The organism is Klebsiella sp. JB_Kp031 (genome assembly GCF_040064295.1).
Lineage (GTDB): Bacteria > Pseudomonadota > Gammaproteobacteria > Enterobacterales > Enterobacteriaceae > Klebsiella > Klebsiella quasipneumoniae.
In genome coordinates this window covers 168,674-282,985 of sequence record NZ_JBEAJW010000043.1, presented here as the reverse complement: position 1 = coordinate 282,985, position 114,312 = coordinate 168,674, and the positions used below count along the sequence as shown (strand labels likewise).

Genomic DNA, 114,312 nt, shown 5'->3' with positions numbered 1-114,312 from the left:
AGCCGGCGGAAGGCTATAATGTGCAGCAGATGCTGGAGATCCTCACCGCCCAGCAGGTTCCCGTGAAGCTGTGCAAAACCTGCGCGGACGGCCGCGGGGTCAGCGCACTGCCGTTGATTGACGGGGTGGAGGTTGGCACTCTCGTTGAGCTGGCCCAGTGGACCCTGGCGGCAGATAAAGTGCTGACCTTCTGAATTTGGGGTGCCGAACGGCAGGAAATATCAGGTTTCGCCACCTGAAGAGGCGAAAAAAACGTTAGCTGAATGCTTTCAGGAACAACGTCATTTTTGTTTAATCTTTATCCCTTTTTTTGATCAAAATCAGCATCCCGACCCGCGCCGTTTGGTGTGATGCACAGAGCAAAGTGTGAACAATATCACGCGAGGACTGGGTGGGCAGGATGCTGTAGCAGGACAGAAACGGGGTACAAAAATGGCGATGGTAAAAGCAAGTTTGACGTTGTTTGGCGGTGACACGCTGGTGGTGCGGTGCTCAGAGCGCTGCCATATTCATCTGATGAGCGCGAAGGTCCCTGGCGACAGCCATGCGGATATCCTGAGCGTGCAGGATCGGGACAGCGCCTATCTGACGGTGCCCTACAGCGGCACCTGGAACGTGCTTATCGACAGTCACAGCCAGTCACTGGAGCACTCCATCAGCTACGTGCCAGCCTGACCGTCACTGACAGAACACCCGCCCGGCCATGCCGGGCGTTTTTCTTTTCCGCGCGCTCAGGCCAGGCCTGGCGTCGGGCTCTCGCCCAACAGCGCGCGGACGCTGGCCACCAGATCATCAAGACTGGCGTCGTGCATCCCGAGCTTACTTAACGCCTGTTCCAGCGAAAACAGGTACTGGGCGTTGGTCCCGAGCGGCCCGCTGGCCCGGGCGATCAGCGGAGCGATGACCTGGGCGCTGGTATCCGGCTCAAACAGCGGATGACGCGGATCCATAATAAACACCAAAGCATTTACCGTTCGCCTGTCGTCCAGCTCCAGCTTGCACCAGGTGGGCAGATAGCAGCCGGTGATCATCTCTCGTTTCCACAGCAGAGTCAGCTCTTCTTCCAGCGTGTCGTCCGGCAGACGATAAGCGACGCCGGTAGTCCGGCCGCCCTCTTTCAGAGCCAGCATGCGTCCCGGCTGGCAGGCGCTTCCGCGCCCGGCGGTCAACCGCAGGCAAAACGCGCGGTGCCAGCCCGGCAGCGTGCCGGTGCAGGACTCGCGATAATTGAGCGCCGGGTTCCAGATAAGCGAACCGTAGCCAAAGATCCATACTGAGCCATCATCCGGGCGGCAGGCCAGCGTCGCCGCCAGCGAGGCTGCGCGTTGTTCTGCCGACCAGAGTAGCGATTCCTCAATAGCGCCAAACGCTGTCTTACAATCCGCATTCATCAAGAAATCACGAGTTAACACTGTTTACTACCTCCGCCACTGCCCGCTTCCCGGCGTTCGTCTCATGCATCCGTCAATATTGCTGAAATATTATCCAGCTTTATCTTTCAATAAGCAATCAGCGGGGCGCTGGCAAGCGTAAAAGCGGCGTCAGCAATTATTTTTTCTTATGCCACTTATCGTCATCGCCTTTCTCGTAGCTGTTCTTCACCGCCGCCCAGGCGACTTTGTGTGCCGTCTCTTCGCGGCTGGCGTCATCGCGCCGCTCGTCTTTATCCTTATATTGATCCCAGGCGCTGTTAAACGCTTCTTTATAAATTTCCTGCGCATGGGCAGGCAGAACATGCTTAACGCTGTCGGGGAGCTCTTGTTTACTGTGATAGGGCATTATGGCCTCCTGTTTGAGCATAAAGTTTAAGTCTGGAACGCAGGCGGCAGGCTATCAAGCCGATGATGAGTTAAAAATAAATTTTAGTAATTATCTGAATATTAATAATAAAAATAGAGTAATCGCAAATTATAATAAACTAATCAAGATATCTCTCGATACCCGTAAACTTAAGTAAAAATCCAGCGGCAATTTAGCAAAATCTGTTACTTTATCGCCCTGCGTTTTTATAATTATAACACCTGCATAAATGGAGATGGTTCATGACCCATGCACATGAGGCGGTAAAAACCCGCCATAAGGAGTCCTCCCTCGTCTTTCCGGTGCTAGCGCTGGCGGTGCTGTTTTTCTGGGGCAGCAGCCAGTCACTGCCAGTGGTTATCGCGATTAACATCCTCGCGCTGGTCGGTATTTTAAGCAGCGCCTTCAGCGTGGTCCGCCACGCCGACGTTCTCGCCCACCGCCTGGGCGAACCCTATGGCTCCCTGATCCTCAGCCTGTCGGTGGTTATCCTTGAGGTCAGTCTGATCTCGGCGTTAATGGCCACCGGCGACGCCGCGCCGACCCTGATGCGTGACACGCTCTACTCCATCATTATGATCGTCACCGGCGGTCTGGTCGGTTTTTCCCTGCTGCTGGGCGGGCGTAAATTCGCCACCCAATATATGAATCTGTTCGGCATTAAGCAGTATCTTATCGCCCTGTTTCCGCTGGCGATTATCGTGCTGGTGTTTCCCATGGCGCTGCCGGGCGCGAACTTTAGCACCGGGCAATCGCTGCTGGTGGCGGTGATTTCGGCGGCCATGTACGGTGTTTTCCTGCTTATTCAGACCAAAACCCATCAGAGTCTGTTTGTTTATGAGCATGAAGACGACGGCGACGATGACGACCCGCACCACGGTAAACCCTCCGCCCACAGCAGCGGGTGGCATACCGCCTGGCTGCTGGTGCACCTGGTGGCGGTTATCGCCGTCACGAAAATGAACGCCAACCCGCTGGAAACGCTGTTGACCAGCATGAACGCCCCGGTGGCCTTTACCGGCTTCCTGGTAGCCCTGCTGATCCTGTCGCCGGAAGGCCTTGGCGCGCTCAAAGCGGTGCTCAACAATCAGGTACAGCGGGCGATGAACCTGTTCTTCGGCTCCGTGCTGGCCACCATCTCACTGACGGTCCCGGTAGTCACCCTCATCGCCTTCCTGACCGGCAATGAGCTGCGCTTTGGCCTTGGCGCGCCGGAGATGGTGGTGATGGTCGCCTCGCTGGTGCTGTGCCATATCTCCTTCTCCACCGGACGCACCAATGTGCTGAACGGCGCGGCCCATCTGGCGCTTTTCGCCGCCTACCTGATGACCATTTTCGCCTGACCTCGCTTCCCCGCCCGGCGGAGTCCGGGCGAAAAAAAAGCCTGCCGGTTTTGACGCCGGCAGGCTTTTTAACTGATGAGGTCAGGCTTACTTGCTGGTATCCAGCTCGTCGAAGCTTTTCACCAGATCGTCAATCGCTTTCATCTGCTTGAGGAACGGCTCCAGTTTATCCAGCGGCAGCGCGGACGGGCCGTCGCATTTCGCGTGGTCCGGATCCGGATGCGCTTCGATAAACAGACCGGCGATACCTACCGCCATACCGGCGCGGGCCAGCTCGCTCACCTGCGCACGGCGACCGCCGGAGGCAGCGCCAAACGGGTCGCGGCACTGCAGCGCGTGGGTGACGTCGAAGATAACCGGCGAGTTGTTGGAGGCTTTCTTCATCACGCCGAAGCCAAGCATATCCACGACCAGGTTGTCGTAACCGAAGTTAGCGCCGCGGTCGCAGAGGATCACTTTGTCGTTACCACCCTCGATGAACTTATCGACGATGTTGCCCATCTGGCCCGGGCTGACGAACTGCGGTTTCTTGACGTTGATCACCGCCCCGGTTTTGGCCATCGCTTCCACCAGGTCCGTCTGGCGCGCGAGGAAGGCGGGAAGCTGGATCACGTCCACGACGTCAGCCACCGGCTGCGCCTGGCTGGCTTCATGAACGTCGGTGATGATTTTCACGCCAAAGGTCTGCTTCAGCTCCTGGAAAATCTTCATCCCTTCTTCCAGACCCGGCCCACGATAGGAGTGGATGGAGGAACGGTTGGCTTTATCAAAGGAGGCTTTGAAGACGTAGGGGATGCCGAGCTTCTGCGTAACGGTGACGTAATGTTCGCAGATACGCATCGCCAGGTCGCGTGACTCCAGCACGTTCATCCCGCCGAACAGCACGAACGGCAGGTCGTTCGCTACGTTGATATCACCAATGCTAACCACTTTTTGTTTCATAAGTTCGCCTTATCAGGGTGTAACCGGAATGGTTCCAGACTAATGCAATGTAATTTGTTTGTGCGAAATCGTGTTGATTTGTGCGCGGATCATCTCGCTAATCGGATCCTCCGGACATTGCTCGACAAAATAGCTCAGGTCCAGCAGCGCCACGTGATCGCAATCCAGCTGGGCATATATCAGCCCGCGGTCGCGGATCTCATACGGGTCTTCCGGGTTAAACTGCAGCAGCGCTTCGCTGGCGCGCAGGGCCAGCTCCATCTGCCGCTCTTCCATCAGCGCCGACTTCAGGGTGTCCAGCAGCTTGCGGATCACCTCGGCGTTATCCGCTTCGTCGAGATCTTCATTAAACAGTTCCGCCACCGGCCCGATGTTGCCCTTCAGCCATACCTCCAGAGTATGTTCGTCGAGGGTTTCGCCATTGAACGGATTAATCAGCCACATCTCTTCGCTGGTTTCCGGGTCCGCGCGCAGCAGCATCTGGGTCGGGAAGATCACCGGCACCACCGGCAGCCCCAGACGCTGGGCGATCCACAGCAGGATCGCGCCTAACGACACCGCGCTCCCCTGACGGTTGACCAGCACTTTATCCAGCCAAAGCGCGTCGGAAAGACGATAAACGCCCTGCGAGGCGCCAAAGCCCCACTCCTCGTAAAACAGCGCCAGCAGGCGTTCTATCTGGCGTTCCTGGTCCCACGAAGGCGCAATCTCCTCCTGCGCGAGGCGCAGCAGCCGCTGCAGCTCTTCCTCGACAAAACGCGTCGGAAAATCGTCGCGAACCTGTTCAGAAATGAGGACCATGCCATCACACAATGGCGCTTTGTTAAATTCGAAATCCGCTAATGACCCCATGACCTACCCCAGTATCGGTATTCTTGTGATGGCGAGTTGAATGATGATAAACAACACCACCAGCGCCAGCAGGAACGCGATAAAGCGGCTCTGCTGGCTGCGCGGACGACGACGGCCCAGCGCGATAAAACCTAATGCGATATAAATGATAACGCCAAACAGCTTTTCAGTCAGCCATGCGCCGTCTTCTGTGAACGGCAGGTAGTGCGTTATCGCCATTAATCCCGCACCGCTGAGAAACAGCAGCGTATCGCTGCAGTGCGGCGCAATTCGCACCCACCGCTGGTTCAGCAGCGGGCTCTGGTGATACATCCACCAGTAACGTAAAACGAACAATCCTACCGACACCACCACGCTGGCGATGTGCAGATAGAGGACAGCCGTGAATAAGTTCATCAGCCAACGTTCTCCATGTCGGGTAAACGTCCGAGGGTCAGACGCTCATTGTCGCCATAGTCGCGACAGGTCGCGACGTCCAGATAGCTCGCTTCGCGGAACAGCTCGCGCACCGCTTCGCCCTGGGTCCAGCCATGCTCCAGCAGCATCCAGCCGCCGGGCTGCAGATACTGCCGCCCCTCGCGGATAATCTGCGCCAGATCGGCCAGCCCCTCATCGCCCGCCACCAGCGCCGTTAGCGGCTCAAAGCGCACATCGCCCTCGGCGAGATGCGGGTCTGCAGCGTCGATATAGGGGGGATTGCTGACGATCATGGCGAAACGCTGCCCGGCCAGCGCGGCAAACCAGTCGCTTTGCCGTATCGTCACGTTAGCGATGCCCAGATGGGCGGCATTACGCAACGCCAGCGCCACGGCGTCCGGCATGACGTCCACCGCGGTGATCTCACAGTCCGGACGCTCGCTGGCCAGCGCCAGGGCAATGGCGCCGGTCCCGGTGCCGAGGTCGAGAATACGGCACGGCGCGACGGGCAGACGCGCCAGCGCCTGCTCTACCAGACATTCGGTATCCGGGCGGGGGATCAGCGTCGCCGGGGAGACAAACAGCGGCAGCGACCAGAACTCCCGCTGCCCGACCAGATGGGCGATGGGCTCCCCGCGCTGGCGTCGCTGCAGGAGCGCCTCCAGCGTCGTCGCCTCGTCAGCGGAGAGCGTCGTTTCGCCGAAGGCCAGGATCCAGGTGCGCGCCCGGCCGGTGACGTGTCCCAGCAGGATCTCGGCGTCGCGTCGCGGACTGTCGCTCTCCGCCAGGCGGGCGATTGCCTGCTGCAGCCAGGCCTGAAAGGTCATCATTCCTGCTCGGACAGCGCCGCCAGCTGATCGGCCTGGTGTTCCTGGACAATCGGCTCAATCAGCATGTCGAGTTTGCCCTCCATCGCCTCATCCAGACGGTAAAGGGTCAGGTTGATGCGGTGGTCGGTCACCCGGCCCTGCGGGAAGTTGTAGGTACGGTTGCGATCGCTGCGGTCGCCGCTGCCCAGCAGGTTGCGGCGCGTGGAGGCTTCCGCCTGCTGACGCTTGGCCACTTCGGCGGCACGGATCCGCGCACCCAGCACCGACAGCGCCTTGGCTTTGTTTTTATGCTGAGAACGTTCGTCCTGACACTCCACCACGATGCCGGTGGGCAGGTGGGTAATACGGATCGCCGAGTCGGTGGTGTTAACGTGCTGCCCGCCCGCGCCGGAGGAGCGGAAGGTATCGATGCGCAGATCCGCCGGGTTGATATCCGGCATTTCCGCCTCCGGCAGCTCCGGCATCACCGCCACCGTACAGGCGGAGGTGTGGATACGCCCCTGCGACTCGGTGGCCGGCACGCGCTGCACGCGATGGCCGCCGGATTCAAATTTGAGCCGGCCGTAGACGCCGTCGCCGCTGATCTTGGCGATCACCTCTTTAAAGCCGCCGTGTTCACCTTCGTTGGCGCTGAGGATCTCCACCTGCCAGCGGCGCGATTCCGCGTAACGGGTGTACATGCGGAACAGATCGCCGGCAAACAGCGCCGCTTCGTCGCCGCCGGTCCCGGCGCGTACTTCCACGAAGGCGTTACGCTCGTCATCGGGATCTTTCGGCAGGAGCAGGACCTGCAGCTGTTGCTCCAGCTGTTCGCCTTTATCTTTGGCGTCCCGCAGCTCTTCCTGCGCCATTTCGCGCATTTCCGGATCGTCGAGCATCATCTGTGCGGTTTCAATATCCTCCTGCACCTGACGCCAGTCGGTATAGCAGCGCGCCACATCGCTCAGTTGAGCATACTCCCGCGACAGCGCGCGGAATTTATCCTGATCGGCAATCGTCGCGGCATCGCCGAGCAGCGCCTGCACTTCTTCGTGGCGCTCGTACAACGCTTCCAGTTTGGCAACAATAGAAGACTTCATAGGCGTGAATTCACCCTGTCCTGAAAATAAGAGAAAGGTGCGCTATTCCAGCCCGAGGCTGTTGCGCAGAATATGCAGGCGTTCGTCGTCCCCGTCACGGGCGGCCTGCTGAAGAGATTTGGTTGGCGCGTGGATCAGGCGGTTGGTGAGCTTACGCGCCAGATCCTGCATAATTTCCTGGGCATCGCCGCCCTGCTCCAGCGCGGCCAGCGCCTTCGCCGTCAGCTCCTCACGGACCTGCTCAGACTGCGAACGGTACTCACGAATGGTCTCGCTGGCGCTCTGCGCGCGCAGCCATGCCATAAATTCGCTGGTCTCCTGCTCGACGATCGATTCCGCCTGCACCGCCGCGGCCTTACGCTGCGCCAGGTTATGCTGAATGATGTTTTGCAGATCGTCGACGCTGTAGAGGTAGGCGTTAGCCAGTTTACCGACCTCCGGTTCGACGTCGCGCGGGACGGCGATATCCACCAGCAGCATCGGCTGGTTACGCCTCGCCTTGAGCGCGCGCTCCACCATGCCTTTGCCGATGATCGGCAGCGGACTAGCGGTGGAGCTGATAATGATGTCGGCCTCTTTCAGCCGTTCGTCGATATCGCTAAGGGCAATCACCTCGGCGCCCACTTCTTCCGCTAGCGCCTGGGCGCGTTCACGAGTGCGGTTGGCGATCACCATTTTGCGCACGTGATGTTCGCGAAGATGACGCGCCACCAGTTCGATGGTTTCACCGGCGCCGACCAGCAGCACCGTCACGCTCGACAAGGATTCAAAGATTTGCCGCGCCAGGGTACAGGCGGCGAAGGCGACGGAAACGGCGCTGGCGCCGATATCGGTTTCGGTACGCACGCGCTTGGCCACCGAGAACGATTTCTGGAACATCCGCTCCAGTTCGCTCACGTTGAGGTGGCCGCGGCTGGAATCGGCGAAGGCTTTTTTCACCTGACCGAGGATCTGCGGTTCGCCCAGCACCAGCGAATCAAGGCCGCTGGCGACGCGCATCAGATGGCTGACGGCGTCGTTATCCTGGTGCCAGTAGAGGCTTTTACGCAGGTCTTCTTCATTGAGGCCGTGGTAATTGCACAGCCAGCGGATCAGCGCTTCCTGCAGGTTATCCTGCTCTTCGACGCTGAGATAGAGTTCCGTGCGGTTGCAGGTCGACAGCACCACTCCACCCTGCACCATCGGCTGAGCCAGCAAGCTCTCCAGCGCCTTATCGAGCGTTTCCGGCGAAAACGTGACGCGTTCTCGCAGGGCGACCGGAGCTGTTTTGTGATTGATGCCAAGAGCTAAAAGGGTCATTGTGAGGGAGTAGTACCAGCGTTGCTAAGGTTAGTCTGAGTGCATCATACAGGATGCGCGTAATCAATAAAAGAGAGGCTCCCCTTTTGGAGTAATAGCCAAAGCAAGACCGCCATTAAGGTTAATTTTTTGATTTCAGACAACTTGAACGTAGACGCTATCGCCCGGCGACGCTAGCATTAAGGGTTATAAATGTAACCTGCTACACAAATCGGCCCGCTGTTCCCCTGCCGCCGGATTTCACTGTAGACATCAAGGATTTGTCATCATTATGAATCGACTGTTCCGCCTGCTGCCGCTGGCCAGCCTCGTCCTGACCGCTTGTTCTGTTCATACCCCCCAGGGGCCTGGCAAAAGCCCGGATTCGCCGCAGTGGCGCCAGCACCAGCAGGCTGTTCGCAGCCTCAACCAGTTCCAGACCCGCGGGGCGTTTGCCTATCTCTCCGACGAGCAAAAAGTCTATGCCCGCTTCTTCTGGCAGCAAACCGGTCAGGACCGCTATCGCCTGCTGTTAACTAACCCGCTGGGCAGCACCGAGCTGTCGCTGACCGCCCAGCCGGGCAGCGTGCAGCTGATCGACAACAAAGGCCAGACCTATACCGCCACCGATGCCGAAGAGATGATTGGCCGCCTGACCGGGATGCCGATCCCGCTGAACAGCCTGCGCCAGTGGATCATCGGCCTGCCGGGTGACGCCACCGACTATTCGCTGGACGATCGGTACCGTCTGCGCGAACTGAACTACACGCAAAACGGCAAAACCTGGCACGTCACCTACGGCGGCTACACCACCGATACCCAGCCAGCCCTGCCGTCTAATGTCGAGCTAAACAATGGCGCCCAGCGCATCAAGCTGAAGATGGATAACTGGATCGTGAAATGATGAGCCGCTGGCCCTCACCTGCAAAATTGAATCTGTTCTTATATATCACCGGCCAGCGGGCCGATGGTTACCACACCCTGCAGACGCTGTTTCAGTTCCTCGACTATGGCGATACGCTGACCATCGAACCGCGCGCTGACGGCGAACTGCGTCTGCTGACGCCGGTGGCCGGTGTACCGGATGAAGAAAATCTGATTATTCGCGCCGCGCGTCTGTTGATGAGCGCCGCCGGCGAAAGCGGCCGCCTGCCGGCGGGCAGCGGCGCCGATATCAGTATCGATAAGCGCCTGCCGATGGGCGGCGGCCTGGGGGGCGGCTCGTCCAATGCCGCCACCGTGCTGGTGGCGCTTAACCATCTCTGGGGCTGCGGGCTTTCGGAAGATGAGCTGGCGACCCTTGGTCTGCAGCTGGGGGCCGATGTGCCGGTCTTCGTGCGCGGCCATGCCGCCTTTGCCGAGGGAGTAGGTGAAATTCTCACGCCGGTGGAACCCGAGGAAAAATGGTACCTGGTGGCTCATCCAGGCGTCAGTATTCCGACGCCGATCATTTTTCGCGACCCGGAGCTACCACGAAATACCCCGCGCCGGTCAATTAATACGTTATTAAATTGTGAATTCAGCAACGATTGCGAGCTTATCGCAAGAAAACGTTTTCGCGAGGTTGATGCCGCGCTTTCCTGGCTGTTAGAATATGCGCCGTCACGCCTGACCGGCACAGGGGCCTGTGTGTTTGCTGAATTTAACACCGAATCCGCTGCCCGTCAGGTGCTGGACACTGCCCCGGCATGGCTAAATGGCTTTGTGGCGCGCGGAGTCAATCTCTCGCCGCTCAAGCAGGCCCTGCTCTGATTCCTGCGCTGTGATGGCGCAACGATCATGAGTCAGCCGGGGAAATTGAGTTACGGTGACAACGTCACCCTGTTCCAGACGTTGCATCGTGCTCTTTAAATACACCGACTGGATCGAATGGCGCCAGCCCGCACATTATTGGCCCATTCATCCACCACTGGACGCATGCCTGAGGTTCTTCTCGTGCCTGATATGAAGCTTTTTGCTGGTAACGCCACCCCGGAACTAGCACAACGTATTGCCAACCGCCTGTACACTTCTCTTGGCGACGCCGCTGTAGGTCGTTTTAGCGACGGCGAAGTCAGCGTACAAATCAATGAAAACGTACGCGGTGGTGATATTTTCATCATCCAGTCCACTTGTGCTCCCACCAATGACAACCTGATGGAACTGGTTGTTATGGTTGATGCTCTGCGTCGTGCTTCGGCAGGTCGTATCACCGCCGTTATCCCTTACTTCGGTTATGCTCGTCAGGACCGTCGTGTTCGTTCTGCTCGTGTGCCAATCACCGCGAAAGTGGTGGCGGATTTCCTGTCCAGCGTCGGCGTTGACCGCGTGCTGACCGTTGACCTGCACGCAGAACAGATCCAGGGCTTCTTCGATGTGCCAGTTGATAACGTGTTCGGCAGCCCAATCCTGCTGGAAGATATGCTGCAGCTGAACCTGGACAACCCGATCGTGGTTTCTCCAGACATCGGCGGCGTAGTTCGTGCTCGCGCTATCGCTAAACTGCTGAACGATACCGATATGGCCATCATCGACAAGCGTCGTCCGCGCGCCAACGTCTCCCAGGTGATGCATATCATCGGCGACGTCGCTGGTCGTGACTGCGTGATGGTCGACGATATGATCGACACCGGCGGCACCCTGTGTAAAGCGGCAGAAGCGCTGAAAGAGCGCGGCGCGAAACGCGTATTCGCTTACGCGACGCACCCAATCTTCTCCGGCAACGCAATCCAGAACATCAAAAACTCTGTGATCGATGAATTTGTCGTCTGCGATACCATTCCGCTGGCACCAGAAATTAAAGCGCTGGATAAAGTGCGTACTCTGACGCTCTCCGGTATGCTGGCTGAAGCTATTCGCCGTATCAGCAATGAAGAATCAATCTCTGCTATGTTCGAACATTAATCGAGCCGAGCACAAAAACCCGCTGCGGCGGGTTTTTTTGTCTCTGCATTTTTAATTCTTCCACAACATCATTCGGCATGCGTCAAGGCGGCAAGTGAATGAATCCCCGGGAGCGTACAGGCAGTACGTGACCGGGGTAAATGAACGCAGCCAACACAGAGGCATCCCGAAAGATGACGTGGAAATGATCAATGCCTCCTTCACCTGCCATTTAGTTGACAGATGATGCGCTCATGGATGAAACATTATTGTGAACAGATTATTTTCCTCACATGTGATGCCTTTCCGCGCCCTCATCGACGCTTGTTGGAAAGAACAGTACACCACCGCCCGCTTCACGCGTGACCTGATCGCCGGGATCACCGTCGGGATCATTGCGATTCCGCTGGCGATGGCGCTGGCGATTGGCAGCGGTGTGCCGCCGCAGTACGGCCTCTATACCTCAGCGGTGGCAGGGATTGTGATCGCCTTAACCGGCGGGTCGCGCTTTAGCGTTTCCGGCCCGACCGCCGCCTTTGTGGTGATCCTCTATCCGGTTTCCCAGCAGTTCGGCCTGGCGGGGCTGCTGGTGGCGACGCTGATGTCGGGGATCTTTTTAATTCTTTTCGGCCTGGCGCGCTTTGGCCGCCTGATCGAATATATCCCGCTGTCGGTCACCCTCGGCTTCACCTCCGGGATCGGTATCACTATCGGTACCATGCAGATTAAGGATTTTCTCGGCCTGCAGATGCCCCATGTGCCGGAGCATTATCTGCAGAAAGTGGCCGCGCTGGCCATGGCCCTGCCGACCATTAACGTCGGGGACGCCGCCATCGGCGTCGTCACCCTCGGCACCCTGATCTTCTGGCCGCGGCTGGGTATCCGTCTGCCGGGCCACCTCCCCGCGCTGCTGGCCGGCTGCGCGGTGATGCTGGTAGTCAACTTGCTCGGCGGCGATGTGGCGACGATCGGCTCGCAGTTTCACTATCAGCTGGCGGACGGCACTCAGGGCAACGGCATTCCGCAGCTGCTGCCGCAGCTGGTGCTGCCCTGGGATATGCCGGGCTCCAGCTTTACCCTGAGCTGGGCTTCGCTGCAGGCGCTGCTGCCTGCCGCCTTCTCCATGGCGATGCTCGGCGCGATTGAATCTCTGCTGTGCGCGGTGGTGCTCGACGGTATGACCGGTACCAAGCATAAAGCCAACAGCGAGCTGATTGGCCAGGGGCTAGGCAACATCGTTGCGCCGTTCTTCGGCGGGATCACCGCCACCGCGGCGATTGCCCGCTCGGCGGCGAACGTGCGCGCCGGCGCCACATCGCCGGTTGCCGCCGTGATCCACGCCCTGCTGGTGATCATGGCGCTGCTGATCCTCGCCCCGCTGCTCTCCTGGCTGCCGCTGTCGGCGATGGCCGCCCTGCTGCTGATGGTGGCATGGAACATGAGTGAGGCGCATAAAGTCATCAATCTGCTGCGCCACGCGCCGAAGGACGACATCGTGGTGATGCTGATGTGCATGTCGCTGACGGTGCTGTTTGATATGGTGATCGCCATCAGCGTCGGGATCGTGCTGGCTTCGCTGTTGTTTATGCGCCGTATCGCGCGCATGACGCATCTGGCGCCGGTCAACGTCGAAGTGCCAGACGATGTGCTGGTGCTGAGGGTGATCGGTCCGCTATTCTTTGCCGCCGCCGAAGGTTTATTCAACGATCTGGAGACCCGGATCGCCGGCAAGCGCATCGTGGTGCTGAAGTGGGACGCCGTGCCGGTTCTCGACGCCGGCGGTCTGGATGCCTTCCAGCGCTTTGTGAACAAGCTGCCGGAAGGCTGTGAATTGCGCGTATCTAACCTCGAGTTTCAGCCGCTACGCACGTTAGCGCGCGCCGGCGTCAAGCCGCTGCCAGGCCGCCTGAGCTTCTACCCCGATCGTCAGGCCGCGCTGGCTGACCTGTGATCACCCGGCGGCAGGCCCCTGCGCCTGCCGCATCAACGCCCCCGTCGCCTGTTGTAGCCAGCTCAGCACCGCCGGCGTCATCCAGGTGCCCTTCATCAAATGCGGCTCCTGCTCCATTGCCCGACGAAACTTCTGCAACGTCTGCGGCCGGGTACCGGCGTAGGACTGAAACAGCTCAAGCCACGCCCGGGCCAGCGCCTGACCCGACGCTGAATCCGGCGCTATACCCTCCCGACATGCCTGATGCAGCTTCGCCACCAGCGCTGGCCACTCCTGTAGCCGGTCGAAATAGTGCTGGCGGGTGAACGCCATCTCTTCATCGTCGAGATACCGCGCCCAGATGGCCAGTTTGCTTTCGGCAAAGGCTTCGGTGATAAAGGCGATGATGGCCGGCGTGACGCCGGTCTGTTCAACCATTTGCGGCTCGGCGGCATGCATCGCGTTCAGGCGGGTCAGAAACTCCGGGCGCCCTGCTGTATCCTGCTCCAGGCGCTCCATCCAGCGCGTCGCCAGACTCATCGCCTGCGGACTGTCCGTCGGGCAGCCGCTCGCCATCAGCGTCTGCACCTCCTCCGTTAGCTCGCGCCACGCTTGGGCGCGCTGTTCATCCTGTGCCGCAAACGGCAGCGCGGCTAACTCCTGTTGACTAAACCAACGATCGTACATTTTCATTAACTCCAGCGTCTGTAGCCAGGACTCCAGATCGGGTTCATTGCCGCTCGCCAGCGCCTCGCGCAGCGCCAACAGCCGGTCGCGCAGCCTGGCGACATCACGCAGTTGGTCATTCAGCGTCTCTATCTGCTGCGTCAGCAGCTCAGGCAGCGACAGCGTTTGCCGATCGAGATAGTCCTTGATGGTGGCGAGCGTCAGCCCGGTCTGCGCCAGCGCCTTTATCATATGCAGGCGCTGAACCGCTGACAGGTTATAGAGCCGATAGCCCGCCTCGCTTCTGGCCGAAGGCGTTAACAGCCCCGTCTGTTCATAATGATGCAGCGTACGCACCGTCAGTCCGGCGCGCTTCGCCAGCTCTCCCACCTGAATTAACATGACTGCTCCTCTCTGTGGCCAGGTCCGCTACTCTGCTGCCTGACGTAACGTCAGGGTCAAGTATAAAACGCGCTTAATATTCACTTTTGGCGGCAACCATAGCATCACGAAGCTCAGGTCGGAATGGGGGTCGTAATATGGCGGGAAAAAGAAGAAGCGATAACGAGAGTCAGAGAAAAACGCATCGGCCGCGGAAGGCCGATGCGGAAAATGCGGTTGCGGTTAGCTGTGACGATGCTGGTTACGACGGCAGCGTTTATCGTAGTGGCGCACCCACCAGTAGCGGTCGCTGACCTGCTCGTGGCCGCCAATACGGGCTCCGGCCAGCCAGAGCACAGCACCGACGAAGATGCTTAAGATAGCGCCATGCGCAAAGAATTGTGGCAGGTTAAGCTGCGGAAGCTGGTTCAGAATGGAGTAACCCACCCCCACAACCATCACCACCAACCCTAACCCCATGAGTACGTTACCGAGTAACGAAGCGTTTTTGCGTTTCATGTGTCACCTCCGGACTTTGGGTTGCCAGGGAATGTCCCCAAATCTTATAGGTGTAGTATAGACAAGGTCTCTTCTGCGGAGTGCGCCCACGATCACATTAGTGAACAGCGAATAGACAAAAATTTACAAATAAGTCTATGAACCATATCAAATTCTAATGATTTAGTGAGTAAATCATCAATGCCGGTATTGTCTTATAGCCAGAATTTTGTCAAGCGCGCCCGCAGACAGTACACTACGCGGCAGAGAATGCCCCATGCAGGATAGAAAACGTGACCATTAAACTGATTGTCGGCCTGGCCAACCCCGGTGCGGAATATGCCGCCACCCGGCACAACGCTGGCGCCTGGTATGTGGATTTACTGGCGGATCGCCATCGCGCGCCGCTGCGCGAAGAGAGCAAATTCTTCGGCTACACCTCGCGCATCAACCTGGCGGGCGAGGATGTTCGCCTGCTGGTGCCCACCACCTTTATGAACCTTAGCGGTAAAGCCGTGGCCGCGATGGCAACCTTTTATCGCATCAACCCGGACGAAATTCTGGTTGCCCATGATGAGCTGGATTTGCCGCCGGGCGTAGCGAAATTTAAGCTTGGCGGCGGCCATGGCGGCCACAACGGCCTGAAGGACATCATCAGCAAGCTCGGCAATAACCCGAACTTTCACCGCTTACGCGTCGGGATCGGCCATCCGGGCGATAAAAACAAGGTTGTCGGCTTTGTGCTCGGCAAACCGCCGGCCAGCGAGCAGAAACTGATTGATGATGCCGTCGACGAAGCGGCGCGCTGTACGGAAATCTGGTTAAAGGATGGTCTCACCAAAGCGACCAACCGTTTACACGCCTTTAAGGCGCAATAAGCCGTTGTCGTGCGGCATTTTTGCCGCGCACCGTGTATAATAGGCAAAGCTATTCAATTTTCTGCAATCTGTTCCTTGTAACAGATTGATTATCCAAAGATTAAGGTGATTTAAATCATGGGATTCAAATGCGGTATCGTCGGTTTGCCCAACGTCGGCAAATCCACCCTGTTCAATGCGCTCACCAAAGCGGGTATTGAAGCGGCCAACTTCCCCTTCTGTACCATTGAGCCGAACACCGGTGTCGTACCGATGCCCGATCCGCGTCTGGACAAGCTGGCTGAAATCGTCAAACCGCAGCGTATCCTGCCGACCACCATGGAGTTCGTTGATATCGCGGGCCTGGTTAAAGGCGCGTCCAAAGGCGAAGGTCTCGGCAACCAGTTTCTGACCAACATCCGCGAAACCGAAGCTATCGGTCACGTGGTTCGCTGCTTCGAAAACGACAATATCATTCACGTCGCGGGGAAAGTGAACCCGGCGGAAGATATCGACGTTATCAACACCGAACTGGCGCTGTCTGACCTTGATACCTGCGAACGCGCGATTCACCGCGTCTCCAAAAAAGCCAAAGGCGGCGATAAAGACGCGAAAGTTGAGCTGGCCGCGCTGGAGAAATGCCTGCCGCAGCTGGAAAACGCCGGTATGCTGCGCGCGCTGGATCTGACCAAAGAAGAGAAAGACGCCATCCGCTATCTGAGCTTCCTGACCCTGAAGCCGACCATGTACATCGCGAACGTCAATGAAGACGGTTTCGAGAACAACCCGTACCTCGATCAGGTTCGCGCCATCGCCGAGCAGGAAGGGTCTGTGGTGGTGCCGGTGTGCGCCGCGGTTGAAGCGGACATCGCCGAGCTGGACGATGAAGAACGTGACGAGTTTATGGCTGAGCTGGGCCTCGAAGAGCCGGGTCTGAACCGCGTGATCCGCGCTGGTTACGCCCTGCTGAACCTGCAGACCTACTTCACCGCTGGGGTGAAAGAAGTGCGCGCATGGACCATCCCGGTAGGGGCGACTGCGCCGCAGGCAGCCGGTAAGATCCACACCGACTTCGAGAAAGGCTTTATCCGCGCGCAGACCATCGCTTATGAAGACTTTATCGCCTACAAAGGCGAACAGGGCGCGAAAGAAGCCGGTAAAATGCGCGCTGAAGGTAAAGATTACATCGTCAAAGATGGCGATGTGATGAACTTCCTGTTCAACGTCTGATCCCGCTGGCTGGCATTTCTGCCGCCATCGAGTAATAAAAAATCCACGCTCCGGCGTGGATTTTTTTTCGTGCGCCAGACGGCGCGCTACTCCACGATATGGGTCTCTTCTGCCGCTTCGTAGCCATCAACGATCTGCACAATCTTTTTTAACTCGTCCTCAATAAAAGCCGGGGTGGCGCTTTCCCCTGAGGCCGGGTGATGAAGCTCCACCGAGATGCCGCTGGCAGCATTGGTCAGCGACAGGCTAATCTCCTGCGGATCCGCCGCAGACGAGGGTCGCCCGATATGCTGCGCGATGGTCGCCGCCGCCGCGCGCGTATCGACTTCCGCGAGATGCCCCCACCTCATTTCAACATGCCCCTGCTGCCCTGCCTTTATCACCTGCAGCGTATAACCGCTTTTTGCCATTGCCATGTCTTATCCTCCGGTTTCATTGCCCGGGCGACACATTCTCAGCCCGGTTTTATCAGCAAAGTTCGAACACTTCCGCCTTGCCGTTAATGACTCTTTTCCACATAGGTCTGCATATTTTCTTTGGTCACTAACTCAAACGGGATCCAGACATGGGACTCGACTTTTTCTCCTTTAATCAGCTTCAGCGCCACCGCTAAGGCCGTTTTGCCCTGACCAACGGCATCCTGGAAGACTGTTACCTGGATCTTATCGCTGGCCAACGCTTTTAGCCCATCCGACGTGGCGTCGATCCCGCCGATCAGCAACTTCTTCTGGCTCTTCTCCAGCGCCATCGCCGCGCCAATCGCCATCTCATCGTTGTTCGCCGCCACAATATCAATCTCTTCCCCGTTACCTGCCCAGTTCTGCATCAGATCCATTCCCTCGCTGCGGGAATAGTTGGCCGGCTGTTTCTGCACCACTTTCATCGCCGGGTATTTGGCCACCACCTGCTCTACGTCTTTGGTGCGCTGCAGCGCGCCGGCATCGGTGAGATTGCCGATCATGATGGCGACGTTGCCTTTGTAGTTTGCCAGCTTCGCCAGCGCTTCCATCTGTAATGTACCGGACTCCCGCTCGTCCGATCCGACAAACACCACGCCAGGCGGTAACGTTTTATCCCCCGGCGTCCGGTTCACATACACCAGCGGCATTCTGGCCTGCTGCGCCATCTTCGTCAGCTGCGGGGTGCTGGCGGAGTCCACGGGGTCCACGATGATGGCGTCCACGCCGGAGGCGATGAAGCTCTGCACCTGATCGGCCTGGCGTCCGGTGTCGCCGCGGGCGTCTTCGAACTGCACATCGACGTGACGGGCTTGAGCTTCTTTCTCAATGGACTGACGGATAATGGTGAGAAAGTTTTGATCGAAGTAAGCCATCGAGACGCCGATCTTCTCCGCTAATGCCGAAGCGGAACTGGCCAGAAGGCCTACTAACAGGATGATTTTACAGTGCTTCATAGCATGCCCTTAGAGGTTGAAATAAAATTTTCAATATAAACACAAACGGTATATTTAAATCATTTTCAGACTACGAAGGGCGTTCGGTTCTTGCAATCATGATGTAAAGAAAATGTTGCCATGCGCACATTTTATTTCACCGCCTCACTCACCGAGGGCTCACCGGTTTCGGGGAGCGCAGCGGGCGGCGACGCCGGCTGTTTTCGCTTCAGCAGTGCATACTCCACGATCGGCTGTTGCAGATGCAGTTCGGCGAGGCTGCCGCGGGCGGCAGGCCAGGGTTGACCCGCGGGGAGCGCGGCCAGCTCGCGCAGCTGCTCCTCCAGCGGAACGGCACGGTTAAGCGACTGCATGATGGCAAACACCGCCGTTTTCAGTTCGCTCACCGTCAGGTACTTCCCCTTCTGCTCGTCGAGGGCATTGAGCTGACCGGCGAGCCGTTGCAGCTGCCGCATGCCCTCCGCCCAGCCGGTGAGGTGTTCCGCGGGCAAGCTGCTCGGCATACGGCCAGTTAATATTCGGCCGCGCCGGGTGGTTGAGCTTGTTCATTTCTGCACGCAGCGCAATAAAATCGGCCAGCGTGCGCGGGTCGCCACCGGTTTAATAGCGGAGGTCTGTATGTGTTGTCATCATGATGTCTGTCAGCGCGAGGATTAGCGGGCGGAGCGAGCGTCAAGGTACTGCTGGCGGTTGAGGTGGCGGATCAACACCCGGCCATTGCCAGGCGCTACATTACCCCGTATTTTGGGTTTCCGCTGTGGGCGGATGAAGTCACGATCGCGAGAGGAACAATGAAACCGTTATTTGTCTATGGGACGCTCTGTCCCGGTCGCAGCAATGCGCATATTCTGGAGACGATCGGGGGCGAGTGGCGTCCGGGCTACGTCACTGGCACCTTTTACGCGCGCGGCTGGGGCGCTGCCGCTGATTTTCCGGGGATCGTCCTCGACGCCAACGGCCCGCGGGTCAACGGCTATCTGTTCCTGTCCGACCGGCTGGCGGCGCACTGGCCCATGCTGGACGAGTTTGAGGAGGGGTACGATCGGGTGTCGGTTGAGGTGACCACCGACGATGGACAGCAGGTCAGCGCCTGGATTTATCAGCTCCAGCCCCGGGAGTAATCCCCCGCCAGTCTCGCGCTACTGGCCACAGCGGCCCAGCACGTCCGCGGGTCTGGCGTCGTTTCCGCCAATGCAGGTATACTTGCCAGATGTTTCCTAAGCTTCAGATACGCAAATGACAAAACTTACCTTACAAGAGCAGATGCTCAAAGCCGGCCTGGTCAGCAGCAAAAAAATGGCCAAAGTCCAGAGAACGGCGAAAAAATCCCGCGTGCAGGCCCGTGAGGCCCGGGAAGCGGTGGAAGAGAATAAAAAAGCCCAGCTGGAGCGCGATAAACTGCTCAGCGAGCAGCAAAAGCAGGCGGTGCTGGCGAAAGAGTATAAAGCCCAGGTCAAGCAGCTGATTGAGATGAACCGCATTACGGTCGCCCGGGGCGATATCGGCTTTAACTTTACCGATAATAATCTGATCAAAAAAATCATGGTCGACAAGACCACCCAAACCCAGCTGATTAACGGCCGTCTGGCGATTGCCCGCCTGGCGGTGGATAACAAACCTGAAGGGGAATATGCGATTATTCCGGCGGTCGTGGCAGAGAAAATTGCCCAGCGCGATGCCAGCTGCATCGTGTTGCACAGCGCCCTGAGTCAGGATGAACAGGATGAAGACGATCCGTACGCCGACTTTAAGGTGCCCGACGACCTGATGTGGTGATCGCGGGCTTCCGGCGGCAGGCGATCAGAACGAGCTTGCCTGCTGGATATGCATCGGCTCGCGGCTGACGGGATGGACAAAGCGCAGCTCGCTGGCGTGCAGCATCAGCCGCGGAGCCTGTTCCGTGCCCGGCAATTCCCGGCCGCCATACAGATCGCAGCCAAGGATCGGATAGCCCAGCAGCTGACAGTGGATCCGCAGCTGATGGGTGCGCCCGGTCTCCGGGGTAAGCGCCACCCTCGTCAGCGCCAGCGCCCTCTCCCCTTCCCGCGTCTGGTACAGGCGGTCAATGACCCGGTAGCGCGAACGCGCCGGTTTGCCGTGCCGGACACTGATCGACATGCGCGGGAAACGGGCCGGCTCTTTGGCGATCGCCGCCTCCACGACCCCCTCGTCTTCCGGCAGATGGCCGCACAGCAGCGCCGTATAGACCTTACCCACCGTGCGCTGGCTGAACTGTTGGCACAGCGCAGCGTTAATCCCCTTGTTGCGGGCGACCACCATCAGACCGGAAGTGCCGAAGTCAAGGCGGTGTACCAGGGTACAGCCCGGAAAGCGCTGGACCAGTCGATGATGGACAGAGTCGAGGTTGCGCGGATCTTTGCCTGACAGGCTCAGCAGCCCGGCCGGTTTATTGATTAGCAGCAGGTGTTCATCCTGATACAAGAGGGTGATCTGGTCGCGGCACGGCGGCGCGACAAAGGTATCGATAATGGTGGACATCAGGCGGCCCGAAGAAGGAGTGGCCGGCGATAGTACCCCATTTTGTCCGCCGGTACGACGCTGGCGCACGATCCGCCCTCGCGGCGGTGTCATTTATCACCCACACTTATCGTAAAGGCATGGTCTGCGCAGGCAATGTGCTTTACACTGCGCGCTGCAAAATTTGAGTTAACCAACGAGTAAGAACGGTAATGGCGATGAACGGAACAATCACAACGTGGTTTAAAGATAAAGGTTTTGGATTTATCAAAGATGAAAACGGCGAAAACCGGTATTTTCATGTGATTAAGGTCGCCAATCCCGATCTCATCAAGAAAGACGCGGCGGTGACTTTCGAACCAACCACCAACAATAAAGGGCTGTCGGCCTACGCGGTCAAGGTCATTCCGGAGAGCAAATATATCTATATCGCCGGCGAGCGGCTGAAGCTGACCTCCATCAAGTCCTATGTGGTTTACCGGGAAGAAGAGCCGGTCGAGACCCGCGTGGATAAAGAAAACGCGGTGCTGTCGGTCGGGCTGCTGATGAACAGCATCCGGCCAAAATCCACGGTGCAGCCGGGAGAGATGCGCTCGGTGAAAAAGCTGGCGATCACCACCTTTCAGGGGACAACCCTGATCTTCTCGGAAGACGAAATCGATATCGATGCCACGGTAAAACTGCTCAAGGTTTGACGACCCGGCGTGCGGTCAGCCGCGCGCCCAGTCACCTGCCGAGCCGATTTTCGTCGCCATCGCCCCTCACCGGACGGGGCGAGGCGTCAGACAGCCGATAAGGATGCCGCCGCCATGCCCGTAAATTTTGACTTCAACGATCTCTATGCCTTTCGCGCCCTGATGGAGTATGGCAGCTTTCGGCTGGCCGCAGAATCCATTTGCCTGTCGCAGTCGGCCCTCAGCCGGCGCATCGAAAAGCTGGAGACCGCCTTGGGCAACCGGCTGTTCGAGCGCACCACCCGCCGCGTGACCCTTACGCTGTATGGACAGAATTTTGCCGAACGTTCAGAGCAGCTGCTGGCCCACGTCGAGACGGTGCTGGCGGATATCAGCCAGGTCAGCAAGGCGCGCACCGGGCTGGTGACGGTGGCGACGATACCCTCTGCCGCCTACTACTTTATGCCGGACATCATCCGCAGCTTTCAGGCGCGTTATCCCCAGGTGCGTATCCGGCTGATTGACAGCAGCGTCGGGAATGTGATCGAGGCGGTCAGCAGCGGACAGGCTGACTTTGGGCTCTGCTTTGCCAAAAACCTGCCGGCCAGCATCGAATTCACCCCGCTGGCCGACGACCGCTATGTCGCCGCCTGTCGGCATGACCATCCGCTGGCAGGCAGGACGCACCTCAGCTGGCAGGCATATTTTGAACAGGATTATATTGGCCTCGATCGGGTCTCCGGCAACCGGACGCTGCTCGACCGGGAGCTGGCGCATCTGACGCCGGCGCGGCCAAGCATTTGCGAAACCCGCCACGTCACCACGATGCTGGGGATGGTGGAAGCGGGCATCGGCATTGCCGCCGTGCCCGCGATGTCAATGCCCGCTGGGGAGCATTCCGTTCTCCGCGCCGTGCCGCTCACCGACCCGGTGGTCACCCGCACGGTAGGCCTGATCCGCCTCAGCGGCCGTATTCAGTCCTACGTAGCGGCAGAGCTGGAGAAGCTGATTATTGAACAGTATCCTTCTGGCTGACCGGCGCAGCGGCGGCCACGCTTCGCATACCGGTGGCGTGGATGGTCTCCTGCGCCGCCGGTGAGGCCAGATAGGTTAGCAGCGCCTTTCCTTCCTGCGGGTGGTCGGCGCTGACGGTCACCGCCCCGGCAAAGCGGGTGATGTACTGCAGGTTATCCGGCAGTTCGCCGACGAAGGTTACGCCGGGCACCGGCAGCAGTTCGCTCACCTGCTGAAAACCGATCGCATAACGTCCCTTCGCCACTTCCGAGGCCACCGGAATACGCTCCACCATCTGCGCTTTGCTCTGCATCGCCTCATCAATGCCCAGGCGGTGGAACAGCGTCGAGCTGACATAGCGTCCGCTGGCGCTGTCGGAGTACGCGACCGACGGGGCAGCCAGCAGCGCCGCCCGCAGCTGGTCTGCGCTGCGGATGGCCGGCAGCGGCGCTCCCGCTTTCACCACCACGCCGATGGGCGAGTCGGCCAGCTCCCGGCGCGAATCCGGCTGCGTTCGGCCCGCTTTCTCGAGGCTGGTCAGCGCGTCGCCGACCATAATCACCACGTCCGCGTGTTCGCCCCGCGCCAGGCGGTTAGGGATCGCCTGCGGCGTTTTCCCCATTGACGGGCCGGGGATCACCACGAGATGGTTGCCAGTTTGTTTTTCCCACGCCGGGGCCAGCTTTTCCAGCGCCGCTTTGAAGCCGCCGGAGATCATCACGGTGACCTCAGCGGACAGCGCGCTGCCGCCGGTGGCGGCCAGCAGCAGCGTGGCCAGCAGGGTTCCTGTCGTTTTACGCATCATCCTCTCCCTGATTAACGTGCCGTCTGCAGCGCGACGGCGCTGCGGCGATAGAGGTAGCAGGTGGCCAGCAGACCGCAGACGGCGGCAAAGCTCATCCAGTAGCCAGGGGAGGCTTTATCACCGGTATATTCGATCAGCGCCGTGGAGATCACCGGCGTGAAGCCGCCAAACACCGCGGTCGCCAGGCTATAGGCCAGCGAGAAGCCTGCCACGCGCACTTCGGCGGGCATAATTTCGGTCAGCGCCGGGATCATCGCCCCGTTGTACATGCCGTAGATAAACGACAGCCACAGCAGCACGCTCAGCATCATTAAAAAGCTCGGCGCGTTCGCCAGCATGGTCAGCGCAGGCCAGGCAGTAGCCAGCGCCAGCAGCGTCATGGCAATCAGCACCGGCCGGCGGCCAAAGCGGTCGGACAGCGCCCCGCCCACCGGCAGCCAGAAGAAGTTGGAAATCGCCACCAGCAGCGTGACCAGCAGGCTGTCAGAGGCGCTGAGCATCAGCACTTTTTTGCCAAAGGTCGGCGCATAGACGGTGATCAGGTAGAACGCGGTGGTGGTCATCGCCACCATCATCATCCCCGCGATGACCACCTGCCAGTTCGCCAGCAGGGTGGCGAACACCTGGCGCATCGCCAGGTGATGGCGGCGGGCAGTAAACTCCTGGGTCTCCTCCAGCTTACGGCGCAGCACAAAAATGAACGGCACGATCAGGCAGCCAAAAAGGAACGGAATACGCCATCCCCAGTCGCTGATTGCGCTCTGCTCCAGTACGGCGTTGAGGGCAAAGCCCATCGCGGCCGCCACCATGATGGCGACCTGCTGGCTGCCCGACTGCCAGCTGGTGTAAAACCCTTTGCGGCCCGGGGTGGCGATCTCGGCCAGATAGACGGATACCCCGCCCAGTTCAGCGCCGGCGGAGAAGCCCTGCAGCAGACGGCCGATCAGCACCAGCAACGGCGCCCACAGGCCAATGGTCTGGTAAGAGGGGATCAGCACGATCAGGAAGGTGCCGGTGGCCATGATCGACAGGGTCACAATCAGCCCTTTGCGCCGCCCAACCTTGTCGATATAGGCGCCAAGCACGATGGCGCCGATGGGCCGCATCAGAAAGCCGGCGCCAAAGACCGCAAAGGTCATCATCAGCGAGGCGAATTCACTGCTGGCCGGAAAAAAGGTATGTGCGATGTAGGTGGCATAAAACCCGAACAGGAAAAAGTCGAACTGTTCGAGAAAGTTACCGGACGTGACGCGCAGAATGGCGCCGAGCCGATCACGGGTACTCATCAGTGAGGTTGTCGAATGCATGCAGGTCTCCAGTTTGTTATCCACGCGTTGTCGCGCGCCTGTTGCTGAAGACTGAAACAGAACCCGGTATGAAATAAGCGTAATAAACGCATCCATTGATGCAATTTACGCATAAATAACATTTAGCTAATTAACATTACTTTTATATACAATCATTTAACACTTTCTGTACCCTCAGCATCGGTGGTGGAGATGAAAATGTGAGTTTTCCGTTTTGTGACCGAGGCCAGGGTACGCGGTTGCGCCCCCGACGGTATAAGACATGCCCGGTCCGGGATGGTTAACGCGATGCGCAGCGGCGATAGGTTAATAACCCGGATGTGGCCTCAGGGCGCCGGCGCCGTGGCGACGTTCCCCAGCGTCTGCAGCAGGGAGATCAGCCAGCGGGTGGCCTCGCGTTTCCCACTGCGTTTATGGGCGTAAATCTTGACGTCAAACGGGGGAACCGGAAACGGCAGCGGGAAAATGGTCAGTCGGGCGGCGCGGGCCATCGTCTCCGCCGCCCGCCGGGGCAGCGCCATCAGCAGATCGCTCTGCTCAATAATAAAGGGGGCGCTCAGCATCGAGGGCGTTTTCACCGCCACCTGCCGCGAATAGCCCTGCCGCTCCAGCTCGCAGTCCAGCACCCCCTGCCGCTCATTCCACGGGGTTACCACCAGATGACGGGCCGCAAGATAGGCGTCCAGGGTCAGCGCCGTGCGGTCAGCCTGACTGATGACCACATATTCGTCCCGCAGCCAGTTGATCTCCTCAAGATCGGGATGGGTTGGCTCGTCAGGGGTGTTGAACCCGAGAGCCAGGTCGACCTCGCCCGCCAGCAGCTCGGTCAGCGCCGGGCTATGGGGCAGATAACGAAGCTCAAACCGCAGCCCGGGCGCCTCCCGCTGCAGGCGGTGCATCAGCGTCGGAAAGACGCAGAATGCGGTGAAATCGGTGATCGCAATCTGCATGCAGTCGGTGCTGGCGGTCGGCACAAACGCCGCCGGCGGCGTCAGCTCCTGATTGAGAAATTTCAGCGCCGAAGCGATAGAGGGCGCCAGCTGGCTGGCATAGACGCTGGGACACATCCGGTGGCCTTCGCGATAGAACAGCGGGTCGTTGAGGGCGCTGCGCAGCCGGGAAAGCGCATGGCTCAGCGCCGAGGTGCTCATCGCCAGCTCTTCCGCCGCCAGGCGCACCGAGCGGGAGCGATAGACCGCGTCAAAGACCGGCAGCAGGTTGAGGTCAATCCGGCGCAGGACTGGATGCATAATATTCATCATTTGCTGATTTCATTGCACTTAATTCTTTTCACAATACCGCTTATGCTCTGGGTCAGCAATGTTGCTTTCCTTGATACCATTCAGACAGGACGACCCATGAGCATCACGATCCGCCAGGCCACCCCGGACGACGCCACCGCCATTTACGACATGATTTATGAACTCGCGGTCTACGAGAAAGCCCCCGAAGAGGTGGTGACGACGGCAGAGGAGATCAGAGAGACGCTGTTTGCCAGCAGCAGCAAAACTGAGGCGCTGATCTGCGAGGTGGCGGGCAAAGCGGTGGGCTACGCCGTGTTCTTCACCAGCTACTCCACCTGGCTTGGCCGCAATGGCATCTATATGGAAGATCTGTACGTGACCCCCGACTATCGCGGGATCGGCGCCGGGAAAGCGCTGCTGAAAACCATCGCGCAATATGCTGTACAGCGTCAGTGCGGGCGTCTGGAGTGGAGCGTGCTCGACTGGAACCAGCCGGCGATTGATTTCTATCTGAGCATTGGCGCGCAGCCGCAGGATGAGTGGGTGCGTTATCGCCTCACGGGCGATGCGCTGCGGGCCTTTGCGGAGTAAAGCGGCTCGCCAGCAGGTCGGCGCCAGGCGTCGACGTGCTGGCCGCGGATCAGGCTTCGACCGCGCTATTCTGCAGCTGCGGACCGGCCAGCGCCAGACGCGCGCCCGCTTCGGTATCGCTGTACTGCTTAAAGTTATCCATAAACAGCTGAGCCAGACTCTCCGCCTTCTCCTGCCACTTATCCGCTGAGCTCCAGCCATTACGCGGATCCAGCACCGCGCTGTCGACTCCCGGAATGCTCTGCGGGATCGCAAGATTGAATACCGGGATTGCCTCATCGCGCAGCGGGCCGGTGGTACCGTTGAGGATTGCGCTAATGATGCTGCGGGTATCGCGCAGCGACAGGCGTTTGCCCTCGCCGTTCCAGCCGGTGTTGACCAGCCAGGCTTCCGCACCGGATTCCGCCATCTTCGCCGCCAGGACGCTGGCGTACTGGGTCGGGTGAAGCAGCAGGAACGCCGCGCCGTAGCAGGCGGAGAAGGTCGGCGTCGGCTGGGTAATGCCACGCTCGGTGCCCGCCAGCTTCGAGGTGAAGCCCGACAGGAAATGGTACTGCATCTGCTCGGTGGTCAGACGGGAGACCGGCGGCAGGACGCCAAACGCGTCAGCGGCAAGGAAAATGACCTTCGACGGATGGCCTGCGCGGGACACCGGCTTGACGATATTGTCGATATGCGACAGCGGATAGGAGACGCGGGTATTCTCGGTTTTGCTGCCGTCGGCATAATCCACGCTGCCGTCGGCGCGCACCACCACGTTTTCCAGCAGCGCATTGCGGCGGATGGCGCCATAAATCTCCGGCTCCGCCTGCGGGTCGAGATTAATGGTCTTGGCGTAGCAGCCGCCTTCGAAGTTAAATACCCCGTCATCGTCCCAGCCGTGCTCGTCATCGCCAATCAGCTGACGATGCGGGTCGGTGGACAGCGTGGTTTTGCCGGTACCGGAGAGGCCGAAGAACAGCGCGACGTCCCCTGCTTCGCCACGGTTGGCCGAGCAGTGCATCGACGCGATGCCTTTCTGCGGCAGCAGGTAGTTCATGACCGAGAACAGCCCTTTTTTCATTTCGCCGCCGTACCAGGTGCCGCCGATGAGCTGAATACGCTCGCTCAGGTTAAAGGCGACGAAGTTCTCGGAGTTCATGCCCTGCGCCTGCCAGTTGGCATTGGTGCAGCCGGCGCCGTTGAGCACCACGAAGTCTGGCGTAAAGCTGGCCAGCTCGTCGGCGCTCGGCACGATAAACATGTTTTTGACAAAGTGGGCCTGCCACGCCACCTCGGTAACGAAGCGCACGCCAAGGCGGGTGTCCGGGCTGGCGCCGCACCAGGCATCGATGATGTACAGTTTTTTGCCGCTCAGCTGGCCTGCGACCAGGCTTTTCAGGCTGCGCCACACGTCTGGCGATAACGGCTTATTGTCATTGCGGCCAAGGCCGGAGTCAGCCCACCATACGGTGTCGCGCGTCTGCTCGTCTCTGACGATATATTTATCGCGCGGCGAGCGGCCGGTGAAGATACCGGTATCCACTGCCACAGCGCCAGAGTCGGTCATCACGCCGCGGGCCGCGCCGGTCAGCTCAGGGGAGGTTTCATGTGCAATAAGCAAATCGTAATCAGGGTTGTAAAACAATTCGCCGCTTGCATTAATCCCCAGCTCCTGCAGAGCCATTTTTACTGATTCAATTTGTTGTGACATGGAACTCCTGACAAACTATTTAAGGTAAGAGGCCTGGGTTATTCATTGCTTTCGTCTTCGTCGCCCGCTATTGAATAAGATAATTCCGGGGCAATGAAATAAAGCAATAAATAACCGTGAGTCGCGATTTCATATCGTGCTCATGTAGGGTCGCCGATACGCATTCATAAATCTCAACTTTCCAAAAAATGTTAACACCTGTCGATAATTATGTTAATTGCATAGTTTCTATGCGCTATGCTAAAATTGCATAGCCTTTATTGCGTTTTTGAGGACTGGATCGGTGTTGGCAAATCTGGAAGTTAAATGGCTGTATGATGTGATTGCTCTCGAGGAGTCACGCAGCTTTACCCTGGCGGCCAAAGCCCGCAATATCTCCCAGTCCTCGTTCAGCCGACGCATCCAGTCGCTCGAGGCTTCCCTCGGATTCAGCATCTTCGATCGCAGCGCCAACCCCCTGCAGTTGACCAATCGCGGGAAGATTTTTGTCGGCTATGCGCGAAATATGCTCGACGATATGGATTTTCAGATCAGCCGAATTAAAGGCTTAAATAACACCACGCAAAAAATAAGAATCGACGCCGCCCCTTCGCTGTCGGTGTTATTGCTGCCGGAAATTATCGCCGGTTACACCGACCGTAAAAATAAGACTTTTCATGTTGAATCGATTAACGTCAACGACGCCGTATTTAACCTGAAAGAGGGTAAAAGCGATTTTATCCTCTCCTTCTATAATGAAGAATTAATGAACTATCCGTTTATTAATCATAAAATTTTTGATTCCTACCTGCACCTGGTCTCCCCCTGCGACGAACATGGCCGGCCGCTGTTTCATTTACATCGCGGCGTGCTGCCGCTGATGAAATACGCCAACGACAGCTATATGGGGCGCCAGGTGAACCAGGTCATCGACCGCACGCCGGAGATCACCTTCTCCCTCACCTTTGTCTCTTCCATGAGCGAGCTGCTCAAGCGCATGATCCTCAATGGCGACGGCGTGGGCTGGCTGCCGCAGTACTCTATTCAGCGCGAGCTGGACGAAGGCCGTCTGACGATCCTCGATGAGAGCCTGTCGCTGCCGATCGGCGCCTGGCTCTACCGCTCCGGCTCGCGGCTTAACCAGGCCGCCGAACGTTTCTGGCAGCACATTAAAACCCGTAACGAAGCGCAGGATTAACTCTCTCAGCCGCTGATCCCCAGATACGCCTTACGCACCTCCGGGTCGTTGAGCAGCGCCTGGCCGCTACCGCTCAGGCGGATTTGACCGTTCACCATCACATAGGCGCGGTCCGACAGGTTGAGGGCATGGCGGGCGTTCTGCTCCACCAGAAACAGCGTCATTCCCTGGGCCGTCAGCTCGCGCAGGATCTGAAATATCTGCTTCACCACCAGCGGCGCCAGCCCCAGGCTCGGCTCATCCAGCAGCAGCAGGCGCGGCCGGCTCATCAGCGCCCTGGCGATGGCCAGCATCTGCTGCTCGCCGCCGGAGAGGGTCATCGCCCGCTGTCCCCGCCGCTCTTCCAGCCGGGGGAACAGCTGGTACATCCGGGCCTTGTCCTCGGCCTGATAGCGGTTGCCGATGGCAATGGTCCCCATCAGCAGATTCTCCTCGACGGTCATATCGGGAAAAATGCGCCGCCCTTCCGGGGCCTGGGCGATGCCGTTGCTGGCGATAAAGTGGGTCGATTTCCGGCTGATCGCCTCCCCGCGATAGAAAATCTCCCCGCCGGCAATGCGCGGCTGGCCGAAGACCGACATCAGCAGCGTTGATTTACCGGCGCCGTTGGCGCCAATCAGCGCCACCGTCTCCCCCTCGTTGACGGTGAGGGAGACCTGCTTCAGGGCGTGGATCGGCCCGTAGAAGACATCCACCTCATCAAAGGCAAGCAGTGGCTGGCTCATCGGCGGGTCTCCTCTTCCTCAGCGCCAAGATAGGCGGCAATCACGCTGGCGTTGGCCTGGATCGCCTGCGGCGCGCCGCGGGCGATGACGTCCCCGTGGTCGAGCACGATGATATGATCCGAAATCTCCATCACCATCCCCATATCATGTTCGATCAATAGCACCGTGATGCCGTGCTGCTGACGCAGAAAGCGGATAATCCGGCTCAGCGCCTGGGTTTCCACCGGGTTGAGTCCGGCCGCCGGCTCATCCAGACAGATCATCTCCGGGCGGGTGCACATGGCGCGGGCGATCTCCAGCCGCCGCTGCTGTCCGTAGGAAAGCGTTCCCGCCAGACGGTTGGCACAGTCCACCATATCCACCACCTCCAGCCAGTAAAAAGCGCGATCCAGCGCCTGACTCTCCGCCTGCCGATAGCCGCGAGTATTGAGGATCCCGGCCAGCAGATGGCGGTTAACCTGGGTATGCTGGGCCACCAGCAGGTTCTCAATCACCGACATCTCGCGGAACAGGCGAATATTCTGGAAGGTACGCGCCAGGCCGGCACGGTTCACCAGATGGGTGCCGCCGAACATCTTGTAATAGATCCGCCGCCCCAGCTGCGCCGGGTGGAGAAAATCGTCCGGGTGAAGCTTTTGCCCCAGCACCTGAATGACATCGGTGACCTTTTCCCGCGCCCGCAGCACGATGCTCCCCCCCGTCGCCCGATAAAAGCCGGTCAGGCAGTTAAATACCGTGGTTTTGCCCGCGCCGTTGGGGCCGATCAGGGCGGTGATCGACCCCCGCTCCACCTCCAGATTGACGTCATTCAGCGCTTTGATGCCGCCGAAATGCATCATCAGATGCTCAACGCGTAAGATGCTGTCGGTCATGGCGCGACTCCTTTTCGCCACGCTACCCCGCTGCGGCTGGTGCGCACCAGGCCGCGCGGCCGCCAGATCATCATCATCACCATCAGTACGCCAAACAGCAGCACGCGATATTCGTCAAACCCGCGCAGCAGCTCCGGGGTGACCGTCAGGACAAACGCCGCCAGCACCACCCCCAGGGTGGAGCCCATTCCTCCCAGCACCACAATCGCCAGGATCAGCGCCGACTCAAAAAAGGTGAACGACGTCGGGTTAACAAATCCCTGATAGCTGGCGAAGAACACCCCGGCGATGCCGGCGGTCGACGCGCCGAGCATAAACGCCGAGAGCTTGACCAGCACGTGGTTGAGCCCCATCGCCCGACAGGCGATCTCATCCTCGCGCAGCGCCTCCCAGGCGCGGCCGATGGGCATCCGCGTCAGGCGATGCTTCACCAGCAGCACCAGCATCACCACCAGGCACAGCACGGCGTAGAGAAAGATGAATTTCAGGTTGGGGTTGTAACTGACGTGGAAGAACTCATGGACGGGGATGCCGCCATCCTTAGCCCGGCGGGTAAATTCGAGGCCAAACAGCGTAGGGGACGGCACCGGTACGCCGTTAGGGCCGCCGGTGAAGCTCACCCAGTTGTTGAGCACCAGGCGGATAATTTCGCCAAAGCCGAGGGTGACGATAGCCAGGTAGTCGCCATGCATGCGCAACACCGGAAAGCCGAGCAATGCCCCGGCGAGGGCCGCCATCACCGCCCCCAGCGGCAGCATCGCCCAGAAGCCGAGCCCGAGGTACTGGTAGCCCAGCGCCAGGCCGTAGGCGCCGATGGCGTAAAACGCCACATAGCCCAGATCGAGCAGCCCCGCGAGGCCCACCACAATATTTAACCCCAGGCCAAGCAGAACGTAGATCAGCCCAAGGATGGCCACGGTCAGCAGATATTTTGTGGCGAGAAACGGAAAGACAATGGCCAGGCCCACCAGCATCGGCATTATCCAGCGCAGCCGCGAGCGGTAGCCCGGCGGCCGGACGTACACCCCGTCATCCGCCCCCTCAAAGCGGGCAATAAAGGCTTTTCCCCTGTGGCTCTGCAGCAGCAGGCTGAGCGCCAGCCTGCCGGCCATCACCACCGCCACCAGAATCGCCACCCGCGCGGGCGCGAGGGTAAAGCCATACCCTTTGAGCACCACGCCGACGATCGGGCCAAAGACAATTAATGCGCAAAGACCGGCCAGCACGCTGTCGATCAGCGCGCTTTTGATTTCCCGCGCAGGCTGGCGCGTCAGTTCACCCATAGAGCCCCCTCAGACCTTGGCCACCAGCGGACGACCCAGCAGCCCCTGCGGGCGAAAAATCAGGATCGCCACCAGCAGCGCAAAGGAAAAAACGTCTTTGTAATCTGAATTCACCATTCCGGCGAACTGGGCTTCGGCCACCCCAAGCAGCAGACCACCCAGCATCGCGCCCGGCAGCGAGCCAATCCCGCCCAACACCGCGGCGGTGAAGGCTTTGATGCCGATAATAAATCCGATGTAGAAGTCGAAGGTGCCGTAGTTCATGGTCACCAGCACCCCGGCCAGGCCGGCCATCGCCGCGCCGATGACAAACACCAGGGAGATCACCCGGTCGGTATTGATGCCAAGGATCGCCGCCATGCGCCGGTCCTGCTGGGTGGCACGGCAGATGCGCCCCAGCCGGGTGTACTGAATAATCCAGGTCAGGATCAGCATCCCCGCCAGCGCCGCGACGAGAATAAACACCTTGGTCCAGGTAATCTGCACCACCCCATCGCCCACCGTCATCCGCAGCGCGCCGCTAAGCAGCGTCGGGATCCCCTGCTGGTTCGGCCCCTGGCTCAGCTGGACATAGTTCTGCAGGATCAGCGACATCCCGATAGCCGAGATCAGCGGCGCCAGGCGCGTCGAGTTGCGCAGCGGCCGGTAGGCGATGCGCTCGATCGCCCAACCGTACACGCCGGTGACCACGATGGTGAACACCAGGGTGGCGAAAATCAGCAGCGGAAAGGAGTGGATCCCGAAGAAAGAGAGCAGCGCCAGGCCGATGGCGCACAGGTAGGCGGAGACCATATACACCTCGCCGTGGGCGAAGTTGATCATGCCGATGATCCCATACACCATGGTGTAGCCGATGGCGATTAAGCCGTACACCGCCCCCAGCGTCAGCCCATTGATCAGTTGTTGTAGAAAAAACGCCGTCATAGCCCCTCCAGCCGCCAGGCCGACAGCCGCCGGGATGGGTACCCGGTCGACCGCCGTCATGTGACGATTCGCAAGTCAAAAGGACAGAACGTCCTCAGGTCGTGGCCGATCAGAGCTGGTGATATTTGCCCTTGTCATCCCACTGATAGACCACGTAGTCGGACACCTTGAGGTCGCCTTTGCCATCCCAGGCTTTCTTGCCCATCACCGTCTCGACGTCGTGGTTCTTCAGCCAGTCGCTGGCTTTGGCGTTATCGGTGCCGACGGCGTTCCAGGCCGCGGCAATAGCCTGAATGGAGGCGTAGGCGTAGAGGGTATAGCCTTCTGGCTCAAAGCCGCTGGCGCGGAACTTCTCGATCACCGCTTTGCCTTCCGGGAGGGTGCGCGGGTCCTGACCAAAGGTCATCAGCACGCCGTTGGTGAACTGCGGCCCGCCGGCGGCCGTCACCAGCTCCTCGGTGACGATACAGTCGCCGGAGAAGAATTTAGCCTGCACTCCCTGCTCGCGCATCTGGCGCACCAGCGGGCCGGCCTCAGGGTGGCAGCCGCCAAAGTAGACCACGTCCGGCTTGAGGGCGCCGATCTTGGTCACCAGGGCGTTAAAGTCTTTTTCACCGCGGGAGAGGCCTTCGTACAACACTTCTTTGGTGCCCCGCTTCGCAAGCGCTGCGCGGGTGGCATCGGCCAGCCCCTGGCCATAGGTGTCTTTATCATGGATGACGGCAATTTTCTTCGCCTTCAGCACGTCCAGCATATAGTTGGCGGCAATCGCCCCCTGCTGATCGTCGCGACCACACATGCGGAAGAGATCCTTCATGCCGCGCTCGGTGATCTGTGGGTTGGTGGAGCCGGGGGTAATGGTCAGAATCCCGGCTTCGTCATACACCTCGGAGGCTGGCATCGTTGAGGAAGAGCAAAAGTGCCCCACCACGGCGGAGACTTTCGCTTCGTCCACCAGCCGGTTAGCCACCGCTACCGCCTGTTTCGGTTCGCACGCGTCATCCCCCTGCACCAGCACAATTTTTTCGCCTTTGATGCCGCCGGCGGCATTGATATCAGCCACCGCCTGCGAGGCCCCTTTCCAGTACTGGGCGCCGTAGGTAGCGTTGGGGCCGGTGAAGGGCCCGGCGACGCCGATCTTCACGTCAGCCTGGGCGTAAAAGGCCATGCTCATACAACCTGCTATCACAACATGAAGCGTCATTGTTTTCAGTTTCAAAGACATTCGGATATTCCTCAGCGATTTAGAGCCTGGCGTCATGGAATGACGCAGAAAATATCACTTACCGTGTGGTGCCGACGCAGGCGCAGCGCCAGGACGGCCAGGGTGGAAGAAGCAAAAATCCCGCCAGGTAGAGAGGGCGCGCCGGAGAGCGGACGCCCCGGTCGGTGCGCACGCGACGGCAACCCGTGCCGCATCCGGCAAGGGCGCATTCCCTTTCAGGTCAGGAGATTGGTTGCCATCACGTGGCGAGCCGGACAACGCGGTATCCGTACCGGCCCGTGAGCTAAACATAGATGCAGTTAGCGCTCGCTGCGCGCCAGCGTGGTGCAAAAATGCGAATATGATCAACAGTGGTGATTATTTTGTTGCGGTAATGTGAAGATGATAACAGGAGAGCCCGTTAAGGGCTCCCCTGTGGCCCGGCGGCCGCTCAGAGTTGGCTGGTGAACGTTCGGGAGATCACATCCTGCTGCTGCTCGCGGGTCAGCGCGTTAAAGCGGACCGCATAGCCGGAGACCCTGATCGTCAGATTCGGATACTGCTCCGGATGTTCTATCGCATCGAGCAGCTTTTCCCGGTTCAGCACATTGACGTTGAGATGCTGTCCCCCCTCCACCGTCTCCTCGTGATGGAAGTAGCCGTCCAGCAGCCCCACCAGGTTATTTTCCTGCGCCGACGGCGCTTTGCCGAGGGCCGCCGGCACGATGGAGAAGGTGTACGAGATGCCATCTTTGGCGTAGGTAAACGGCAGTTTCGCCACCGAGGTCAGCGACGCCACCGCCCCTTTGCGATCGCGGCCATGCATCGGATTGGCCCCCGGGGCGAACGGCGTCCCCGCCCGACGTCCGTCCGGCGTGTTGCCGGTTTTCTGCCCGTACACCACGTTGGAGGTGATGGTCAGGATCGACTGGGTCGGCACCGCCTGGCGCCAGGTGGGCAGCGCCTGAATTTTGCGCATAAAGCGCTCCACCAGGTCGCAGGCGATGGCATCGACGCGATCGTCGTTGTTGCCATACTGCGGATAATCCCCCTCAATGACAAAGTCCACCGCCAGCCCGTGATGATCGCGTACCGGCTTCACCCGGGCGTACTTTATTGCCGACAGCGAATCCGCCGCCACCGACAGGCCGGCGATGCCGCAGGCCATCGTGCGGTAAACGTCGCGGTCGTGGAGGGCCATCAGCGCCGCCTCGTAGCTGTATTTATCATGCATGCAGTGGATGATGTTCAGCGCGCTGATGTACTGCACCGCCAGCCAGTCCATAAAGTGGTCGAGGCTGGCCATCACGGTGTCGTAGTCCAGCACCTCATCGCGCAGCGGCGCGGTTTTCGGCCCCACCTGGATCTTCAGTTTCTCATCCATCCCGCCGTTAATTGCGTAGAGCAACGTTTTGGCCAAATTGGCGCGGGCGCCGAAGAACTGCATCTGCTTGCCGATGACCATCGGGCTGACGCAGCAGGCGATGGCGTAGTCGTCGCTGTGGAAATCGCTGCGCATCAGATCGTCGTTCTCATACTGCAGCGACGAGGTGGCGATAGAGACCCGGGCGGCGTATTTTTTAAACGCCACCGGCAGCGCCTGCGACCAGAGCACGGTCAGGTTGGGCTCCGGCGCCGGGCCCATGGTGTGCAGGGTATGCAGATAGCGGAAGGTGGTTTTGCTGACCAGGGTGCGACCATCCAGCCCCATGCCGCCCAGCACTTCCGTCGCCCAGATGGGATCCCCGGAGAACAGCGAATCAAATTCCGGGGTGCGCAGGAAACGCACCATGCGGATCTTCATGATGAAGTGGTCAATCAGCTCCTGGGCCTGCTCCTCATTCAGTAAGCCGGCGCGCAGATCGCGTTCAATATAGATGTCGAGGAAGGTGGCCGTGCGCCCCAGCGACATGGCGCCGCCGTTCTGCGACTTCACTGCCGCCAGGTAGGCGAAGTAGAGCCACTGTACCGCCTCACGGGCAGTGCGCGCCGGGTGGGAAATATCGCAGCCGTAGCGGGCCGCCATCTCCTCCATCTGCAGCAGCGCGCGCCGCTGTTCGGCCAGCTCTTCGCGCAGGCGCAGGGTGGCCTCCAGCGCCTCGCCGCGTTCAAGGGCCGGCTGCAGGTCGGCAAACTGCAGCTCACGTTCGCGGACCAGAAAGCGAATGCCGTACAGCGCCACGCGGCGGTAATCGCCGATGATCCGTCCGCGACCGTAGCCGTCCGGCAGCCCGGTCAGCACCCCGGATTTACGGCAGCGCAGCATATCCGGGGAATAGACGTCAAAAACGCCCTGATTGTGGGTCTTGCGCAGCGCCGTAAACTGATACTCAAAGTCAGGATCCATTTCGCGACCATAGGCCTCGAAGGCGCTTTTGATCATATTGATGCCGCCAAAGGGATGCAGAGCGCGCTTCAGCGGCTGGTCCGTTTGCAGGCCGACGATCTTTTCCAGCGGCTGGTTGATATAGCCCGCCGCGTGGGCGGTGATGGAGGTAGCGACATTGGTGTCGAAATCCACCGGCGCATGGGTGGCGTTCTCGACGCGGATCCCGGCCATCACTTGCTCCCAGAGGGCGGTGGTGGCCGGCGTCGCGTCGGCGAGGAAAGACTCATCGCCCTCGTAAGGGGTGTAGTTATGCTGAATAAAGTCGCGAACGTTAATCTGCGTTTGCCACGCCGTACCGCGAAAGCCCTGCCAGGCGTCGGCGTATTGTGCGTCGTGGGTGTCGATATCTACTTTCATGAACATCGTCTCTCTACAGAATAAAAAAATCAGGCCAGCGCCGCCGCGGTGTGGATCTGGCCTAAGCGGATCGCATCGAGGGCAATCATGCGCTCTTCATTGGTGGGGATAACCGCACAGCGCACCCGGCTGCCGTCGGCGGAGATCAGACGCTCACCGTCCGAATTGGGCTGCTGGTTGCGGGCGGCGTCCATCTCAAGGCCAAAGACCGCCAGCCGCTCGCTTACCAGCCGGCGGATTAGCACCGAGTTTTCGCCAATCCCGCCGGTAAAAATAATGCCGTCGAGACGCTGCAGCGCGGCGGCGTGGCCGGCGATATGGCGGGCGATGCGATGGACGAAGGTTTTGATCGCCAGGCGGGCGCGGGCATGGCCCTCATGCCAGGCCTGCTCCAGCACCCGCAGGTCGGAGGAAAGGCCGGAGATCCCCAGCAGGCCGGAGGCGGTGTTGGCCACCCGCTCCAGGTCACTGAGGGTCTGCCGGGTTTCCGCGGCAATCCACGCCATGGCGCCGAAGTCGACATCGCCGCTGCGGGTGCCCATCATCAGCCCCTCCAGCGGCGTCATCCCCATCGAGGTGTCCACGCTGCGGCCGTTGCGCACCGCGCAGACCGAGGCGCCATTGCCCAGGTGGGCGATCACCAGACCGCTCTCCTGCTCCGGCAACCCGAGCAGCGCCAGGGCGCGCCGGGAGACATAGCGGTGCGAGGTGCCGTGGAAGCCATAGCGGCGCACCCCGAGATTCTGGTAATACTCCCACGGCAGACCATAGAGAAAAGCTTCCGGGGCCAGGGTCTGGTGAAAGCTGGTATCAAAGACCGCCACCTGCATCACCTCCGGGAACAGCCGCTGCGCCGAGGCGATGCCGCTGAGGCTGGCGTAGTTATGCAGGGGGGCCAGGGAGGACACCTGGCGAATATTGTCGATAACCTCCTCGCTGATAATGACCGACTCGGTGAAGAGGTCGCCGCCGTGGGCGACGCGGTGGCCAATCAGGGCCACGCTGCCGATGAGGTCGCGTTGGGCTAATGCCCCGGCAATCGCCTGGAGGGCGCCTTCGTAGCCGCGCGGCGCCAGCGCCACCGGTTTGCCGCCGTTAAGCGAGAGAGACGCCTGGTCTGCGTTGATGCCCTCGGCCACGCCGTTGAGCAGGCAGTCGCAGCTGGCGGCGTCCAGCACGGAAAATTTGATCGACGACGAGCCGCAGTTGATCACCAGAACTACCGGAAATTCAGTCATGTTGTACTCCGCGTGGCCTGAGCCGGATTAGAGCAGTTTGTAAACGATGTTAAGGATGGTCAGCAGACCAATAGCGGTCACAAAGAGGTTGTCGAGACGGCCACGGTATTTGGCCAGCGAAGGCGCTTTACGAATGGCGTACATCGGCAGCAGACACAGCAGCGAGGCGATAATCGGCGCGCCCATGGCCTCAATCAGGTCGAGGATATTGGGGTTGGCATACGCCACCACCCAGGTCGAGCCCATGATGAACACCATGCTCAGGGTATTGAGCTTGCCGCTGGAGACGCGGGTTTTATCCCCTTTATAGCCGAAGCGCAGGATCAGCCCGTTCAGCCCCTCGAGGGTGCCGAGATAGTGGCCGAAGAACGATTTGAAGATGGCCACCAGGGCGATAATCGACGCGCCATATTCCAGCAGGGTGGCAAAGGTGGATTTAGTGCCCGACATCGAGGCAAAGTGATTCGCCAGATAGGAGAGCACCGGGATATTCTGCGCCTTGGCGTCCGCCATATTCTGCGGCGAGAGGGTAAACAGGCAGCTGAAGGCGAAGAACATCACCACCGCCACCATCAGCATGCTGGCCCGGGAGATAATCTGCGAACATTTTTGTTCGGTGTACTCCCGGCCAAACTGCGCTTCATACTCTTCGCGTTTGGAGACCACAAACGAGGAGACGATCGGCGAGAAGTTGAAGGAGAACACCATAATGGAGATGCCCAGCCATACTGTCACCAGAATGCCGTCATGACCGGTTAAGGCGATATCGCTGAGGTTCACCTGGTCAATCACCGCGCTATTCCAGTAAGGGATCAGAGACAGGGAGATCACCACCAGGCTGGCGATAAACGGCCACACCAGATAGCTCATCACCTTGACCATCAGGTCTTTACCAAACCAGATCACAAACGCCATCAGCAGCAGCAGGAGCAGCGCCACCACCCCGCGGTTGAGGGCCGGCATCTGTAGCTGGTTCTCCCAGAAGGTCATGAAGGTATTGGTGATCGTGACGCCATAAATCCACAGCAGCGGGCAGATGGCGAAGAAGTACAGAAAGGTGATCACCACCCCGCCGGTTTTGCCAAAATGCTCTTCCACCGTTTCGGTGATATTGCCGGAGGGGTTAGCCCCCGACAGGCACAGCCGCGCCAGCGCCCGATGGCAATAGAAGGCAATGGGATAGGCCAGCACCAGCATCACCAGGATCGGGATCAGCCCGCCGAAGCCGGCGCGGATGGGGAAAAACAGTACCCCGGCGCCGATAGCGGTGCCAAACAGGCCCAGGGTCCAGGTGGTGTCAGATTTACGCCAGGACGAAAGGCTTGTCTGGCTGGATGCAATGCTCTCAGTCGTACTCATATCCTGTCCTCACTTCTGTATTGAATTAAGCGTCAACAAAACCCGTAATTTGCGAGACCCGCGAGAGATCGATATTGCCGCCGGAAATCAGGCTGACCGTTTTGCGGTTCTGGATATAGCTGTCTAATTTGCCGCTTAATAACGCGGCGCAGGCCAAGGCCCCGGCCCCTTCGGTGATCACTTTATTGCGCTGAATTAAGGCGACCATGCTCTGGCGAATGTCGTCCTCACTGACGAGGACGATGTCATCCACCAGCTGGCGGGCGATTTCATAGGTCAGTTTCCCCGGGCGGGCGACATCGCAGCCATCGGCTAAAGTGCCGGCGTGGCGATGGCTGGTGATCTCTCCGGCGTACCAGGAGGCGGCCATACCGTGAACATTCTCCGACTGTACGCCGATAATACGGATCGTCGGGTTAATGGATTTAATCGCAATCGCGATGCCGGCAATTAAGCCACCGCCGCCAATCGGCACGATGACATTATCCACGTCATACAGATCTTCTAATATTTCGAGACCGATGGTGCCCTGCCCGGCAATAACCTGCGGGTCGTCATAGGGGGGAATAAAAATACGGCCTTCAAGTTCAACAATATCGCTGGCTTTGGCGAGGGTATCGTTAAAATTATCGCCATGCAGCACCACCTCCGCCGAATAATCGCAGGTGGCGGCGACTTTCGATTTCGGCGCCCCTTTCGGCATCACCACTTTCCCGTCAATGCCGAGCATGGCGCAGGAGAGCGAGACGCCCTGGGCGTGGTTGCCCGCTGAGCAGGCCACCACCCCTTTGCGTTTTTCCGCCGCGGTTAACCCGCTGAGCTTATTAAAGGCGCCGCGAATTTTAAATGAGCCCGTGCGCTGCATATTTTCGAATTTAAGAAATATTTCCCCCTTGCAGCGTTCGCTAAAATAATTCGAGCGCGGCATACCCGTTTTATATATCTTTCCTGCCAGGCGTTGTTTCGCTTCGAGAATATCGTTAATCGATACCGGAAGATCGTAGGTAATATGCATGATGGCCTCTGTTTCTTAAGATAAAGTCAATAACCGGGCGTCATCCTGCTGATAACAGCGAGGATGGGTGTTGGGTTATTTAATAACTATCAGTCAGGCAATTTCTATTGGCTGCCAGTGGCGGTTGCCCTGCCCCGATGAATACTGTTTCGCCATCTCCACCAGCGACGCCGCCGCGGTTTTCAGCCGGTAATTTTTCGACCACACCGCCGCATAGCGCGCCACCGGCAAGGCCTCTTTAATGGGGATGGTGACAAACTGGCTCGAGCCGAACGGCGTGGTCATGTCGCAGGGAATGACCGTCAGAAAATCGGCATTGAGCACCAGGTTATAGATCGTCACCACCGAATCGGTATTGACGATATTTTCGCGGCGGATGCCGCTGCGCTGCAGGGTGGTCAGCAGTTCGCTGTAGTAACCCATATTGGTCTCCGGCAGCACCCACTGCTCGTGCTGGAGCGAGGCCAGGCGGACGGTGCCGTTGCCGATCCGCGCCCGGTTCGCCACCAACACAAACTCAGACTCAAACAGCGGCTCGACGTGCAGGTCCTGCAGCTTCATCTCATCGCTCAGCGTCCCGATGGCGAAGTCGAGGCGGCCGTCGCGGATTGCCGGCAAAAAGGCGGAGAGCTGCGCCTCATACATTGAGACCCGCGCCTTGGGGAAGGTCATTTTGAACTGATGCACCATCTCCGACATAAAGGTAAACCCCACCAGCGAGGGGAAACCAAAGGAGACATCCACTACCGTGCTGTTGGTCAGGGCATTCATTTCATTGACCATATTTTTCATTTCACGGGTGATTGTCTCTGACCAGTTAAGAAATACCTGCCCGGCCTCGGTGAGCGAGACGCCGGTATTTCGCCGAACGATTAACTCGCTGCCAAAATAGCTTTCCATGTCGCCAATGATTTTACTGACCGCCGGCTGAGTGAGTCCTAACGCTTTTGCTCCAGCCCCGATTGACCCGCTGCGGATCACTTCCTGGAAAACCACCAGATGCTGAGTTTTAGGCAGAGAAAAAGTATTCATCACGTCTCGCTTTCATTCCTTTGTTGACGGCGGAAAGTGTAACAAATCGCGATCACCGGGTTATGTGAGAGCTCTCACAAAGGCTCCGCCGCGGCGGATGAGCAAGAGTCACAAGTCAGAATAAATAAATTAAAATCAATACATTAAAAGCATCATGAACGCTATTTGCACGCCTTTTGTCGTGACCGAATGCGGGGATAAAAATAATTGATGGCAATAACATCGATGGCAGAATGGCGATAAAAAATACGCCTTTTGCACGCTATTTAACCAACGCTGTCAGGGTGAGAAGAGAGCCGAAAATTAAATTAATGCTGTAAAGAATAAAAAGCAGACGTAATCAACGCCCTTATTTAACGACAAGTCGGTTTGGCATCACATTTTATCTGCGGCGGGCGGGAAAAGGGCACAGGCATTATTTACATCAAAGAAACATTATATTCACAATTTAGTTTTTCTTGTGCGGCGGACGGTACGGCTTTTTCCGCCCTATCGCAGGCGGTCATACTTTGATTAAAATCAACCCTGGTAATTTATTTTTTACGGTGGCCGCTTGAGAGTCATTTGTGTTGCCGATCACAAATCCATAAAACAACCTTCCGGCTTTTCTTCCACCGCAACTGATTAACCAGCTTTTCACTATGCAAATGCAAATAACGTATTTGCCCTCCCCGCAGGCGCTCTGTAGTTTGAGCCAGGATCCCGGCGCTACTTTATCCGGGTCAGGACTTTATTATTCAGAGTGTTGAATTCCACCATGATTAAATTAACGCATCTTTGCAAAACCTACCCAGGCAGCGCCCAGCCGGCCATTCGCAACCTCAGTCTGGATATTGATCATGGCGAATTCTGCACCTTCGTCGGCCCGAGCGGCTGCGGAAAAACGACTATCCTGCGCATGATTAACCAGCTGGATATTCCCGACAGCGGCGACGTCTATATTCAGGGCGTCCGCCTCGCTGACGCTGATATTATCCAGGTCCGCCGCCAGATCGGCTTCGTGATGCAAAGCGCCGCGCTCTTTCCCCATCGTACCGTGGCGCAAAATATCGCCACCGTACCGCGGCTGGCGGGCTGGAGCAAAGCGCGGATCCGCGCGCGCATTGACGAACTGGTGGCGCTGATGTCGCTCGACAGCCATCTGCTGCACCGCTATCCGCATCAGCTCTCCGGCGGCCAGCAGGGACGCGTAGCCATCGCCCGCGCCATCGCCGCCGATCCGCCGATTTTACTGATGGATGAGCCCTTCGCCGCCATCGACCCGGTGGTCCGTGAACGCCTCCAGGACGAGCTGTTGCTGTTGCAGCAGCGGCTGCAGAAAACCATTGTACTGGTGACCCACGACATCAATGAAGCGATCCGTCTCGGCGATAAAATCGCCATTTTCCAGGAAGGCGGCGTGCTGGCGCAGTTTGATACCCCCGACCGTATTCTGGCCCACCCGGCAAGCGAGTTCGTGCGCCGCTTTATTGGTCCGGAACCCAATCTGAAGCGGCTGGGCATGATACAGGTCGGCCAGCTGCCGCGTCACGATGTCCCCCTGCTCGACGAAGCGCTAACGCCGATCGCCAGCGCCCATCCACCGCTGGCCAGCCCGCTGCGCCTGGTGCTTGACCGCCAGCGACGCCCGCTGCACTGGTTTGATCCGCTGCGGGGTCTCACCCTGCCGGTGGAGCGCCCGCTCGCCAGCAGCCACAGCCTGCGTTTTGCCTATAGCGCGCTGCTCGACGTGGCGACCGGCGTGCTGGTGCATGTGGATGGCGAAGGACAATACCAGGGGGCGGTGTCTCACGCCCTGCTGCAGCAAGTGCTCGACGGCGCGGTGGGAGTGAGACCTCATGATTGACTGGGGCTGGGTTATCGATAACCGCGCGATGATCGGCGATCTCCTCTGGCAGCATGCGCGGATGGTCCTGCTGGCGCTACTTTTCGGCTCCCTGCTCACCGGCGGCCTGTTAGCCATTACCCTGCGCTGGCCCGCGACGGCGCAGCCGCTCATCACCCTTTGCGGCGTGCTGTTTACCATTCCCTCGCTGGCGCTATTTATTTTATTGCTGCCGTTTACCGGGCTGTCGCTGACTACCTCGCTGATTGGCCTGACGCTGTACTCGTTGCTGATCCTGTTGCGCAACATGCTGGCCGGCATAGAAAAGCTGCCACAGGCGGCGCTGGAGTCGGCGCGGGCGCTCGGCTACACCCGGGGATTCCGCTTCTTCGATATCGAGCTGTGGCTGCTGCTGCCCTCCTTGTTTGCCGGGCTGCGCATTGCCTCGGTAACGCTGGTCGGCCTGGTCACCGTCACCGCGCTGATCGGCCAGGGCGGGCTGGGACAGCTGCTGCTGGCGGGTTTTAATCAGGACTTTCTGACGCCGATTATCGTCAGCCTGGTCCTGAGCCTGCTGCTGTCGCTGGTCTTTGACGGGCTGATCGCCCGTCTCGGCGACTGGCTAACGCCGTGGACGAAATGATGACACTGCTTCTCGCCACCTTTCACTGGTTGACCCAGCCGGAGCACTGGCTGGGCGACGAGGGCATCCTGCTGCGCCTGGGCCAACACCTTTATTACGTGCTGGTCAGCATGGCCGTGGCCTGCGCCATTGCCCTGCCGCTTGGTATCGCCCTGGGCTACTGGCGCAAAGGCGCCTTCGTGGTGATCAACCTGTTTAATCTTGGCCGCGCCATCCCTTCGTTAGGGCTGATTTTATTATGCATCATCGTTTTTGGCTTTAACGATATCCCGGTGCTGGCGGCGCTTATCGCGCTTTCTATTCCGCCGATTCTCACTAACACCTGGGTGGGGATTTATCACGCCGACCGCCCGCTGTGCGATGCGGCCATCGCGCTGGGCATGACCCCCTGGCAAAGCCTGTGGCAGGTGCGGATCCCGCTGGCGGCGCCGCTGATCCTCGCCGGAGTGCGCACCGCGCTGGTTCAGCTTATCGCCACGGCGGTGGTCGCAGCCTATGCCGGTCTGGGCGGGTTGGGACGATTTCTGATCGACGGACTCGGGCAACGGGATATCCCGCAGGTGATCGGCGGCTCGCTGGTGGTTTCCCTGCTGGCGATAGGCGGCGAACTGCTTTTCGCCCGCTGCGCCGGCCGCCTGGTTCATCGCCGTATTGCCGCGCCTTATTAGCGTGACACTGACATGACCCCAGCGCCTGGCGCTGATTAACCTGAAAATAAAAGAGGTATTATGAAGCAATTATTTGGCAAGGCCGTCACCGCCCGTCGATTTCGTCTCTCGTTGCTGGCCGCCGGGCTGTTCAGCCTGAGCGTTTACACCTATGCCGCCAGCGTCACGGTGGGCGGGGCCAACTTTACCGAAAGTTCCATTCTCGCCAACATCTACGCCAGCGCGCTAAAGAAAAATCATATCGAGGCCAACACCCGTCTCAACCTCGGCAACCGGGAAATTATTATTCCGGCGCTGCAGAGCGGTGAGATCGATATCGTTCCGGAATATCTTGGCGCCCTGCTCAATTTCTATAACGGCAAAACCGAGGCCACCAGCCAGCAGGACGTCAGCGCTGAGTTGGCTCAGGTCCTGCCTGCCGATTTCACTCTGTTGAACCCGGCTCCGGCCACCTCGATCACCGCCTGGGCGGTACGTGCCGAGACCGCGGAGAAATACCATCTGCGCACCCTCTCCGACCTGAAGCCCGTCGCCCCGCAGCTGGTGATCGGCGGACCGCCGGAGCTGGCGGTACGCGCCCTGGGCCTGCCGGGGCTGAAACGCGTCTATGGTCTTGAGTTCAAAGCGGTGAAATCGCTGGACATGGGCGGGCCGCTGACCCGGCTGGCGCTCAATTCGGGCAAAATCGATGTCGCGACGGTCGTCTCCACCCAGGGCAATCTGGCGAAGGAGAAATGGGTGGTTCTGGAAGATGATAAACATGAGCAACCGAGTCAGAACGTGGTGCCGCTGGTGCGCAAAGCCAGTCTGACGCCGGAGATCGGCGCCGTGCTCAATGAGGTCTCCGGCAAACTGGACAATGCCACGCTGATTGCCCTCAACCAGCAGGTAGATCTTCAGCATAAAGATCCAGCGGCCGTCGCCGACCAGTGGGTTAATGCCAACCTATCCCAACACTGACCTTCACTCCGCCACGGATGGCGTTCAGCCGCGAGTCCACGCTATGTCTACCCGACACATGATCCTGAACCTGTTCTTTTATAACCCACAGGGGGATTACCGTTTCTCCTGGCGTCACCCTGACGCGCCTGAAGCGGACATATTTACCCTCAACTATTACGCCAGTCTGGCGCGCAAGGCCGAAGCGGCGACCCTCGACGCTATCTTTGTCGCCGACCATATCGCGGTGTGGGATACGGTGCCCAGCGGCCTGACCCACTACGCCAACGCCCGGCTTGAACCCCTGACGCTGCTCTCCGCCCTCGCCGCGGTGACGGAGCATATCGGCCTGATGGCCACCGCGTCCACCTCCTATAACGAACCCTATAACCTGGCTCGCTACTTTGCCTCGCTGGATTTGCTCAGCAATGGCCGGGCAAGCTGGAATGTGGTCACGTCGTGGCTGGAAGAAGAAGCAGCAAACTTCGGTCTGGAGCAGCTTCCCCGCCACGGCACGCGCTACCAGCGGGCCAATGAATTCATCGACGTGGTCACTCGCCTGTGGGATTCCTGGGAAGATGGCGCGGCGATCTTCGATAAAGCGCGCGGATTATTTGCCGATGCCGATAAGGTGCATCATCTCGAGTATCAGGGCGAGTACTTTCGCGTGCGCGGCCCGCTCAACGTCCCTCGCCCGCCGCAGGGCCATCCACTGCTGGTGCAGGCCGGCTCTTCGGAAGCAGGGAAAGCGCTGGCCGCCGCCTGGTCCGATATGCACTTCGTGTTTATTCACTCGATCGCCGAGGGGCTGGCCTATCGCGAAGAGATGAATCAACGGCTGCGCCAGCACGGGCGCGATCCGGCCCATTTCAAAATCATCGCCGGGGTCCTGCCGGTGGTGGTGAACTCCGACGAGGAGAAGGCGGCCCGCCAGCAGCTTAACGAACAGCTGATGAGCGACCAGATGGCTATCGATCTGCTCTCCTCTTATCTTCGAATGGATCTCAGCGCCCTGCCGAGGGACCAGCCCCTGCCGCCGCTCCCTGATGAAGAGAGCTTTGACGGCATCCGTACCGCGCTGAAGCTTATCCGCCAGTACGATCCGCGGCTCACTCTGCTGGAGTTGGGGAAGTTGTTATTACAGAGTTCTGATAGCTGGCTGCTGCTGGGCAGCGCCGAGGAGATTGCCGCCACCTTAACGGAGACCTGGCAGGCGGGCGCCGCCGATGGGTTCAACCTGATGTTCCCGCTGCTGCCGGGAGACTTTGACCGCTTTGTTGACCAGGTGGTGCCGCTTCTGCAGCGTAACGGCGTCATGCGTGACCGCTATCCGCCCGGCACCCTGCGTGAAAAGCTCGGTCTGCCGGCGGTGGCAAACCGCTTCACCGCCCCTTCCCGCCCCGCGTTACCGCCGACGCCGTAGTCTGCCATGACCCGCCCCGGCGCAGATCGCTGGCCGGGGCATTTTACCTATAGCTGGCTGACTCCCTGCGCCGCGGCCTCATCCCGCCACGCCAGCAGCGGAGCATAGGCCTCCCGCGACATATCGCTATAGCCGCAGATCAGCAAGGCGTCGCACAGGGAACGATAGCGCGCATCGCTCACTAACTGCTGGAGCGCCTCGCGCAGGCTGTTCAGCGTCGAAGCCGGGGTGGCGCTGGCAGTGATCAGCGGCAGCCCTGGCGCGTCCGGGCTCCAGCCGATCGCCACCAGTCCTGCCAGGGCCTGCGGCTGATGTCGCTGCAGCAGAGCGTAGGTCACACAGTCGATGGCGGCGATATCGGCGTTTTCCTGCTGCAGCTCGCGCAGCGATTGCCGATGGCTGCCGCTAAACACCACAGCCGAAAAAAATCGCCCCTCCCGCGAGAGCGGCGCGACCATTTTGCGCAGCACGTTGTAGCCGGACTGCGAGTGCTCGGCATTGCACACGGCCCGGCGGCCAAAAAAGTCCGCCAGCATCCGGTGACTATCCGCTTCGCGGACCACCAGCAGGCTGCGGTAGCGGCGCCCTTCGCAACCGGGCGCGGCGTAGTGGAAGCAGCCCACCGTCTGCACCTCCGGCAGCTGGGTCACCAGCGGATAGCCACAGGTCTGACTCAGCAACAGCCTCGGCTGACGCCAGTGGGCCAGCAGATCCTCGGGGTCATCCGCCGGCGGGTCCCCCGCCACCATCACGCCGCGTTCGGCCAGCAGCGACTGTACCGCCTGCCACAGAGCCTGGGTCTGTTGACGGTGGATGGCATACATCGGAAAGGTCATGCGTTCAGCCATGTTCTCCTCCCGCCTGCGCCTGCTCGCCAAAGCCCGGATGGGCGTTCACCGCCACCGCCCGGCGGCTAAAATGGCGTCGCCACTCACCGTACCCACGCACCAGGAACCCCTGATTACGCTGCAGATAGGCCGTCTGGCGATGCAGATACAGCTGACGTAAAGCGTACCAGGGAACCCCTGGCAGGTCATGATGCACCGCATGGTAGTTGAGATTGAGGAACAGCACTCGCCAGGGGAGCCCGGCCTCGTTGATCACCGAGCGGGCCAGCGGGTCATCCGCGGCCCGGTGTTCGAGAAAAGAGCGCACTTTGGTCAGGGCCAGCGCCGGGTAGCTCACCGCCAGCACAAACCACAGCGGGGATAAACCCTGCGCCGCCATCCAGGCCAGCAGGCCCGTCAGCAGCAACAGATGCAGGCTCCACATGGCGATGGCGCGGTGGTCGCCCTCGCGGAAAGCCCGCAGCGCGCTGCGCAGGGTGTGAACGATATCCATCAGCGGCGCCAGCAGCAGACGCCCCCAGAAGGTATTGCGCAGGTGGATAAGGCGGCGCTGCCAGGCTGAGAAGCGCTGCCAGCTTTCCGCGGTCACGTAGTACGATTTGGGATCATCCTCGGGGTGCGTCAGCAGATGGTTGCGATGGTGCGCCAGATGGCTGTCGCGATAGACGCCATAGGGATACCAGACCGCCAGCGGTAGCGTCCCCAGCAGCTGGTTAAACCATGCCAGCCGGGTGGGATGCCCATGGATCAGCTCATGCTGTAAGGACATATACCAGGCGGTAAACCAGATCAGCAGCAGCGTGGCCGGAAACAGGCCCAGCGTCCGCCAGCCCGCCACGCAGGCAAACCAGCCGCCGTAAACCGTCACCAACAGCAGCCAGGTCGGCAGCTCGCTGCGCCACAGCCAGCTGCGCGCCAGCTGGCGGATCAGGATGCGCTGTTGGTCATCCACATAGACAGCCGTCTTCTTTTCCGTCACTTCCGATACCTTGCCGTGTTGCCTCATTCCCTCCGAAGATGTGAGATAACACGTTAAATAACAAAGTATTTAATTTACTTAGCTTTGCCAAAAAGCGCGTTTGTATTGAGCACGGCAAAAAATACCGTCCATGGCGCAACAGGCTGGCGGCGTTTAAACAGATCCATTGCCCGGCGGCGCTGCGCTTGCCGGGCCTACGGGATGCCCCCCCGGTCCATCCAGGCCGGTGCAGGCGCAGCCCCGCCGGACAAAAACAGTAGAGTCGCTTTTGTGCCGGGCGGCGACGGCACCTTGCCCTGCCGACGATCCGTGCGACCTGTCGTTAATTAATTCACCATTCTTGTTGAAACTCGCTGTTGGCAGCCTCGACACCGCTGTAACTTTACCGCCAGGTCGAGGACACTTAAGGGCTCCATTGCCTTATCCATCTTCGCGTCGAGGTTAGTTGTAGCGCATCAAAGAAACTACTCCTCTTCCCGCTCTGCTGGCGTCCAGGCCGGCAGAGTCTGGAAGGTGTGCAACAGCCCCTCGGACCACGCCTTGCGGATGCGGTTGAAGTAGGGATCGCTGTCGGTGATGCGATGCTGCCCGGCGCTGCTCAGGCTGCCGCTGCGGTAGAGCAGCGTATCCAGCGGCAGGCCAACGGACAGATTACTGCGCAGCGTCGAGTCAATGGAGATCAAGGCGCAGCACATCGCCTGCTCCAGCGGCGTATCGATGGTCAGCACCCGATCGATGATCGGCTTGCCGTACTTGCTTTCGCCAATCTGGAAATAAGGCGTGTCGCGGGTGGCTTCAATAAAGTTGCCCTCCGGATAAATATGGAACAGACGATGGGTTTCGCCGGCGATCTGGCCGCCAAGCAACAGGTTGCAGTTGAAGTTGGTGTTACTGCAGTTTTGCTGGTTGCTGCTGTCGCGCTGGATCACCTCCAGCAGCGTTTTACCGATCAGCATTGCGGCGTCGTAGAGGGAAGTCACCTGCATCAGGTTCGGCTCCTGCTGGGTACGGATCCGCGCGCTGAGCAGGCTTATCACGCTCTGGGTGGTGGCCAGGTTGCCGGCGGATTGCAGCACCAGCACCCGTTCCCCTTCCTGATGGAAAACGTGCAGCTTTTTAAAAGTGGCAATATGGTCGACGCCCGCGTTGGTGCGGGAGTCGGAAGCAAACACCAGTCCATCCGCCAGGCACATGGCCACACAGTAGGTCATTGCGGTTATTCCCGTATTATTGCTGCTGCGCCTGCTGGCTGTGTTCGCGCACTTCAGCGTTGGTTAACATAATCTCCCCGCCGCCGCCCAACCGGGTGCCCCGTACCGGGCAGGCGTCGAGATAATCCAGCCCGGTCGCCAGCCGCAGATGCTGATTCAGGCGACGGGTATTATTGGTGATATCAAACGACAGCCAACGGCCGTCGAGCCACACTTCCGCCCAGGCATGCATCGCGACATGCTGGGCGTTATCGCTGTAGACATAGCCGCTGACGTAGCGCGCCGGGATCTCCAGCGCCCGGCAGCAGGCGAGAAAAACATGGGTATGATCCTGGCACACGCCCTTCGCCCGGGCGAAGGCGTCGGCAGCGGAGTCCTGGACCTGGGTCGCGCCGGGGGAGTATGGCATTCTTAACAGCAGATCCGCCATCAGTTGATTCAAACTCTCTTCCGCCGCATCGGGACGATAGAGGCGCTGGGCGAACTCACGGATCGCCGTATCGGCGCGGGTCAGCGGCGTACTGCGCAGAAAAACCAGCGGCGACAGCAGCTCGGCCTCTTCATCACACGTCTCTTCCCCCTCGTCGGCGATATCGACAATCCCGCTGGCGCGGATGGTGATCTCTTTATGCGGGTTATCCAGCGTCAGCACATGCAGCACATTACCCCAGCCGTCGGTAGTGGTCACCGCCGCGCCGTCCGGCAGGGTCAGCGTCCAGGCGGTGATCGTCTGCCGTCCGGTGCTGCGCGGGGTCAGGCGCAGATACTGGGTGGAAAACTTCACTTCTTCATCGTAGCCATAGCGGGTGAGATGATCGATGACCAGTTTCATAAGGCCTCCAGATAGGTTTGTCTGATGCTGTCGGACAGGGCGTTAATTCTCGCCAGCAGTCCGTTAAGCGTGGTCTGCAGGTCCGCCTGCGCCAGGTCGTCACGGGTGCTGAAGCGCAGGTCAACGTTGAGCTGATGGGCGAGGCGCAGCGGCTGATAAGAGCGATCGTTGGCGATCTTCTCCAGTTCGCCCACCAGGTCGGCAATGCTGGCGCGCAGCGAACGTGGAATATCGTTACGCAGGATCAGCAGCTCCATCACCGTTTCGCGACTGACCGGCTGGCGGTAGAGGCTGTTGTAAGCTTCGCGGGCGCTGACCGCATTGAGCAGGGTATCCAGCCGGTAGTATTCGCGCACCGGGTCCGGATCGTTGGTCAGCTGTTGATCCTTAATTAGCAGCAGCTGGGTGGTGGCGAACGCGCGCTCGATCAGCGTGCCGATACCGATAAAACTCAGGGCGTCGTTGCGCAGCAGCGTGCCTATCACCGCTCCGCGAAACAGATGCACCCGCTCTTTCACCCACTCGAAAAAGCCGTCGCTCCCCAGTTCGCCCAGCCCCTGCTGGCGGAGGGTCCGCAGTTCGATGCGGGTGGCATTGATGCTCTCCCACACTTCGGCCGACAGACTGCCGCGCACCGCGTGCGCGTTGTTCCACGCCATCTCCACGCAGCTGTAAATACTGCAGGGGTTGTTGCCATCGAGGGCAAAAAAGTTGAGCAGATTGCTCATGGTAAAGCGGGCATGGCGCGCCTGAAACAGCTCGTGGGTCATTGACAAATTCAGCGGTAGCGCCAGATCCCGCGACTGCTGGCTGTGGCGGGGGATCATTGATAATTTCCAGGTCACGTCCAGCACCCGGGCGTAGCTCTCCGCCCGCTCAAGGTAGCGGGCCATCCAGAACAGTTCACTCGCCGTACGACTTAGCATGATGCGTCATCCTCCATCACCCAGGTATCCTTGGTTCCGCCGCCCTGCGACGAGTTGACCACCAGCGACCCTTCGGTCAGCGCCACGCGGGTCAGGCCGCCGGGCACCAGCCGCATCTCCTGTCCGGAAAGCACATAGGGGCGTAAATCGATATGCCGTGGCGACAGCCCTTCATCAACGAAGGTTGGGCAGGTCGACAGCGCAAGGGTATCCTGGGCGATATAGTTGGCCGGATTGGCCAGAAGGCGCTGGCGGAAGGCCTCCCTCTCCTCTTTGGTGGAACGCGGGCCGACCAGCATGCCGTAGCCCCCGGCGCCATGGACCTCCTTGACCACCATCAGCTCCAGATTGCTCAGCACGTAGCGCAGATCCTCCGCTTTCCGACACTGCCAGGTGGGGATATTGCTGAGGATCGGCTGTTCGCCGAGGTAAAAGCGGATCATCTCCGGGACGTACGGATAGATCGATTTGTCGTCAGCCACCCCGGTGCCGATGGCGTTGGCCAGCACTACGCCGCCGGCGCGATAGACGGACAGCAGCCCCGGGACGCCGAGCATCGAATCGGCGCGGAAGGCCAGCGGGTCGAGCCAGGCGTCGTCGATGCGGCGATAAATCACATCCACCCGCCGCGGCCCCTCGGTGGTGCGCATATACACCGCGCCGTTTTTAATAAACAGATCGGCGCTTTCCACCAGCTCGACCCCCATCTGCTGCGCCAGGAAGCTGTGCTCGAAGTAGGCGCTGTTGAAGCGACCCGGGGTCATCACCACGACACAGGGATCATCCACCAGCGAACTTTCGCGCAGGGTCTGCAGGAGGTAGCTCGGGTAGCGCTCCACCGGCGCAATGTGATGCTGCTCGAACATCTCCGGATAGAGGCGCATCATCATCTTACGGTTTTCGAGCATGTAGGAGACGCCGGACGGCGTGCGCAGATTATCCTCCAGCACGTAATACTGACCGTCGTTATTGCGCACCATATCGACGCCGGTGATATGGGCATAGGTGTTATTTGGCAGGTTGATGCCCTGCATGCACGGTTGATACTGCTCGTTGGCCAGCACCTGCTCGGCCGGTATCAGCCCCGCACGCAGGATATTCTGTTCATGATAGATGTCATAGAGGAAAGCGTTCAGCGCTTTCACCCGCTGGCGAATGCCGCGGTCAATGCGCTGCCACTCCCCGGCGGGTATGATCCGCGGCACGCTATCAAACGGGATCAGCCGCTCGGTTCCCTCATCCTCGCCGTACACGTTAAAGGTGATGCCGATACGGTGAAAAAGCAGTTCCGCTTGCGCTTTTTTCTGCCGGATAGAGAATTGATCGGTGTTGCGAAACCATTGCCACCAGGCATTATAGTGCGGCCGCTGCTCACCCTGGGCGGTCAGCATCTCGTCATAATAATGCCCGTCAGGAAGCGTTATTTTTATCATGGCCGTCTCCTCCGGTTGTACTCACTTTGTGGTAATCCCGATAAGAGATAAGCATTAATTATGCCAGGTCACACAGCGCGTCGGCGCAGCGTTACGCTGTGAGGCTATGGCTTTGAGTTGATTAAAAAACAACCAGACACTTTGCTTATTTGTGGGCGGTTTTTAGCGTTAAACGCACCAGTTTGGGGCAAGTGGATTCACGGGACGCTGAGGCTTCGCGAGCCACGCCGCGTAGCGACAGGCGGCTGAATAGCACAGAGCCTGCGCTGTGCAGGCTCTGTGTTGCTCAGAAGAAATACTTGAAGCGCAGCCGGCCGCCATAGCGGGAGTCTTCCTGGCCGTCGCCGTTGTTTGGGTTGGATTCAATCCATGATGCGTAGGCCCCAAGATAGATGTTGAAGTTCTTCATATTCATTACGTTCGGAAACAGGTACGACGCATGGATTGTGTGGATATCATAGTTGCCCGGATCGGCGATCCAGCAATTATCGTCGCAGTTAGCGATAAAATCAGCGGTGTTAAAGCTGTCGATTTTGTTATGCGCGTAAATGTAGCCCTGCTCAAAACCGTGCCACAGGGAGTTAACGCCCGCGGTAAAGTCAGTCTCATCTTCGGCATCCATATAAGCGACGTTAAGGTTGGTCACCACGCCGTCCTGCGGATCGGTTTTTTGCCCATTCCACGTCATCGTATAGCCATAGCCGGTACGGCTGGACTGGTCGACCCAGCGTCCTTTCGCATCGTGATAGCCATAGGCGTTATTTACCACGTTGCTTTCCATGGCGATGGCAGTGGAGAAGCGCCCGCTGTTCCACGCGATAACCGGGCGCAAATAGGCCACATTTTTCTCATTTTCCAGTGCGGTGCCATGATACTGCTGGTCCTGGAATAGCGTGCTGCCGTTCTCCAGCAGGGTATTCAGTTCGAAATACCAGTTATCAAGGGTTTTGCTCATCAGGAAGTTGCCGCCGCTGTTGCTCCGACCGCGCCCTTCCTTCATCATGTAAATATAGCCGTAGCCGTCACTGTACAGATCGTTGGCGGTGTTCCCGGAGTATTCCACGAACGTATCCTGATTCAACGGGAACATATCGTAGGCTTCGAAACGACCAACCTTCACCTTCCAGTCGTTCTCCTGGCCAAAAAAGAATACCGCATCATCAAGATTCATTTTGCCGTTCAGGTCGGCCAGCGGCTGGACGGAAAAACCGGCAAAACGGCCATTATCCATTTTGCGCATGCCGTCAAAACCTAACAGCAGGCGGCCATTAATATCCCAGCGTTCATTATTGCCCGGCGCCCAGTCTTTATTTGCCGTGGTTTTTACCGAAGTCAGGCTCCCGCTGCTGCTGGCGCCATCCATGTTAAATTCGACATCACCATAAAATTTGATATCCCCATAGCCGGACAGCGTTAGTGTTGTCGGCTCCGCGCCCGGTGCGACGGGCTCGGCGGACTCCACTTTGACAGTTGGCGTGCTTTTCGCCACCACGCTCTGCTGTCGGGTTAAGGTCTGGATTTTCGCTTCCGCATCGGCCGCTCGTTGCTCAGCATTTATTACGCGCTGTTCCAGCTGCGCTAAACGTTTTTCAATATCCGTCGGGTGATTATTCGCCGCGGCCCAAAGGCTAGAGGAGAACAGGCCACTCATAATCAGAGCCATATAGTTTACTTTCATTATTAACATCCCTAATTACATTGTTATATGTTTCATCCAGGGTATAGCCGGGCTATCCAGGGAATTACCTGCATAGCCCTCTTAATACAGCGTGGAATATTCAGGATTCGGCGAAAGTGCCGTGTTTTAAATCATCAACGATGCCGTTCATTCTGTTTTCCGTTAAGCCGTAGAATTTAATCGAGACGGCGGTAAGCACATAAAACACGGAAGGGACCAGAGTAAACAACAGCACCACGCCCTGCACCGCTGAAGCCGACTGCACCGTGGTGTTAGCGGCGTAATGGAAATAGGCCAATATCCAGCCGAGGATGGCCCCGCCGACGGCGACGCCCAGCTTGATGACAAAGATATTTGCTGCGACATTCATACCGGTAATACGCCGCTGGGTTTTCCATTCGCCATAGTTATTCACGTCGGTAATCATCGACCACTGCAACGCGCCGTTGCCGCCCTGAATGATAGAAATCAGAATATGCACGCCGAGCACCGCAATCCAATATTGTACCGGGACGATAAAGCAGACCACGCCCAGCGCGGCGGTGAGAAGATTAATCCAGAAAGAGAATCGGACCTTACAAAAGCGCGTCCCGAAGGGTTTGGCCAGCACCGAACCCAGCATGGAGGCAAACATACCGCCGAGCATGAATATGGTAATCACGTCGGCGCCTTTATGCAGGACGCTGTTAACATAATAGACGACGGCGCCACCGCGAATTACCACGGCGATCAGCATCATAAAATTGTAAACGGAAAGAATACGCCACTGATCGTTACGAAATAGTATTTTCACGTCCCGCGCGATGTTCAGGTTCTGTTCTTTAATCGGCTGCACGCGTTCTTTAGTCGTGGCGAAACAGGTGATAAACATCAGGCAGCCGATAACGCCAAACAGGGCCATCGAGACCTGAATACCGGTCGCGCGATCGCCGGGATAGAGAAAATCAGCCAGCGGTAAAATAAAGGCAGTACCGAGCGCGCCGCCGATTGGAGTGATAGCAAAACGCCAGGACTGCAGCGAGAGGCTTTCGCGCGGATCGGAGGTCAGCGCCGCGCCCAGCGAGCAGTAAGGAATATTAATCGCCGTATACATCAGCGTCATAAATATATAAGCCGCCACGGCGTAGGCAATTTTTCCGGAGTCGGAAAAGGAGGGAATGGAATACACCAGCACGCAGCTCACCGCAAAGGGCACGCAGATCGCCAACAGCCAGGGGCGAAAGCGGCCCCAGCGGGTTGAGGTGGCGTCAGCAATCGCGCCCATAATCGGATCGGTAATCGCATCCAGCAGACGCACCAGCAAAAACATCGTCCCCATTACGGCGGGCGGCAGGCCATAAATATCGGTATAAAAATAAGCCAGAATAGCCACAGACGAGTCAAATACGATGTGACTGGCTGCGTCCCCCAGGCTATAACCTATTTTCTCTCTGACAGAAATTTTTTCGCCAGCAGACATACACCACTCCTTTATGCAAAATGAAACCGGTTTCTGTAGTGTCTGCATTTTTTACTTATCCGCTATGCGCGGCGCCATTATGTTTTTTTATTAATTATTTATGTTTTTTAATTTATGTGATCCTGCCAGGCTTCAGTCATATTAATCCCGGTATTTTTGCCTGACAGATCACAGCCTTCATCCGTTGCGCAATTTTTAAAATGCGATAAATACGAACCTTATTGTTACAGATAAACATCCGTTCTTTTTTCGGATGCCGCTATCGAATGACGCTTATTATTCACGCAAAAACATTCACGACAAAAATAACACCAGCCAGATTATATATAATTAAGATTATAATATTCGGCTGAGCAGAAGAGTGCCGCCTGGATAGCACCCGGTGAGCGGTAAATTCTCTGTTTTAGCGCAAAATGTTAGCTTCGACACGCGCAGCGGCGGATATTCGTCTATGGTTTTCTGATGGCCAAATGCAGTGGCACATGAGTCTGCAATGATAAGGAGAACAATCCATGACGAGTCCCTTTTCCCGTCGCCCCGCTACCCTGCCTTATGCTCTTCGTCTGGCGCTAGGGGGTGCGTTTATCGCCCTGGCGACGCTGACCGCTGAGGCTGAAGAAACCCGTCCAATCCCGCAATCACCCGATATCCTGCTCGGTCCGCTGTTTAATGATGTGCAAAGCGCGAAACTGTTTTCTGATCAGAAAACGTTCGCTGACGCCATTCCGAACAGCGATCCGCTGATGATCCTTGCCGATTACCGGATGCAAAAAAACCAGGCCAGCTTCGACCTGCGCCACTTCGTTGAGCTGAACTTCACGCTGCCGAAAGAGAACGACGCCTATGTGCCGCCCAAAGGGCAAACCCTGCGTCAGCATATCGACGGCCTGTGGCCGGTCCTGACCCGCAGCACCGTCGAGGTGGAAAAGTGGGACTCGCTGCTGCCGCTGCCTAAGCCCTACGTGGTCCCCGGAGGACGCTTTCGCGAAGTCTATTACTGGGACAGCTATTTCACCATGCTGGGTCTTGCCGAAAGCGGTCACTGGGATAAAGTCGAAGATATGGTCGCCAACTTCGCTGCGGAAATTGACACCTGGGGCCATATCCCCAACGGTAACCGCACCTATTACCTCAGCCGTTCGCAGCCCCCCTTCTTCTCCTTTATGGTAAGCCTGCTGGCGACGCACGATGGCGACCAGGTGCTGAAAACCTACCAGCCGCAGCTGGAGAAAGAGTATCGCTACTGGATGGCCGGGGCGGACGCGCTGGCACCCGGCAGCGCCGACAAACGGGCGGTGCGGATGGCGGATGGCGCGCTGCTCAACCGCTACTGGGACGATAACGACACCCCACGCCCCGAGTCCTGGCTTGACGACGTCAAAACCGCCAAAAGCAACCCGAATCGTCCGGCCACCGAGATCTATCGCGACCTGCGCTCCGCCGCCGCTTCCGGCTGGGATTTCAGCTCCCGCTGGATGGACAATCCGCAGCAGCTCGCCACCATTCGCACCACCTCGATTATCCCGGTCGATCTCAATGCCCTGATGTTCCATCTGGAGAAAACCCTCGCCCGCGCCAGTAAAGCAGCGGGGGACAGCGCCGGCGCTACCCGGTACGACGCGCTGGCCAACGCCCGCCAGCAGGCTATCGAGAAATACCTGTGGAATGAAAAAGAGGGGTGGTACGCCGATTACGATCTGAAAACCCACAAGGTGCGCAATCAGCTGACCGCCGCGGCGCTGTTCCCGCTGTACGTCAATGCCGCGTCGCGCGAGCGAGCGACGAAAGTGGCGGCCGCCGCCGAGTCGCGGCTGCTCAAACCCGGCGGGCTGACCACCACCACCGTCAACAGCGGCCAGCAGTGGGACGCCCCCAACGGCTGGGCGCCGCTGCAGTGGGTGGCCGTCGAGGGGCTGCAAAACTATGGTCAGCAGAAGATCGCCATGGAGGTCACCTGGCGCTTCCTGACCAACGTGCAGCATACCTATGACAGCAAGCAAAAGCTGGTGGAGAAGTATGACGTAAGCTCAACCGGCACCGGTGGCGGCGGTGGGGAATATCCACTGCAGGACGGCTTTGGCTGGACCAACGGCGTCACCCTTAAGATGCTGGATCTGATCTGCCCGCAGGAGAAACCCTGCGATGCGCTGCCTGCTACCCGTCCGGCGCCAACGCCTTCACCGCAGGACAAACCTGTTGCGGCGCCCGCGGCTAACGACCCCGCCCCTGCGGAACCGCAAAAGACCGGCTCCTGACGCTTTGCCGCCCCCTACCAAAATCGGTAGGGGGAAGCGGTCTCCCTGCTCACTACCGTCCCGCGCAGGCCCATTCTGCGGCTCGCGGGAAACCCTTCTCCATCCCCTCGCGCTGAACAGATCACCTTTTCGCTTGATCGCATAAATACAAACAATAATAATTCGCATTACTTTTTAACGAATAATGACAGATTCGTTTTTCCCGCGGCGGCGTACAGGAGTACCAGACCGCGCAGGTTCAGGATGATCTTATGAACGTGGCTATTTCTCGCAAACGCCCGGGGCTGCTGTGCGCCCTCGCGATCGCACTTCCCTTCACCGCGCAGGCCGAAGAGACGGTGGTGGTAACGGCCAGCCCGCCGGCATCCGCCAGCGCGCCGACTGAGGGCTATAGCGCCAGCACCTCGCTCGGGGCGACAAAAACCGACCAGCCGTTAATCACCACCGCCCAGTCGGTGTCGGTTGTCACCCGCCAGCAGATGGCGGATCAGGGCGCGAATACCATCAGCCAGGCGCTGGAATATACCCCGGGGGTCTACTCCAGCTTCGGCGGCGGCGCCACCCGGTTTGACGCTATCTCCCTGCGCGGCTACCACGGCGGCGACGTCGATAACCTGTTCCTCGACGGCATGCGTCTGATGAGCGACGGCGGCAGCCATAACGTGGTGCAGATCGACCCGTGGTTTATCGAACGCGTCGATGTGATCCGCGGCCCCTCCTCCGCGCTCTACGGGCAGAGCGTGCCGGGCGGCGTGGTCAACCTGACCTCCAAGCGCCCGCAGTTCAGTCAGCAGGGCCACGTCCGCCTGACTGGCGGGACGCAAAATACCAAAGGCGCGGCCTTCGATTACACCGACGCCATCAATGAGCAGTGGGCATGGCGGCTGATCGGTATGACCCGCAGCAGCGACACGCAGTATGACCATACCCGCGAAGAGCGCTACGCCATTTCACCTTCCCTGCTGTGGCAGCCGGACAGCGATACCTCGCTGCTGCTACGCGCCTATCTGCAAAAAGATCCTTCCGGTGGCTATCATGGCTCTTTGCCGCTGGACGGCACCCGCTACGCGCACAATGGCCGTAAGCTCTCCACCAGCACCAACGAGGGCGATCCGGGAGATGGCTATCAGCGCCGCCAGCAGATCTACAGCTATGAGTTTGACCACCAGTTCACCGACGTCTGGTCGGTCTATTCCGCCGGAAGCTACACCCACACCAACGTCTCCCTCGATCAGGTCTACCAGGTCGGCTGGATAGATGACAGCGACATGCTGGCTCGCGGCTACAGCGGCTCGCGCGGTTCGCTGGACGGCTGGTCAACCGATAACCGCCTGCGCGCCGATTTCAATACTGGCGATCTGGCGCATACCCTGATCCTCGGCGCTGAATACCATCGCTTCCGCAACGATCTGTGGACCGGCGCCGGCGGCGCGGCGCCCCTTAACCCGTTTACCGGCTATACCACCCAGACCGGGCATACCGTGACCTACAGCGATGATAATAATCGCCGTTATTACCAGACCGGGCTGTATCTGCAGGATGAGATGGTCTGGGACCGCTGGCATGTGGATGTTTCCGCCCGCTATGACCGTATCGTTTCCCAGCAGGTCAGCGATACCTTCGGCACCTCAAACCGCCGTTCAGACGACCATATCAGCGGCCGCGCCTCGCTGTTGTACGCCCTGGACAACGGTCTTTCGCCCTACCTGAGCTACAGCCAGGCGATTACCCCGGCGATGCTGCCCGGCGCTGACGGCAAACCGTTGAAACCGACCACCGCCGAACAGGTCGAAGCCGGCCTGAAGTTCCAGCCGCCGGGCAGCAGCGACCTCTATAGCATCGCGATTTACGATCTGATGCAAAAGGATGTCGCCACCCGCGACCCCAACATCGCCACCACCACCTATATTCCGGCGGGTAAGGTCCATTCCCAGGGGGTTGAGCTGGAAGCGCACCACCAGATCACCCCGCAGCTGAGCACCCTCGCCTCGTATACCTGGAATCGTCTGCGCTTCCAGGACACTAAGGACGGTACCGACAACAACACGCCGCAGCTGACCCCGGATCAGATGGCTTCCTTCTGGGCGCGCTATCAATTCCCGGCGGGGATCTCGCTGGGCGCCGGCGTCCGCTACATTGGTAAACAGTGGGCGGATGATGCCAACACCGCGCGGCTGCCGTCGGTCACGCTGATGGACGCCATGATGCGGGCCGACCTCGGCGTCTGGTCGCCGGGGCTGAAAGGCGCTTATGTGCAGGTCAACGCCAACAATATCGGCAATCGTGAATACGTTTCCGGCTGCTACGGCACCGGCAACTGCTACTGGGGAGCAGAGCGCAGCGTCATGGCCACCGTGGGCTACGACTTTTAACTGACAGCGTAAAGATAAGCCTCCGCCCGTGACGGCGGAGGCTTTTGTTAACAGGTGACGTCACGCTTTGATGGCTAATATTGGCTTAAAGATGCCAGGCCATTATTTCACTTGCCCCCCGATGATGAGAGGACTTAATATGCTGGCGAAAACAGGTTAGGACGCTCACAAGGAATAAAAGTGAACCCTGTCATTAGCTATCTCGCCAATTTACATCCGTTATCATTTATGGGTTATCATGTATTATTCACCACTTTTATATATATTCTGGTGAATATAATTATTGCGAAGACCCGCCCTACTGAAAATACCACAGCCGTTCCGGCGCCCTATTCTATCTCACCCTCTTTTTTAGCCTGGCTACGTAATAGCGCCACCAGCGTCATTCAGCTGGCCATGTTCCGGCTGTTAAGAAAAAACTATGTCACTCTCATCCATTCTGCGGACAATATTCAACTCTGCGCCAATCAGCAGTACGCAGAATGCAGAATGACCTGTGTGGAAAAAATACTGTTTGACCATTTCGCTACGCCAAAAACCAGTGACCAGGATCTGCCGCTTTCTCTGCACGTCGCCGAAAAGAACCACTGGGCGACCGATCCTCACTGCCAAGGGCTGCGGCTCAGCCCGACGCACCAAACGTGGAATATGATATTGATTGCCGCGCCCTCCCTGCTATTAATCGCCGCGCTCGCCTGGAAAACGCTTTTTGATAATCAGGCGATAATTCGCTCCAGCGTATTCAGCTGGCTGACAATGGGTATTATTTCCGGCCTGTGGTGGCTGTGGCTGTTATGCATCACCTTAAACGCCACCCGACTGGATCGGGAGGGAATCTCTATTCATATCCTTGACCACCATATTACTACACTGAAAGAGACGCTTATTGCTGACGCAGATACCCTGACCGATGAAAACGCCGATTATTGCGTGGCGATCGGTAAAACCGCCCTGCTTCCCGAAAGATTTGCTGAATATGTAAAAATCATCAACCTTATTAAGTATCCCTTTTGTCTGCAGAGGCTGGATTAACGAGGGGATGGTATGTGGAATTTTATAATGCATCTGCATCCACTGCTGTTTCTCGGCGGTTTTATACTTATCGTCCCGGGTATCTATATTGCTATTGGTATAATGATTATCCTGTCGCGGCCAGCGGCTCAGCCCCAGCCGCACGCGATGGAGGTTAGCCCCTGGCTGCTGGCGTGGCTGACCGGAGAAGGGACCCGGGTGATTCAGCTGGCAATGTTCAGCTTACTCAGTAATAAGCATCTGTGGGTCCCGGAGCCCGGGCAGGTTTTGGCTAACGGACGCTATGCAAACCACGAAATGAACGTCATTGAAAGCATACTATTTGACCATTTTGCGGTGCGAAAGCCGTGTCATGAAGATCTGCCCTGCTGCCTGAGTATCGCCGGACGTAACCTCTGGCAGGAACAGATAGCAAGTGCGGGTTTAGCCTTAAGTCCGCTGCGCCGCGGATGGAATATGCTGGCCATCAGCATCCCTTCGGTCGCCCTCGGCGTTATCGTTGCCAGTAAGACCTTTATCTGGCTCGACCTCACCGCTTACAGCATCTTCAGTTGCCTGCTCATGCCCTCGGGTTGCGTTCTGTGGGGCGGATTATGGATAGAGGCCATTAGCAAAACCATTCGTCTCGATATCAACGGCATTTCGCATCATGACGCCCATGCCTGCATCAATGCGTTACGAGAAACGTTAGCGTATAAAGGCGCGCAGGAGGATGACGCGACGGCCATGCTCTGCGTGGCGGTAAACGGCGTGGAATCGCTTCCCGAGCGCTACCGGGAATATAAAGCGTTAATAGCGCCGATTAGCGTTATCACGTCGCTGCGCACAGAGGATTAGGACCCCGCCAGGCCGGCGGGGCGAAGGTAAGGTTACATGGCGTCCAGCGCTTTCTGCAGCTTCCAGATATAGCGCGGCGCCTGCGGAGCCGGGTGTTTTTTCGCCACATGCTCGAAGAACTCATCGGCGTCGAGGTCGTTAATCTCCTCGATGGCGTCCTGCCGGTTTGACGAGAAGGTGCGCAGCAGCGCGCCAGCGCCGTTGGCATAGGAGACCACCACCGCATAGCGCATCACCTGCGGGTCTTTGATCCCCGCCAGCGGACCATTCTCCAGAATGCTCAGATAGGCGGCCCCCATCGAGATATTCCGTTCCGGGTTTTTCAGCTCACTGACCGACGGCTCGCCGCGCCAGCCCATCCGCCGGTAAACATCGCGTCCGGAGGTCGACGGCTTAAGCTGCATCAGCCCGACGGCGCCGGATTTACTCACTACCGCAGGGTTACCGCCCGACTCGATGGCAATGATCGCCGTGATCAGCTGCGGATCCACGCCCCAGGCGGCGCCGGCTTTTTCACTGATCGGCATCCACTGCATCGCCCGCTTCACCGGGACCTCGGGGTTCCACGGTGGATTGGTGTAATCATGTTTCGAACTACAACCGGCCAGAAAAACGACTAAAATAAGCAACCATCTCAATTTCACACATCTATCCTTATCTACCCAAACGCCATCATGCTGCAGAACGACGGCAGCGGTACGTCCCCCGCCCGCCGACAGCCTGATGGATGACGGGTGCGGATTGAAGTTAGCCACCTGGAGATGACAATCGCCATTCCAGGCGGCATCATAACCCTTTCATTCATAGCAAGGAATTATCATGTCTCAGTTTTATCTGGTCGCGCCATCCGGTTATTGCATCAACCAGCAGGCGGCGGCCCGCGGCGTCGAGCGTCTGCAGCAGGCCGGGCACGAGGTGGCCCACCAGCAGGTCATTCCCCGTCGGCAGCAGCGTTTCGCCGGAACTGAACATGAACGGCTGGCCGATATTAACCAGCTTGCCCAGTTGCCGGGCCGCAACCGGATCGTTCTCGCGGTGCGCGGCGGCTACGGCGCCAGCCGCCTGCTGCCGCATATCGACTGGCAGGGGCTGATTGCCCGCCAGCAGCGTGACCCGTTGCTGATTTGCGGCCACAGCGATTTCACCGTCATCCAGTCGGGCCTGCTGGCCATGGGCAACGTCGTCACCTTCAGCGGGCCGATGCTCGCAGGGAACTTCGGCGCGGAGACCCTCGATCCGTTTACCGAACAGCATTTCTGGCAGGCGCTGCGCCAGCCTGAATTCACCCTCGAATGGCCGGGCGAAGGGCCGAACTGCCGGGTGGAAGGCACCCTGTGGGGCGGGAATCTGGCGATGCTGACTTCGCTTATCGGTACCCCGTGGCTGCCGGCGATCCGCGACGGCATTCTGGTGGTGGAGGATATCAATGAGCACCCGTTCCGCGTCGAACGCATGCTGCTTCAGCTGTTGCACAGCGGCGTACTGGCGGCGCAGAAGGCGGTGATCTTCGGCAGCTTCACCGGCGGCGCGCCGAACGACTATGACGTGGGATATGACCTGCCGCAGGTGTTTGATTATCTGCGCCAGCAGCTCTCTGTACCGCTGATAAGCGGACTGGAGTTTGGCCACGAGCAGCGCACGGTGACCCTGCCGCTGGGCGCGCGCGCGCGGCTGGTCAACCAGCCATCAGCCACCACCCTGACAATCAGCGGCCACCCGGTGCTGGCAGAATAAATTTCCCAGACGCATAGGCGGATTCCCTGCGAATTGTTAAAATAGTGTCACTTTTAGCCATTTTTTCACGCCAGTCAGGGAGTACGTGAACATTGGACGCCGCTGCGGTCATTAGTCTGTTTATTCTGGGTTCTGTTTTAGTAACCTGCAGTATCTTATTGAGCTCCTTTTCTTCGCGCCTTGGCATCCCGATTCTGGTCATCTTTCTGGCCATCGGGATGCTGGCAGGCATTGACGGCATCGGCGGCATCCCCTTCGACAACTACCCCTTCGCCTATATGGTGAGTAACCTGGCGCTGGCGGTGATCCTGCTGGACGGCGGGATGCGCACCCAGGCCAGCTCCTTTCGCGTCGCGCTGTGGCCAGCACTGTCGCTGGCGACGGTCGGGGTGCTGATCACCTCGGCGCTGACCGGGATGATGGCGGCCTGGCTGTTCAAACTGGATATGATCGAAGGCCTGCTGATCGGCGCCATTGTCGGCTCCACCGACGCCGCGGCGGTCTTCTCGCTGCTCGGCGGCAAGGGGCTCAACGAGCGCGTCGGCTCGACGCTGGAGATTGAGTCAGGCAGTAACGACCCGATGGCGGTCTTCCTGACCATCACCCTGATCGAAATGATCCAGCAGCACCAGACCGGCCTCAGCTGGATGTTCGCCGTGCATATCATTCAACAGTTCGGTCTCGGGATCGCCATCGGCCTCGGCGGCGGCTACCTGCTGCTGCAGATGATCAACCGCATCGTGCTGCCCGCCGGGCTCTATCCGCTGCTGGCGCTGAGCGGCGGGATCATGATTTTCGCCGTCACCACTACCCTCGACGGCAGCGGTATCCTCGCCGTCTATCTCTGCGGCTTTCTGCTGGGCAACCGGCCTATCCGCAACCGGCACGGTATCCTGCAGAACTTCGACGGTCTGGCGTGGCTGGCGCAAATCGCCATGTTCCTGGTGCTGGGCCTGCTGGTGACGCCCTCCGACCTGCTGCCGATCGCTATCCCGGCGCTGTTGCTGTCGATGTGGATGATTTTCATTGCCCGTCCGCTGTCGGTATTTGCCGGTCTGCTGCCGTTCCGCGGGTTCAACCTCCGCGAACGGGTATTTATCAGCTGGGTCGGCCTGCGCGGCGCGGTGCCGATTATTCTCGCGGTGTTCCCGATGATGGCCGGCCTGGACAACGCCCGCCTGTTCTTCAATGTCGCCTTCTTCGTGGTGCTGGTGTCGCTTCTGCTCCAGGGCACATCGCTATCGTGGGCGGCGAAAAAAGCCAAAGTGGTGGTGCCGCCCGTCAGCTGGCCCATCTCCCGCGTCGGGCTGGATATTCACCCGGAAAACCCGTGGGAGCAGTTTGTCTACCAGCTGGGCGCCGATAAATGGTGCATCGGCGCGGCGCTGCGCGACCTGCATATGCCGCCGGAGACGCGGATTGCCGCCCTGTTTCGCAACAATGCCCTGCTGCACCCCACCGGCAGCACCCGCCTGCGGGAAGGCGATATCCTGTGCGTCATTGGCCGCGAGCACGACCTGCCGGCGCTGGGCAAAATGTTCAGCCAGTCGCCGCCGGTGGCGCTCGATCAGCGTTTTTTCGGCGACTTTATACTTGATGCCGAGGCCCGCTTCGCCGATGTGGCGCAAATCTACGGCCTCGACGGCGGAGAGGAGTTCCGCGAACATCAGCAGTCGCTGGGGGAAGTGGTGCAGCAGCTGCTGGGCGCCGCGCCGGTGGTGGGCGACCAGGTGGAGTTCGCCGGGATGGTATGGACAGTCGCGGAAAAAGAGAACGATCACGTGCTGAAGGTAGGGGTACGGGTCGCGGAAGACGAGGCGGAGTGATCCGCCCCGGAACAGGTTACAGGGTCACAACCGGCACCCGCGGCGCCAGGGCGCACATCAGCTCATAGCCGACGGTGCCGCAGCTGGCCGCCACGTCGTCGATTTTAATCTCTTTGCCCCACAGTTCGACCGGCGCGCCGATCCCGGCCTGCGGACAGGGCGTTAAATCGACCGCCAACATATCCATCGACACGCGCCCGACGGTGGTGGTGCGTACGCCGTCCACCAGCACCGGCGTGCCGCTCGGCGCTACCCGTGGGTAGCCGTCGGCATAGCCGCAGGCGACGATGCCGATCCGCTGCTCCTGGGTGGTGCGATACAGGCCGCCATAGCCAATCGCTTCGCCGGGGCGCAGGTTCTGCACGGCGATGATTTCGCTGCGCAGGGTCATCACCGGCTTCAGGCCGGTGTTCGCGATATCCTGCCACTGCCCGGAGGGCGATGCGCCATACAGCACGATGCCGGGACGAACCCAGTCAAAATGCGCTTCCGGATGCCAGAGCGTCGCCGCCGAGTTGGCCAGCGAGCGTGGGCAATCCAGCCCCTCCGCCGCCTGTTCGATCCGGCGCATCGGCTCAACAATCCCCTGCGGGTTCTCCGCCTCCGCGAAGTGCGACATCAGCGTCATCTCGCCGACGTTGCTTATCGCCCGCAGCTGCTGCCAGACGGTATGCACCCGCTCCGGCATAAAGCCCAGCCGGTTCATACCGCTGTTCACCTTGAGATAGATATCCAGCGGCGCGCGCAGCTTCGCCTGCTGCAGCGCCTTAATCTGCCAGTTGCTGTGGACGCTGGTGGTTAAGCGATATTGATCCAGCACCGCCAGCTCATCGGCATGGAAGAAGCCCTCCAGCAACAGGATCGGCCCTTTCCAGCCCTGCTCGCGCAGCAGGATCGCCTCTTCCAGGTTGAGCAAGGCGAAACCATCCGCCGCGCTTAACGCACTCCATACCCGCGCCACGCCATGGCCATAAGCATTTGCTTTGACCACCGCCCACAGGCGCGACCCGGGGGCCGCGCGACGCACTATCTGTAAATTCTGCCGCAAGGCCAGCAAGTCGATACTGGCCACTACCGGACGGGTCATGCAAGCTCCTTAGTTGTGTGCGCCATGCAGATGCTGCGGACGCGCCGGGGTAAACCCGGGGCTATAGCGGGCGACAGCCAGATCGTCGTAAGGGATCGCCGGCGTGCGGCCGGAGATCAGATCGCTGATAAGCTGCCCGGAGCCGCAGGCCATGGTCCAGCCAAGCGTGCCGTGGCCGGTGTTGAGCCACAGGTTTTTAAACGCCGTGCGCCCGACCACCGGCGTGCCGTCCGGCGTCATCGGCCGCAGGCCGGTCCAGAAGGTGGCCTGCTCAACGTGGCCGCCGCGCGGGAACAGATCGCGCACCACCATCTCCAGGGTTTCGCGACGCGGCTGCAGCAGCGCTTTATTAAAACCGACGATCTCGGCCATACCGCCGACGCGAATGCGCTGATCGAAACGGGTGATGGCGATTTTATAGGTCTCATCAAGGATAGTGGAAACCGGCGCGCCGTCTTCCTGGGCAATCGGGATGGTTAACGAATAGCCTTTCAGCGGGTAGACAGGAATATCCACCAGCCCCTTGAGCATCGCCGTCGAGTAAGAGCCAAAGGCCATGACATAGGCGTCGCCCTTGATAATCTCATCGCCGCATTTCACCCCGGCAATGCGATCGCCCTCCTGCAGCAGGGCGTCCACCGCGGTGTTAAAGCGGAAGGTGACCCCGGCCTGTTCCGCCATCGCCGCCAGACGGGTGGTAAACAGCTGGCAGTCGCCGGTTTCATCGTTTGGCAGACGCAGACCGCCGGTCAGTTTGTGGCTAACCTCCGCCAGCGCGGGCTCCACTTCCGCCAGCCGCTTCGCCTCCAGCAACTGATAGGGCACGCCGGCGTCCTCCAGCACCGCGATGTCGCGGGTGGCGTTTTCATACTGTTTGGCGGTACGGAACAGCTGCAGCGTCCCGCCCTGACGCCCTTCATACTGAATGCCGGTGGTGTCGCGCAGCGCCTTCAGGCAGTCGCGGCTGTACTCCGCCAGGCGCACCATCCGGCCTTTGTTCTCCATATAGTGGCGGGTGTCGCAGTTGCGCAGCATCTGCCACATCCACTTCAGCTGGAACGATGTGCCGTCAAGGCCGATCGCCAGCGGCGCATGGCGCTGGAACATCCATTTGATCGCCTTCAGCGGCACTCCCGGCGCCGCCCACGGCGCCGCATAGCCGGGAGATATCTGCCCGGCGTTGGCCGCGCTGGTCTCCTCTGCCGGACCGGGCTGACGGTCGATGACCGTCACCTCATGACCCGCCTGACTCAAATACCACGCGCTGGCTACCCCAACCACCCCACTTCCCAGTATGACGACACGCATAGCAACTCCGTAACAGTTAAAGAACAATCATCTAATTACAAATTGATAACTCAGTTGAAAATATTATTCAACATACGCTTTATTTATGGTGACTTAACTCACAGCAAACCGCACCAGTCCTGAGCTGTAAGATTTACGATCTCATGCTGCGCTTTATTTTTACCCAGCATTTAATTCTGCAAATGAGCGCAAAAAACGGCTTTGAGATGGGGAAATCGCGAAGAAAAGCGATTGGCTGACAACACAGTTTGCTGTGCGGTGTTCTATGCTTGTTTAGAGGTTTTCCGTTCAGAGAAAACCAACAACAACGAGGGCGCGCTAATGGCTACGATTGACTCCATGAACAGGGACACCACCCGTTTAAGCGATGGACCCGACTGGACGTTTGAGTTACTGGAGACCTACCTGGCCGAAGTGGACCGGGTCGCTAAGCTCTATCGTCTTGACACCTACCCGCACCAGATCGAAGTCATTACTTCCGAACAGATGATGGACGCCTACTCCAGCGTCGGCATGCCCATCAACTATCCGCACTGGTCGTTCGGCAAAAAATTCATTGAGACCGAGCAGGCCTATAAGCACGGCCAGCAGGGCCTGGCGTATGAGATCGTCATCAATTCCAATCCCTGCATCGCTTATCTGATGGAAGAAAATACCATCACCATGCAGGCGCTGGTGATGGCGCACGCCTGCTACGGGCATAACTCGTTCTTCAAAAACAATTACCTGTTTCGCAGCTGGACCGACGCCAGCTCAATCATCGACTACCTGATTTTCGCCCGCAAATACATTACCGAGTGCGAAGAGCGCTATGGCGTCGACGAAGTGGAGAAACTGCTCGACTCCTGCCACGCGCTGATGAACTACGGCGTCGACCGCTATAAACGTCCGCAAAAAATCTCTCTGCAGGAGGAGAAGGCGCGGCAGAAAAGCCGGGAAGAGTATCTGCAGAGCCAGGTGAATATGCTGTGGCGTACCCTGCCGAAGCGCGAAGAGGAGAAGGCGATTGAGTCCGCCCGCCGCTACCCTTCCGAACCGCAGGAGAACCTGCTGTACTTTATGGAGAAGAACGCCCCGCTGCTGGAATCGTGGCAGCGCGAGATCCTGCGCATCGTGCGCAAAGTCAGCCAGTATTTCTACCCGCAGAAACAGACCCAGGTGATGAACGAGGGGTGGGCCACCTTCTGGCACTATACCATCCTCAACCATCTCTATGATGAAGGGAAAGTGACCGAGCGCTTTATGCTGGAGTTTCTCCACAGCCACACGAACGTGGTGTTCCAGCCGCCGTACAACAGTCCGTGGTACAGCGGGATTAACCCCTACGCGCTGGGGTTCGCCATGTTCCAGGACATCAAGCGCATCTGCCAGTCGCCTACCGAAGAGGACAAGTACTGGTTCCCGGATATCGCTGGTTCCGACTGGCTGGAAACGCTGCATTTCGCCATGCGCGACTTCAAGGATGAGAGCTTTATCAGCCAGTTCCTGTCGCCGAAGATCATGCGCGATTTCCGCTTCTTTACCGTGCTCGACGACGATCACAACAATTATCTCGAGATCTCGGCGATCCACAACGAAGAGGGCTATCGCGAAATCCGCAACAAGCTCTCGGCGCAATATAACCTCAGCAATCTCGAGCCGAATATCCAGGTGTGGAACGTTGACCTGCGCGGCGACCGCTCGCTGACGTTGCGCTATGTGCCGCACAACCGCGTCCCGCTGGACAAAGGGCGGCGCGAAGTACTGAAACATGTGCATCGTCTGTGGGGGTTCGATGTGCTGCTGGAGCAGCAGAACGCCGACGGCAGCATTGAGCTGCTGGACCGCTGCCCGGCGCGGCCAAACGCGCTATAGCATTGCGGGACGTTAAAACGACGAAGGGGGCCATCGGCCCCCTTATTTTATTTATCGATCGCGAATAGCCGGCTTAACGCACATTCATGGCTAAATCGCCGGGCAGCGATTTCTGCATCCGGTGCCAGATCTCGCCGCTGTCATGGCCGTAGCGACGAACCAGCTCATACACCTGATCGTGCAGGCCGCCTTCGCACACCTTCGCCAGCTGATGATAAAAGCCCAGCGCCAGGCTGCGCGCTTCCGGGCTGGAGAAGTAGTGGCGGCCGATGCGGGTATATAGCCCCTTCATGCCGTTGAGGATCAGGCCATAAATCGGGTTGCCGGAGGCGAAAGCCAGACCGCGGAAAATGTTGTAATCGAGATCGGCGAAGGCGTCGGCGTGATCTTCCACTTCCCGGGCGCTGTCCAGCACCGCCAGCGCTTTATCCGGATGCTGACGGAACGCGGTGCGAATAAAAATCGTGGAAATATTGGTGCGCACGGAGAGCAGGTTATCAATCAACTGGGGGACGCTGTCGTGATCGAGACGCGCCAGTGTTTCAAGGATATTCAGCCCGGAGGTCTCCCAGAAGTTGTTCACTTTGGTGGGTTTGCCGTGCTGAATGGTCAACCAGCCGTCACGCGCCAGACGCTGCAACACTTCGCGCAGCGTGGTGCGGGTGACACCGATCAGCTCAGAAAGCTCGCGTTCAGCGGGGAGAATCGATCCAGGTGGGAAGCGGTTATTCCAGATGCTCTCAATGATATACTCTTCCGCGAAACCCGCAGGGCTCTGCGCCTTAATGACCATAATAATATTTCCATTACACATTGTTGCAATTGCACTCATCATACCAGAGCCGCTATAGCGCAGATAGCATCGCAAGTGAATTAAAAAGGGATCGCCGTTTCATTTTCCGTTTTTACTTTACGCTTTTCCTTATCTCCCGTAACCGCCGCAGCGCTGCGAAGAAAGTTGCTTCTCATTTTGCTCAACTGGTACTCTTGCCAATAGTTACGCACAAAATCATGCACTAATTGACGGGGAAGGATTCTGTCGTGGAAATTTCTTATGGCCGCGCGCTGTGGCGCAATTTTCTTGGCCAGTCGCCTGACTGGTACAAGCTGGCATTAATCATTTTCTTAATTATCAATCCGCTGGTGTTCGCCGTGGCGCCATTTGTCGCCGGCTGGCTGCTGGTGGTTGAGTTTATCTTTACCCTCGCCATGGCGCTGAAGTGCTATCCGCTGCTGCCGGGTGGCCTGCTGGCTATCGAGGCGCTGCTGATCGGCATGACCAGCCCAGCGCACGTGCGGGAAGAGATCGCCAGCAACCTGGAAGTGCTGCTTCTGCTGATGTTTATGGTGGCGGGCATCTACTTTATGAAGCAGCTGCTGCTCTTTGTCTTTACGCGCCTGCTGTTAGGGATCCGCAGCAAGATGCTGCTGTCGCTGGCCTTCTGCCTGGCCGCTGCCTTCCTCTCCGCCTTTCTCGATGCGCTGACGGTGGTGGCGGTGGTGATAAGCGTCGCCGTCGGGTTCTACGGCATCTATCACCGCGTCGCCTCGGCGCGCCCGGACGATAGCGACCTGCTCGACGACAGCCATATCGAGCAGCACTACCGCGAGGTGCTGGAGCAGTTCCGCGGCTTTCTACGCAGCCTGATGATGCACGCCGGCGTCGGGACCGCGCTCGGCGGCGTCATGACCATGGTCGGCGAACCGCAAAACCTGATTATCGCCAAAGCGGCGGGCTGGCATTTTGGCGAGTTCTTTCTCCGCATGGCGCCCGTCACCCTGCCGGTGATGGTCTGCGGTCTGTTAACCTGTCTGCTGGTGGAAAAGTATCGCCTGTTTGGCTACGGCGAACCGCTGCCGCCGACGGTGCGCAAGGTGCTGCAGGAGTTTGACGATCGCAGCCGCGCCCAGCGCAGTCGTCAGGAGCGGCTACGGCTGATTGCCCAGGCGCTCATTGGCGTTTGGTTGATCGTCGCCCTCGCTTTTCACCTGGCTGAGGTCGGCCTGATTGGCCTGTCGGTGATCATCCTCGCCACCACCTTTACCGGGGTGACCGATGAGCACGCGATTGGCAAAGCGTTTACCGAGGCGTTGCCCTTCACCGCGCTGCTCACGGTGTTCTTTGCCGTAGTGGCGGTGATCATCGACCAGCAGCTGTTCACGCCGGTCATCGAGTTTGTTCTGCAGGCCTCTCCGCACGCGCAGCTGTCGCTGTTTTATCTGTTTAACGGCCTGCTGTCGTCCATCTCGGATAACGTTTTTGTCGGCACGGTCTACATCAACGAAGCGAAAACCGCCCTCGAGCATGGCGCCATCAGCCTGAAGCAGTTTGAGATGCTGGCGGTGGCAATCAACACCGGCACCAACCTGCCGTCAGTGGCCACCCCGAACGGCCAGGCGGCATTCCTGTTCCTGCTGACTTCCGCGCTGGCGCCGCTTATCCGACTCTCCTATGGCCGCATGGTGTGGATGGCCCTGCCCTACACCCTCGTACTGACGCTGGTCGGCCTGCTGTGCGTCGAGTTCACCCTGATGCCGGTCACCGAATGGTTGCTGGCTCACGGCTGGCTGGTTACCCCCACCCTGCCGTGATCCACGCGTCGCCCGGGTTCGCCCGGGCGATTCAATAACCAGTTACGTAATATTTTCCGCCGGGCCGCTGGCGTCGGTACGGTTTTCGTTTACACTGCCATGATTTAGCATCTTCCAGGGAAATGATTATGTTGCAATATTTAAACCAGTGCTCGCGGGGACGCGGCGCCTGGCTGCTGATGGCCTTGACCGCGTTCATTCTCGAACTCGTCGCGCTGTGGTTCCAGCACGTGATGCTGCTGCAGCCGTGCGTGATGTGCATTTATGAACGCTGCGCCCTGTTTGGCATCATGGGCGCGGGGCTGGTGGGCGCTATCGCCCCTAAAACGCCGCTGCGCTATGTCGCCATGCTGATTTGGCTGTACAGCGCGGTACGTGGGCTACAGCTGGCGTGGGAACATACGATGATTCAGCTGCACCCATCACCGTTCCAGACCTGCGATTTCGCCGCCCGTTTCCCGAGCTGGCTGCCGCTGGATAAATGGTTGCCGCAGGTGTTTGTCGCGTCCGGCGACTGTTCGGTACGCCAGTGGCAGTTCCTGTCGCTGGAGATGCCGCAATGGCTGGTGGGAATTTTCGCGGCTTATCTGGTGGTCGCTATCCTGGTGATCGTTGCTCAGCCTTTTAAAGCGAAAAAGCGCGATCTGTTTGGCCGCTAAGCCGCAGTGAGTACCGCACACTGAAACGCCCTACGGGGCGTTTTTTTGTGCCTGCCGTTCATCACTGAATCGTTTCCTGTCCGTGGTTGACCACACACACCAAAAGGCGCATATTAAATACATCTTTTATAACCCCACAGGAGCTCACATGTCATCTTTACTGATCCCCGCAGACTGGAAAGTTAAACGCTCCACCCCGTTCTTTACCAAAGAGAACGTCCCCGCCGCCCTGCTGAGCCACCACAACACCGCGGCCGGTGTCTTCGGTCAGTTGTGCGTCATGGAAGGTACGGTCACCTATTACGGTTTTGCCAATGAACAGGCGACGGAGCCGGAGAAAAAAGTCGTGATTCATGCCGGGCAGTTTGCCACCAGTCCGCCGCAGTACTGGCACCGCGTCGAACTCAGCGACGATGCCCGCTTCAATATTCACTTCTGGGTGGCGGAAGAAACCGACGGTGAAAACGGGCTGTTTCACGCGAAGAAAGCGTGACGGGCTTACCGCGCCCTGTCAGGCAGATTGAGGATATGGTCCTGCCAGTCGACAACGGTGGACTCGGGCACCGCTATATGGCGGACGGAGATGCGTTCGCCGTGCATCGCCGCTTTTGAGCCGGTCAGCAGCGGGTGCCAGGCCGGCAGAGGTTTGCCTTCCGCCAGCAGGCGATAGGCGCAGGTCGGCGGCAGCCATTCGAAGGTCGGCAGATTTTCACGAGTGAGCTTGATGCAGTCCGGCTCATATTCGAAGCGACGCTCGTAGTTACGGCACTGGCAGGTTTTGATATTGAGCTGACGGCAGGCGACGTTGGTGAAGTAGATCTCATCGGTATCTTCATCCATCAGCTTATGCAGGCAGCACTGGCCGCAGCCGTCGCACAGCGATTCCCACTCCGCGTCGGTCATGTCATCCAGGGTTTTTTGTTGCCAGAAAGGTTGTTCGCTCATCGGAATGTCCGTCGTTGCCAGTTAAGGGTGCACCTTATAACCAGTCTGGCACGACGATGCAAGTTTTGCCGCCCCAAAAGGCGGCAAACCGCGCTTAGAGGACGCGGGTGGTGAGCGACAGGCCGTTGAAACCGACCTCCAGCTCGTCGCCGCTGTGCAGCGGTCCCACCCCTTCCGGGGTGCCGGTGAGGATCACGTCGCCGGCTTTGAGGGTAAAGAAGCGCGACATATAGGCGATCAGCGGCACAATCTTATGGATCATGTCGGCGGTAGTGCCCTGCTGGCGCACTTCGCCGTTAATCTTCAGACTTAACGGCGTATTCTGCGGGTCGCCGTGGAACTCGGCCGCCGGAATAAAGCCGGAGATCGGACAGGCGTTATCGAAGCCTTTGGCCTTCTCCCACGGCTGCCCGGCCTTTTTCATTTTAGCTTGCAGGTCGCGCAGGGTGAGATCCAGCGCGACGCCATAGCCGGCAATCCCTTTCAGCACATGCTCTTCCGTCGCCTGACGCAGCGTACCGCCGATCAGCACCGCCAGCTCCACTTCATGATGCACCGAACCCAGCCCCTCAGGAAGCACCAACGGCTGACGGAGATCGCACAGCGCGCTCTCAGGTTTAATAAACAGCACCGGCTCTTCCGGCGTCGCACTGCCCATTTCCTTGATGTGCTTTGCATAATTGCTGCCGACGCAAACCACTTTGCTCACCGGATAATCCAGGAGCGCTCCCTGCCAGTTATGATGTTGGTACATTATTTTCCCTCGTGGGTTAATCGGATTGTTTCCCCTGTTCCGCCAGGTGTTTCTTTAGTAGATTTTCAGATGGCGGAGGAAGTTGCAGGTAATAGCCCTGTTCGCTTAGCGCCTGTTTCACTTTTTCCAGGTCGGCGTTAACCAGTTTTTTGCGCCCATCCAGCGGCAGCAGCATCGCCATTTGCGGCGTGCCGAAACCGCGCATGAGCTCGTCAGGAACGCGTGAGAAATCGTCCTTTTTTTCGACGTATAAATAGGTTTGTTCACGTTTAGTACTTCGATAGATCACACAAAACATAGTTTTACTCGGAATTAGACCCGTGGTCACTTGCCTCAATATATCAGTGACTATAACATGCCTTTTAGTCTTCGGAATATCACCGCACTTCGGCGGTCGATAAACAGCAAATTGAGTAAGGCCAGGATGTCAAATACGCCAATCGAACTTAAAGGCAGTAGCTTCACGTTATCTGTCGTTCATTTGCACGATGCAAATCCCGAGGTTATTCGTCAGGCGTTAGAAGACAAAATCGCCCAGGCTCCCGCCTTTTTACGCCATGCTCCGGTGGTGGTGAATATCGCCAGCGTCGAGGAGAGTGTCGAATGGCGCGCCGTCAACGAGGCTATCGCCGCGACCGGTTTACGCATTATGGGCGTCAGCGGATGCAAAATCCCGCGCCTGAAAACCGAAATCGACCGCGCCGGGATCCCGTTATTAACCGAAGGGAAAGAAAAAGCCCCTCGTCCGGCACCGTCCGAACCCGCCCCGCCGCCGCCAGTTGCTAGTCAGATCACAAAAACGCGTTTGATTGATCAGCCGGTACGTTCCGGTCAGCGCATTTATGCGCCACACTGTGATCTTATTGTTACAAATCATGTGAGTGCCGGTGCGGAACTTATCGCTGACGGCAATATCCATGTATATGGCATGATGCGAGGACGCGCATTGGCAGGCGCCGGTGGCGACAGAGACGCCCAGATATTTTGTACCCACCTTGCGGCGGAGCTGGTCTCCATCGCCGGGGAATATTGGCTGAGCGATAACATCCCGGCCGAATTTTATGGCAAAGCGGCACGCCTGCGTTTAGGCGAAAGCGCTTTGACAATTCAACCGTTAAATTAATCCCTTTTTAACAAGGAATTTCTATGGCACGCATTATTGTTGTGACTTCGGGTAAAGGGGGCGTTGGCAAGACCACCTCCAGCGCGGCCATCGCTACAGGTTTGGCCCAGAAGGGAAAGAAAACCGTCGTTATCGACTTCGACATCGGCCTGCGTAACCTCGACCTGATTATGGGCTGCGAACGTCGCGTCGTTTATGATTTCGTCAACGTCATCCAGGGCGATGCCACATTGAACCAGGCGCTGATCAAAGATAAGCGCACGGAAAACCTCTACATTCTTCCGGCGTCCCAGACCCGGGATAAAGACGCCCTGACCCGCGAAGGCGTCGACAAAGTTCTCGAAGAACTGAAGAAGATGGAGTTCGATTTCATCGTCTGTGACTCCCCGGCAGGCATTGAAACCGGTGCGCTGATGGCGCTCTATTTCGCTGACGAAGCCATTATTACTACCAACCCGGAAGTCTCCTCCGTTCGCGACTCCGACCGTATCCTTGGCATTCTCGCCTCCAAATCCCGTCGTGCGGAAAATGGCGAAGAGCCGATCAAAGAGCACCTGCTACTGACCCGCTACAATCCAGGCCGCGTCAATAAAGGCGATATGCTGAGCATGGAAGACGTGCTGGAGATTCTGCGCATCAACCTGGTGGGCGTGATCCCGGAAGACCAGTCAGTCCTGCGCGCATCCAACCAGGGTGAGCCTGTGATCCTCGATGCCGCGTCGGACGCAGGCAAAGCCTATGCCGATACCGTTGAACGTCTGCTCGGAGAAGAACGCCCTTTCCGCTTCATTGAAGAAGAGAAGAAAGGATTCCTCAAACGCCTGTTCGGAGGATAAATTATGGCTTTACTCGACTTTTTTCTCTCGCGAAAAAAGAACACGGCTAATATTGCGAAAGAACGCCTGCAAATCATCGTCGCCGAGCGCCGCCGCGGGGACGCGGAGCCGCATTACCTGCCGCAGTTGCGCAAAGATATCCTGGAAGTGATCTGTAAATACGTGCAGATCGACCCGGAGATGGTCAGCGTGCAACTGGAGCAGCGGGACGGTGATATTTCCATTCTTGAGCTGAACGTGACCCTACCCGAAACGGAAGAGTCGAAACCCTGACCTGCTGTTCCATCCCGAAAAAAAACCGGCTACGCCACGCGCCGCCGGTTTTTTTATGGCCTGAACCAGACCGTCCGCTAGCGCGGATAGTCGCTTAACAGCCTCTTCAGCCGTTCGGCCATCAGCTCACCACGCCAACCGGAAATCAGCTCAGGCTCAGCGGCCTGCGTTTTCAGCTGCCAGTGCCAGTTCAACAGCTGGTTGATCTGCCGACGCGACGCCAGCAGCTCCGCGCTTACGCCCTTCTCAGCGCTCACTTCCTGCACCAGCGCTTTAATATCTTTAAAGGCTTTGCGGTAGCCCGGCATGTCGATCAGATTCTGCAGCGGCGCCGGCAGGGCCGACTCCGGCAGCGCCTGTGCTTTCTCGACCAGGCTAATCAGCGTTTTGCCATGAAAGCGAATTTCGCTACCGGACAACCCGAGGCTGTCGAGCTCGCCGAGGCTGGTGGGCATATAGCGCGCCACGCTCCACAGATGCTCTTCCCGCACCACAAAGTTCACCGCCAGGTCGCGCTCCCGCGCTTTGCGCAGGCGCCACTCCGCCAGCAGCTGCAGGCAGCCCAGCTGGCGGGTACGCAACTGCCAGGCGTTGCCGATATCGCGCCAGGCCTCGGCCGGGTCGACCACCTCCTGGCGACGCTGCTGCATCAGGCGGCATTCGTCCAGTGCCGCCGATAGCCAGCCCGCGCGATCGGTCTCCGCCATTAATTGGCTGGCGATCGGCAACAGGTACCAGACGTCGGCCGCGGCATATTCACACTGACGCTCGGTTAGCGGACGCGCCAGCCAGTCGGTGCGGGATTCGCTTTTGTCCAGCGCAACCCCGGAATACTCTTCCACCATCGAGGCGAAGCCCCAGGACATCGGCCGACCGCAGAAGGCTGCCAGGATCTGGGTGTCGATCAGCGGCTGCGGCATCAGGTTGAACGCGTTGAGAAAGACTTCTAAATCTTCGCTGCCGGCATGCAGGTATTTGGTCACATCCGGGTTGAGCAGCAGGTCGCGCATCGGCGCCCAGTCGGTAATCGTTAAGGGATCGATCAGAGAGACCTGGCGGCCGTCGAACAGCTGCAGCAGGCCCAGCTGCGGGTAATAGGTACGGGTACGGACAAATTCCGTATCCAGAGCGACGGCGGAGGCGGCGCTTGCCGCTTCGCAGACAGCGCGCAGGCCATCGTCGGTGGTGATCATCTGATAGTTCAAAGCATACTCTCTTAACTTGCGCCCATAAAAAACGCCGGCGTAGCCGGCGTCTGGCGACTCATTCGTTACTTAGCCTTTATTGTCCACTTTAGCGCGCGCTTCGTCACGCAGTTCTCGCCGCAAAATTTTCCCGACGTTGGATTTCGGCAGTTCGTCACGGAATTCCACCAGCTTCGGTACCTTGTAACCGGTCAAATGGCGACGGCAGAACGTAATCAGCGCTTCTTCGGTTAACGCGGCATCTTTCTTCACCACGAAGATCTTCACCGCTTCGCCGCTGCTGCCGGACGGCACGCCGATGGCCGCCACCTCAAGCACGCCGCTGTGCTGCATGACCACATCTTCGATTTCATTCGGATAGACGTTAAAACCCGACACCAGGATCATATCTTTTTTCCGGTCAACGATGCGCAGGAATCCCTCTTCATCCATCACCGCGATGTCCCCGGTGTGCAACCAGCCGTCTTTAATAATCTCATCCGTCGCGTCAGGACGCTGCCAGTAGCCCAGCATCACCTGCGGCCCCTTGATACAGAGCTCGCCCGGCTGACCCGGCGCCACTTCGTTATCGTCGTCGTCCACCAGTTTGGCTTCAGTGGAGGGCACCGGCAGGCCAATGCTGCCGCTGTGGTAGTCGATGTCGTGCGGGTTGACGCTGACCAGCGGCGAACACTCGGTCAGGCCGTAGCCCTCCAGCAGATATTGTCCGGTCAGTTTCACCCAGCGCTCAGCCACCGCCTGCTGCACCGGCATACCGCCGCCGGCGGAGAGGTGCAGCGAGGAGAAATCAAGCTGCTGGAACTCTTTGTTGTTCAGCAAGGCGTTGAACAGGGTGTTGACCCCGGTCATGGCGGTAAACGGATATTTCGCCAGCTCCTTCACCAGCCCGGGGATATCGCGCGGGTTGGTGATCAGCAGATTCTGCCCGCCCAGCTCGATAAACAGCAGGCAGTTCATGGTGAGGGCGAAAATGTGATACAGCGGCAGCGCGGTGACCACAAACTCTTTGCCGCGATGCAGCAGCGGGCCGTAGGTGGCATTGACCTGCTCAAGGTTGGCCAGCATGTTGCGGTGGGTCAGCATCGCCCCTTTAGCCACCCCGGTGGTGCCCCCGGTGTACTGTAGAAACGCCAGATCTTCCGCAACGATCTCCGGCTTCACGTACTGCATGCGATAGCCGTGCTGCAGCGCGCTGCGAAACGAGATGGCATCCGGTAGATGGTACTTCGGCACCAGCCGCTTGATGTACTTAACCACAAAGTTCACCAGCGTGCCTTTGGCGGTGGAGAGCTGGTCGCCCATGCGCGTCAGGATCACGTGTTTCACCTGGGTCTTCGCCACCACTTTTTCCAGGGTATGGGCAAAGTTGGAGACGATGACGATCGCCGCCGCGCCGCTGTCGTTGAGCTGATGCTCCAGTTCACGCGGGGTATATAAGGGGTTGACGTTAACCACGATCATCCCGGCGCGCAGGATGCCAAACAGGGCCACCGGATACTGCAGCAGGTTAGGCATCATCAGGGCCACCCGGTCGCCCTTCTGTAGTCCTAAGCCCTCCTGAAGGTAAGCGGCGAAGGCGCGACTGCGCTCTTCCAGCTTACGATAGGTCATCACTTCACCCATATTGATAAACGCCGGTTGGTCGGCGTAGCGGGTGGTGGCATGTTCAAACAGTTCAACCAGGGATTGATAGCGGTCAGGATTTATCTCCGCCGGAACATCTGCGGGATAACGGTTTAGCCAAACCTTTTTCACTGCATCACCTCTGAAATAGTTATTCGTCGTCATCACAGCCCCTGGAAAATACATTTTGTTAACATTATATTAACTCAGCGTACCAGTTTATTAATTAGGCAATGAGCAGGTTGCGAAGCGCGTCACTATTTTTTTTCTTATTCGACTGAAAACAAAGAAACAGCGGACCGGCCGCTGTTTCTTTGAACTAACAAAAACAACAAAATCATTCGGTTACAACGTTTCTGACCTCTGCTGGGCCGGGGTTGTACCAACCCCATCCGCCATAGCCGTAACCCCAGGGGCGCGGACCCAGCATCCACGGGTCGATCGGCTGCGGGGGCATCACCACCTGCTGCACCACGTTCCAGCGTTTGTAGCCGGTGGCGTTCATCAGCATAAATTTGTAGGGCGTGCTGCCTACTTTGCCTTCGACCACCCCGGCAATCGGCCCGACCACGGTCACCAGCTGACCGCGGAAGTCCACCGGATCGAGGAAGCCGTTAACATCGGCATAGATCCGCCCGCGCGAGGGTTCGCCCAGTTCCGGTCGCGCACCGCTGTCCAGCGGCACGGTAGCGATTTCTAAGCGGGTTTTCCCCTGCTGGTTCTGCACGTTGACCACCTTGCCGCCAAAGCGCGCTTCCTGACCGACGTACAGCTGCGGGGCATTCATCACCCGCACTAAATCCTGCTGCGGCGTGGGGCTGGTGCCTTTGATGGCATCCGGCACCGATACGCAGCCGCTCAGCGCAACGGCAACCGCCGCGGCCAGCAGCCAGCGAACGCCCTGTTTTTGACCCGCCATGATGCGACTCCTTTTCTCAGTCTTCTTGTTACTGAGATTCACTCGCGGCCCGGAAGTTTCTTCCACGCCACCTCGTTACGCAAATAAACCGGCTCCGCTTTCTCCACGGCCACGGTTTTCCCTGCCGCCAGCAGATAACAGGCTAACGGCAGCATATCCTCTGCCGCCGGCAGTTCAATTTCGCCGCTGCTTAAGGTCAGTCCGCTCTCTTTCGCCAGATCCGGCCACGCCTGCCAGCCGGTGCCGACGGTGGCCCATTCGCCGGAAAGCTGTGCCAGCCGTTCGGCCACCGCGTCCGGTTTGAGCACCGCTTCCGTCTCTTCGCCGTGCCAGACGCCCTGCTCGTCGCGCTGATACTCGGCCCAGTAGACTTCCCCCATCCGGGCGTCAATCGCCGCCAGCACGCGGGTGGCGCCGGTTTTGCGCCACGCGCCCTGCGCCATGGTGGCCAGTGTGGAAACACCGATCATCGGCAGCTCCGAGCCCAGCGCCAGCCCCTGAGCGATACCGATGCCAATGCGTACGCCGGTAAAGCTGCCAGGACCGCGGCCAAAGGCCAGCGCGTCCAGCTCGGTCAGGGTGGTGCCGCTCTCGGCGAGGACCTCCTGCACCAGCGGCAGGATACGTTGGGTATGTTCGCGGGGACAAATTTCGAAATGAGCACTAAGGGTGCCATCATTCCACAGCGCTGCGGAGCAGGCTTCTGTGGCGGTATCGATAGCCAAAATTCGCATGGGTGGTCACGCTCTCGTTACATAGTTCAGGCCTTCAGGCAGCCTGTTTTCCGGCAGACGGACAACCCGTCGCCACACCGCCCGAAGTCTAGTGGGAACCGCTAATTAACAAAATGGCGCGCAGCTTAACACATTTCAGGGCGGATTACCTTGCCGGCGGCACGGCGAGAAAGCGCACCGCCCGGCGGATATCGCGGGTTCGCGGCGCCGGCGGCAGACTGGCCAGAAAGACCGCGCCGTAGGGGCGCATCACCAGCCGGTTGTCGCAGATCACCAGCACCCCGCGATCGTCGATATCGCGGATCAGGCGGCCCACCCCCTGCTTAAGGGTGATCACCGCGTCCGGGAGCTGCACTTCATCGAACGGATCGCCGCCGCGCAGCCGGCAATCTTCCATCCGCGCTTTCAGCAACGGATCGTCCGGCGAGGTAAACGGCAGCTTATCAATGATCACCAGCGACAGCGCGTCGCCGCGCACGTCGACCCCTTCCCAGAAGCTGCTGGTGGCCACCAGCAGGGCATTGCCGGCGCTGACGAACTGCTGCAGAAGCTGGCCTTTACTGGTCTCGCCCTGCAGCAGCACCGGCAGAGTCATGGTGGCGCGGAACTGCTCCGCCAGATCGCGCATCATGGCGTGCGAAGTGCACAGCATAAAGCAGCGACCGTCGTTAGCCTCGATCAGCGGCTTGAGCATCGCCGCCAGATGGCGCGCCGCGCCGGGCTGGTTCGGCAGCGGTAGGTTACGCGGCACGCAGAGCAGCGCCTGATGCTGATAGTCAAAGGGGCTCGGCAGCAGCAGTGTCTGCGCCTCGTCGATCCCCAGCCGGGCGGTGAAATGGTGCAGATCGTCGTTTACCGACAGCGTCGCCGAGGTAAAGATCCAGCTCCCCGACTTCTGCGCCATCACCTCTTTAAACTTCTCGGCCACGGTCAACGGCGTCAGCGCAAGGGTAAAGTGGCGCGAAGTGCACTCATACCAGTAACTGTAGCCCGGCTGATTGATCTCTTTCAGCCGCTTCAGGCGCCCGCGATAAAGGGTGGCGCGCTCAAAGGCGGCATCGAGCAGCGCCGAGCGCCCCAGCGAGAGTTTGGCGACGTCGTAACACAGTTCAAGCGCATCATCGAGCAGCAGCAGCGCCCGCTGAATGTGGCTGTCCGCCAGCAGTTCGCGCAGGTTGCCGCGGTAGCCAGGGTCCCCCAGCTGCAGGCGGAAATCCTGGGCGCTTTGCGCCAGGCGGTCGGCGCATTTTTGCAGCTGTTGAGTGTCTTTCAGTTCGGTGCGATAGGCAATAGTGATGTCTTTCGCCAGATCCAGCAGCTGGCGGCTGGAGAGCGACTGGCCAAAGTACTGGCTGGCGATATCCGGCAGCTGATGGGCTTCGTCGAAGATCATCACCTCCGCCTCGGGGATCAGTTCGGCAAAGCCGCTCTCTTTGACCACCATATCGGCAAGGAACAGGTGATGGTTGACGACCACTACGTCGGCGTCCATCGCTTTTTTACGCGCCTTCACCACGAAGCAATCTTTATACAGCGGGCAGTCGCTGCCGAGGCAGTTATCGTTGGTACTGGTGACCAGCGGCCAGGCCTGGGAATCTTCCGCCACGCTGGCGCAGGTGCTGATATCGCCATCCTGAGTTTGGTTCGACCAGGAGCGCAGGAGGATCACGTCGCTGAGGGTTTGCACCGGCAGATCGCCGCCCGCCAGCGCCTGCTGTTCCAGGCGTTCTAGGCACAGGTAGTTGGAGCGCCCTTTGAGCAGCGCCAGTTTGCCGGTGAATTTGAGCGCTTTGGCGACGGTGGGCAGATCGCGGCTGTAGAGCTGATCCTGCAGCGCTTTCGACCCTGTGGAGATAATCACCTTTTTTTTCGCCCGCAGCGCTGGCGCCAGGTAAGCGTAGGTTTTACCGGTTCCGGTCCCCGCTTCCACCACCAGCGGCCGGGAGGCCTCAATCGCTTCGCTGACCGCCACCGCCATCTGGCGCTGCGGCTCGCGCGGTTTAAATCCCGGTATGGCTTTGGCTAGCTGGCCGTCTGCTGCAAAATCGTCGATCACATTGCCCCCTGGTTATTTGGACAGTGATTATGTCAGGGAGGGCGGCGTTTCGCCAGTCCGGGTAGTGACGCGAGCGGAACATTATGGCAGTCTTGCCGCAGCCAAATGGAATGCTCAGAGAGGAATGAGAAATGACAATTACGCGTATTGATGCCGAAGCCCGCTGGTCAGATGTAGTGATCCACAATCAGACCCTTTACTACACCGGCGTGCCGGCGAATCTTGATGCCGATGCCTTCGAGCAGACCGCCAACACCCTGGCGCAGATTGACGCGGTGCTGGAAAAACAGGGCAGCGACAAGTCGCGCATTCTTGACGCCACCATTTTCCTCGCCGACAAAAGCGACTTTGCGGCGATGAATAAAGCGTGGGACGCCTGGGTGGTAGCCGGTCACGCCCCGGTGCGCTGCACGGTGGAAGCAACGCTGATGAACCCGCAGTATAAGGTTGAAATCAAAATTATCGCCGCGGTGTAATTACTCGTCTTCGTCTTCATCTTCAAAGCGCGCGACGATCCGTTCGCCGGTATGCGTCGCGCGTAGCTCTTCCGCCACCAGGGCAATCGCCTGGCCACTGCTCATCCCCTGGGCCATCAGCTCCTGGATACGTTCGACCGCTTTTTGCTGTTGCTCGTGGCTCAGCGAAGGTAAACCTGCAAACATCTTGTACTCCTGCTACATTGTGGGGCGTAATTATTTCACGCCGTCCCCGCCTACGCCAGAGGGACGGTAACGTTCAGGATCGAGAAAGATGTTGTCCCCCGCGATTATTACCCTGCCCTGGCGCCCGGATGCCGCCGAATACTATTTTACGCCGTTAAGCGCCCTGCCCTGGGCGATGCTGCTACATTCCGGCTTTGCCGACCACCCGCATAACCGTTTTGATATCCTGGTGGCGGCCCCGCGCGCCACGCTGCTGACGCGCGGTGAACAGACCTGGGTCGATGACGGCGAGACCACTTTTGTCTCGGCGGACGATCCGCTGCAACTACTCCAGCAGCAGCTGGATCGTCAGCCGTTCACGCCGCAGCCCCATGAGGATTTGCCGTTTCTTGGCGGCGCGCTGGGGCTGTTCGGTTACGATCTGGGCCGCCGTTTTGAGCGACTTCCCACTGTAGCGCAGGCCGATATCGCGCTGCCGGATCTGGCGGTGGGGATTTATGACTGGGCGCTAATCGTCGACCATCAGCGCCAGCAGGTGTCGCTGCTCAGCTATGACGACCCGCAGCAGCGTCTGCAGTGGCTGGAGGCGCAAACGTCGGCGCCAGGTGAAACCTTCGCCCTGACCTCTGCCTGGCAGTCAAATATGAGCCGCCAGCAATACGGCGAGAAATTTCGTCAGGTGCAGGCCTATCTGCGCAGCGGTGACTGCTATCAGGTCAATCTCGCCCAGCGTTTTCAGGCCCGCTACGTCGGGAATGAATGGCAGGCTTTCCGCCAGTTGAACGCCGCCAACCGCGCCCCCTTTAGCGCCTTCATCCGCCTTGCGGAAGGGGCGATTTTAAGCCTGTCGCCGGAGCGATTTATTCAGCTCCGCCAGGGGGAAATCCAGACGCGCCCGATTAAGGGCACCCTGCCGCGGCTCGATTCGCCGCTGGCGGATGCGCAGCAGGCGGAGAAGCTGGCGAACTCGCCGAAAGATCGCGCCGAGAATTTAATGATTGTCGACCTGATGCGCAACGACATCGGCCGCGTCGCCGTCCCGGGCAGCGTGCGGGTCCCCGAGCTGTTCGTGGTGGAGCCGTTCCCGGCGGTCCATCATCTGGTCAGCACCATCACCGCCCGCCTGCCGGCGACGCTGCACGCCAGCGATCTGCTGCGCGCCGCCTTCCCGGGAGGGTCGATCACCGGCGCGCCGAAGGTCCGGGCGATGGAGATTATTGATGAACTGGAACCCCAGCGACGTAACGCCTGGTGCGGGAGCATCGGCTATCTGAGCTATTGCGGCAATATGGATACCAGCATCACCATTCGCACCCTAACGGCCTGGCAGGGGCAACTGTACTGTTCCGCCGGCGGCGGGATTGTGGCGGATAGTGAGGAAGCCGCAGAATATCAGGAAACTTTTGATAAAGTTAATCGTATCCTGCACCAACTGGAGAACTAGACCATGGCGGACCGCGCCCTCAATCTGGATGACTTTCTGTCCCGCTTTCAGCTGCTGCGTCCACAGCCTTCGCCACAGGCGCTAAACCAGCGGCAGGCGGCGGTGCTGGTGCCGATCGTACGCCGGCCGCAGCCTGGCCTGCTGTTGACCCAGCGTTCGCCGTTGCTGCGCAAGCACGCCGGCCAGGTCGCCTTTCCCGGCGGGGCGGTAGATAATACCGATGCGACGCTTATCGCCGCCGCTCTGCGCGAAGCCCAGGAAGAGGTGGCGATCCCGCCAGAGAAGGTTGAGGTGATTGGCGTTCTGCCGCCGGTGGACAGTGTCACCGGCTTCCAGGTGACGCCGGTGGTGGGCATTATTCCGCCGGATCTGCACTATCACGCCAGCCAGGACGAGGTCTCCGCGGTTTTTGAAATGCCGCTCGCCGAAGCCCTGCGCCTCGGGCGCTACCATCCGCTCGATATCCACCGCCGGGGCAACGACCACCGCGTCTGGCTCTCCTGGTACCAGCATTATTTTGTCTGGGGAATGACCGCCGGGATCATTCGCGAGCTGGCGCTGCAGATAGGCGCGCGCCCTTAGCTATACTGATTATGAGAGGGCGCTCTCACTATTAGTAAAATCGCGGTTTTCCATTAGTTTAATTCATGTGAATAGTTGAACTGACAGGGCGCTTCCCTCTTACACTATGCGCAGTTATTACATCGTTACCGCACCCGCGGTAACCCTGTCAGGAGTATTATCGTGATTAGTCTATTCGACATGTTCAAGGTGGGGATTGGTCCCTCATCTTCCCACACTGTTGGCCCGATGAAGGCCGGTAAACAGTTCGTCGATGACCTGGTCGAAAAAGGATTGCTTAATGCAGTGACCCGCGTGGCGGTTGACGTCTACGGTTCGCTGTCATTAACCGGCAAAGGCCACCATACGGACATCGCCATTATCATGGGACTGGCGGGCAATCAGCCCGATACGGTCGATATAGACGCGATACCGGCATTTATCCGTGACGTCGAGACACGCGGCCGTCTGCTGCTGGCCAACGGTCAGCACGAAGTCGACTTCCCGGCGGATGACGGCATGCGTTTTCGCAGCGACAATCTGCCGCTGCACGAAAACGGCATGACCATTCATGCCTGGGCCGGCGAGAAAGAGATCTACTGCAAGACCTATTACTCGATTGGCGGCGGCTTTATCGTCGATGAAGAGCACTTCGGCAAAGAGAACGCCAACGAACTGCAGGTGCCCTACCCGTTTAAATCGGCGCAGGAAATGCTGGCCTACTGCAAAGAGACCGGCCTGTCGCTCTCCGGGATGGTGATGCAGAACGAGCTGGCGCTGCACAGCAAAAAAGAGATCGAGGACTATTTCGCTAATGTCTGGCAGACCATGCGCGCCTGTATCGACCGCGGCATGAACACCGAAGGCGTGCTGCCTGGCCCGCTGCGCGTACCGCGTCGCGCGTCGGCGCTGCGTCGTCTGCTGGTGGCCAGCGATAAGCTCTCCAGCGATCCGATGAACGTCGTTGACTGGGTCAACATGTTCGCGCTGGCGGTCAATGAAGAGAACGCCGCCGGCGGTCGCGTGGTGACCGCGCCGACCAACGGCGCCTGCGGCATCGTTCCGGCGGTACTCGCTTATTACGATCACTTTATCGAATCCGTCAGCCCGGAGATCTATATCCGCTACTTTATGGCCTGCGGTGCGATTGGCGCGCTGTACAAGATGAATGCCTCCATTTCCGGCGCCGAAGTCGGCTGTCAGGGCGAAGTGGGCGTCGCCTGCTCGATGGCGGCGGCGGGTCTGGCCGAACTGCTCGGCGCCAGCCCGGAACAGGTCTGCGTGGCGGCGGAGATCGGCATGGAACACAACCTCGGACTGACCTGCGACCCGGTCGCCGGCCAGGTACAGGTGCCGTGCATTGAACGTAACGCCATCGCCTCCGTGAAAGCGATCAACGCCGCGCGGATGGCAATGCGCCGCACCAGCGAACCGCGCGTCTCGCTCGATAAAGTGATCGAGACCATGTACGAAACCGGCAAAGACATGAACGCCAAGTACCGCGAAACTTCGCGCGGCGGACTGGCGATTAAAGTTCAGTGTGACTAAAGTGTTGGCTTACGCCTGCCCCCTCCCGGTGCGCAGGCGTGAAGCGAGGGGAACTGAAAGCCCCCTGCCTTCCTGATGCGCCCTCTGTGGCGCATTTCTTTTTTCTATACCTGACGATATTCTGCCACTACAATTGCTCTATTAAATAAGCCACGCTTAACCACTCGTCCTGTCGACAGGGTGTCGCACATGCAGACTGCACAAAAAGTCATTACGGCCTATCGTCGCAAACGCATTATTGTCTGCCTGCTGGTAGCCCTGGTGACCCTGGGCACCACCTTAGCCATCCGATTTATTTCGCAGCGTAGCGAAAATGAAGGCTATATTCGCATGGCCGCCAGCCAACGGGTGGCGGCGCTGGATAATATCCTGCGTCCGCTGAGCGCGCAGCGAACCACTCTGCTTCCTCTGGTGGGTCACCCCTGCCCGGATATCCATCTGTCGCTGCGTAAAATCGCGGCCTCGTTGCAGACCGTTCGTTCCGTCGCGCTCGTGACGTCAGGTATCGTTTACTGTTCGAGTATTTTTGGGCCGCGACAGGCGGATTTACATCGCCTGCAGCCTGCGCTTCCTGCACCCCGTCCTCTGCTGCTCTTTTCGAATGACAGCTCCTTGCTCAAAGGCTCACCGGTGCTGATACAGTGGTATCCAGCCTCGGAGAGAGGCGTGGACGGCGTGATGCTGATTGTCAATATCGAGCTGCTGGGGACCTTAATTCTCAACGAAAAATCATCCCTGATAAGCGACGTCAGCCTGCAGGTTGGCGATCGTTATTTTAGCAGCAGCCATGGGCTTCTCGAGAAAGCGCATACCCCGCCGGGAACGGTGATTTATCGCCAGCGCTCTACCGAGTTTCCGTTTATCGTCAATATCAATGGCCCTGGCGCCTCGGCGATTGCGCTTGAGGAGCTGCCCGGCGAGCTGCCGCTGGCGCTGATCTTCAGCCTGTTGATGACCGGCATCGCCTGGCTGGCCACCGCCGGCAGAATGAGCTTCTCGCGGGAGATAAGCCTCGGTATTTCCGCCCGGGAGTTTGCCCTCTGGTGCCAGCCGCTGCAGGATGCGCGCAGCGGCCGCTGCTGCGGGGTGGAGATCCTGCTGCGCTGGAACAACCCTCGCCGCGGTGCGATTTCGCCGGAGGTGTTTATTCCCATCGCCGAAGGGGACAATCTGATCATCCCCCTCACCCGCTATGTGATTGCCGAAACCGCCCGCCGTCTGGATGCTTTTCCCCGCGACCGCCAGTTTCATATCGCGATTAACGTCGCTGCCCGCCACTTTGCCAACGGCTTACTGCTGCATGACCTGCATAATTACTGGTTCAGCATGAACCCGGTACAGCAGCTGGTGGTCGAGCTGACCGAACGCGATGTCCTGCAGGATGGCGACCAGCACATGGCCGAAGATCTGCACCAGAAAGGCGTCCAGCTGGCGATCGATGACTTTGGCACCGGCAACAGCTCCCTGTCGTGGCTGGAAACACTGCGCCCGGACGTGCTGAAGATTGACCGTTCGTTTACCAGCTCGGTGGGGATAGACAGCGTCAATGCCACGGTGACCGATATCATTATCGCCCTCGCCAACCGGCTGAATATTATTACCGTTGCCGAAGGGGTGGAGACGCAGGAACAGGAAAGCTACCTCAGAGACCACGGTGTCGATGTGCTACAGGGGTTTTATTATGCCCGGCCGATGCCGGTGGAGGCATTCCCGGCGTGGCTGGCCAGTCGAGAGGCAACAGAATAACTCGCCGGCCCCCACGGGGACCGGCGCGCAGGACGATTACTCTTCTTCGTCACTCGGCGGACGGGTGACCACCGCGCGAACCAGATCGACCCGGTAGTCATTCGCTTCCACCACGGTGAAATGCAGCGGCGGCAATGACACCACGTCGCCAATGCGCGGGATATGGCCATTGGCGGAGATCACCAGACCGGCAACCGTAGCAATATCCTCATCGTCATTGATCAGCGGATCCAGCCCCAGCGCCTGCTGCAACGCATGCAGGTCGGTCGACCCCTTAATAAGCCAGCCGTCGCCATCGATAACGATCTCCGGCGTCTCATCGGCGTCCGGGAATTCTCCGGCGATCGCTTCCAGAACGTCCAGCGGGGTCACCAATCCCTGCACCACGCCAAATTCATTGGTCACGATGACGAAACTGCCGCGGGCGCGGCGCAGGACGCCGAGCAGATTGATCGGATCCAGCGTTTCAGGTACCACAATCGCCGGGGAGGCGGAGGCCAGCGCCGCGACGTTTTCGCCCGACTCCAGAGCCACCAGCATCTCCTTCGCCCGCACGATACCAATGATTTCATCCAGTTCTCCGCGGCAGACCGGGAACAGACTGTGCGGCGACGAAAGCAGCTGACGGCGAATTTCATCTTCACTCTGCTCGGCGTCGACCCAGCTGATTTCCCCGCGCGGCGTCATGATGCTGCGCAGAGAGCGCTGAGCCAGGGTCAGCACGCCGTTAATCATGTAGCGCTCTTCTTCCGCAAAGGCGCCTTCCGGTACCGGCACCGCCGCCGGGCTGTCAGCGTCGTGGTTGACGGAGGCCTGTTTATTACGGCCGCCCATCAGACGCAAGATCGCATCCGCGGTACGGGCGCGCAGCGGCAACGTCGACTGGTGACGTACAAAGTTGCGGCGCGCCACCTGGTTAAAGAACTCAATGATGATCGAGAAACCGATCGCCGCGTAAAGGTACCCTTTCGGAATATGGAAGCCAAACCCTTCCGCCACCAGACTCAGGCCGATCATCAACAGGAAGCTCAGACAGAGCACCACCACCGTCGGGTGCTGGTTGACAAAGCGCGTCAACGGCTTGGAGGCCAGCAGCATCATGATCATCGCGATCACGACCGCTGCCATCATCACCGGCAGATGGTTCACCATCCCGACCGCGGTGATCACCGCGTCCAGTGAGAAGACGGCATCCAGCACTACGATCTGCAGTACCACCACCCAGAAACTGGCATAGCCTTTCCCGTGACCGGCATCGTGCTGGCGGTTTTCCAGCCGTTCATGCAGCTCAGTTGTCGCCTTGAACAGCAAGAAGATCCCGCCAAGCAGCATGATGAGGTCACGCCCGGAAAAGGAGAAATCGGCGATAGTAATCAGCGGCTTCGTCAGCGTCACCATCCAGGAGATCACCGACAGCAGCCCCAGGCGCATCACCAGCGCCAGCGACAGGCCGATCAGTCGCGCTTTATCACGCTGCTTCGGCGGCAGTTTGTCCGCCAGGATGGCAATAAACACCAGGTTATCAATACCGAGCACAATTTCCAGAACGATAAGCGTCAACAGGCCGGCCCAGATTGAGGGATCCATTAACAATTCCATGTGCGACTCCGGTTAGCGGCAAGGTCAGTCATCGCCATGTCATGCACGGACGCGACAATAGATGCTGAAAGATAAGCGTGATGCGTGGAGGTGGCAACCAGGTGCCAGAAAGTGAAAAGACGTCGATGACGGTCCATACTGCGGGCTATGCCCTATACTCCTGAGTAATTAAACGGAAGTTAAACATAGCAAAATATAGAGCGAAATTGGAAAAGATTTACCTGAATTTGCAATAACTAAGGCTATTTTTTGCGCTGCAAAATTATTAGCAGGCGATGCCTGATTAACGGATCTTCATCACATTAATTATTTTTTCACTGTCTAAAATAATTCGCGGTAGTAACTATTTTCTATCTTACACCCTAACTGAATCGATTTTGTCCTCAAGAGTGATTCAGGATGTATCAAAGCAGATGATGCATTCACGATAATAAAGGAGGTAGCAAGTGACGATTGCTATTGTAATAGGCACACATGGTTGGGCTGCAGAACAGCTGCTGAAAACAGCAGAGATGCTGTTGGGCGAGCAGGAAAACGTTGGCTGGATCGATTTCGTTCCGGGTGAAAACGCCGAAACGCTGATCGAGAAATACAATGCCCAGTTGGCAAAACTGGATACCAGTAAAGGCGTGCTGTTTCTCGTCGATACATGGGGAGGCAGCCCGTTCAACGCTGCGAGCCGCATTGTCGTCGATAAAGAGCACTACGAAGTTATCGCCGGCGTCAACATCCCGATGCTGGTGGAAACCTTCATGGCCCGCGATGACGATCCTTCCTTTGATGAGCTGGTCGCCTTAGCGGTAGAGACCGGCAGCGAAGGCGTGAAAGCGCTGAAGGCCAAACCGGTGGAAAAAGCGGCCCCTGCGCCCGCTCCAGCCGCGGCGCCTAAAGCCGCTGCACCGGCCAAACCGATGGGTCCGAATGACTACATGGTGATTGGCCTCGCGCGTATCGACGATCGCCTGATCCATGGTCAGGTCGCCACCCGTTGGACCAAAGAGACCAACGTCACCCGCATCATCGTCGTCAGCGACGAAGTCGCCGCGGATACCGTGCGCAAAACCCTGTTGACCCAGGTTGCGCCGCCGGGCGTCACCGCCCACGTGGTGGACGTCGCCAAAATGATCCGCGTCTACAACAACCCGATGTACGCCGGACAGCGCGTCATGCTGCTGTTTACTAACCCGACCGACGTTGAGCGCGTCGTCGAGGGCGGCGTGAAAATCACCAGCGTCAACATCGGCGGTATGGCGTTCCGCCAGGGCAAAACCCAGGTTAACAACGCGATTTCGGTCGATGCCAAAGATATTGAGGCGTTTAACAAGCTGAACGCACGCGGTATCGAGCTGGAGGCACGTAAAGTGTCCACCGACCCGAAACTGAAAATGATGGATCTGATCGCCAAGGTCGATAAATAACCCGGACGATCGCGCCCCAGTTTTCACTTTAAGACTTAATCAACAGGAGAAGTACAATGGAGATTACCCTTCTTCAGATTGTGCTGGTGTTCATCGTCGCGTGTATTGCGGGTATGGAGTCGGTGCTTGATGAATTTCAGTTCCACCGTCCTCTGGTCGCCTGTACGCTGATCGGCGCCGTTCTCGGCGATATGAAAACCGGTATTATTATCGGCGGTACGCTGGAAATGATCGCCCTGGGCTGGATGAACATCGGTGCGGCGGTTGCCCCTGATGCCGCGCTGGCGTCCATTATTTCCACCGTTCTGGTTATTGCCGGCCATCAGAGCATCGGCGCCGGCATCGCGCTGGCTATCCCGCTGGCGGCTGCAGGCCAGGTGCTGACCATCATCGTGCGTACTATCACCGTAGCCTTCCAGCACGCGGCGGATAAAGCGGCGGAGAATGGCAACCTGACCGCCCTGTCGTGGCTGCACGTCTCGTCCCTGTTCCTGCAGGCGATGCGTATCGCTATACCGGCCGTCATCGTGGCCATTTCCGTCGGTACCAGCGAAGTCCAGGGCCTGCTGAACGCAATCCCTGAAGTGGTCACCAGCGGCCTGAACATCGCCGGCGGCATGATCGTGGTGGTTGGTTACGCGATGGTCATCAATATGATGCGCGCGGGCTACCTGATGCCGTTCTTCTACCTCGGCTTCGTCACCGCCGCCTTCACCAACTTCAACCTGGTGGCCCTGGGCGTGATTGGCGCCGTCATGGCCATTCTCTACATCCAGCTGAGCCCGAAATATAACCGCGTCGCCGGTGCCCCGGCTCAGGCGGCTGGTAACAACGATCTCGATAACGAACTGGACTAACAGGTGAGCGAAATGGTTGATATGACTAAAAATACCACCGAGAAAAAACTCACTCAGAGTGATATTCGTGGCGTGTTCATTCGTTCTAACCTGTTCCAGGGTTCATGGAACTTCGAACGTATGCAGGCGCTGGGCTTCTGCTTCTCTATGGTTCCGGCGATTCGTCGTCTGTACCCGGAGAATAACGATGCGCGTAAGCAGGCGATTAAGCGTCACCTTGAGTTCTTCAATACCCATCCTTACGTTGCCGCTCCGGTACTGGGCGTAACGCTGGCGATGGAAGAGCAACGCGCCAATGGCGCAGAGATTGACGATGGCGCTATCAACGGCATCAAAGTCGGTCTGATGGGGCCGCTGGCCGGTGTCGGCGACCCAATCTTCTGGGGCACTGTGCGTCCGGTGTTCGCGGCCTTAGGCGCCGGGATCGCGATGAGCGGAAGCCTGCTCGGCCCTCTGCTGTTCTTTATCCTGTTCAACGCGGTGCGACTGCTAACCCGCTACTATGGCGTCGCCTACGGCTACCGCAAAGGCGTGGACATCGTGAAAGATATGGGCGGCGGCTTCCTGCAGAAACTGACTGAAGGGGCGTCAATCCTCGGCCTGTTTGTCATGGGGGCGCTGGTTAACAAGTGGACGCACGTGAACATTCCGATGGTGGTGTCAAAAATCACTGGCTCTGACGGACAGGTTCATGTCACCACGGTGCAGACGATCCTCGACCAGCTGATGCCGGGCCTGGTACCGCTGCTGCTGACCTTCGCCTGTATGTGGCTGCTGCGTAAGAAAGTTAACCCGCTGTGGATCATCGTTGGTTTCTTCGTCATCGGTATCGCAGGCTACGCTGTCGGCCTGCTGGGTCTGTAATTTCCAGGTTGTACGCCGGGGGCTTGCCCCCGGCTTTTTTTTATCAGGAGGAACGCAAAGCAATGACATTCACGGACCTGGTGATCATCCTGTTCATCCTTGCGCTACTGGCCTACGCGGTGTATGACCAGTTTATTATGCCGAGGCGCAACGGCCCGGTGCTGCTGGCCATTCCCCTGCTTCGCCGCAGCCGCGTTGACGGCCTGATCTTTGTCGGCCTCATCGCCATTCTGATCTATAACAACATCACCCAGCACGGTACCCCGATCACCACCTGGCTATTGTCTGCGCTGGCGCTGATGGGACTCTATTTATTCTGGATCCGTACGCCGAAAATCATTTTCAAACCGCGCGGCTTTTTCTTCGCCAACGTGTGGATAGAATATCAGCGAATTAAAGAGATGAATTTATCCGAAGACGGCGTGCTGGTGATGCAATTAGAGCAACGGCGGCTGCTGATTCGCGTACGAAATATCGACGATCTGGAGAAAATATACAAACTTCTTGTTTCAACTCAATGAGTTAAAAATATAGCCAGCGCTATGTTTTTTCCGATTTCGTCTGGGGGATTATATAGCCATGGCTATATTTCCCCACCTGCTCTTCTGTTTTTCATTAACTATTTATTTACTTATAAATTCAAATGAAAATCGTTATCATTTGGTTATTAAAATAGCCCTCTTCTGTTATTGTTTTATATTCTAAAAATATGTTAAGGTTGCGCCCGTCGTTGGGGAGTAGCCGATTTCCTGCCCGCCAGGAAATGTACGTGTCAACATACTCGTTGCAAAACGTGGCACGTACGGGTTGAAGTGATTCAATCAGGCGAGACCATAGATACATCACTGCTGTACGTATTGCTCAGCCATTGAGCGGCTCCGCGTATATTTACTGGGGGCAGCGATGTGTCATATGGATTATCCCCGGTCAGGACAGGCACATGAATTTATCCGCAACCCTTCTTCTCGCTTTCGGCATGTCTATGGACGCCTTCGCGGCCTCTATTGGCAAAGGCGCCACCCTGCACAAACCCAAATTCTCAGAAGCAGTGCGCACCGGGTTGATTTTTGGCGCTATTGAAACCCTGACGCCGCTGGTCGGCTGGGGACTGGGCATGCTGGCCAGCCAGTTTGTTCTCGAATGGAACCACTGGATTGCCTTTATTCTGCTGGTGTTTCTCGGCGGGCGGATGATCATCGAAGGGTTTCGCGGCGACAGCGACGAGGCGTGTGAGGCGCCTCGCCGGCATGGCTTCTGGCTGCTGGTCACCACCGCCTTCGCCACCAGCCTTGACGCCATGGCGGTCGGCGTCGGTCTGGCATTCCTGCAGGTCAGCATTGTCACCACCGCGCTGGCGATCGGCTGCGCCACCTTTATCATGTCGACGCTGGGGATCATGGTAGGTCGCTTTATCGGCCCGCTGCTGGGCAAACGGGCCGAAATTCTCGGCGGTATCGTGCTGATTGGCATCGGCAGCGAAATCCTCTGGAGCCATTTCGCCGGTTAAGCTTTACTCCTCGCGCTGCCAGCAATGGATCATAAAATCGGTCTGGCAGCCAAAGGTTGCCTGCTGACGCAGCGCGTCATGCACGTCGGCCTTGGCCCGCCACGCGAACGGCGTCATCTGCAGCAGGGCCTGCGCTTCACTGCCCGTCAGGGTCATCGGATAAGCCAGCTGCTGCTGAGCAGCCAGTTGGAACCCCGGCATCGCTTCCGTCTTCAGCTCATGCAGGCGGATCTCATCGTAAATCAGCCCTTTCAGCTCCAGCAAATGGCGGGGTCCCGGCGTGGCGGTGATCACCCACCCGCCAGGCCGCACCACTCGCGCCAGCTCACCGGCGTTGCAGGGGGCGTAAATGCGCACTACCGCATCGAAGCTGTTATCGGAGAACGGCAGACGCTGGCTGGAGGCGACGCAAAAATTCACCTGCGGATAGCGTTTTGCCGCCGCGCGAATTGCCGGCTTCGACACGTCCAGCCCCCAGCTGCGGCTGGCGATGGCGGCAAACGCGTGGGTGTAATATCCTTCGCCACAGCCGATATCCAGTAACGCCTGAGGGGCAGCGTGCCGCAGTCGTTCAGCGATAGCATCCCGCAGCGGCTGATAATGCCCGGCGTCGAGGAACGCCCGACGGGCCTGCATCATCTCAGCGCTGTCGCCGGGATCGCGCGACCGTTTGAACTGCACCGGTAGCAGATTGACGTACCCCTCTTTCGCCAGATCGAACTGGTGCCGCTGCGGGCAGGAATAGTGGTTGTCGCTACGGCTGAGCGGCGCGTGGCAAAGGGGGCAACTGTATGACATGACGGCTCCGGTGTCGCTGAAAGGGCGAAAGTGTAGCGCTATTCGCCCTTGCAGACCACTGTTACAGCGCCGGCGCCAGCGGGTGGCTGTCGTGCATGACGATCAGATTCTCCGCCCCTTGTGGCATACCGTCCGGCATGACGTTCTCCAGCCGCAGGACGTCGCCCATAATCTGGCTGAATACCGGAGCGGAAACGGCCCCGCCGTAATACGAGCCATTGCTGGGATCGTTCATCACTACCACCAGCGCGAACTGCGGACGGCTGGCGGGCGCCACGCCGGCGGTATAGGCCACATATTTATCAATATATTTGCCGTCCGGACCGATCTTCTTCGCCGTCCCCGTTTTTACCGCCACCCGGTAGTCGCGCACCGCCGCCTTGGTGCCGCCTCCGCCCGGGAGCGCCACGCTCTCCATCATATGCTCCACGCTGTGGACAATATTCTCCGGCATTACGCGCGTGCCAATCACTGGCGGGTCGATACGGGTGATCGACAACGGTCGTTCAATGCCGAAGCCGCCGATGGTGGCATAAACGTGTGCCAGCTGGAGCGGAGTCACCATCAAACCATAGCCGAAAGCGAAGGTGGCGCGATCCAGTTGCCCCCAGTAGCGACGATGCGGCATCAGCCCAGCGCTTTCGCCGGTCAACCCCAGCCCCGTCGGCTCGCCGAAACCGAAAGCCGTATAGGTGTCAATCAGATGCTGCACCGGCATGGCCAGCGAAAGATGCGACACGCCGGTATCGCTGGATTTCTGCAGGATCCCGGTCAGGCTCAGCTCCGGATAATAGCCGACATCGCGGATACGGTGGCCGTCAAGGACAAACGGATGGGTGTCCACCACGCTGTCCGGCTGGACAATCCCCTGCTGCAGCGCGGTCATGATCACCAGCGGTTTGACGGTCGACCCCGGCTCGAAGGTATCGCTGATGGCCCGGTTGCGAAAATCATCCAGCGTTGCGGCATCGCGATTGTTTGGATTGAAGTCGGGATAGCTGGCCATCGCCAGGATCTCGCCGGTATCGATTTTGATCAGCACCGCCGCTCCGGATTCGGCTTTATTCCAGCGAACAGCGTTGTCGAGGGCATCTTCCGTTACCGTCTGCAGGCGCTCATCGATACTCAACTGCAGATTATGCGCCGGCACCGGCGGTACTTCGGTAATATTCTCAATCACATTGCCATGTTTATCTTTACGCACCAGACGTCGCCCGGGTTTACCGGTCAACTGGGCGTTGAAGCTTTTCTCCACCCCTTCGATGCCCTGATTATCGACATTGGTAAAGCCCAGCAGATTGGCAGCCACGTGGCCTGCCGGATAGAAACGCCGCGATTCATCACGCAGGTAGACGCCAGGCAGATGCAGTTTATCAATCCACTCCGCCTGCTCGGGATTGATCTGCCGCGCCAGATAGAGAAAGCGGGCGTGAGGATGGCTCTGTACCCGCTGGGCCAGTTCCCCGAGGTTGAGATGCAGCGCTTCGGCCATCGCCTGCCAGCGGGGCCCGTAGCCGACGCCACCTTTCTCCATGGTGGTCTGCGGATCGATCCAGATCGCGCTAACCGGAACGCTCACCGCCAGTGGTCGTCCTTCCCGGTCGGTGATCATCCCCCGCTCAACCGCAACGGGCTCTTCGCGCAGAGAACGCATATCCTCTTGTTTTACCAGATTATCGGGGGAAACAATCTGCAGCCAGCCCACGCGGGCCAATAGCAGTCCCAGACAACCGAGTATGGCCACACAGAGTAACCCGAAGCGAATCGGGGTAAAGCTGGCGGCGGACTTCATTTTTTTGTTTAGCACCATAGCTCCGGCATTGTTTTGCAACCAACTGATTTAACAGAAAATTAGCAAAACAGACTGCTACACAATGCTAATAAAGTTGAGTATTTGCAACAAGACGCGACGAGAGGGGGAAAAATGACATGCTTTGCAATAAAAACGCAAAAGCCCCGCACAGGCGAGGCTTTTATACAAGAAGAGTGGTCTTGTATCAGATAGCAGTTACGTTAACTGCAGCCGGACCTTTCTGGCCGTCCTGAATTTCGAACTCAACGTTCTGGCCTTCAGCCAGAGTTTTGAAGCCGTTACCCTGGATAGCGGAGAAGTGTACGAACACGTCTTTGCTGCCATCAGCCGGAGTAATGAAACCAAAACCTTTAGACTCGTTGAACCACTTAACTTGACCTTTAATCTTTGCCATTTGCAAAATTCCTTAGACTGTTTTCTTCGCCTGCTGGCGTTTACATAGATAAAACTGACACATAACTGCATGAGGCACTAATTTAAGGTTCGGCAGAGAAGCGGTATTCAACGACAACGTGTTTACTCAGGACTTCTTTACTGAAAATGCCACACATAAACAGAACTGTACCTCGTTTAACCCGAAAGGTGTTATCACACACTACGTAAATAATGGCAAGCCATTTTTAAACGTGTCTCGATCGTTCGCACAAATTATAAGGTAATCCTTTGATCGCCTGCACATTTATGCGTCTTTGCCGCCCCTGGCAAGGCGCTATGGCGTTTATCAATAACGCCGGAGCGCTGCCTTGTAACTGCAACTTTTTTACCATAGCTCAACAACTTCGCTTCGTCCAGGTATGTCCGTATACGAACTGCCAGTATACGGGCGACTGACGAGCCGTGATGAATATTGATGCGCAAAATTCGTTATAACCCCAGACGAAAAATCGCTAAAGCCAGGCCAGTGTAGTGATAATAAATCCTTTCAGTCGTCTCGCTAAAAATAGTGCTAATTCTGCACCTTAATAATGAAAAAAAGATGACAGCGTCACGTTATCCGACAATAAACGCGGCGGGGATCACTTTATTTACAGCGTGTATAAAAGAGGATAGTGCATTGAGAAAGGAATAATGGAATAAGAATAAGATATTACCGACCGCTATCATGCAGGTGCGCATCATATGATGCACACCTGTCGAGGTACTTAGCGCTCTGCCACTAGGCGGATAAACTCATCCTCCCCTTTCGCCTTACCGGCGACGGTCGGCTCGACCACGTCCTCTTTTTCCGGCGCACTGGCTTCGCACAAGCGACGTAGCAGCGCATTCTGCCGCTTTTGCTGATCCAGCAGAGCCTGCAGCAGTTCTATCTGCTCATTCGCCCGCGAGCTGGCGCGGTTGACGAAGAACCATAACAACAGACCGACAAGCAGCAGCGCCACAGACACGGCCAGCGATGCCAGATTTAAGATCCCAGGATTTAGTAACTCACTCATTTCACCACCTCAAAGAGAAGGCGTTCATTCTACCACCCGCGGCGCAGAAGGAAATCAGTCGTCAGAAAAATGTCTTACCACGGGATAAATTTATTGATAGTGCAAATGCCGCTGAAAAACTGAACATCCTGGTCGCACATTACGTTAAGCATCTGAGTCCACAGCAACAGGCAGCCTGCTATGATGACTATCAGTAAAACCCACCGTAATTTTTTCACTCCACTCTCCGCATCAGTACTTTATGTCGCCAGGATAACACGGCCTTCTTAAACCGCGGCTAACTGTAATACGAAAGGCAAGTTTAGGAATCATCGACTTGTTTCAAAACGTGTTCGTGTCAAAATCACGGCAAGGATCATACAAATAATGAGGCATCAATGCGATTAATCATTCGTACTATTGTGGTCGTGGCTATCTTATGGATTGGCGTATTATTAAGCGGCTACGGGGTATTATTCCACAGTGAAGAAAACGTCGGCGGCCTGGGCCTGAAGTGTCAATATCTCACCGCCCGTGGGGTCAGTACCGCACTTTATGTGCATTCCGATAGCGGCGTGATCGGCGTCAGCAGCTGCCCGCTGCTGCGTAAAAGCGCAACCGTCGTGGATAACGGCTAATATCGAATCGGCGACCGCGACGATAGCGCCGCGGTCGCCGAATGCTTCAGCGCGGTCAGAAGGGGTAGTCGTTGTAGCCCATCTGCTCAGAAATCTTGCGCGCCGCCTGGTGCAGCATCGCCACATATTCATGCAAACGTTCTTCAGAGAACCGTAAGGTCGGGAAAGAGATACTCAACCCGGCGATGACTACGCCGAAACGGTCGAATACCGGTACCCCAATGCAGCGTAGCCCCTCTTCCTGCTCTTCGTTATCTTCGCCGTACCCCTGCTCGCGAACGCCATCCAGCACCTTCAGCAACTCAGCGGTACTAGTGATGGTCCGCTCGGTGCTGCGTTTATACTCCACGCCGTCAAGGATCTGCTCCACTTCGCTGCGGTCGCGCCACGCCAGCAGTACCTTGCCAATCGCGGTGCTGTACAGCGGATTGCGACGGCCGATACGAGAGTACATCCGCAGGTTATACATCGAATCAATCTTGTGAATATAAACAATACTGTCTTCATCCAGCGCGCCGAGATGGATCGTCTCTTTCGTCAGTCGGGAGAGTTCCCGCATCTGAATATCGGCGCTGCGCACCAGGTCGACGTTCTGCAGCGCGCGCGCCCCCAGCTCGAACAGTTTGAGCGTGAGGGAGTATTTCTCAGACTCTCCCTCCTGCGCCACATAGCCCAGTGATTTCATGGTCTGTAAAAAGCGATAAACGGTGCTTTTCGACATCATGACGCGCTGGGACAGTTCGGTAATGCCAATTTCACGCTCTTCACCCAGCGCCTGCAGGATGCCGAAAACCTTCAATACCGAAGAGACAGAATCTGGCTGTTTATCCAAATCTGCACCTGCCATTTATCACCTCGTCGTAACTGTTTTATAAAATTTAGAACCGGTTTTTATTATAAATTCGCCGCCTCTGCGCCGCAATCATTCTTCTGCCACTTCGTTACAAATCTGCGACATACGGCGGAATAATCAATGCTAAACTCATCATTCAAAAAACCGTTTCATTTAAGACTCATTTTCACCATGGATAAAAACTCTTCCGATGGCGTGCCGCTGCCGCAGCGCTATGGCGCCATTTTGACCATTGTGCTTGGGCTGACCATGGCCGTGCTCGACGGGGCCATCGCCAACGTCGCGCTGCCGACCATCGCCAGCGATCTTAACGCCTCCCCGGCGGCTTCAATCTGGATCGTTAACGCCTACCAAATCGCCATTGTGATCGCCCTGCTACCGCTCTCTTTCCTCGGCGACATGGTCGGCTATCGCCGTATCTATAAGATAGGCCTGGTGGTGTTTATCTTTACCTCACTAGCCTGCGCCCTCTCGCGCAGCCTCGAAATGCTGACTTTCGCTCGCGTCGCCCAGGGGCTGGGCGGCGCCGCGCTGATGAGCGTTAACACCGCCTTGATCCGCCTGATTTATCCGCAACGCTTTCTCGGTCGCGGCATGGGTATCAACTCCTTTGTCGTCGCCGTCTCTTCAGCAGCAGGCCCGACGATCGCCGCTGCGATCCTCTCCCTTGCCTCCTGGCAATGGCTGTTTTTAATTAACGTGCCTCTCGGCATCGTCGCCTTACTCCTGGCGATGCGCTTTCTGCCGCCCAACAGCGCGCGCAGCAAAATCGTCCGCTTCGATTTGCCGAGCGCCATCATGAACGCGCTGACCTTCGGGCTGTTGATCACCGCCCTGAGCGGTTTCGCACAGGGCCAGTCCACTCAGCTGGTGCTGGCGGAGGTCGCCGCTATGCTGGTGGTGGGCTTTTTCTTCGTTCGCCGTCAGCTCACGATGCCCGTCCCGCTGCTGCCGGTCGATCTGCTGCGCATCCCACTCTTCTCCCTCTCTATCTGCACCTCCATCTGCTCTTTCTGTGCGCAGATGCTGGCGATGGTCTCTCTGCCCTTCTTCCTGCAAACAATGATCGGGCGCAGCGAAGTGGAGACCGGCCTGCTGCTGACGCCGTGGCCGCTGGCAACGATGGTGATGGCGCCGCTGGCCGGTTATTTAATTGAAAAATGCCATGCGGGGTTGCTGGGGGCCATTGGGCTGCTGGTTATGGCCTGCGGCCTGTTCGGCCTGGCGCTGCTTCCGGCGTCGCCCAGCGATCTGGATATTATCTGGCGTATGGCGCTGTGCGGCGCCGGCTTCGGGCTGTTCCAGTCGCCAAACAACCACACCATTGTCGCCTCGGCCCCGAGCCATCGCAGCGGCGGCGCCAGCGGCATGCTGGGTACCGCTCGCCTGCTCGGCCAGAGCACCGGCGCCGCGCTGGTGGCCCTTTTATTCAACCTGCTCGGCAACAGCGGCACCCACACCGCCCTGCTGCTGGCCGGCATCCTGGCGACCGTCGCTGCGCTGATTAGCGGTCTGCGCGTCACTCAGCCGCGCGCAGCCTGACGATGAAGGACAAAAAAAATCCGCAGCCTTCGGGCTGCGGATTTTTATTTTCAGCGTCAGATTGACGGACTATTTCAGATATTCTCCGCTACGCAGCGCTTCAATACGCTTGTCCAGCGGCGGGTGGGTCATAAACAGCTCGCTCATGGACTTCGCTTTACCGTTGATGCAGAACGCCATCATGCTGCTGGCTTCCTGCGGCTCATAGCTGGTTTTCAGGCGCTGCAGGGCGGCAATCATCTTCTCGCGGCCCACCAGACGCGCCGAGCCGGCATCAGCATGGAATTCGCGATAACGAGAGAACCACATGGTGATAATGCTGGCCAGAATACCGAACACCAGCTCCAGCACCGTGGCGACGGCGAAGTAGATCAGCGGGTTGCCATTGCTGCTCTCGCCTTCATCTTCCCGGTTGCCGCCGAGGAAGCCGGCCGCAATCTGCGCGATAACGCGGGAGATAAAGATAACGAAGGTGTTCACCACCCCCTGAATCAGAGTCATGGTGACCATATCGCCATTGGCGATGTGGCTGATTTCATGGGCGATGACCGCTTCCGCTTCATCACGGCTCATGTTTTGCAACAGCCCGGTACTGACAGCGACCAGCGAGGCGTCGCGACGCGCACCGGTAGCGAAGGCGTTGATGTCAGGGGCGTGATAGATAGCCACCTGCGGCATGGCAATGCCCGCCTGCTGCGCCTGCTGCGCAACGGTGTTCATCAGCCAGCGTTCCGTTTCGTTGCGCGGCTGCTCGATCACTTCCCCACCCACAGACTTCAGCGCCATCCATTTCGACATCATCAGCGAAACGATAGAACCACCGAAGCCGAACAGCAGGGCCATAATCAACAGACCGGTCATGCTGCTGGATTGGATCCCCGTGAGGCTTAACACCAGCCCGAACACGACCATCACTGCCAGGTTCGTCAGCAGGAAAAGCGCGATTCGCATCATAATTTTCTTTTTACCTCAATTTAACAAAACGCACTATGCGATTACCCACATCGTATGGGTCAGGCTGCAATTTTCAACCATCAGCCCCCGCTAAGTCACGATAAAAACACAACTTTACATTTTGTAGCATCTTGCTGACAGCGGCAGAGCAGGTTGACATTTTGTTAGATGAGCTGAATGGCGATGACAAAGGGCATAAAAAAAACGGGCACCTCTCAGGGTGCCCGTTGGCGACTTATTGGCTGGCCGGCGGTTCCACCGCCGGGCGCGCTTTTTCGAGATGGGCGAGGTCTACCGCGATATGGACCGTCTCATCAAGATACGGATCCGGCTCCTGGTAATCCTTCGGCAAATCGTCCAGTTTTTTCAGCGGCGGTTTGCCTTCGCGTTTCAGGCGATCGTTAATCCGCGCCAGACGAATCGCATCATCCTCTTCGTTCTCTTTTTCACGCTGAGCGTAGTTCAGAGAGACGATGTTACGTTTGTCCTTCATCGCGTTATAACGGGCAATATCCTTCATGATGTACTGGAACTCAGGATCCTGGGCAATACGCTCGTCGTGGCGCTTGAGCAGTTCCGGTCCAAATGGGGTCAGATCCCCGGACTTCACGTAGGTGGCCGCGTTGATGCTATCCCACGGCAGCGCGTTGTCTTCATACTGCTCGCCGGTTTCGCGATCTTCATTGCCGGTTGGCATCATGATATCCGGCGTAACGCCTTTGCGCTGAGTACTGCCGCCGTTAATGCGGTAGAACTTCTGGATAGTGTACTGCACGGAACCTAACGCCGGCCAGTCCGGACGCAGCATCTGATCGTAGATACGATTCAACGAGCGATACTGCTGTACGGTACCTTTACCGAAGGTCGGCTCGCCAACGATCAGCGCGCGGCCATAATCCTGCATTGCGGCGGCAAAGATCTCAGACGCCGAGGCGCTAAAGCGGTCAACCAGCACCACCAGCGGCCCTTTGTAATAGACTACGCCATCGTTATCGCTGTCTTCGCGCACCTTGCCATTGTTATCCCGCACCTGCACCACCGGGCCGGACGGAATAAACAGCCCCGACAGCGATACCGCTTCGGTCAGCGCCCCGCCGCCGTTGCTGCGCAGATCGATAACGATGCTACTGACGTTCTGTTTTTCCAGCTTCTGCAGCTGCACCTTCACGTCATCGGTCAGGCCAACGTAAAAGCCCGGGATATCCAGCACGCCGACTTTTTCTTTACCAACGGTTTTCACCGACATCTTCACCGCGCGATCTTCCAAACGGATGCGCTCGCGGGTCAGGGTGACGATACGCGTCTTGGCCCCTTTGCCGGCCGGCAGGATCTCAAGGCGAACCTTGCTGCCCTTCGGCCCTTTAATTAGCGCCACGACGTCATCCAGACGCCAGCCAATGACATCGACCATCGACTTCCCGGTCTGGCCGACGCCGACGATGCGGTCGCCGACGCTGATCGCTTTGCTCTTCGCAGCCGGACCACCGGCCACCAGCGAATTAATCACCGTGTAGTCATCATCCATCTGCAGCACAGCGCCGATCCCTTCGAGTGAGAGACTCATCTCGGTGTTGAACTGCTCGGTATTGCGCGGCGACAGATAGTTGGTGTGCGGGTCGATTTCGCGGGCGAAGGCGGTCATCGCCAGCGAGAAGACATCCTCGCTGTTGGTTTGCGCCAGACGACGGATAGCGAACTTGTAGCGACGGGTTAAGGTGTCGCGGATCTCTTTATCGTCTTTTCCCGCCAGCTTCAGGCTTAACTGGTCAAATTTAACCTTGGCGTCCCACAGCTTGTTCAGCTCGGCCTCGTCTTTCGGCCACGGCGCTTTGGAGCGGTCAAGGTTGAAATTGTCGTTGCCGGTAAAGTCCATCGGACGTTCCAGCACCTTCAAAGCATACTGATAGCGTTCGAAGCGGCGCTGCTGCGCCAGGTTGTAGAGGTCGTAGAAGACATCCAGTTTCCCGGTGCGCAGTTCGTCGCCGATTTGGTCTTTTTTCGCCGCGAACTTCGCCACATCGCTGGCCAGCAGCACATTATGGCTGTAGTCCAGCAGGTTCAGATAACGGTCAAAAATTTTTGCCGAGAAGGCGTTGTCGAGATCGAACTGACGGTAGTGAGAGCGGGTAAAGCGCGACGTCACGCGCTCGCTCACCGTCGCGTGCTGCGGCTCTTCTTTCAGCACGGGGATTTGATCTGCACGGGTTATTTCATCAACAGCGAAAGCATGGCCTGCTATTGCCAGCAGGCCCGCAAGCGCGGTGATTTTAAAAAATGTGTTCATGCCTGGCCCGGCCTCCGTTTCAGAACACCAGGTGTTCTGCGCGTACAATCATTGACATACCAGAAGTCAGCTGTACACGAACGCCATCTTTGGTGATTTCCAGAACGGTGGCGTCCATTGCGTTATTGCCTGCTTTTACCTTCAGCGCCTGGCCGACGGTCAGAACGGAAACATCCGATACCGGAGTAAGACGCTCTTCACGCGGAGCTTTGGCCGCAACAGGACGCGGTTTACGCTGTTCAGCGCCCTCTTTACGACGCGGCTGCTGAGGACGCGGTTTACGCTCACGGCGAACGCCTTCATCCGGCTGGCCTGCAGCGGCAGCGGCTTCGCGTTTTTTCGCCTGCTGGGCAGCGCGCTGCGCCTGAACGCGAGCTTTCGCTTCTTCCAGCTGCTGACGCGCATGGGCAATGTGCTGCTCTTCCAGTTCGCCGCACGGGTTGCCGTCCAGGTCAACGCGGATAGCGCCGGCTTTTACGCCGTAGAGATAGCGCCAGCTCGAGGTATAGAGACGTAATGCAGCGCGAAGCTGGGTTTTGCTGAGATTCATCTCACCACCCACTCGCTCAACGAGATCCTGAAAAATTCCGATTTTCAGGGGGCGCGCTTCGCCTTCAGCGCTGAAGCACTGAGGGAAACGTTCGGCCAGAAAGGCGATAACTTCTTTACTGCTATTCAACTTAGGTTGATTTTCCATGAAATTTCCTGATTACAACGGACGTAGCCAACAAGCCGCAGGCATGAACAGGCGACATTATAATGACGTCCTCGCTAAATGCTACGTTATCCGTTGATTATCCCACGACACGGGTAAAGATTTTTTGATAATCAGTGGCCGCGATAAGTTTTTCCAGATGCTCGACCAGCGTGCGCAACCCCTGCTCATCTTCAGCAGTGAAGCGGCCGTAAGCCGGACTGTCGATATCCAGCACGCCGATAATCTGGTCGTTCACGCGCAGGGGGAAGACAATTTCCGAATTACTGGCGGCATCGCAGGCAATGTGGCCGTCAAAGGCGTGGACGTCCTCGACGCGCTGCACCTGGGCTTGCGCCACCGCCGCGCCGCATACGCCGCGCCCAACCGGGATCCGTACGCAGGCCAGTTTGCCCTGGAACGGCCCCAGCACCAGGGTATCGCCTTCCAGAAGATAGAAACCGGCCCAGTTGACCTCGCCCAGTCGTTCAAACAGCAGCGCGCTGGTATTAGCGATCATCGCCAGAAAACTGGTTTCACCTGCCATTAATGCCTGGAAATCGCGGTTCAAATCCGCGTAAAATTCTGTTTTGCTCATTATATCTTCACTTGGTTGTCTTACTGCCTGATACGTACAGCCTACTAAAATAAGCATTAAATGCGCTTGGGCTCAAGATGAATTCATTCATAGGTTAAGATAGTGAGATACATTCATTCCTGTACGTAATAAATGCCGATAAAAACACCCACCCTTAAGCCTGCGAATAAGATGGTCGTGCATGCCGTCAGCACGCCGCTTCCCTATGCGCATTATCAGCGCTGTACGCAGTGTGACATGCTGTTCCGCTTACCGGTGCTCAAACGCAACCAAAGCGCCTGGTGTCCACGCTGTAACGCGAAGGTGCGCGATGGCCGCGACTGGTCGCTGACCCGTCTGGGCAGCATGGCCCTGGCCATGCTGCTGTTAATGCCCTTTGCCTGGTCCGAACCCCTACTGCGCCTTCACCTGCTGGGGGTTCGCATTGACGCCAACGTCCTGCAGGGGATTTGGCAGATGACCGCGCAGGGCGACCCGCTTACCGCCGCGATGGTGCTGTTTTGCGCGGTGGTCGCCCCGGTACTGCTGGTGGTCTCGATTAGCTATCTGTGGCTGGGCAACGTGCTGGGGATGAACCTGCGCCCGGTGCTGCTGATGCTCGATAAGCTCAAGGAGTGGGTGATGCTGGATATCTATCTGGTGGGCATCGGCGTCGCCTCCATCAAGGTGCAGGATTACGCCTTTCTGCAGCCCGGCATCGGCCTGGTGGCGTTTATCTCCCTGACGCTGCTGAGCATCCTGACGCTTATCCATATGAACGTCGAAGAGCTATGGGAGCGCTTCTATCCCGAACGGCCGGCGACCCGCGCCGATAACAATCTGCAGGTGTGCACCGGCTGCCACTACACCGGCTACCGCGACGCCCGCGGCCGCTGCCGACGCTGCCACACGCCGCTGCACCATCGCCGGCCGCAGAGCCTGCAGCGCAGCTGGGCGGCGCTGATTGCCTCGCTGGTTTTCCTCCTACCGGCCAACCTGCTGCCGATCTCTATCATCTACGTCAACGGCGCGCGCCAGGAAGACACCATCCTCTCCGGGATCATCTCCCTCGCCAGCAGCAATATCGCCATCGCCGGCGTGGTGTTTATCGCCAGTATTTTGGTGCCATTCACCAAAGTTATAGTGTTATTTACCCTGCTGCTCAGCATACAATTCAAGTGCGAGCAGGGGCTGCGCACCCGCATCCTGCTGCTGCGGCTGATAACCTGGATTGGCCGCTGGTCGATGCTGGATCTGTTTGTTATCTCACTCACCATGTCGCTCATTAATCGCGATCAGCTCCTCGCCTTTACGATGGGGCCGGCCGCGGTTTACTTTGGCGGCGCGGTAATTTTAACTATTCTTGCAGTTGAATGGCTGGACAGCCGCTTACTTTGGGACGCACATGAGTCAGGAAACGCCCGCTTCGCAGACTGAAGCCAGAATAAAAACCAAACGTCGTATCTCGCCATTCTGGCTGTTGCCGGTCATCGCGCTGCTGATTGCCGCCTGGCTCATCTGGACCAGCTTTGACGACCGCGGATCGACGATTACTATCGATTTCCAGTCTGCTAACGGCATCGTGCCGGGGCGGACGCCTATCCGCTATCAGGGGGTGGAAGTCGGTACCGTCCAGGATATTAGTCTCAGTAAAGACCTGAGCAAGATTGAAGTTTCCGCCAGCATCAAGCGCGATATGAAAGAGGCGCTGCGCAAAGATACGCAGTTCTGGCTGGTCACGCCGAAAGCCTCTCTGGCCGGCGTGTCGGGCCTCGATGCGCTGGTGGGCGGGAACTATATCGGCATGATGCCGGGCAAGGGCGAACCCGAAGATCACTTCGTCGCCCTCGACACTCAGCCAAAATACCGTATCAACAACGGCGAGCTGATGATCCACCTGCAGGCGCCCGACCTTGGCTCTCTGAGCAGCGGCTCGCTGGTCTACTTCCGTAAGATCCCGGTCGGGCGGGTGTATGACTTCACGCTGAATGATAATAATCAGGGGGTCACCATTGATGTGCTGATCGAGCGCCGGTTCACCAACCTGGTGAAAAAAGGCAGCCGTTTCTGGAACGTCTCTGGGATCAAAGCCGATGTCGGCCTGAGCGGGGCCAAAGTGCAGCTGGAGAACCTTTCCGCGCTGGTGAACGGTGCCATCGCCTTTGACTCCCCTGCCGATTCGCAGGTCGCGTCGCAAAACGATGACTATCATCTGTATGAAGACCTGGCGCACAGCCAGCGCGGGGTGGTGGTGACCCTTGACCTGCCTGACGGCGACGGCCTGAAAGCGGGCTCGACGCCGCTGATGTATCAGGGGCTGGAAGTGGGCCAGTTAAGCAAACTGAATCTTAACCCCGGCGGCAAAGTCACTGGCGAGATGACCGTCGATCCAAGCGTGGTGACCCTGCTGCGGGAGAAAACGTTGATTCAGATGAAGAAGCCGAAGATCTCCCTCGATAACCCCAGCGTCAGCGCCCTGCTCACCGGCAATACCTTTGAGCTGGTGCCCGGCGAAGGCGAGCCGCGTAATCACTTCTCCGTCATGCCAGCGGATAAAGCGCTGCTGGAGGAGCCCAATGTCGCCACCGTCACCCTTTCGGCGCCGGAGAGCTACGGGATCGACGGCGGCCAGCCGCTGGTGCTTCACGGAGTGAAAGTCGGCCAGGTGCTGGAGCGCAAGCTGACGGCCAAAGGGGTAACCTTCCAGGTGGCGATTGCCCCGGAATACCGCGATCTGATTCGCGGCGACAGCAAGTTTGTGGTGAACAGTCGTCTGGACGTCAAAGTGGGACTTGATGGCGTGCAGGTGCTGGGCGCCAGCGCCAGCGAATGGGTGAACGGCGGGATCCGGGTGATCCCGGGTGAAAAAGGCGAAATGCAGAGCAGCTATCCGCTGTACGCCAACCTCGAAAAGGCGCAGGAAAACAGCCTGAGCGAAGTGCCGACCACCACCCTGAGCCTCTCCGCTGAGACGCTGCCTGACGTTCAGGCTGGCTCGGTGGTGCTGTATCGTAAATTCGCCGTCGGCGAGATCATCGCCGTGAAACCGCGCAAAGACGCTTTCGATATAGATCTGCATATCAAGCCGGAATACCGCTACCTGCTGACCAACAACAGCGTCTTCTGGGCGGAAGGGGGTGCGAAGGTTAAACTTGACGGCAACGGACTCACCGTTCAGGCCTCACCGCTGGCCCGCGCCATAAAAGGGGCGATCAGTTTCGATAACCTCAACGGCAGCAGCGCCAATGCGCGGCTGAATAACAAACGTATCCTTTACGCTTCTGAAACGGCGGCGCGCGCCGTGGGCGGCCAGATCACCCTGCATGCGTTCGACGCCGGGAAGATGGCGGCCGGGATGCCGATTCGCTATCTCGGCATCGATATCGGTCAGATCCAGTCGCTGGAGCTGATCACCGCCAAAAACGAGGTGCAGGCGAAAGCCGTGCTTTATCCGGAATACGTCGGCACGTTTGCCCGCGCCGGGACCCGCTTCTCGGTGATCACCCCGCAGATCTCCGCCGCGGGCGTGGAGCATCTCGACACCCTGTTCCAGTCCTATATTAACGTTGAGCCCGGACGCGGCCCGGCGCGCCGCGACTTTGAGATCCAGGATACGACGATCAGCGACTCGCGCTATATCGACGGCCTGAATATCGTGGTGGAAGCGCCGGAGGCCGGATCGCTCGGCATCGGTACGCCGGTGCTGTTCCGCGGCCTGGAAGTCGGGACGGTGACCGGTCTGTCGCTGGGATCGATGTCTGACCGGGTCATGGTTAAGATGCGCATCAGCAAGCGCTACCAGTACCTGGTGCGCAATAACTCGGTGTTCTGGCTGGCCTCGGGTTACAGCCTCGACTTCGGCCTGGTTGGCGGCGTGGTGAAAACCGGGACCTTCAATCAGTTTATCCGCGGCGGGATCGCCTTTGCCACGCCGCCGGGTACGCCGCTGGCGCCGAAGGCCCAGGACGGCAAGCACTTCCTGCTGCTGGAGAGCGAGCCGAAAGAGTGGCGGGAGTGGGGCACCGCCCTGCCGCAGTAATCCTCGCCTCCCCTTCTCCCGCCCCGGCAAACGCCGGGCGCGGGCAGACACAAACCTCACGCCCCGGTGTCCTGCACCGGGGCGTTTGTGCTAAACTGCGCACCCTTTTTTTCTGTGGTGCGCTGCCTGTGGCCGAAAATACTGTCTATTTCCCTGAAGCGTTTCTCGCTCAAATGCGCGCGGCGATGCCGGCGCACCTCTCTTTCGACGAATTTATCGCCGCCTGTCAGCGCCCGCTACGCCGAAGTATTCGCGTCAATACGCTGAAAATCAGCGTCGATGATTTTCTCTCTCTGGTCGCCCCCTATGGTTGGCAGCTGACGCCGGTCCCCTGGTGCGAGGAGGGATTCTGGATCGAGCGGGACGACGACGACGCGCTGCCGCTGGGCAGCACCGCCGAACATCTCAGCGGTCTGTTCTATATACAGGAAGCAAGCTCAATGCTGCCGGTCGCCGCCCTGTTCGCCGATAACCCGCAGCCTGAACGGGTCATGGACGTTGCTGCCGCTCCGGGGTCGAAAACCACCCAGATCGCCGCCCGGATGGGCAATGCGGGCGGCATCCTGGCGAATGAGTTCTCCGCCAGCCGGGTGAAAGTGCTGCATGCCAACATCAGCCGCTGCGGCATCAGCAACGTCGCCCTGACCCATTTCGACGGCCGGGTGTTCGGCGCGGCATTGCCCGAAGCCTTCGACGCCGTTCTGCTTGATGCCCCCTGCTCCGGCGAAGGGGTGGTACGCAAAGATGCGGACGCGCTGAAAAACTGGTCGCCGGAGAGCAACCTCGACATCGCCGCCACCCAGCGCGAGCTTATCGACAGCGCTTTCCATGCCCTGCGCCCCGGCGGGACGCTGGTCTATTCGACCTGCACCCTTAACCGCGAAGAAAATCAGTCCGTCATTCACTGGCTGCTGTCCCGCTACCCGCAGGCGGTGGCGATCCAGCCGCTGGGAGAGCTGTTTCCCGGCGCGGCCGATGCCTTAACCGCCGAGGGATTTCTGCATGTCTTCCCGCAGATCTTCGATTGTGAAGGCTTCTTTGTCGCCCGCTTGCGCAAGACTGCGGCGATCGATCCGCTCCCGGCGCCGGGCTACAAGGTCGGCAAGTTCCCGTTTGCGCCGCTGAAGGGCCGGGAGGCCGCCGCGGCGACCGCCGCCGCCCGCGCTGTCGGGCTGGAATGGGACGCGAGCCACACGCTGTGGCAACGGGATAAAGAGCTGTGGCTGTTTCCGCAGTCTATGGAGCCTCTGTTTGGTCAGGTGCGGTTTTCGCGCATTGGCGTGCGTCTGGCGGAACTGCACAATAAGGGTTACCGCTGGCAGCATGAGGCGGTTATTGCCTTTGCCGCGCCGCAGCGCGCCTTCGAGCTGACGCTGGAGGAAGCGGAGGAATGGTATCGCGGACGCGACGTCTATCCGCAAACCCCGCCAGCGCAGGATGAAGTCATTGTCACCTTCCAGGGCGTGCCGCTGGGCCTGGCCAAGCGCGTCGGCTCCCGTCTGAAGAACAGTTACCCGCGCGAGCTGGTACGCGATGGGAAACTTTTTGCCGGCAAGGTGTGACGCCGCGCAAAAAATACGCACTTTTTGACTGGCGGTTTTCCCCCCATTGACTACGCTGAAAAATGACGGCCGCAACTGGTCGTACCACAACTCAGCTGAAAAAATGGGGTGAAGCGATGAGTAAAACCAATGTCCGCATCGGCGCGTTTGAGATAGACGATGCCGAACTGCATGGTGAACATCAGGGTGAGCGAACGTTAAGCATTCCCTGCAAATCCGATCCAGATTTATGTATGCAGCTTGACGCCTGGGATGCCGACACCAGCGTTCCCGCGATTCTCAATGGTGAACA

109 protein-coding genes and 4 pseudogenes (2 of these 113 only partly in view) are annotated in these 114,312 nt (G+C 58.5%); 51 read left to right on the top strand and 62 right to left on the bottom strand.

Going from position 1 to position 114,312, the window contains the following annotated elements; genetic code table 11:
- Positions 1–194: the 3' portion of a DsrE/DsrF/TusD sulfur relay family protein gene (locus tag ABLV64_RS25950; RefSeq protein ID WP_012541343.1), read on the top strand. 160 nt of this gene lie to the left of the window's left edge; 194 of the gene's 354 nt are visible here — the last part of the coding sequence; its start codon lies beyond the left edge, outside the window; it ends in the stop codon at positions 192–194.
- Between the two features lie 238 nt (positions 195–432).
- The gene (locus ABLV64_RS25945) at positions 433–675 is read left to right on the top strand and encodes a DUF1883 domain-containing protein (protein ID WP_002910387.1); all 243 of its coding nucleotides are present in this window, start codon (positions 433–435) and stop codon (positions 673–675) included.
- Positions 676–731: 56 nt separating this feature from the next.
- Here the strand turns inward: ABLV64_RS25945 and ABLV64_RS25940 are convergent, their stop codons facing one another.
- Positions 732–1,412, bottom strand: coding sequence for a gamma-glutamylcyclotransferase (locus tag ABLV64_RS25940; protein WP_243816895.1), 681 nt, complete (start codon positions 1,410–1,412; stop codon positions 732–734).
- Positions 1,413–1,548: 136 nt separating this feature from the next.
- Entirely contained in the window at positions 1,549–1,779 is a 231-nt protein-coding gene (gene chaB, locus ABLV64_RS25935) for a putative cation transport regulator ChaB (protein ID WP_057215933.1), read from the bottom strand.
- A gap of 263 nt (positions 1,780–2,042) precedes the next feature.
- Between chaB and chaA the strand changes: the two genes are divergently transcribed.
- A complete protein-coding gene (gene chaA / locus ABLV64_RS25930) occupies positions 2,043–3,143 on the top strand; it encodes a sodium-potassium/proton antiporter ChaA (RefSeq protein WP_004203207.1) in 1,101 nt (366 codons plus the stop codon).
- Positions 3,144–3,230: 87 nt separating this feature from the next.
- On the opposite strand, the gene kdsA is transcribed toward chaA, so the two are convergent.
- The 6 genes from kdsA to hemA are packed head-to-tail and all read right to left on the bottom strand — an operon-like array spanning position 3,231 to position 8,562.
- Complete coding sequence (gene kdsA / locus ABLV64_RS25925) at positions 3,231–4,085, bottom strand: 3-deoxy-8-phosphooctulonate synthase (protein ID WP_002910393.1); 855 nt, start codon at positions 4,083–4,085, stop codon at positions 3,231–3,233.
- Between the two features lie 39 nt (positions 4,086–4,124).
- Positions 4,125–4,937, bottom strand: coding sequence for an invasion regulator SirB1 (gene sirB1 / locus ABLV64_RS25920; RefSeq protein WP_017899847.1), 813 nt, complete (start codon positions 4,935–4,937; stop codon positions 4,125–4,127).
- Positions 4,938–4,940: 3 nt separating this feature from the next.
- Positions 4,941–5,333, bottom strand: coding sequence for an invasion regulator SirB2 (sirB2, locus tag ABLV64_RS25915; protein WP_008804389.1), 393 nt, complete (start codon positions 5,331–5,333; stop codon positions 4,941–4,943).
- The gene (gene prmC, locus ABLV64_RS25910) at positions 5,333–6,181 is read right to left on the bottom strand and encodes a peptide chain release factor N(5)-glutamine methyltransferase (protein ID WP_065802593.1); all 849 of its coding nucleotides are present in this window, start codon (positions 6,179–6,181) and stop codon (positions 5,333–5,335) included. The genes sirB2 and prmC overlap by 1 nt, the downstream gene beginning before the upstream one ends.
- Positions 6,181–7,263, bottom strand: coding sequence for a peptide chain release factor 1 (prfA, locus tag ABLV64_RS25905; RefSeq protein ID WP_004203214.1), 1,083 nt, complete (start codon positions 7,261–7,263; stop codon positions 6,181–6,183). Before prfA ends, prmC begins: the two co-directional genes overlap by 1 nt.
- Positions 7,264–7,305: 42 nt before the next feature.
- Positions 7,306–8,562, bottom strand: a complete 1,257-nt coding sequence (gene hemA / locus ABLV64_RS25900) for a glutamyl-tRNA reductase (RefSeq protein ID WP_002910404.1) — start codon at positions 8,560–8,562, stop codon at positions 7,306–7,308.
- A gap of 271 nt (positions 8,563–8,833) precedes the next feature.
- Here hemA and lolB point away from each other — a divergent pair, with 271 nt between their 5' ends.
- From lolB to dauA, 4 genes are all read left to right on the top strand, one after another.
- Positions 8,834–9,445 carry a lipoprotein insertase outer membrane protein LolB gene (gene lolB, locus ABLV64_RS25895; protein ID WP_004203216.1) on the top strand — a complete coding sequence of 204 codons (612 nt, stop codon included), beginning with the start codon at positions 8,834–8,836 and terminating at the stop codon, positions 9,443–9,445.
- Positions 9,445–10,293: a 4-(cytidine 5'-diphospho)-2-C-methyl-D-erythritol kinase gene (gene ispE, locus ABLV64_RS25890; protein ID WP_072500815.1), complete on the top strand. Its 849-nt coding sequence runs from the start codon at positions 9,445–9,447 to the stop codon at positions 10,291–10,293. The genes lolB and ispE overlap by 1 nt, the downstream gene beginning before the upstream one ends.
- A gap of 183 nt (positions 10,294–10,476) precedes the next feature.
- The gene (gene prs / locus ABLV64_RS25885; protein WP_002910407.1) at positions 10,477–11,424 is read left to right on the top strand and encodes a ribose-phosphate diphosphokinase; all 948 of its coding nucleotides are present in this window, start codon (positions 10,477–10,479) and stop codon (positions 11,422–11,424) included.
- A gap of 250 nt (positions 11,425–11,674) precedes the next feature.
- Positions 11,675–13,354, top strand: a complete 1,680-nt coding sequence (gene dauA, locus ABLV64_RS25880; protein ID WP_004203219.1) for a C4-dicarboxylic acid transporter DauA — start codon at positions 11,675–11,677, stop codon at positions 13,352–13,354.
- Here dauA and ABLV64_RS25875 read toward each other — a convergent pair whose 3' ends face one another.
- Positions 13,355–14,401: a MerR family transcriptional regulator gene (locus ABLV64_RS25875; RefSeq protein ID WP_023318571.1), complete on the bottom strand. Its 1,047-nt coding sequence runs from the start codon at positions 14,399–14,401 to the stop codon at positions 13,355–13,357.
- Positions 14,402–14,623: 222 nt separating this feature from the next.
- The gene (gene ychH / locus ABLV64_RS25870) at positions 14,624–14,899 is read right to left on the bottom strand and encodes a stress-induced protein YchH (protein ID WP_002910437.1); all 276 of its coding nucleotides are present in this window, start codon (positions 14,897–14,899) and stop codon (positions 14,624–14,626) included.
- Between the two features lie 272 nt (positions 14,900–15,171).
- Here ychH and pth point away from each other — a divergent pair, with 272 nt between their 5' ends.
- Together pth and ychF are read left to right on the top strand one after the other, a co-directional pair.
- Positions 15,172–15,756: an aminoacyl-tRNA hydrolase gene (pth, locus tag ABLV64_RS25865; protein ID WP_004180389.1), complete on the top strand. Its 585-nt coding sequence runs from the start codon at positions 15,172–15,174 to the stop codon at positions 15,754–15,756.
- A gap of 117 nt (positions 15,757–15,873) precedes the next feature.
- Complete coding sequence (ychF, locus tag ABLV64_RS25860; RefSeq protein WP_004203224.1) at positions 15,874–16,965, top strand: redox-regulated ATPase YchF; 1,092 nt, start codon at positions 15,874–15,876, stop codon at positions 16,963–16,965.
- Positions 16,966–17,051: 86 nt separating this feature from the next.
- On the opposite strand, the gene ABLV64_RS25855 is transcribed toward ychF, so the two are convergent.
- The 3 genes and pseudogenes from ABLV64_RS25855 to ABLV64_RS25845 all read right to left on the bottom strand — a co-directional run.
- Complete coding sequence (locus ABLV64_RS25855) at positions 17,052–17,381, bottom strand: DUF1869 domain-containing protein (RefSeq protein ID WP_004203225.1); 330 nt, start codon at positions 17,379–17,381, stop codon at positions 17,052–17,054.
- An 83-nt stretch (positions 17,382–17,464) separates the two neighbouring features.
- Complete coding sequence (locus ABLV64_RS25850) at positions 17,465–18,379, bottom strand: sugar ABC transporter substrate-binding protein (RefSeq protein WP_348843101.1); 915 nt, start codon at positions 18,377–18,379, stop codon at positions 17,465–17,467.
- A gap of 131 nt (positions 18,380–18,510) precedes the next feature.
- Positions 18,511–18,873, bottom strand: a pseudogene (locus ABLV64_RS25845) (VasL domain-containing protein); the annotation flags it as partial.
- A 297-nt stretch (positions 18,874–19,170) separates the two neighbouring features.
- Here ABLV64_RS25845 and ABLV64_RS25840 point away from each other — a divergent pair.
- Together ABLV64_RS25840 and ABLV64_RS25835 are read left to right on the top strand one after the other, a co-directional pair.
- Positions 19,171–19,500: a gamma-glutamylcyclotransferase family protein gene (locus ABLV64_RS25840; protein ID WP_004203231.1), complete on the top strand. Its 330-nt coding sequence runs from the start codon at positions 19,171–19,173 to the stop codon at positions 19,498–19,500.
- A gap of 115 nt (positions 19,501–19,615) precedes the next feature.
- Positions 19,616–20,155: a DUF2058 domain-containing protein gene (locus ABLV64_RS25835; RefSeq protein WP_023318575.1), complete on the top strand. Its 540-nt coding sequence runs from the start codon at positions 19,616–19,618 to the stop codon at positions 20,153–20,155.
- 24 nt (positions 20,156–20,179) lie between these two features.
- Here the strand turns inward: ABLV64_RS25835 and ABLV64_RS25830 are convergent, their stop codons facing one another.
- On the bottom strand, positions 20,180–20,878 hold the full coding sequence (locus tag ABLV64_RS25830) for an RluA family pseudouridine synthase (protein ID WP_004203233.1): 699 nt from the start codon (positions 20,876–20,878) through the stop codon (positions 20,180–20,182).
- A gap of 191 nt (positions 20,879–21,069) precedes the next feature.
- Here ABLV64_RS25830 and ABLV64_RS25825 point away from each other — a divergent pair, with 191 nt between their 5' ends.
- On the top strand, positions 21,070–21,552 hold the full coding sequence (locus ABLV64_RS25825) for a cold shock domain-containing protein (RefSeq protein WP_004203243.1): 483 nt from the start codon (positions 21,070–21,072) through the stop codon (positions 21,550–21,552).
- 114 nt (positions 21,553–21,666) lie between these two features.
- Positions 21,667–22,566, top strand: a complete 900-nt coding sequence (locus ABLV64_RS25820) for a LysR family transcriptional regulator (RefSeq protein ID WP_004203244.1) — start codon at positions 21,667–21,669, stop codon at positions 22,564–22,566.
- Here ABLV64_RS25820 and ABLV64_RS25815 read toward each other — a convergent pair.
- The 3 genes from ABLV64_RS25815 to ABLV64_RS25805 all read right to left on the bottom strand — a co-directional run bounded on the left by ABLV64_RS25815 (position 22,541) and on the right by ABLV64_RS25805 (position 25,916).
- Positions 22,541–23,350 (bottom strand): substrate-binding domain-containing protein, encoded by an 810-nt coding sequence (locus tag ABLV64_RS25815; RefSeq protein WP_025999205.1) that lies wholly within the window; start codon positions 23,348–23,350, stop codon positions 22,541–22,543. The genes ABLV64_RS25820 and ABLV64_RS25815 overlap by 26 nt on opposite strands.
- Before the next feature lie 11 nt (positions 23,351–23,361).
- Complete coding sequence (locus tag ABLV64_RS25810; protein ID WP_023318579.1) at positions 23,362–24,657, bottom strand: MFS transporter; 1,296 nt, start codon at positions 24,655–24,657, stop codon at positions 23,362–23,364.
- 326 nt (positions 24,658–24,983) lie between these two features.
- Positions 24,984–25,916 carry a LysR family transcriptional regulator gene (locus tag ABLV64_RS25805; RefSeq protein WP_235140642.1) on the bottom strand — a complete coding sequence of 311 codons (933 nt, stop codon included), beginning with the start codon at positions 25,914–25,916 and terminating at the stop codon, positions 24,984–24,986.
- 99 nt (positions 25,917–26,015) lie between these two features.
- On the opposite strand from ABLV64_RS25805, the gene ABLV64_RS25800 reads away from it, so the two are divergent.
- A complete protein-coding gene (locus ABLV64_RS25800; protein ID WP_004203250.1) occupies positions 26,016–26,492 on the top strand; it encodes a GNAT family N-acetyltransferase in 477 nt (158 codons plus the stop codon).
- Between the two features lie 49 nt (positions 26,493–26,541).
- Here ABLV64_RS25800 and pckA read toward each other — a convergent pair whose 3' ends face one another.
- Positions 26,542–28,185, bottom strand: a complete 1,644-nt coding sequence (pckA, locus tag ABLV64_RS25795; RefSeq protein WP_004203251.1) for a phosphoenolpyruvate carboxykinase (ATP) — start codon at positions 28,183–28,185, stop codon at positions 26,542–26,544.
- A 283-nt stretch (positions 28,186–28,468) separates the two neighbouring features.
- On the opposite strand from pckA, the gene ABLV64_RS25790 reads away from it, so the two are divergent.
- Entirely contained in the window at positions 28,469–29,362 is an 894-nt protein-coding gene (locus ABLV64_RS25790) for a LysR substrate-binding domain-containing protein (RefSeq protein WP_004203253.1), read from the top strand.
- A 5-nt stretch (positions 29,363–29,367) separates the two neighbouring features.
- On the opposite strand, the gene ABLV64_RS25785 is transcribed toward ABLV64_RS25790, so the two are convergent.
- From ABLV64_RS25785 to ABLV64_RS25765, 5 genes are all read right to left on the bottom strand, one after another.
- Positions 29,368–30,087, bottom strand: coding sequence for an ABC transporter ATP-binding protein (locus ABLV64_RS25785; protein ID WP_032456283.1), 720 nt, complete (start codon positions 30,085–30,087; stop codon positions 29,368–29,370).
- Entirely contained in the window at positions 30,084–30,959 is an 876-nt protein-coding gene (locus ABLV64_RS25780; protein WP_004203255.1) for an ATP-binding cassette domain-containing protein, read from the bottom strand. Before ABLV64_RS25780 ends, ABLV64_RS25785 begins: the two co-directional genes overlap by 4 nt.
- On the bottom strand, positions 30,956–32,242 hold the full coding sequence (gene livM / locus ABLV64_RS25775; protein ID WP_004203256.1) for a high-affinity branched-chain amino acid ABC transporter permease LivM: 1,287 nt from the start codon (positions 32,240–32,242) through the stop codon (positions 30,956–30,958). The genes ABLV64_RS25780 and livM overlap by 4 nt, the downstream gene beginning before the upstream one ends.
- Positions 32,243–32,251: 9 nt before the next feature.
- Positions 32,252–33,166 carry a branched-chain amino acid ABC transporter permease gene (locus ABLV64_RS25770; protein WP_023318583.1) on the bottom strand — a complete coding sequence of 305 codons (915 nt, stop codon included), beginning with the start codon at positions 33,164–33,166 and terminating at the stop codon, positions 32,252–32,254.
- A gap of 109 nt (positions 33,167–33,275) precedes the next feature.
- A complete protein-coding gene (locus tag ABLV64_RS25765; protein WP_025999207.1) occupies positions 33,276–34,334 on the bottom strand; it encodes a branched-chain amino acid ABC transporter substrate-binding protein in 1,059 nt (352 codons plus the stop codon).
- Between the two features lie 289 nt (positions 34,335–34,623).
- Here ABLV64_RS25765 and ABLV64_RS25760 point away from each other — a divergent pair, with 289 nt between their 5' ends.
- On the top strand, positions 34,624–34,770 hold the full coding sequence (locus ABLV64_RS25760) for a hypothetical protein (RefSeq protein ID WP_032425919.1): 147 nt from the start codon (positions 34,624–34,626) through the stop codon (positions 34,768–34,770).
- 51 nt (positions 34,771–34,821) lie between these two features.
- Here ABLV64_RS25760 and pflB read toward each other — a convergent pair whose 3' ends face one another.
- The 5 genes from pflB to tdcA all read right to left on the bottom strand — a co-directional run bounded on the left by pflB (position 34,822) and on the right by tdcA (position 41,760).
- Entirely contained in the window at positions 34,822–37,116 is a 2,295-nt protein-coding gene (pflB, locus tag ABLV64_RS25755) for a formate C-acetyltransferase (protein ID WP_017899864.1), read from the bottom strand.
- A 29-nt stretch (positions 37,117–37,145) separates the two neighbouring features.
- A complete protein-coding gene (gene tdcD, locus ABLV64_RS25750) occupies positions 37,146–38,354 on the bottom strand; it encodes a propionate kinase (RefSeq protein WP_102006625.1) in 1,209 nt (402 codons plus the stop codon).
- 27 nt (positions 38,355–38,381) lie between these two features.
- Entirely contained in the window at positions 38,382–39,713 is a 1,332-nt protein-coding gene (gene tdcC, locus ABLV64_RS25745; RefSeq protein WP_348843102.1) for a threonine/serine transporter TdcC, read from the bottom strand.
- Between the two features lie 25 nt (positions 39,714–39,738).
- A complete protein-coding gene (gene tdcB, locus ABLV64_RS25740) occupies positions 39,739–40,728 on the bottom strand; it encodes a bifunctional threonine ammonia-lyase/L-serine ammonia-lyase TdcB (protein WP_004203265.1) in 990 nt (329 codons plus the stop codon).
- Between the two features lie 93 nt (positions 40,729–40,821).
- Positions 40,822–41,760 carry a transcriptional regulator TdcA gene (tdcA, locus tag ABLV64_RS25735; protein ID WP_004203266.1) on the bottom strand — a complete coding sequence of 313 codons (939 nt, stop codon included), beginning with the start codon at positions 41,758–41,760 and terminating at the stop codon, positions 40,822–40,824.
- Positions 41,761–41,957: 197 nt separating this feature from the next.
- On the opposite strand from tdcA, the gene ABLV64_RS25730 reads away from it, so the two are divergent.
- From ABLV64_RS25730 to ABLV64_RS25705, 6 genes are all read left to right on the top strand, one after another.
- Positions 41,958–42,080, top strand: a complete 123-nt coding sequence (locus tag ABLV64_RS25730) for a hypothetical protein (RefSeq protein WP_032447029.1) — start codon at positions 41,958–41,960, stop codon at positions 42,078–42,080.
- 437 nt (positions 42,081–42,517) lie between these two features.
- Entirely contained in the window at positions 42,518–43,606 is a 1,089-nt protein-coding gene (locus ABLV64_RS25725) for an ABC transporter ATP-binding protein (protein WP_017899866.1), read from the top strand.
- A complete protein-coding gene (locus ABLV64_RS25720) occupies positions 43,599–44,228 on the top strand; it encodes an ABC transporter permease subunit (protein ID WP_004203268.1) in 630 nt (209 codons plus the stop codon). The genes ABLV64_RS25725 and ABLV64_RS25720 overlap by 8 nt, the downstream gene beginning before the upstream one ends.
- A complete protein-coding gene (locus ABLV64_RS25715; RefSeq protein WP_004203269.1) occupies positions 44,228–44,896 on the top strand; it encodes an ABC transporter permease in 669 nt (222 codons plus the stop codon). The genes ABLV64_RS25720 and ABLV64_RS25715 overlap by 1 nt, the downstream gene beginning before the upstream one ends.
- A 60-nt stretch (positions 44,897–44,956) precedes the next feature.
- The gene (locus ABLV64_RS25710; RefSeq protein WP_032456285.1) at positions 44,957–45,856 is read left to right on the top strand and encodes an ABC transporter substrate-binding protein; all 900 of its coding nucleotides are present in this window, start codon (positions 44,957–44,959) and stop codon (positions 45,854–45,856) included.
- A complete protein-coding gene (locus ABLV64_RS25705) occupies positions 45,834–47,258 on the top strand; it encodes an LLM class flavin-dependent oxidoreductase (protein WP_305956134.1) in 1,425 nt (474 codons plus the stop codon). Before ABLV64_RS25710 ends, ABLV64_RS25705 begins: the two co-directional genes overlap by 23 nt.
- Before the next feature lie 47 nt (positions 47,259–47,305).
- Here ABLV64_RS25705 and ABLV64_RS25700 read toward each other — a convergent pair whose 3' ends face one another.
- From ABLV64_RS25700 to ABLV64_RS25665, 8 genes are all read right to left on the bottom strand, one after another.
- Positions 47,306–48,106 (bottom strand): PhnD/SsuA/transferrin family substrate-binding protein, encoded by an 801-nt coding sequence (locus ABLV64_RS25700; protein ID WP_004203279.1) that lies wholly within the window; start codon positions 48,104–48,106, stop codon positions 47,306–47,308.
- The gene (locus ABLV64_RS25695) at positions 48,099–49,085 is read right to left on the bottom strand and encodes a fatty acid desaturase (protein ID WP_348843103.1); all 987 of its coding nucleotides are present in this window, start codon (positions 49,083–49,085) and stop codon (positions 48,099–48,101) included. Before ABLV64_RS25695 ends, ABLV64_RS25700 begins: the two co-directional genes overlap by 8 nt.
- A gap of 464 nt (positions 49,086–49,549) precedes the next feature.
- Positions 49,550–50,296, bottom strand: a complete 747-nt coding sequence (locus ABLV64_RS25690) for a proteasome-type protease (protein ID WP_049093377.1) — start codon at positions 50,294–50,296, stop codon at positions 49,550–49,552.
- 16 nt (positions 50,297–50,312) lie between these two features.
- Positions 50,313–51,128, bottom strand: a complete 816-nt coding sequence (locus ABLV64_RS25685; RefSeq protein ID WP_017900188.1) for a transglutaminase family protein — start codon at positions 51,126–51,128, stop codon at positions 50,313–50,315.
- Positions 51,125–52,054: an alpha-E domain-containing protein gene (locus ABLV64_RS25680; protein WP_002910835.1), complete on the bottom strand. Its 930-nt coding sequence runs from the start codon at positions 52,052–52,054 to the stop codon at positions 51,125–51,127. The genes ABLV64_RS25685 and ABLV64_RS25680 overlap by 4 nt, the downstream gene beginning before the upstream one ends.
- Complete coding sequence (locus tag ABLV64_RS25675; RefSeq protein WP_004180417.1) at positions 52,048–53,487, bottom strand: circularly permuted type 2 ATP-grasp protein; 1,440 nt, start codon at positions 53,485–53,487, stop codon at positions 52,048–52,050. Before ABLV64_RS25675 ends, ABLV64_RS25680 begins: the two co-directional genes overlap by 7 nt.
- 286 nt (positions 53,488–53,773) lie before the next feature.
- Positions 53,774–55,165, bottom strand: a complete 1,392-nt coding sequence (locus tag ABLV64_RS25670) for a carbohydrate porin (RefSeq protein WP_348843104.1) — start codon at positions 55,163–55,165, stop codon at positions 53,774–53,776.
- A gap of 100 nt (positions 55,166–55,265) precedes the next feature.
- The gene (locus tag ABLV64_RS25665; RefSeq protein ID WP_049093379.1) at positions 55,266–56,624 is read right to left on the bottom strand and encodes a glycoside-pentoside-hexuronide (GPH):cation symporter; all 1,359 of its coding nucleotides are present in this window, start codon (positions 56,622–56,624) and stop codon (positions 55,266–55,268) included.
- Between the two features lie 512 nt (positions 56,625–57,136).
- Here ABLV64_RS25665 and ABLV64_RS25660 point away from each other — a divergent pair.
- From ABLV64_RS25660 to ABLV64_RS25645, 4 genes are all read left to right on the top strand, one after another.
- On the top strand, positions 57,137–58,879 hold the full coding sequence (locus ABLV64_RS25660) for an alpha,alpha-trehalase (RefSeq protein ID WP_043520531.1): 1,743 nt from the start codon (positions 57,137–57,139) through the stop codon (positions 58,877–58,879).
- A 251-nt stretch (positions 58,880–59,130) separates the two neighbouring features.
- Complete coding sequence (locus ABLV64_RS25655) at positions 59,131–61,251, top strand: TonB-dependent siderophore receptor (protein ID WP_348843105.1); 2,121 nt, start codon at positions 59,131–59,133, stop codon at positions 61,249–61,251.
- A 180-nt stretch (positions 61,252–61,431) separates the two neighbouring features.
- A complete protein-coding gene (locus tag ABLV64_RS25650) occupies positions 61,432–62,283 on the top strand; it encodes a hypothetical protein (protein ID WP_348843106.1) in 852 nt (283 codons plus the stop codon).
- A 27-nt stretch (positions 62,284–62,310) separates the two neighbouring features.
- The gene (locus tag ABLV64_RS25645; RefSeq protein WP_227524528.1) at positions 62,311–63,120 is read left to right on the top strand and encodes a TIGR04222 domain-containing membrane protein; all 810 of its coding nucleotides are present in this window, start codon (positions 62,311–62,313) and stop codon (positions 63,118–63,120) included.
- A gap of 32 nt (positions 63,121–63,152) precedes the next feature.
- Here the strand turns inward: ABLV64_RS25645 and emtA are convergent, their stop codons facing one another.
- Entirely contained in the window at positions 63,153–63,764 is a 612-nt protein-coding gene (emtA, locus tag ABLV64_RS25640; protein WP_004203299.1) for a membrane-bound lytic murein transglycosylase EmtA, read from the bottom strand.
- 175 nt (positions 63,765–63,939) lie between these two features.
- On the opposite strand from emtA, the gene ldcA reads away from it, so the two are divergent.
- Positions 63,940–64,854 (top strand): muramoyltetrapeptide carboxypeptidase, encoded by a 915-nt coding sequence (gene ldcA, locus ABLV64_RS25635; protein WP_017900195.1) that lies wholly within the window; start codon positions 63,940–63,942, stop codon positions 64,852–64,854.
- A gap of 92 nt (positions 64,855–64,946) precedes the next feature.
- Positions 64,947–66,680 carry a potassium/proton antiporter gene (locus ABLV64_RS25630; protein WP_004203303.1) on the top strand — a complete coding sequence of 578 codons (1,734 nt, stop codon included), beginning with the start codon at positions 64,947–64,949 and terminating at the stop codon, positions 66,678–66,680.
- Between the two features lie 16 nt (positions 66,681–66,696).
- On the opposite strand, the gene dadX is transcribed toward ABLV64_RS25630, so the two are convergent.
- The 3 genes and pseudogenes from dadX to ABLV64_RS25615 all read right to left on the bottom strand — a co-directional run bounded on the left by dadX (position 66,697) and on the right by ABLV64_RS25615 (position 69,320).
- Positions 66,697–67,767, bottom strand: coding sequence for a catabolic alanine racemase DadX (gene dadX / locus ABLV64_RS25625; RefSeq protein ID WP_004203306.1), 1,071 nt, complete (start codon positions 67,765–67,767; stop codon positions 66,697–66,699).
- A 9-nt stretch (positions 67,768–67,776) separates the two neighbouring features.
- The gene (locus tag ABLV64_RS25620) at positions 67,777–69,075 is read right to left on the bottom strand and encodes a D-amino acid dehydrogenase (protein WP_023318600.1); all 1,299 of its coding nucleotides are present in this window, start codon (positions 69,073–69,075) and stop codon (positions 67,777–67,779) included.
- A gap of 98 nt (positions 69,076–69,173) precedes the next feature.
- A pseudogene (locus tag ABLV64_RS25615) lies at positions 69,174–69,320 on the bottom strand (hypothetical protein).
- A gap of 76 nt (positions 69,321–69,396) precedes the next feature.
- Here ABLV64_RS25615 and ABLV64_RS25610 point away from each other — a divergent pair.
- Complete coding sequence (locus ABLV64_RS25610) at positions 69,397–70,929, top strand: SpoVR family protein (protein WP_004203310.1); 1,533 nt, start codon at positions 69,397–69,399, stop codon at positions 70,927–70,929.
- A gap of 73 nt (positions 70,930–71,002) precedes the next feature.
- Here the strand turns inward: ABLV64_RS25610 and fadR are convergent, their stop codons facing one another.
- Positions 71,003–71,722, bottom strand: a complete 720-nt coding sequence (gene fadR / locus ABLV64_RS25605; RefSeq protein WP_004203311.1) for a fatty acid metabolism transcriptional regulator FadR — start codon at positions 71,720–71,722, stop codon at positions 71,003–71,005.
- Between the two features lie 248 nt (positions 71,723–71,970).
- Here fadR and nhaB point away from each other — a divergent pair, with 248 nt between their 5' ends.
- From nhaB to ABLV64_RS25590, 3 genes are all read left to right on the top strand, one after another.
- A complete protein-coding gene (nhaB, locus tag ABLV64_RS25600) occupies positions 71,971–73,521 on the top strand; it encodes a sodium/proton antiporter NhaB (protein WP_004203313.1) in 1,551 nt (516 codons plus the stop codon).
- A gap of 128 nt (positions 73,522–73,649) precedes the next feature.
- Positions 73,650–74,180 (top strand): disulfide bond formation protein DsbB, encoded by a 531-nt coding sequence (gene dsbB / locus ABLV64_RS25595; protein ID WP_004203315.1) that lies wholly within the window; start codon positions 73,650–73,652, stop codon positions 74,178–74,180.
- 148 nt (positions 74,181–74,328) lie between these two features.
- Entirely contained in the window at positions 74,329–74,673 is a 345-nt protein-coding gene (locus ABLV64_RS25590; protein WP_002910895.1) for a DUF1971 domain-containing protein, read from the top strand.
- Positions 74,674–74,678: 5 nt separating this feature from the next.
- On the opposite strand, the gene ABLV64_RS25585 is transcribed toward ABLV64_RS25590, so the two are convergent.
- From ABLV64_RS25585 to ABLV64_RS25575, 3 genes are all read right to left on the bottom strand, one after another.
- Entirely contained in the window at positions 74,679–75,125 is a 447-nt protein-coding gene (locus ABLV64_RS25585) for a YcgN family cysteine cluster protein (RefSeq protein ID WP_017900197.1), read from the bottom strand.
- 94 nt (positions 75,126–75,219) lie between these two features.
- Positions 75,220–75,879: a fumarylacetoacetate hydrolase family protein gene (locus ABLV64_RS25580; RefSeq protein WP_023318603.1), complete on the bottom strand. Its 660-nt coding sequence runs from the start codon at positions 75,877–75,879 to the stop codon at positions 75,220–75,222.
- A gap of 16 nt (positions 75,880–75,895) precedes the next feature.
- Positions 75,896–76,177, bottom strand: a complete 282-nt coding sequence (locus ABLV64_RS25575; RefSeq protein WP_004203320.1) for a YcgL domain-containing protein — start codon at positions 76,175–76,177, stop codon at positions 75,896–75,898.
- Positions 76,178–76,303: 126 nt separating this feature from the next.
- Here ABLV64_RS25575 and minC point away from each other — a divergent pair, with 126 nt between their 5' ends.
- From minC to minE, 3 genes are read left to right on the top strand one after another with little or no spacing between them, the layout of a single operon-like run.
- On the top strand, positions 76,304–77,002 hold the full coding sequence (gene minC / locus ABLV64_RS25570; RefSeq protein ID WP_004203323.1) for a septum site-determining protein MinC: 699 nt from the start codon (positions 76,304–76,306) through the stop codon (positions 77,000–77,002).
- A 23-nt stretch (positions 77,003–77,025) separates the two neighbouring features.
- A complete protein-coding gene (minD, locus tag ABLV64_RS25565; RefSeq protein WP_002910900.1) occupies positions 77,026–77,838 on the top strand; it encodes a septum site-determining protein MinD in 813 nt (270 codons plus the stop codon).
- 3 nt (positions 77,839–77,841) lie between these two features.
- Complete coding sequence (gene minE / locus ABLV64_RS25560; RefSeq protein WP_004103270.1) at positions 77,842–78,111, top strand: cell division topological specificity factor MinE; 270 nt, start codon at positions 77,842–77,844, stop codon at positions 78,109–78,111.
- A gap of 77 nt (positions 78,112–78,188) precedes the next feature.
- On the opposite strand, the gene rnd is transcribed toward minE, so the two are convergent.
- From rnd to ABLV64_RS25535, 5 genes are all read right to left on the bottom strand, one after another.
- A complete protein-coding gene (gene rnd, locus ABLV64_RS25555) occupies positions 78,189–79,304 on the bottom strand; it encodes a ribonuclease D (RefSeq protein WP_072140568.1) in 1,116 nt (371 codons plus the stop codon).
- An 81-nt stretch (positions 79,305–79,385) separates the two neighbouring features.
- The gene (gene fadD, locus ABLV64_RS25550; RefSeq protein WP_025999236.1) at positions 79,386–81,071 is read right to left on the bottom strand and encodes a long-chain-fatty-acid--CoA ligase FadD; all 1,686 of its coding nucleotides are present in this window, start codon (positions 81,069–81,071) and stop codon (positions 79,386–79,388) included.
- A 205-nt stretch (positions 81,072–81,276) separates the two neighbouring features.
- The gene (locus ABLV64_RS25545; protein WP_032456304.1) at positions 81,277–81,858 is read right to left on the bottom strand and encodes a Slp family lipoprotein; all 582 of its coding nucleotides are present in this window, start codon (positions 81,856–81,858) and stop codon (positions 81,277–81,279) included.
- Between the two features lie 38 nt (positions 81,859–81,896).
- On the bottom strand, positions 81,897–82,592 hold the full coding sequence (tsaB, locus tag ABLV64_RS25540; protein ID WP_004203334.1) for a tRNA (adenosine(37)-N6)-threonylcarbamoyltransferase complex dimerization subunit type 1 TsaB: 696 nt from the start codon (positions 82,590–82,592) through the stop codon (positions 81,897–81,899).
- A gap of 145 nt (positions 82,593–82,737) precedes the next feature.
- On the bottom strand, positions 82,738–84,648 hold the full coding sequence (locus tag ABLV64_RS25535; RefSeq protein WP_004175456.1) for an ATP-dependent DNA helicase: 1,911 nt from the start codon (positions 84,646–84,648) through the stop codon (positions 82,738–82,740).
- A 131-nt stretch (positions 84,649–84,779) separates the two neighbouring features.
- Here ABLV64_RS25535 and ABLV64_RS25530 point away from each other — a divergent pair, with 131 nt between their 5' ends.
- The gene (locus ABLV64_RS25530) at positions 84,780–85,124 is read left to right on the top strand and encodes a RidA family protein (protein WP_002910910.1); all 345 of its coding nucleotides are present in this window, start codon (positions 84,780–84,782) and stop codon (positions 85,122–85,124) included.
- Here the strand turns inward: ABLV64_RS25530 and ABLV64_RS25525 are convergent, their stop codons facing one another.
- On the bottom strand, positions 85,125–85,310 hold the full coding sequence (locus ABLV64_RS25525; RefSeq protein ID WP_004203339.1) for a YoaH family protein: 186 nt from the start codon (positions 85,308–85,310) through the stop codon (positions 85,125–85,127). It lies immediately after the preceding gene.
- Positions 85,311–85,398: 88 nt separating this feature from the next.
- Between ABLV64_RS25525 and pabB the strand changes: the two genes are divergently transcribed.
- From pabB to ABLV64_RS25505, 4 genes are all read left to right on the top strand, one after another.
- Positions 85,399–86,754, top strand: coding sequence for an aminodeoxychorismate synthase component 1 (gene pabB / locus ABLV64_RS25520; protein WP_348843107.1), 1,356 nt, complete (start codon positions 85,399–85,401; stop codon positions 86,752–86,754).
- 3 nt (positions 86,755–86,757) lie between these two features.
- The gene (locus ABLV64_RS25515) at positions 86,758–87,336 is read left to right on the top strand and encodes a CoA pyrophosphatase (RefSeq protein WP_004203342.1); all 579 of its coding nucleotides are present in this window, start codon (positions 86,758–86,760) and stop codon (positions 87,334–87,336) included.
- Positions 87,337–87,498: 162 nt separating this feature from the next.
- The gene (gene sdaA, locus ABLV64_RS25510) at positions 87,499–88,863 is read left to right on the top strand and encodes an L-serine ammonia-lyase (RefSeq protein ID WP_004203344.1); all 1,365 of its coding nucleotides are present in this window, start codon (positions 87,499–87,501) and stop codon (positions 88,861–88,863) included.
- Positions 88,864–89,052: 189 nt separating this feature from the next.
- Complete coding sequence (locus tag ABLV64_RS25505) at positions 89,053–90,609, top strand: EAL domain-containing protein (RefSeq protein WP_060656060.1); 1,557 nt, start codon at positions 89,053–89,055, stop codon at positions 90,607–90,609.
- Between the two features lie 36 nt (positions 90,610–90,645).
- Here the strand turns inward: ABLV64_RS25505 and yoaE are convergent, their stop codons facing one another.
- The gene (yoaE, locus tag ABLV64_RS25500; RefSeq protein ID WP_004203354.1) at positions 90,646–92,208 is read right to left on the bottom strand and encodes a CNNM family cation transport protein YoaE; all 1,563 of its coding nucleotides are present in this window, start codon (positions 92,206–92,208) and stop codon (positions 90,646–90,648) included.
- Positions 92,209–92,654: 446 nt separating this feature from the next.
- Between yoaE and manX the strand changes: the two genes are divergently transcribed.
- From manX to mntP, 5 genes are all read left to right on the top strand, one after another.
- Positions 92,655–93,626: a PTS mannose transporter subunit IIAB gene (gene manX / locus ABLV64_RS25495; protein ID WP_004203357.1), complete on the top strand. Its 972-nt coding sequence runs from the start codon at positions 92,655–92,657 to the stop codon at positions 93,624–93,626.
- 56 nt (positions 93,627–93,682) lie between these two features.
- Entirely contained in the window at positions 93,683–94,483 is an 801-nt protein-coding gene (locus tag ABLV64_RS25490) for a PTS mannose/fructose/sorbose transporter subunit IIC (RefSeq protein WP_004203359.1), read from the top strand.
- Positions 94,484–94,495: 12 nt separating this feature from the next.
- Positions 94,496–95,347: a PTS mannose transporter subunit IID gene (locus ABLV64_RS25485; RefSeq protein ID WP_004145526.1), complete on the top strand. Its 852-nt coding sequence runs from the start codon at positions 94,496–94,498 to the stop codon at positions 95,345–95,347.
- 62 nt (positions 95,348–95,409) lie between these two features.
- Positions 95,410–95,868 (top strand): DUF986 family protein, encoded by a 459-nt coding sequence (locus ABLV64_RS25480; protein ID WP_004203361.1) that lies wholly within the window; start codon positions 95,410–95,412, stop codon positions 95,866–95,868.
- Positions 95,869–96,287: 419 nt separating this feature from the next.
- Positions 96,288–96,854, top strand: a complete 567-nt coding sequence (gene mntP, locus ABLV64_RS25475) for a manganese efflux pump MntP (protein WP_017900206.1) — start codon at positions 96,288–96,290, stop codon at positions 96,852–96,854.
- Between the two features lie 3 nt (positions 96,855–96,857).
- Here mntP and rlmA read toward each other — a convergent pair whose 3' ends face one another.
- The 6 genes and pseudogenes from rlmA to mgrB all read right to left on the bottom strand — a co-directional run bounded on the left by rlmA (position 96,858) and on the right by mgrB (position 101,116).
- Entirely contained in the window at positions 96,858–97,652 is a 795-nt protein-coding gene (rlmA, locus tag ABLV64_RS25470; RefSeq protein WP_205426193.1) for a 23S rRNA (guanine(745)-N(1))-methyltransferase, read from the bottom strand.
- A 61-nt stretch (positions 97,653–97,713) separates the two neighbouring features.
- Positions 97,714–99,462 carry a peptidoglycan glycosyltransferase FtsI gene (gene ftsI, locus ABLV64_RS25465; RefSeq protein WP_004203364.1) on the bottom strand — a complete coding sequence of 583 codons (1,749 nt, stop codon included), beginning with the start codon at positions 99,460–99,462 and terminating at the stop codon, positions 97,714–97,716.
- Between the two features lie 187 nt (positions 99,463–99,649).
- Positions 99,650–99,859: a transcription antiterminator/RNA stability regulator CspE gene (gene cspE, locus ABLV64_RS25460; RefSeq protein WP_001062678.1), complete on the bottom strand. Its 210-nt coding sequence runs from the start codon at positions 99,857–99,859 to the stop codon at positions 99,650–99,652.
- A gap of 85 nt (positions 99,860–99,944) precedes the next feature.
- Positions 99,945–100,016: pseudogene (locus ABLV64_RS25455) on the bottom strand (DUF2627 domain-containing protein); the annotation flags it as partial.
- A gap of 591 nt (positions 100,017–100,607) precedes the next feature.
- A complete protein-coding gene (locus ABLV64_RS25450) occupies positions 100,608–100,898 on the bottom strand; it encodes a YebO family protein (protein ID WP_004203366.1) in 291 nt (96 codons plus the stop codon).
- Positions 100,899–100,972: 74 nt separating this feature from the next.
- Positions 100,973–101,116, bottom strand: a complete 144-nt coding sequence (gene mgrB / locus ABLV64_RS25445) for a PhoP/PhoQ regulator MgrB (protein ID WP_002911375.1) — start codon at positions 101,114–101,116, stop codon at positions 100,973–100,975.
- 159 nt (positions 101,117–101,275) lie between these two features.
- Here mgrB and ABLV64_RS25440 point away from each other — a divergent pair, with 159 nt between their 5' ends.
- On the top strand, positions 101,276–101,515 hold the full coding sequence (locus tag ABLV64_RS25440) for a YobH family protein (protein WP_004203368.1): 240 nt from the start codon (positions 101,276–101,278) through the stop codon (positions 101,513–101,515).
- Between the two features lie 55 nt (positions 101,516–101,570).
- Here the strand turns inward: ABLV64_RS25440 and kdgR are convergent, their stop codons facing one another.
- Entirely contained in the window at positions 101,571–102,362 is a 792-nt protein-coding gene (gene kdgR, locus ABLV64_RS25435) for a DNA-binding transcriptional regulator KdgR (protein WP_004203369.1), read from the bottom strand.
- 177 nt (positions 102,363–102,539) lie between these two features.
- Here kdgR and ABLV64_RS25430 point away from each other — a divergent pair, with 177 nt between their 5' ends.
- On the top strand, positions 102,540–103,910 hold the full coding sequence (locus ABLV64_RS25430; protein WP_004203370.1) for an MFS transporter: 1,371 nt from the start codon (positions 102,540–102,542) through the stop codon (positions 103,908–103,910).
- Between the two features lie 69 nt (positions 103,911–103,979).
- On the opposite strand, the gene htpX is transcribed toward ABLV64_RS25430, so the two are convergent.
- From htpX to ABLV64_RS25410, 4 genes and pseudogenes are all read right to left on the bottom strand, one after another.
- Positions 103,980–104,864: a protease HtpX gene (gene htpX / locus ABLV64_RS25425; protein WP_004203371.1), complete on the bottom strand. Its 885-nt coding sequence runs from the start codon at positions 104,862–104,864 to the stop codon at positions 103,980–103,982.
- 235 nt (positions 104,865–105,099) lie between these two features.
- Positions 105,100–107,148: a carboxy terminal-processing peptidase gene (gene prc, locus ABLV64_RS25420; RefSeq protein ID WP_004203373.1), complete on the bottom strand. Its 2,049-nt coding sequence runs from the start codon at positions 107,146–107,148 to the stop codon at positions 105,100–105,102.
- 19 nt (positions 107,149–107,167) lie between these two features.
- Positions 107,168–107,845, bottom strand: coding sequence for an RNA chaperone ProQ (gene proQ, locus ABLV64_RS25415; protein ID WP_004203375.1), 678 nt, complete (start codon positions 107,843–107,845; stop codon positions 107,168–107,170).
- Between the two features lie 81 nt (positions 107,846–107,926).
- Positions 107,927–108,440: pseudogene (locus tag ABLV64_RS25410) on the bottom strand (GAF domain-containing protein).
- A gap of 132 nt (positions 108,441–108,572) precedes the next feature.
- Here ABLV64_RS25410 and yebS point away from each other — a divergent pair.
- From yebS to ABLV64_RS25390, 4 genes are all read left to right on the top strand, one after another.
- A complete protein-coding gene (yebS, locus tag ABLV64_RS25405; protein ID WP_004203379.1) occupies positions 108,573–109,856 on the top strand; it encodes a membrane integrity lipid transport subunit YebS in 1,284 nt (427 codons plus the stop codon).
- Positions 109,825–112,458, top strand: a complete 2,634-nt coding sequence (locus tag ABLV64_RS25400) for a PqiB family protein (protein ID WP_017900210.1) — start codon at positions 109,825–109,827, stop codon at positions 112,456–112,458. The genes yebS and ABLV64_RS25400 overlap by 32 nt, the downstream gene beginning before the upstream one ends.
- 128 nt (positions 112,459–112,586) lie before the next feature.
- The gene (rsmF, locus tag ABLV64_RS25395; RefSeq protein WP_064183816.1) at positions 112,587–114,020 is read left to right on the top strand and encodes a 16S rRNA (cytosine(1407)-C(5))-methyltransferase RsmF; all 1,434 of its coding nucleotides are present in this window, start codon (positions 112,587–112,589) and stop codon (positions 114,018–114,020) included.
- Between the two features lie 116 nt (positions 114,021–114,136).
- Positions 114,137–114,312, top strand: the 5' portion of a protein-coding gene (locus ABLV64_RS25390; RefSeq protein WP_002911393.1) for a YebV family protein. 64 nt of this gene lie beyond the right edge of the window; the window shows 176 of its 240 coding nt (coding positions 1–176); it begins with the start codon at positions 114,137–114,139; its stop codon lies off the right edge, out of view.

Bases quoted from the DNA above. Each gene is read 5' to 3' on its own strand.
- ABLV64_RS25800 (WP_004203250.1), top strand. From the start codon at position 26,016: ATGAGCATCACGATCCGCCAGGCCACCCCGGACGACGCCACCGCCATT.
- ABLV64_RS25585 (WP_017900197.1), bottom strand. From the start codon at position 75,125: ATGAGCGAACAACCTTTCTGGCAACAAAAAACCCTGGATGACATGACC.
- ABLV64_RS25440 (WP_004203368.1), top strand. From the start codon at position 101,276: ATGCGATTAATCATTCGTACTATTGTGGTCGTGGCTATCTTATGGATT.
- ABLV64_RS25725 (WP_017899866.1), top strand. From the start codon at position 42,518: ATGATTAAATTAACGCATCTTTGCAAAACCTACCCAGGCAGCGCCCAG.
- ABLV64_RS25715 (WP_004203269.1), top strand. From the start codon at position 44,228: ATGACACTGCTTCTCGCCACCTTTCACTGGTTGACCCAGCCGGAGCAC.
- dsbB (WP_004203315.1), top strand. From the start codon at position 73,650: ATGTTGCAATATTTAAACCAGTGCTCGCGGGGACGCGGCGCCTGGCTG.
- sirB1 (WP_017899847.1), bottom strand. From the start codon at position 4,937: ATGGGGTCATTAGCGGATTTCGAATTTAACAAAGCGCCATTGTGTGAT.
- yoaE (WP_004203354.1), bottom strand. From the start codon at position 92,208: ATGGAATTGTTAATGGATCCCTCAATCTGGGCCGGCCTGTTGACGCTT.
- ABLV64_RS25720 (WP_004203268.1), top strand. From the start codon at position 43,599: ATGATTGACTGGGGCTGGGTTATCGATAACCGCGCGATGATCGGCGAT.
- ABLV64_RS25400 (WP_017900210.1), top strand. From the start codon at position 109,825: ATGAGTCAGGAAACGCCCGCTTCGCAGACTGAAGCCAGAATAAAAACC.
- pckA (WP_004203251.1), bottom strand. From the start codon at position 28,185: ATGTCACAACAAATTGAATCAGTAAAAATGGCTCTGCAGGAGCTGGGG.
- cspE (WP_001062678.1), bottom strand. From the start codon at position 99,859: ATGGCAAAGATTAAAGGTCAAGTTAAGTGGTTCAACGAGTCTAAAGGT.
- ABLV64_RS25430 (WP_004203370.1), top strand. From the start codon at position 102,540: ATGGATAAAAACTCTTCCGATGGCGTGCCGCTGCCGCAGCGCTATGGC.
- tsaB (WP_004203334.1), bottom strand. From the start codon at position 82,592: ATGCGAATTTTGGCTATCGATACCGCCACAGAAGCCTGCTCCGCAGCG.
- ABLV64_RS25575 (WP_004203320.1), bottom strand. From the start codon at position 76,177: ATGTTTTGTGTGATCTATCGAAGTACTAAACGTGAACAAACCTATTTA.
- ABLV64_RS25490 (WP_004203359.1), top strand. From the start codon at position 93,683: ATGGAGATTACCCTTCTTCAGATTGTGCTGGTGTTCATCGTCGCGTGT.
- ABLV64_RS25805 (WP_235140642.1), bottom strand. From the start codon at position 25,916: ATGAATATTATGCATCCAGTCCTGCGCCGGATTGACCTCAACCTGCTG.
- ychH (WP_002910437.1), bottom strand. From the start codon at position 14,899: ATGAAACGCAAAAACGCTTCGTTACTCGGTAACGTACTCATGGGGTTA.
- ABLV64_RS25680 (WP_002910835.1), bottom strand. From the start codon at position 52,054: ATGCTAAGTCGTACGGCGAGTGAACTGTTCTGGATGGCCCGCTACCTT.
- ABLV64_RS25810 (WP_023318579.1), bottom strand. From the start codon at position 24,657: ATGCATTCGACAACCTCACTGATGAGTACCCGTGATCGGCTCGGCGCC.
- rlmA (WP_205426193.1), bottom strand. From the start codon at position 97,652: ATGTCATACAGTTGCCCCCTTTGCCACGCGCCGCTCAGCCGTAGCGAC.
- ABLV64_RS25545 (WP_032456304.1), bottom strand. From the start codon at position 81,858: ATGGCGGGTCAAAAACAGGGCGTTCGCTGGCTGCTGGCCGCGGCGGTT.
- ABLV64_RS25840 (WP_004203231.1), top strand. From the start codon at position 19,171: ATGAAACCGTTATTTGTCTATGGGACGCTCTGTCCCGGTCGCAGCAAT.
- ABLV64_RS25850 (WP_348843101.1), bottom strand. From the start codon at position 18,379: ATGAAGCACTGTAAAATCATCCTGTTAGTAGGCCTTCTGGCCAGTTCC.
- lolB (WP_004203216.1), top strand. From the start codon at position 8,834: ATGAATCGACTGTTCCGCCTGCTGCCGCTGGCCAGCCTCGTCCTGACC.
- minC (WP_004203323.1), top strand. From the start codon at position 76,304: ATGTCAAATACGCCAATCGAACTTAAAGGCAGTAGCTTCACGTTATCT.
- tdcC (WP_348843102.1), bottom strand. From the start codon at position 39,713: ATGAGTACGACTGAGAGCATTGCATCCAGCCAGACAAGCCTTTCGTCC.
- ABLV64_RS25855 (WP_004203225.1), bottom strand. From the start codon at position 17,381: ATGGCAATGGCAAAAAGCGGTTATACGCTGCAGGTGATAAAGGCAGGG.
- ABLV64_RS25660 (WP_043520531.1), top strand. From the start codon at position 57,137: ATGACGAGTCCCTTTTCCCGTCGCCCCGCTACCCTGCCTTATGCTCTT.
- ABLV64_RS25450 (WP_004203366.1), bottom strand. From the start codon at position 100,898: ATGAGTGAGTTACTAAATCCTGGGATCTTAAATCTGGCATCGCTGGCC.
- ftsI (WP_004203364.1), bottom strand. From the start codon at position 99,462: ATGGTGCTAAACAAAAAAATGAAGTCCGCCGCCAGCTTTACCCCGATT.
- rnd (WP_072140568.1), bottom strand. From the start codon at position 79,304: ATGATCACCACCGACGATGGCCTGCGCGCTGTCTGCGAAGCGGCAAGC.
- ABLV64_RS25830 (WP_004203233.1), bottom strand. From the start codon at position 20,878: ATGTCCACCATTATCGATACCTTTGTCGCGCCGCCGTGCCGCGACCAG.
- kdsA (WP_002910393.1), bottom strand. From the start codon at position 4,085: ATGAAACAAAAAGTGGTTAGCATTGGTGATATCAACGTAGCGAACGAC.
- htpX (WP_004203371.1), bottom strand. From the start codon at position 104,864: ATGATGCGAATCGCGCTTTTCCTGCTGACGAACCTGGCAGTGATGGTC.
- ldcA (WP_017900195.1), top strand. From the start codon at position 63,940: ATGTCTCAGTTTTATCTGGTCGCGCCATCCGGTTATTGCATCAACCAG.
- ABLV64_RS25665 (WP_049093379.1), bottom strand. From the start codon at position 56,624: ATGTCTGCTGGCGAAAAAATTTCTGTCAGAGAGAAAATAGGTTATAGC.
- ABLV64_RS25675 (WP_004180417.1), bottom strand. From the start codon at position 53,487: ATGATAAAAATAACGCTTCCTGACGGGCATTATTATGACGAGATGCTG.
- ABLV64_RS25875 (WP_023318571.1), bottom strand. From the start codon at position 14,401: ATGTTAATTCAGGTGGGAGAGCTGGCGAAGCGCGCCGGACTGACGGTG.
- ABLV64_RS25580 (WP_023318603.1), bottom strand. From the start codon at position 75,879: ATGTACCAACATCATAACTGGCAGGGAGCGCTCCTGGATTATCCGGTG.
- ABLV64_RS25765 (WP_025999207.1), bottom strand. From the start codon at position 34,334: ATGGCCTTTTACGCCCAGGCTGACGTGAAGATCGGCGTCGCCGGGCCC.
- ABLV64_RS25700 (WP_004203279.1), bottom strand. From the start codon at position 48,106: ATGGCTGAACGCATGACCTTTCCGATGTATGCCATCCACCGTCAACAG.
- ABLV64_RS25590 (WP_002910895.1), top strand. From the start codon at position 74,329: ATGTCATCTTTACTGATCCCCGCAGACTGGAAAGTTAAACGCTCCACC.
- ABLV64_RS25835 (WP_023318575.1), top strand. From the start codon at position 19,616: ATGACAAAACTTACCTTACAAGAGCAGATGCTCAAAGCCGGCCTGGTC.
- tdcB (WP_004203265.1), bottom strand. From the start codon at position 40,728: ATGCATATTACCTACGATCTTCCGGTATCGATTAACGATATTCTCGAA.
- chaB (WP_057215933.1), bottom strand. From the start codon at position 1,779: ATGCCCTATCACAGTAAACAAGAGCTCCCCGACAGCGTTAAGCATGTT.
- ABLV64_RS25525 (WP_004203339.1), bottom strand. From the start codon at position 85,310: ATGTTTGCAGGTTTACCTTCGCTGAGCCACGAGCAACAGCAAAAAGCG.
- ABLV64_RS25690 (WP_049093377.1), bottom strand. From the start codon at position 50,296: ATGACCTACTGTGTGGCCATGTGCCTGGCGGATGGACTGGTGTTTGCT.
- prc (WP_004203373.1), bottom strand. From the start codon at position 107,148: ATGAACACATTTTTTAAAATCACCGCGCTTGCGGGCCTGCTGGCAATA.
- ABLV64_RS25505 (WP_060656060.1), top strand. From the start codon at position 89,053: ATGCAGACTGCACAAAAAGTCATTACGGCCTATCGTCGCAAACGCATT.
- ABLV64_RS25515 (WP_004203342.1), top strand. From the start codon at position 86,758: ATGGCGGACCGCGCCCTCAATCTGGATGACTTTCTGTCCCGCTTTCAG.
- ABLV64_RS25655 (WP_348843105.1), top strand. From the start codon at position 59,131: ATGAACGTGGCTATTTCTCGCAAACGCCCGGGGCTGCTGTGCGCCCTC.
- kdgR (WP_004203369.1), bottom strand. From the start codon at position 102,362: ATGGCAGGTGCAGATTTGGATAAACAGCCAGATTCTGTCTCTTCGGTA.
- ABLV64_RS25530 (WP_002910910.1), top strand. From the start codon at position 84,780: ATGACAATTACGCGTATTGATGCCGAAGCCCGCTGGTCAGATGTAGTG.
- livM (WP_004203256.1), bottom strand. From the start codon at position 32,242: ATGGGTGAACTGACGCGCCAGCCTGCGCGGGAAATCAAAAGCGCGCTG.
- ABLV64_RS25825 (WP_004203243.1), top strand. From the start codon at position 21,070: ATGGCGATGAACGGAACAATCACAACGTGGTTTAAAGATAAAGGTTTT.
- ABLV64_RS25770 (WP_023318583.1), bottom strand. From the start codon at position 33,166: ATGACGGCGTTTTTTCTACAACAACTGATCAATGGGCTGACGCTGGGG.
- ABLV64_RS25685 (WP_017900188.1), bottom strand. From the start codon at position 51,128: ATGAAACTGGTCATCGATCATCTCACCCGCTATGGCTACGATGAAGAA.
- dadX (WP_004203306.1), bottom strand. From the start codon at position 67,767: ATGACCCGTCCGGTAGTGGCCAGTATCGACTTGCTGGCCTTGCGGCAG.
- ABLV64_RS25780 (WP_004203255.1), bottom strand. From the start codon at position 30,959: ATGACCGACAGCATCTTACGCGTTGAGCATCTGATGATGCATTTCGGC.
- ABLV64_RS25710 (WP_032456285.1), top strand. From the start codon at position 44,957: ATGAAGCAATTATTTGGCAAGGCCGTCACCGCCCGTCGATTTCGTCTC.
- tdcD (WP_102006625.1), bottom strand. From the start codon at position 38,354: ATGACTGAATTTCCGGTAGTTCTGGTGATCAACTGCGGCTCGTCGTCG.
- ABLV64_RS25945 (WP_002910387.1), top strand. From the start codon at position 433: ATGGCGATGGTAAAAGCAAGTTTGACGTTGTTTGGCGGTGACACGCTG.
- ychF (WP_004203224.1), top strand. From the start codon at position 15,874: ATGGGATTCAAATGCGGTATCGTCGGTTTGCCCAACGTCGGCAAATCC.
- hemA (WP_002910404.1), bottom strand. From the start codon at position 8,562: ATGACCCTTTTAGCTCTTGGCATCAATCACAAAACAGCTCCGGTCGCC.
- tdcA (WP_004203266.1), bottom strand. From the start codon at position 41,760: ATGAATACTTTTTCTCTGCCTAAAACTCAGCATCTGGTGGTTTTCCAG.
- ABLV64_RS25620 (WP_023318600.1), bottom strand. From the start codon at position 69,075: ATGCGTGTCGTCATACTGGGAAGTGGGGTGGTTGGGGTAGCCAGCGCG.
- prmC (WP_065802593.1), bottom strand. From the start codon at position 6,181: ATGACCTTTCAGGCCTGGCTGCAGCAGGCAATCGCCCGCCTGGCGGAG.
- ABLV64_RS25610 (WP_004203310.1), top strand. From the start codon at position 69,397: ATGGCTACGATTGACTCCATGAACAGGGACACCACCCGTTTAAGCGAT.
- pabB (WP_348843107.1), top strand. From the start codon at position 85,399: ATGTTGTCCCCCGCGATTATTACCCTGCCCTGGCGCCCGGATGCCGCC.
- ABLV64_RS25645 (WP_227524528.1), top strand. From the start codon at position 62,311: ATGCATCTGCATCCACTGCTGTTTCTCGGCGGTTTTATACTTATCGTC.
- sirB2 (WP_008804389.1), bottom strand. From the start codon at position 5,333: ATGAACTTATTCACGGCTGTCCTCTATCTGCACATCGCCAGCGTGGTG.
- yebS (WP_004203379.1), top strand. From the start codon at position 108,573: ATGCCGATAAAAACACCCACCCTTAAGCCTGCGAATAAGATGGTCGTG.
- ABLV64_RS25785 (WP_032456283.1), bottom strand. From the start codon at position 30,087: ATGAGCCAGCCACTGCTTGCCTTTGATGAGGTGGATGTCTTCTACGGG.
- minE (WP_004103270.1), top strand. From the start codon at position 77,842: ATGGCTTTACTCGACTTTTTTCTCTCGCGAAAAAAGAACACGGCTAAT.
- chaA (WP_004203207.1), top strand. From the start codon at position 2,043: ATGACCCATGCACATGAGGCGGTAAAAACCCGCCATAAGGAGTCCTCC.
- prfA (WP_004203214.1), bottom strand. From the start codon at position 7,263: ATGAAGTCTTCTATTGTTGCCAAACTGGAAGCGTTGTACGAGCGCCAC.
- ABLV64_RS25485 (WP_004145526.1), top strand. From the start codon at position 94,496: ATGGTTGATATGACTAAAAATACCACCGAGAAAAAACTCACTCAGAGT.
- pflB (WP_017899864.1), bottom strand. From the start codon at position 37,116: ATGAAAGTAGATATCGACACCCACGACGCACAATACGCCGACGCCTGG.
- ABLV64_RS25820 (WP_004203244.1), top strand. From the start codon at position 21,667: ATGCCCGTAAATTTTGACTTCAACGATCTCTATGCCTTTCGCGCCCTG.
- ispE (WP_072500815.1), top strand. From the start codon at position 9,445: ATGAGCCGCTGGCCCTCACCTGCAAAATTGAATCTGTTCTTATATATC.
- minD (WP_002910900.1), top strand. From the start codon at position 77,026: ATGGCACGCATTATTGTTGTGACTTCGGGTAAAGGGGGCGTTGGCAAG.
- ABLV64_RS25670 (WP_348843104.1), bottom strand. From the start codon at position 55,165: ATGAAAGTAAACTATATGGCTCTGATTATGAGTGGCCTGTTCTCCTCT.
- mntP (WP_017900206.1), top strand. From the start codon at position 96,288: ATGAATTTATCCGCAACCCTTCTTCTCGCTTTCGGCATGTCTATGGAC.
- ABLV64_RS25705 (WP_305956134.1), top strand. From the start codon at position 45,834: ATGCCAACCTATCCCAACACTGACCTTCACTCCGCCACGGATGGCGTT.
- ABLV64_RS25480 (WP_004203361.1), top strand. From the start codon at position 95,410: ATGACATTCACGGACCTGGTGATCATCCTGTTCATCCTTGCGCTACTG.
- fadR (WP_004203311.1), bottom strand. From the start codon at position 71,722: ATGGTCATTAAGGCGCAGAGCCCTGCGGGTTTCGCGGAAGAGTATATC.
- proQ (WP_004203375.1), bottom strand. From the start codon at position 107,845: ATGGAAAATCAACCTAAGTTGAATAGCAGTAAAGAAGTTATCGCCTTT.
- ABLV64_RS25815 (WP_025999205.1), bottom strand. From the start codon at position 23,350: ATGATGCGTAAAACGACAGGAACCCTGCTGGCCACGCTGCTGCTGGCC.